Source organism: Ensifer sp. ENS02 (assembly GCF_014851885.1).
Lineage (GTDB): Bacteria > Pseudomonadota > Alphaproteobacteria > Rhizobiales > Rhizobiaceae > Ensifer > Ensifer adhaerens.
This window is the reverse complement of sequence record NZ_JACVAO010000012.1, coordinates 1-115343: the sequence shown is the minus strand read 5'-3', so window position 1 is coordinate 115343 and position 115343 is coordinate 1. Positions and strand designations below refer to the sequence as shown.

The window sequence follows — 115343 nt, the reverse complement described above, 5'->3', positions numbered from 1 at the left end:
GTCAAAATCCATTCCCGCCATGGTCATCCTCTTTCGTTCGATGTGTTGGCGACGGTCTCGGGCGACAGGCCGACCAAGGCAGCATAACGCTCTGGGTCCGTCGCACCCTCGGTATTGATGACGAAGACGCGCGACTGCGCGGTCAGTCCGAGCGTTTCCCGCAGCGCTGGATCGCGGGCAACCGAAAGCAGCCCGGCCAGGCCGACGCCGCCGCTTTCGCCGGACACGATCGCCGGGTCAGAGCCTGTCGGCCGCGCAAGCCGGTTCATCACCGAAACGGCATCCTCCTCGTCGACGGTCATGAAGGCATCGGCGACGCGGGACAGGATACGCCAGGCGACAAGCGACGGCTCGTAGCATTCGAGCATCGCCATGATCGTCGGCTCGCCATGCGCCACCTTGACCGGATGTCCGGCTCTGGCGCTTTCGTAGAGGCAGGCGGCGCGCGCCGGATCGACGACGACGAAACGTGGACGCTCCGCGCCATAACGTAGCGCCATATGCCCCGCGGTCGCCGCCGCAATGCCGCCAACGCCCGCCTGCACGAACACATGCGTCGGAGGCTCTTCCATCTGCCGCAGCGCCTCGCTCAGCAGCGCCGTGTAGCCCTGCATCACCAGGCCGGGAATGTATTCGTAGCCCGGCCAGGTGGTGTCCGAGACGACGGTCCAGCCATTTTCGTCACAGACCCGCGCGGCCTCCCGGACGGAATCGTCGTAGGTCCCGGCAACGCGGACGATCTCCGCGCCATAGGCCGCGATCGCCTCGATGCGCGTTTCGCTGACGCCTCCGTGCACGAAGATCACCGCTTTCGCGCCGACAAGCCGGGCGCCCATGGCAACCGAGCGGCCGTGATTGCCATCGGTGGCGCAGCCGAAGGTCTGGGCGGCGGCAATTGCCCGAACCTCTGGCCGGTCGAGATCGTCGAGATCGATGCTGCGACCGAGACGCCGTTCCGCCTCCTCGACCACCAGCCGGATCACCGCATAGGAACCGCCAAGCGCCTTGAAACTGCCGAGACCCAGGCGATGGCCTTCGTCCTTGACGAAGACGCCCGCAATACCGAGTTCGTCCGCCAATGCGGGCAAGGCATGAAGCGGCGTCGGCCGATGGTCGGGGCGGCGCGCAAGCTGCTGCTCGACACGGGCGGCGGCGGCAAGCGACAGCATGTCGGCATCCGCGGGCAGTAGCGAGTGGCCGAAATCGGCATGGGAATTGGCGAGAAACATGGTGCAATCTCCGTAGACCACGAAAATCTATTTCATCGCTGCCGAGAAATGCGCTCTAAATGGCCGTCGAGAATGCAAGTTTGTAAAGTTAATGGGGTGCCGTGGCGTGGGGTTCCACCTTCAGGGCCCGGAGAGCAGGAACCGAAAGGCACTGGATGGCACCGTCGAAAAAGCCACAGGTCGAACTGGATCGCTTCGATCTTGCGATTCTCGCCATCCTGCAGAAGGACAATACGACGCCGCAGCGCCAGATCGGCGAGGCGGTCAATCTGTCGGCGCCCGCCGTCCAGCGGCGGATCAAGCGCATGGAAGAAACCGGCGTCATCCGCGCCAATGTCGCGCTGATCGATCCGGTCAGCGTCAATCAGGCGCTGACGATCCTGGTGGAGGTGGAGGTCGAAAGCGAGCAGATCGCCCTGCTCGATGCGGCCAAGGCGGCATTCACGGCGGCACCCGAGGTGCAGCAATGCTACTATGTCACCGGTGACGTCGACTTCATGCTCGTCGTCATCGTGCCGACCATGGCCGACTACGAGGCCTTCACCCGGCGCATGTTCTTCGGCAATGCGAACATCAAGCGCTTCCGCACCTTCGTGACGATGGACCCGGTGAAGGTCGGGCTTTCGGTTCCGCTCTAGGATAAAGCCGGAAGCGCGCAGCGATTGCCCGACGGACGTTGGAATTCACGGTCTATTTCCTGCCGGAGAGCGCCTTCTTCTCGGCGTCCGCATCGAGCGGCTGCCCGGCGCCGATCGAGGTCAGGAAGGCATCGACGGTCTCAAGTGACGAGGCCGGCGCGTAGCCGTCTCCGCCTTCCGGCTTGGCGACGGCGAGCCGCGTCTGCCAGGTCGACGCCTTGCGGCAGGCGACCGACACCAGACCGGGCTCACCGGGCTGGGCGAGTTCGTATTCGCGGCAGAACTGCCCCGAACCGAGCTCGAATGCCGATACCAGCCGGACCGTCCCCTGCCCTTCACCAACGGCGACTTCGTCTCCCGAAGCCGCCTTGTCGAGGATGGCGGAGAGCGCCGGGCCGACAGTGCTGGCCACCTGCATCGCGCCCGGCACCCCGCCTGGATCCGCCAGCCCACCGCCGCGAAGCAGGTAGCCGCCAGCGCCGCCGACGACCACCAGCAGCGACGCTGCCATCGCCATCAGAAACCGCGAGGGGCTACCGTTCGGCGACGCCGGCTGATCCGCAGGGCGCCGGAAGGCCACGACATTATCGCCGGCTGCAGCCGGTGCGTCCGCCGCGCGCGCTGCGTCGCCTGCGGCCGCCGCCATGGCCCGCACCTTAGCGACCAGTTCGTCCGGCACCGGCTCGTCGAGCACCGGCTTCAGCGCCTCGCTTGCGGCGGCGCGCGTTTCCATGAACATCGCCACGCGCGCCATCAATTCGTCGTCCGTTTCCAGCGCCGCCTCGACACGGCGCATTGTCGCCTCGTCGAGTTCGCCGTCGGCGAACGCCATCAAGATCTCATCGCTGAATTCCGTGTCGCTCATCTTGTCCCGCCTCTCATGTCCTGTGAACGCGCGACCGGCGGTTCTATTCCCGTTGCCTCCGCAAGATTTTTACGCGCCCGGGCGAGCCTGCTCATGACGGTTCCGATCGGAATGCCGAGAACCTCGGCTGCCTCCTTGTAGGAAAGCTCCTCGACGCAGGTGAGGATCAGTACCTCGCGCTGTTCGAGCACCAGGCCGTCGATCGCAGCCGCCACGCTCTTCAGCGCCATGCGCGCCTCGCTCCCGGCCTCGCCCGAAGGAACGGCGAGTTCGGCCTGCGCCTCGATCTCCTCCGTCGGGCCGGCGGTCTTCTGCCGGCGCAGCTGGTCGATCCAGAGGTTGCGCAGGATGCGGAACATCCAGGCGTCAAAGCGCGTGCCTTCCTCGAAGCGGTCCGAACCGGCTAGCGCCTTTTCGCAGGCCGCCTGCACCAGATCGTCGGCCACGTCGCGCGACCGGCAAAGCGAAATGGCAAAGCGGCGCAGGTTCGGCAGAAACGCGACCAGGCGCTCGCCGAAGACGATGGTCGGATCCGTCATCGGGCGTTCCTTTTGGCGCTACCCTTCGTCACCGGTGGAATAATTTGTCCATTCATCCGTTGAGCGTTATGGGAACTACACCCGAAAGTCACCACTTATGGTCCGTCCGTTCACGGTAAGCTTTCGTTTTCGGATGCCGCTACACAAGGAGAAAACCTTGAAAAAACGCCTGTTTCGACTGACCGTCCTGTCGTTGTGCGGCCTGGCAACCGGTGCTGGGGATCTCTCCTTTGGCGGTAGTAACGATGGCAATTCAACCGTTCGCTTTGCCTCAATCAGTCAGGCCCAGGCGGACGACGACGATGACGATGGTGGCGGTGGCGGTTCGTCCCGCGGCTCAGGCGATCGCGACTCAAGCAACACCTGGCGGGGAGGCGGCAATCTGCTCGATCTCTTCCGCGGGACGTCGGAGCGCCGCGTCGTGCGCCAGCGTCCGGCAGCGCGCCGGGCAACCCATGTTCCCGGTGAAATCATCGCGCTCGGTCTCAACGATGCCGCCATCCAGCGCCTTGCGGAAAGCGGCTTCACAGTGCGTGCACGAGAGCCGCTCGCGCTTTCGACGACAGAGATCGTCAAGCTCGGCGCCCCCCGCGGCATGACGCTCGAGGATGCCCGCCGGCAGGTCGCGGATGCGACGCCCGGAGCAATCGCCGATCTCAACCACTATTTCGAGCCGAACGAAGGCACCGCCTCACCGGCTCCCTGTGCCGACGGCGGTTGCGCGCTCGTTCGCACCGCCATCGGCTGGCCCGACGCCGGCGCCGCGTGCCCGGCTGCCGGTCCGATCGGGCTGATCGACACGGCGATCAACCCCGCCCATCCCTCACTGAAAGACGTCAGGCTCGACATCGTCAGGCTGGCGGAGGAAGAGGCACCGGAATCCGGCCGCCAGCACGGAACCGCGGTCGCAGCTCTCATTGCCGGGCGGAAGGACAGTCGCGCGCCGGGCCTGCTCGGCAATGCCCACCTGATCGCCGTCGACGCCTTCCAGCGTAAGGGCGGCGAGAGCGATATCGCCGAGACCTACGATCTGGTACGCGCCATCGATCTCCTGGCCTCGCGCAAGGTCGCGGTCATCAACATGAGCCTCTCCGGGCCACACAATCTGCTGCTCGAAAAGACCGTCGCGCTCGTAGCCGAGCGAAACATCATCCAGGTGGCGGCGGCAGGCAATGACGGCCCGCGGGCTAAACCCGTCTATCCCGCCGCCTATCCGGCGATGATCGCGGTCACCGCGGTCGACCGCAACTTCAAGCCCTATCGCCGCGCCGGGCGCGGCGACCATATCGATGTCGCAGCACTCGGCACGAGTGTCTGGACGGCAGCCTCGATCGAGGGGGCAGCGCCCAAGACCGGCACATCCTTTGCCGCCCCCTTCGTCACGGCTGCCTCCGCCATTCTCAGGGCCTCGCATCCGTCGCTGTCGGCCCAGGAAGTTGCAAAACTCGTCACGGAGACGGCGCAGGACCTCGGCGCGCCGGGCAAGGATCCCGTGTTCGGCTGGGGCGTTCTCAATGCCCGCGAGCTCTGCCGCTCGTAGCAGCGTCGAGCGGGCAGCACTGAACTACGGCTTTTGCCAATCCATGACCAGGAACGAGGGGACCCTTCTAAAGAGGTCCCTTTGTTCCGGTTCGCCGCCACGCGGCAATGGTTCGTCGAAATAGCGCAACTGCAGGCCCGCTCCCAGCAACAGCGACATGTAGGTGCTGAGCGGCCGGTGCCAGTTCATGACCCGAAGATCGCCCCAGCCGATCCAATCGGACCGTTCATCCATGTAGTGGTCGATCATGAAACTGCGCTTGCCATCGCCGCCATCGCGCCAGCCGGTCGGGTTGCTGGCGCTGTAAAAGCTGGTCAGGTTCGCGATCAGCAGATGACCGCCCGGGCGGAGAACCCGGTTCATCTCGCCAACCGCCGCATCCAGATCGGCGATGTCGATGAGGCTGAGATAGGCAACGACCAGATCGAAAGTCTTCTCCGCGAAAGGCAGTCCTTCGGCCTGTGCGATGCGATAGTCACCATCGGGATGCAGACGCCTCGCCTGACTAACGAGCGACCCGGCGGGATCGATGCCGACGGTGCTCAGCCCCTCCGCCGTAAGCAGCCGGCAGAACCGCCCCTCGCCGCACCCGACATCGAGGACAGCCCTTGCCCCGCTTTGCCGCGCCCTTTCGAGCATGGGCGCATCGAGGACGAAGCGCCGCGCAAAATCCCCCTCGGCGCCCAGCCCGGAAATCCAGGCAGCCGCCGACTCCTCCCATCCATTTGACATTTTGCGTTTGGTCCTCGTGATCCGTCCTGCGTTTACGAAGACTGCGAGGACAACCTTGGCGATTGCATGACGTAGCCGCCGCGCGGCTCCGGCGGGAGACGGCAGCGCCGCCGTCCCGCCAGAGTGTGGCCGTTTTGTCAGGCAGCCAGTCCGCGTTCGTTGAGCAGCATTCCGACGCGCACCATGCGCACGGCATCTTCAGCCGCACGAACGAGCAGTTTCGGCGCGGCGTTGATGGCATCGTCGAGGGTGCAGGGCGCCTTCAGGATCGAGGCGAAAGCGTCGATGCCGTGCTCGAAATTGAGGGTCACGCCCTTGCCAATCGTACCGGCGAGAGCGATCACGGGGCGGCCCGCCTCCTTCGCCCTGTGCCCGACCTCGGCCGGCACCTTGCCGAACGGCGTCTGCCCGTCGAGGCTGCCTTCGGCGGTGATCACCAGATCGGCCCTGGCGATCATGCTGTCGAGATCGAGATAGCGCATCACGATGTCGTAGCGCGGATGCAGCGCGCCGCCGAGCAGCCCCATGACCGCCGCCCCGAGACCACCGGACGCGCCCGCTCCCGCTACGTCGCCGACCGCGATACCGGTTGCCGTCTCGATGGCTGCGGCATAGGTCTCCATCGCAGCCGCGAGCAGTTCCACCTGCTCCGGCGTTGCGCCCTTCTGCGGCCCGAAGACACGGGCAACGCCGCGTGCGCCGAGCAGCACATTGTGCCAGTTGACGGCCGCGTCGATGCGAACCTCGGCGAGGCGCGGATCGCGGCCCGAAATGTCGATGCGCGCCAGCGACGCCAGTGCCGCACCGCCGGGCGCAAGCGGTTTGCCCTTCCGGTCGAGCAGCTTCACGCCCAAGGCTGCGGCCATGCCGGCGCCGCCATCGTTGATGCCGCTGTCGCCGCAGCCAAGCAGGATACGGCGGGCGCCGGCGTCGAGGGCCGCCCGGATCAGCTCACCGACGCCGTAGCTGGTGGTGAGGCAGGGGTTGCGCCGATCGCGCGGGACCAGTCGCAAACCGGCGGCCGCGGCCATTTCGATGACGGCCGTGCGTTCGGACTGCCCGCCGAGGAAACCGAAATGCGAGGCGACGGGTTCGCCGAGCGGGCCGGTCACGGTCAGTTCGTGCAGGCTGCCGCCGGTGATAGCGACGAGCGCCTTGGTGAAGCCTTCACCGCCGTCGACCATGGGCACCTTGAGGACCTCGGCGCTCGGGCAGGCGCGCAGCACGCCCTTCTCGATGCAGTTGGCAGCTTCTTCCGCCGACAGGCTTTCCTTGAAACCGGACGGTGCAACCAGAATGGTAAGTGACATGTGACAATCTCCTTGCACTTTTGGGACAATGCGGATGCAGGGGAGAAACGGCAGCTCGCCACGTTTATTCCGGCCGAAATGCAGAATTCTTTCTTCTACGAAAAGAAAAAGAAAAGAGCCGAAGCGACAGACGCTTCGGCTCTTAAAATGACATTATATCAGATGCTTATCGTCATGTTTCCAACCCGACTGCAGGCCAGATCACAAGCGCGAACAGGGCAAGCAACGCGATGAACGGGAGCGCCAGCATCAAGGCCAAGCGCAGGAGATCGGAAGGGCTGAAAGCGGGTGGTTCCATACCTCCGAACAGCGCTACGGGCTTCGCCGAAACCATCAGCGTCTGGCAAAAGCCACTACCTATGGCTGTGACCATGATGAGGCTGGCGGGGCTGACCCCGAAGCCCGCCAGTGGCAGCGCAACGGCCGGAATGAGCACTGTCGCGCGAGCCGTTCGCGAGGCAAGGACGATATGGGCAAAGGTCGCGACCGCAATGGCGAGAAGCACGACCAGCCACGCCGGCGGCTTGCCGATCTGGCCGAAGGCACCGATCAGGCGATCGGCAAGTTCCGTCGCCGTGCCGGTCGACAGCAGCGCTTCGCCGATGACGAGCGTGCCGGCAAGAAACAGAAGCAGGTTCCACTCGACACCCTTCAGCGCCTTGCGAAACGGCATGCCGGAGATCTTTTCCGACGCAAGGACAAGAGCGCCGACGAGTGCCACCACCGGCAGCGCGATGCCGTGCAGGTCCGAGGTCGCGAGTGCTGCGACGATCGCAGCGGTCACGGCAAGGATTGCCTTGTCGCGCGCCGAAAACGGAGGTTTCTCCGTAGGCGCGGCCGGCAGGTCGAAGCGCGAGTTCCGGTCGGCATCGTCGAGGAAGAAGCGCAGGATCAGGCCGCAGGCAAGGAGGCTCGTCAGCAGCGCGAAGGGCGCGGCAAGCAAGGCCCAGCCGAGAAAACCCGGCGCCTCACCGCCGCTGCGGCGAATGAAATCGACGGCAACGAGATGGGCGCCAGCGCCGGTCAGCGAGGCGGCCGCCGAAAGCAGGATCACCGACGGGAACAGGAGGGCCAGCGCGCGGGTGACGCCAGGGCGGCCGATGGTCGAGGCAAGCCCCAGGAAGACCGGCATGAAGATCGCCGCCCGCGCCGAGGTCGAGGGGATGACGAAGGCAGTCACGAAGATCGTCAGCGTCACCACCCAGAACAGCCGGCTGACGTCGCGGAAACGGGCAAGCAGCCGGAAGGCGAGCCGCTCAACGAGACCAGATGCCTGCAGCACCGCCGCGATCACCGATGCCGTCATCATCAGCCAGACGATGTCGTTGCCAAGCGCGGCATAAACCGCCTCTTCGCCGACGGCGCCGGTCACGGCCAAAGCCGCCGCCCCGGCAAGCGCCACCGGCGTTTCCGGCAGGTCGAAGATCGTCCAGCAGATCAGCGTCGTCGCAAACACCATCAGCGAAAGGCGCATCGGCAGCACCAGGCCGTCGGCCGCGAGAAAGATCAGGACGGCGGCAAAGGCGACGAGCATTGCGCCGACGAGCAGGCGCACCTGACTCACCGGCATATGGCCGTCAATGCGTTCGGCTACCGCCGCGTTCAGGGTGACGAGGTCTTTTTCCGAAGCGATCACCGGGCTGATGGTCATAGCTACGCTCCCTTTTTGCTGGCCCAGGCTCGCGCGGCAACCGCGCCGCACGAAAGCCACCGGGCTGATTTCGTGGGAGGGCAAACGGGGTGTCGGGCGGTTTATTCCGCTCGTGCCCGACAATTTTCGGCGCTGGAGGCCCGAAAGCCCGAATTGAGCGAGATCAATGCCTGTTCTCCTGACAGGCAGAGACTGGTGCCAGATGACCTCTTTCAAAAGGAGAGTTTCATGTTGATCAGGGAAATGTCGCGGCAGGAATGCATCGACCTCGTCGCCGAGAACCACATCGCCCGCCTCGGGTGCGTCCGGGATGGCCAGCCCTATGTCGTGCCCATCCAATATGCTTTTGCCGCCAACAGGCTCTACGGCTTTTCGATGCCCGGGCAGAAGATCGACTGGATGCGGGCCACTCCCCGCGTCTGCATTCAAATGGACACGGCAACGGACCGGAAGGACTGGCGAAGCGTCGTCATCTACGGCCGCTATCAGGAACTGCCGGATACGAAACAATGGCATCGCGAGCGCATGAACGCCTGGTCGCTTCTCGAACAGCGCGTGAACTGGTGGGAACCGGGCGGTCTGAAGCCCGGCGATCAGGCAATTACCGGCGCCTCGCCGCATCTCTTCTTCGAAATCGAGATCGATGAGGTGACCGGGCGGGCAGCCACTGTGGGTTGATGACCGTCGGCGCGCAGTCAGATGGCTGCGCGCTCGGCCGTGCCTGTCAATGGGCCATCAGCACGGGTACCACTGCGTTTTCGAGCATCGAGCGGGTGACGCCGCCGAAGACGCGTTCACGCATTCTGGAGTGGCCATAGGCGCCCATGACGATCAGATCGGCGGCCACGTCGGAAGCGAAGCGATTGATCACGTCATCGACCCGATGCCCGCCGCTCGGCAGCCGCTCGACGGAAACCGAAACGCCATGCCGGGCAAGGTAGCCGGCGATATCGGCACCGGGTTCCTCGCCGTTCTTGCCGTAGGCGGAACGCGGGTCGACCATCGTCACGTGGACGATCTTGGCGCCCTTCAGCAGGTCGAGCGCTTCGCGTACCGCACGGGCCGCTTCCAGCCGGGAGTTCCAGGCAAGCACCACCGTCCTCGGATCAAGCCGCGCGGGCTTGCCCTTGGGCAGGACGAGGACCGGTCGCGCGGAGTTGAACAGCGTCCCGTCGATGGTGCGCGACCGTAGCTCCGGGTCCAGCATCAGGCCGTCGCCCACGAGCGTCAGGTCGGCATAGCGTGCGCGCTCGCCGATCTCGTCATCGGCCCAGGCAGCCTCGGTGTATTTCGTTTCGACGCTGAACGAGATGCCTTCCCGGGTGAGAACGTCGGTTGCGCTTGCCACGCAGGATTCGAGCTTGTCGACCTCGCGCTGACGTTCGTTCAGCCAGTCAATCGAGATGGCGGCGGCAAAATCGCCGATCGGCGGAGAAGCGGCGAGCTTGACGATCAACAGGGAGAGGTGAGCGTTTGCCGAAGCGCAGACCTGTGCCGCGGCACGCAGATCGTCTGCGGAATGATCGACGCCGACCACGGCGAGAATTGTCTTGTATGTCATCGCGTTTCCTCCTCGCGACCGGACTTAAGAACTGAGTCAGCCTAGGCAAATGCGCACCCGGCGACATTGATCCCCGTCAACCGGGATCATGGAGGAAAGCGTATAATTATGGGGGGCTCTACGCGCAGGCGTCTACGCCGACCGCCCTCGTTGCGGGCGGGCCGGCGAAGACGGTCATTGCCTCCGCCGCCCAATTGCTCCGCAAACTCGGCCTCACGGCCTCGACCGCGCGGGCCTGAACTTCAGTCGTCAGGCACCCCGGCGCGCGACGACCGGCACGTAATGTTCGAGCTCCGGCGCCGGGAAGTTGAGCGTCGCGTTGATTTCTGCCGACCGGTAAAGCCCCATCAGCATCTCGACGACAGCAAGGCCGTCCTCGAAGGTTTCGAGCGGCTTTTCGCCCTTGCGGAAGCACTCGACCATGTGGCGGTTTTCGTCGGTATAGCCGTAGACGCCGGCCTCGTCCTCGAGCACCGGCATCAGGCCCTGCTCGGCATTCTGCTTTTCGACGAGATCCTCGCCCTCCGAGCCCTTGACCTCGCGCGACATGAAGATCTTCAGGCCGGTAGAGAGCGAATTGTATTCGAGCGCATATTCCGGTCCGAGCAATTCGAGCTGGATGCGCAAGCCGGCGCCGACATAGGCCCAGGAGGTGGTCGCCTCGATCATCAGCTCGTTGCCGTCCTGGTCTTCGAGCGTCACCGTGGCGCGGGCAAAATCCTCGGACGGCCGGTTGCGATAATCGACCTCGTTGCCGAAGCGATTGCGCAGTTGTTCGGCATAGTGGGGACGCGTCCATTTGAGGTTGGCGACGGTGCCGTTTACCGCCTTGATCTTCAGCGAATTGCGCGGCGCACCGGGCGCCGTCAGCAGGTAGCGCGCGACCTCGACGCTGTGGCACATCATGTCCGAAAGCACGCCGCCGCCCTGCTTGTCGCCCTGCCAGAACCAGGGTTCGTGCGGGCCGGAATGTTCCTCGGCCGCGCGCGCCAGATAGGGGCGCCCGGTGGTCGTCGCCGCGCGCCGCCAGATGATTTCCTTGCCACGCAGCACCGGCGTGCAGAAAACCTGGTTTTCCAGATAACCGTGGTTGAGGCCGGCATCCTCGGCCAGCGACAGCATCTCGCGGGCTTCGGCAACCGTGCGGGCAAGCGGCTTTTCGCAGGCAACGGCGAAGACCTTGCTGCGGCCGTCTTTGACGGCCTTGTGCAGCGAACGCATGACGTCGATGCGGGTGTAGTTGGGCGAAAGGATCCAGACCGCGTCGACGTCATCGGCGGTCAGCAGCGCTTCCAGGCTTTCATGCGTGCGGCAGCTGCCGAGACCAAGCGCCTCGACCTCATTTGCAAATTTCTCGCGGTTCTCGGCCTTGCGGCTGAAGACGCCGGTGACCTCGACATTACGCACGCCGATCATCGATTTCAGATGGAAATGGGCGATGAAGCCCGATCCGACGAAACCCACGCGCAGCGTCTGCTTCGGTAGCTGTGTCATTCTCTTCTCCCATTGATCGATTTTGGTAACGGCGGGGTGCGGGCGGAAAACCGCACGCGGCTTTCCTCGTCCCACCTCCGGCTATTTACGTGGCGGCGCGGTGCTGCCACGGATGTTGAGCGTGGTCGGCAGGACGATGGCCGGCTCTGCGGCGACGTCACCATCCGAGAGGACGTTGAGAAGCTGCGACATCGCCGTGCGACCGATGTCGGCGCGCGGCTGGCTGACGGTCGTCAGCGGCGGATAGAAGGCCTTGCTGAGATAGAGATCGTCGAAGCCGACGACCGAGACGTCGCCGGGCACCTCGCGGCCAAGCCGCCGTAGCGCATGGATTGCGCCGTAGGCCATCTCGTCGTTGGCGGCGAAAATCGCGGTCGGCGGCTCCGGCAGGGCGAAAAGGTCCGAGGCGCAGGCCTCGCCGCTTTCGAGCAGGTAGTCGCCGCGCACCTCGTACCCCTCGGGGACCGCAAGGCCGGCCGCTTTCATGGCGGCCCGGTAGCCGTCGCGGCGGTGGAGCGCCATGACCTCCGGCAGGGGACCAGCGATATGGGCGATGCGGCGATGGCCGAGCGCGATCAGATGGTCGACCGCAGCCTCAGCGGCGGCGACGTTGTCGATTTGCACATGCGGGAAGCCGGACCCCTCGATCATTTCGAGCGCGATAACGACAGGCAGATGCGAGAGATCGGCGCTTTCGCCCGGCTCAGGCGGCGGCAGCTTGCCGGTCATCAGGATCATGCCGTCGGCATGGCCGTCGCGCAGCATGTTGAAATACTCGACCTCGCGGTCCGGGTCGTTCTCGGTGTTGCCCATGAGGACGGCGTAACCGGCCTCGCGCGCCGTCGCCTCCACGCCCTTCAGGATCTCGAGGTAGAAGGGGTTGCCGACGTCGCGCACGACAAGCAGTACCGACATCGACCGGCGCGTTCGCAAGTTGCGGGCGCTGACATTCGGGCGGTAGTTGAGCTCGCGCGCCAGCGCGTTGATGCGCTGGCGTGTCTCGTCCGTCACCAGCGACGAGCCGCTCAGTGCCCGCGAAACGGTCGCAACCGAGACACCGGCGCGTTCTGCGATATCCTTGATCTTCGGCCGCTCGCTCATGCGCGCATCGCCCTCCCGCGGCCGTAGAACAGCATGAGCAGCAGCAGCGTCGCGCCGAACACCATCTGACGGCCGGACTCGTCGATGTTCACCGTCGTCAGGATGCCCTGGAGGATGACAAGCAGCAGCGCGCCGGCCATGGTCCCGGTGTAACCGCCCTTGCCACCGGCAAGCGACGTGCCGCCAAAGACGACCGCGATGATCGACGACAGCATGTATTGCTCGCCGACATTGGCGAAAGACGATCCGGAATAACCGAGCAGGCAGAGCCCGGCGATCGCGGCGAACATGCCCGAGATCATGAAGAGACCGATGCGCATGAGCCGAACCGGCACGCCGGCCATATAGGCCGCGTGCTCGTTGGAGCCGATCGCGTAGATCCGATGACCGAAGACGGTGCGGTTCAGCATGAAAGCCATGAACAGGCCGATCACGATCCAGAGCCAGATGATGCCGGGAATGCCGAGCGCCAGCGGCTGGGTCACGAAGGCGGAGAGGCCGGGCGCGGCGCGACCCGAGGGAATGCCCTGGCGGATGACCACCAGCAGGCCCTGCAGCACGCCCAGCATGCCGAGTGTCATCACCAGCGGCGGGATGCGCAGAAGCGTGACGCCGAGGCCGTTCAAAAGGCCGAAGAAGGCGCCGGCCGCCAGGCAGGCGAGCACCGCCGGCAGGATGCCGCCATCGGCACCGTTCATGACATTGCCGGCGATGATCGCCGAGAGCGACACGACGCCGCCGACGGAGAGGTCGATGCCCTCGCGGCCGCCGAGAATGACGACGTTCTGGCCGGCGGCGACGATGCCGAGCAGCGAGGCGACGATCAAGAGCCGGAGGATCTGATCGGCCGAGGCAAACCCCGGCGACAGGCTTTGGCCAAGATAGAGCAGCGCGACGATGAGGATGAGCGCCACGACCAGCGGCTGTTTGAAGAACGACGTAACCGAGCTCATGCGCGTGCCCTCCGACCGGCGAGCACGCCGGCCATCAAGACGATCAGAATGGCGAGGCCCTGGACGAAGTTCTGCCATTCCGACGGCGTGCCCATGAAGAAGACCAGGGAATTGACGAGGCCGATCGTCAGGGCGCCGAGCAGAGAGCCGACCACCGTCGTCCAGCCGCCGGCAAGCGCACTGCCGCCAAGCACGACGGCGGCGACGCTGTAGAGCGTCATCTTGCCGCCGACCAGCGGATCGCCGCTCGCTGTATCACCCGTGAGGCAGAAAGCGGCAAGCGCCGAGAACAGCCCGCACAGAAGGTAGCCCTTGATGCGGACGGCGACGACCGGAAGCCCGGTCTGATAGGCGGCCTGCTGGTCGTCACCGACGGCCAGCAGTTCGGTGACGATGCGCGTGCGCGACAGGAAGTAAAGCAGGACAGCCAGCGCCGCGAGCACGTAGAAGACGAAGGGCAGGCCCAAGAGGCGGCCGCCATAGGTGCGCCAGAACAGTGCCGGCGCCGGCGTACCGGCAACGGGCATGACATAGAGCGCCAGCCCGGTGAAGAAGATGCTGGTCGCAAAGGTGGCGACGATCGCCTGCAGCCGAAGTGCTGCGACGACCAGTCCGTTGACCAGCCCGCAGGCAAGTCCGATGAGGACGCCGAGCGCAAGTGCGAGCAGCACGGCACCGGCGCCGCCGCCCCAGCGCTCCATCAGGACGACGATCGCGACATTGACCAGCGACAGCGTCGCGCCGGCGGAAAGATCGATATCGCCGGCGGAGACGACATAGGTCTGCGCGATCGCCAGCATGATCAGCGCCATATAGGTGCTGAGCAGACCCGTCAGCGAGCGGTAGCTCAGGCTGTTGGGCGAAAAGAGGCCGTTCAGCGCCAGCAGCACGATGAGGATGACCAGTGCCGGCAGGAAGGGGTAGCGCTCGAGCCAGGAGCGCAGCCCACCGCTCCTTGGAGAGGAAATGTCTGTCGCGGTCGATGTCATCATGCGGCCTCGTATGCAGCCTGGTAGAGATTGTAGCGGGTGCGATCGTCACCGATCAGCTCGCGTGTCACCGAGCCGCCGTTGAAGACGAGGATACGGTTGGCGTTGCCGAGCAGCTCGGCGTCCTCGGACGAATAGAGCAGGATGCCGAGGCCTTCGGCCGCAAGCTGGCGAATGAGCGCAAAGAGATCGGCCTTGGCCTGGAGGTCGATGCCCTTGGTTGGGTCGTCGAGCAGCAGCACGTCGGGCCGATCGATCAGCCATCGGGCGATGATCACTTTCTGCTGGTTGCCGCCGGAAAGCGAATTGATCGGATGGAAGAGGCTCGCAAACTTGGTGTGCATCGCTTCGAGCGCCGGCATCGCCTTGTTTTTGAGGCTCGAGGGCCGCGCGAGCATCAGCCGGTCGCGAAGATAATGGATCGGCGTGACGTTCTCTATGATCGGACGGCCGCTGATGACGCCGTCGCGACCGCGGTCGCCGGAGACATAGGCGCAGCCACGGCGAATGGCGTCGCGCGGGCTTTTGGCATCATAGCGTTCGCCGCCGATCGTCACCTCGCCGGATGAAACGGTGCTTGCGCCGAAGATGGCCCGCAGCAGCGCCGATTGCCCCTGCCCGTGCAGCCCGCCGAGCCCGAGGATCTCGCCCTTTGCCACCTCGAAGCTGACATCGCGAAAGCCCTTGCCCGAGAGGCTACGTACGGAGATCGCCGTCTGCGCGCCAGTTTCCACCACCGCTGGTGCCGATGACCTTGCAGCCGGCATGTCGCTGGCGCCGCCGACCATCAGCCGGATGACCGTTGCCGGGTCGGTCTCGGAGAGTTTCAACGTCTCGATGGTCTCGCCGTCGCGGATGATCGTCACGCGATCGCCGATCGCGGTGATTTCGTCCATGCGGTGCGAGATGAAGATGATGCCGCGACCCTGGCCTTTGAGATCGCGCAGGATCTCGAAGAAGCGATCGACCTGGGCGCGGTCAAGTGCGGAGGTCGGCTCGTCGAAGATCAGGATCGGCGCTTCGCTGGCGAGCGCCTTCATGATCTCCACCAGTTGCCGCTGGTCCGCCCGAAGGTTGCCGACCAGGGCCTCCGCGTGAAAACCTTCGCCGGAGACCTCCGAGAACAAGGCGATGTAGCGCGCCGCGCGCGCCTTCATTGCCGCCCGGTCGATGAAGAGGCCGGCCTTCACCGGCAGGGCGGAAAGGCAGATGTTTTCCTCGACCGACCGGTGGCTGGCGAGGCTGAGTTCCTGGTAGAAAATGCCGATGCCGGCGGCGCGTGCGGCTTGCGGCCCGGAGATCGTCACGCGCTTGTCGTTGATCAGGATCTGGCCGCCATCCGGCCGCACGCTGCCGGCGATGATCTTGCACAGCGTGCTCTTGCCGGAGCCGTTGGAGCCCATCAGCACATGCACTTCGCCGGCAGCGATCTCAAGGTCGCCGCGGCGTAGCGCCAGCGTTGCGCCGTAAGCCTTGCTCACGCCGTTCAGTCTCAGTTTCGACATCGGCTGTCGTCCATTTGGTTGCTTGCCGCATCTTCAGGGATGCTCGCGCTCGGCACCGGCTCCACTGCAGCAATCTTTCACGCCCGATCGGCCTTGGTCGGTGGCCATCGGCGGCATCGGTCGCCGGGCGGCTCAAGACAAGAGTCGCCCGGCGAAACCCGAACTTACTTGAACAACGCCGTGGCGTCGTCGATCGAAAGCGCGTTGGTGTAGGAGTAATAGCCCGGCTTGCCGTCGAGTTGCTTGGCGGCGTCGCCAAGGTTCTTGCTGTCGATGAACGGGATCGGCAGATACATGGCGTTCTTGTACTGGCCAGCCGTTGCCGGCTCCTTCAGTTCCTTGCCCTGCAGCATCAGCACCGCAACGTTGAGCGCGCTTGCCATGACGCCCGGCGGGTTGACGGTCGCGCCGGAATTCAGCTTGTCCTTGACCCAGAGGTCGATGAAGTCCTTGCGGATTTCGCCGGTTGCGGCGATCTGGCTGGTCTTGCCCGCATCCATGATCGACTTCCAGGCGCCGGCCGCCATGCCGTCCTGAACAACGACGCCGTTGATATCAGGATAGGTTGCAAGGATGTTCTGCATCGCCTGCTGGCCCTGGGCCTGATCCCAATTGGCGTTGACCTCGTTGACCACCTGCAGGTCCGGATAATCCTTGAAGACACTCTTGTAGCCGGCGACGCGCATTTCATTGGCCGGATGGCCGGCGACGCCGTTGATGGCGACCACCTTGCCCTTGCCGCCGAGCGTGTCAGCCAGCCACTTGGCGCCGGCAGCGCCCCAGGCCGTCTGGTCGATGCCGACATAGGTCGCATCCGGCGAGGAAACCTCGGCGTCCGTCGCGATCACCAGGATGCCGGCTTCCTTCGCCTGGGCGAAGATCGGATCGAAGGCCGTCGGGCTGTTGGGGTTGATGATGATGGCGTTAACGCCTTCGGCGATGAAGTTGCGCACATGCGCGATCTGCCCGGGTACGTCGACATTGGCACTCTGGACGGAGACTTCGACGTCGACGCCCTTCTCCTTCCACTTCGCCGCGGCCTCCTTGGCCTCGTCGATCATCTGCGTGCGCCATTCGCTGCCGACCCAGCCGTTGGACAGGCCGATCTTGAAGGTCTCGGCATTGGCGAAAGAAGCGGAAATGGCAATGGTTGCGACAGCGCCTAGCGCTGCGGCGATAAATTTCTTCATCAGATCCTCCCAAATCTTGCGAAAACCATGAAGCCAGAAAATGTAATCGATTTCAATGGGCATTTTCGGGAATTTTGTGCGGTTTCGTTTTCCGCCGCCGGGAGGATCAAGGAGATAACGGAAAGCGTCGGGCGCGGGCAGAATAGACTTCGGAAAGTGTCTCACCGAGAGAAGCCAATAGTGCTTGGTTCCCCCTCCCCGCTGTGCGACAGCAAGGGCAGAGGCGGTGACGATTCGTTGCGCCAACTGGAATGAACTGCAGGAATGACGCCATGACATGAAGGCGCTGCGGGATTGATCCCAATGGCCGCCCGAACAGCGGCCCGCCCGTTGCTCAAATCGCAACACTTCGTTGCTTGCCGGCCGGCTAGCCGCAATTTGCCCTCACCGCCTACTCTGAACGCTGGGCAAAGAACAACAACTGGCTCCCAACCAGAGGAGAACATCATGACCGGGAAAACCGGAGCCGCCTCGGGCGCGCTCTATCTGCATATCTTTGTGCTGGCGATCGTCATCGCCTCCGAGCTGATCGGCATTCAGCGTCTGCCGATCGGTATCGGCACCGTCATCTTCCTGCCGATCCTTTACGCCTTCGCGCTTGGCATCGCCTTCAATCCGGCCATTTTCAAGGCGACCGGCAAGTTCCTGTCGCGCGATGCGGTCAAGCTTTCCGGCGCGATGATCACCGTTGCCATCATGCCGTTCATCGCCAAGTTCGGAACGACGGTCGGCCCGCAGATTTCGCAGATCATCGAGGCCGGCCCGGCGCTGGTTCTGCAGGAACTCGGCAATCTCGGAACGATCATCGTCGCCTTCCCGGTCGCAGTGTTCCTTCTCAAGATGGGCCGTGAAGCCGTCGGCGCCACCTATTCGATCGACCGCGAGCCGAACATCGCGCTGATCGCCGACAAATATGGCCTCAACTCGCCGGAAGGTGCCGGCGCCATGGGCGTTTATGCGACCGGCACGCTGATCGGCACCTTCGTCTTCGCCATCATGCCGCCGATCGTTCACGGCCTCGGCATCTTCGACGTGCGTGCGCTCGCCATGTCCTGCGGCGTCGGCTCCGGCTCGATGCTGGCGGCCTGCACCGGCGGTCTCGTCGCGGCGGTGCCGGACCAGAAGGACATCATTCTCGCGCTCGCCGCCGCCAGCAACATCCTGACCTATGCCACCGGCCTCTATGTCGGCATGTTCGTGGCGCTGCCGTTGACGGAGTGGCTCTACAACAAGGCGCGCCCATCCGAGCGTCGCACCGCAGCCTGATCGGGAGAGAGAACCATGACCAACCAGAACACCTCCGCCAACTACGCCGACGATCTCCCGCTGAACCCCGAGGACGAACGCAAGCTCGATGTGATCGGCCATGCCGGCCTGCTGATCATCGCCTGTGCGATCGGCCTTGTCGCCAACTGGGTCGGCACCGGAACGTCGCCGCTCACCGCATTGCCGGGCATGGCGACGCTATATGCCGCCTGTATCGTCGGCCTGGCGCTCGCCCGCTTCGTGCCCTTCTACCTGCCAAGCGTCGCCTGGGTTTCGCTGATCGCGATCCTCATCACCATCCCGGGCGTTCCGGGTGCAGCCTGGGTCAGCGAACAGGTCGAGCACCTCAACTTCCTCGCATTGGCGACCCCGGCGCTTGCCTATGGCGGCCTTGCCTTGACGGCGAACGAGTTCGCGATCGCCCGCCGCTCGGGCTGGAAGATCGTCATCGTCGCGATCTGCGTGATGGTCGGCACCTATATGGGCTCGGTCGTCGTCGCCGATCTCTTCCTGCGTCTCGGCCAGTAACGCGGCACGCAATTCCAGGAAGCGGTTTTCCGTCCGGAATTGTGTAAGAGAAACAGGTCGGCCGCTCTGCGGCCGGCCATCCCCTCAAACGACAGGACGCACGCCATGACACGCCACGACATCAGCCCCGAGCGCATCGAGGAAACGATCCGCTGGCGTCATCACCTGCATGCCCATCCCGAGCTTGCCTTCGAGGAACGCCAGACCGCGGCCTTCATCGCCGGCCGGCTTGCCGAATGGGGCATTGCCGTGAAGGACGGTTATGGCGGCACCGGGCTTGTCGGCACGCTCAGGCGTGGCACATCGAACCGATCGATCGCCATTCGCGCCGACATGGACGCGCTGCCGATCATCGAGACGAGCGGCGCTGCCTACGCCTCGAAGACGACGGGCAAGATGCACGCCTGCGGCCACGACGGCCACGTCGCCATGCTGCTGGCCGCCGCCCGGCAGGCGAGCGAGATGGACTTCGACGGCACCGTGCATTTCATCTTCCAGCCGGCCGAAGAGGCCGAGGGCGGTGCCCGCGTCATGGTCGCCGATGGCCTCTTCCGTGATTTCCCGGCCGATGCCGTCTATGCGCTGCACAACTGGCCGGCGCTCGACGTCGGCTCGGTGGTGGCCCGCGACGACGCGATGATGGCCGCCTTCGGGGTCTTCGAAATCACCATCACCGGTCGCGGCGCCCATGGGGCGATGCCGCATGAGGGTGCTGACCCGCTCGTCGCTAGCGCCCAGATCGTCACGGCCTTGCAGACGATTGCCAGCCGTAACGTCTCGCCACTCGAAGCGGCCGTCGTCTCCGTCACACAGATCCACGGCGGCGACGCCTGGAACGTGATCCCGGAAAAAGCCGTGATCCGCGGCACCACGCGCTGGTTCGACAAGGCGGTCGGTGACACGCTCGAAAACCGGATGCGCACGCTCGTTTCGGCCCTTGCCGAAGGGCTCGGCTGCACGGCCGAGCTCGATTATCAGCGCCGCTATCCGGCGACGATCAACGATCCCGCAGCCGCCGCGCTCGCACGCTCGGTCGCCGCGGCAGACCCGGCCTTGACGGTCATCGACGCGCCACCAAGCATGGCGGCCGAGGACTTCGCCTTCATGCTCGACGAACGTCCCGGCTGCTATCTCTGGCTCGGCGCAAGACGCGAGGGCGTTAACCCCGGCCTGCACTCGCCGCACTACGATTTCAACGACGCGATCATCGGCCAGGGCGTAAACCTCTGGACACGCCTGATCGCGACCTCGCTTGGTCGTTGACCCCAAGGGGATTCCGTCGCATCCATGACCACCATGGACGTACTCGACGCGAAAGCGCTCAGGATCTTTATGGCGGTTGCGCGCATCGGTTCGATCCGGGGCGCTGCGGAGCATATGGGGCTGGCGCCATCGGTCGTCAGCCGCCAGATCGCCGACACTGAACGCGACATCGGCCTGTCCCTCTTCGAGCGCACCGCCCGCGGCACGGTCCTGACCGACGCCGGTGAACTGGTGCTCGAACACGGCAAACGCGTGCTCGAGGACAACGGGCTGCTTGCCGAGCAGCTCGACCAGATCCGCGGCGTGCAGCAGACCCGCATCCGCATTCGCTGCGGCGAAGGTTTCATGGCCGACCTGGTGGAGCACGGGCTCTCGTCGTTCTCAAAGGCACACTCCTATGTGCGCTACATCGTCGAACTCGGCAGCACCGAAGACGTCGTCGACGCCATCGCCAACAGCGACGCCGACATCGGCATCGCCTACAATCCCCTGACCGAACCGCGCATCCGGGCGCTGGCGATTGCGCGCCAGCCGCTCTGCGTCATCGTGCCGGCGGGCCATCCCCTGTCCGAGCGCAGCGACCTGAAACTTGCCGATTGCCTCGCCTTCCCGTGCGCGCTGCTCGGCAAGGGCAATGGCGTGACACAACTGGTGGCGCGGGTGGCGGCCGATGCGGGGCTGGCGCTGGCGCCGTTGCTCGAAACCCATTCGATCGAGGTGCTCCGCCGCTTCGTTGCAGCAAGCCTTGGCGTCACCTTCCTGCCGCGCACGTCCGTAACCGTGGAAATCGCGCGCGGGTCCATGCAGGCGATCGACCTCTCCGATCCGCTGCTGAGCGAGGCGAGCGCGCATTTGATGGTGCGGGCCCACCGCCGCCTGCCGCTGTCGGTCGAAAAACTCGGCCAGCATCTCGCGCGCGAGATGCAATCCTTCCAGACTTAGAAGACCGTCCTAGCTCGATGAAACCCGCGCGGCGCTAACGCTCGCCTTTCCCATCACCGGCGGTCGAGCAGACGTTGCCACGCCAGCAACGCATTGTACCAGGCGCGCCGTCTACCCGCTCGCCAGCCCGCATGCCACCTTCGCCGGATCATTCTGATCATACGAGGGTAAGCGGATCATGACGGCGGAACGAACGACAGTTGGCGTGGTGGGTTTGGGCGCCATGGGTCTCGGCATGGCGACGACGCTCGCCGGCAAAGGTTTTGCCGTCAAGGGCTTCGACCTCTCCGAGGCCCGGCGCACGCTTGCCGCCGAAGGCGGGGTGACCCCGGTCGAGGCTCTGACTGACGTCTTCTTCGACACCAACTTCATCGTCTTCTCGCTGCCGACCGCCAAGGACGTGGCAGCCGTCGTCGAGGCCAATCTCGAAGCGCTGAAGGCGGCCGGCCGCCGCGTCGTCATCATCGACACCTCGACCTCCGAGCCGGATGTCTCGCGTGATCTCGCCGCAGCCCTTGCCGGCCTCGGCCACGGCTTCATCGACGCGCCGGTCTCCGGCGGTCCGGCAGGTGCCGCAAGCGGCAAGCTGACGATGATGATCGGTGGCAGTGATGCGGACGTCGCCCTTGCCGGCCCGGTGATCGACGCGATGTCGGCCAAGGCCCTGCATGTCGGCCCGAGCGGCGCCGGCAACGTTGCCAAGCTCGTCAACAACCTGCTCGCCGCCGCCCATATGGTGACGACGGGCGAAGGGCTGAAGCTGGCGCTTGCCGCCGGGCTCGATGCGGACGAGGCGCTGAAGGTGCTCAACGCCGCCTCCGGCAAATCGATGATCAGCGAAGTGCATTTCCCGACCTGGGTGATGAACGGCCGCTTCGACAGCGGCTTCACCATGGGCCTGATGCGCAAGGACGTGCGGCTTGCCAGCGAGCTTGCGGCCCGCACCGGCGCCGATCTGCCGCTCTCGGGCGCGGTCGCCAAGCTCTGGGCCGAGAGCCCGCTCGAAAACGCCGAGGACTTCACCCGCATGGGCGCCTTCCGCCCGGTGGCCAACGACAACTGAGACTTGAAGGGAACGACGATGAACGACATGACCATGCCCGCCAAGGCCGAGCGCATCCGGGCGCTGTTCCACGGCATCATTCCCGGCACCGAGATCGGCAGCTATGTCGACGGCACGCTGGTGCCCGGTTCCGGCGACGAGCAGGCGCTCACCGATCCGGCGACCGGCGAAGTCTTCGCCACCTTCAAGGACGCCGGCGCTGATATCGTCGACGCCGCCATGCAGGCGGCAGCGCGCGCCCAGCGCGAATGGATCTCGATGACCGCTTCGGCGCGCGGCCGGGTGATGAACGAGATCGCCCGCAAGATCCGCGAGCGCGCCGGCGAGATTGCCGAGCTCGAAAGCCGCTCGGCCGGCCGGCCGATCCGCGACATCCGTGGCGAGGCTGTCCGGGTCGCCGAGATGTTCGAATATTATGCCGGCTGGTGCGACAAGCTGCACGGCGAGGTCATCCCGGTCCCGACCTCGCATCTGAACTATACCCGCAACGAGCCGGTTGGCGTCGTCGCCCAGATCACCCCTTGGAACGCGCCGCTCTTTACCGGCGGATGGCAGATTGCGCCTGCGATCTGCGCCGGCAACGGCGTCGTCATCAAGCCGTCGGAACTGACGCCGCTCAGCACGCTCGTGCTCGGTGCGCTCTGCGAGGCGGGCGGCGCGCCCCGTGGCCTCGTCAACGTCATCGCCGGCCAGGGCGTAACGGCGGGCCAGGCGATGGTCGCCCATCCGAAAACGGCACTCGTCGTCTTCGTCGGCTCGGCGCTTGCCGGTTCGGCCATTGCGGCAGCGGCTGCGAAGAACGTCGTGCCCTGTATCCTCGAACTCGGCGGCAAGTCCGGCAACATCGTCTTTGCCGATGCCGATATCGACCGCGCCATCGTCGGCGCCCAATCGGCGATCTTCTCTGGCGCCGGCCAGAGCTGCGTTGCCGGCTCACGCCTGCTCGTGCATCGCTCGGTGCACCAGCAGTTCGTCGAGCGTTATGCCGAGGCTGCCGCGCGCATCCCCGTCGGCGATCCCTATCTCGACAGCACGCAGATCGGCCCGATCAACAATGCACGACAATGGGCGAAGATCGAGGAAATGGTGCGCCAGGGCGTTGCCGAAGGTGCAACGCTTGCAACCGGCGGCGCCAAGCCGGCTTCTCTTCAAGCCTCCGGCGGCTTCTATTTCGCGCCGACCATTCTCGACAACGTCAAGCCGGACATGACGATCGCCCGCGAAGAGGTCTTCGGCCCGGTCGTCGGCGTCACCGTCTACGACGACGAGGACGAGGCGGTCACCCTCGCCAACGACAACCCGTACGGCCTGGCAGGCGCCGTTTGGACCCGTGATGTCGGCCGCGCACACCGGGTCGCTTCAAGGGTGCGGGCCGGGACCTTCTGGATCAACGGCTACAAGACGATCAGTGTCATGTCGCCCTTCGGCGGCTTCGGCCGCTCCGGCTATGGCCGCTCCTCCGGCCGTGATGCACTGATGGCCTATACACAGACGAAGAGCGTCTGGGTCGAGACCGCGGAAAACCCGGCCGTCGTCTTCGGTTATTCGCCGGAAGCCTGATCGGCACGCCCCCCCCGGAAACGAGAAACGGCCGGCAAAATGCCGGCCGTTTCTTTTTGTGACTGAAGCTCCTCTGGCTCAGAATTCAAACGCAGTCGACACCATGAAGGTGCGCGGCGCGCCGGCGGCAAGGAAGCCACGGGCGGACGAGGCCCAGTAGTTCTCGTCGAACACGTTCTGGACGGTCGCCCGGATTTCCACCGGCTTAGCGTTTTCACGCTCGAAGGAGTAACGCGCACCGAGATCGACCCGCGTCCAGTCCGAGACCTTCTGCGTGTTCCTCTGGTCGTAGTAGGTGCTGCCGGTATAAACGAGGCGACCGGTGAGCGTCAGGTCCTCGACCCAGGGTGTGTCGTATTCACCATAGAGGCTGATCGCGGTCGTCGGGACGCCGGGCACACGGTTGCCATCGAACCGCTCTCCTGTTCTCGAGTTCTCTGCCTTATCGAGCTTGGCGTCCATGAAGGTGATGCCACCAAGCAAGCGAACGCCGTCAACCGGTTCGCCATAGGCTGAAAGCTCGATGCCACGGTTCACCTGCAGGCCGTCGACGGCGAAGACGCCGCCGGTTGTCAAACCGTTTGGCTGCCTGATCTCGAACAGCGCTGCGCCGAGCATTACTTCGCCGAGGTCGTATTTGAAGCCGATTTCCTTCTGCTTGCTGACAACAGGAGGGAAAATCTGGTCGCTGTTCAGAGCGTTGGACGGCGCTGACGGCCCTTCGGTCAGAGCTTCCACGTAGTTGCCGTAGACAGAGAAGCTGTCGGTGACGTTTACGAGTGCCGCGACGGCAGGGCTGAACCGGCCTTCCTCGTAATAGTAGGTCTGTTGACCGAGCGGCACGGCGCCGGGACGCGTATTGTACCCTCGTACACGCATTTCCTGATAGCGCCCGCCGACCGTCAGCTGGAAACGGTCTTCGGCAAAGGAAAGCGTATCGGAGATCGCGACGCTGGTCGCGAGCAGGTCCGAAAACGCATGCAGGTCGTTCGAGCGCGGAAGCCCGCCCGTATTGACCCAATCGCTCGGCACATAGATCGGATTGTAGATGTTGGTCATGTAGCTTCTGAAGCCGAGCCTGCCCGGATGGAAGTAGCCGCGGTTGTTCTCGTTGAGCGCTCGGCTCACAGAAACGCTGAGCTGGTGACCGACGGGTCCGGTATCGAACTCCGAGCGGAGACCAACCTCACCCGAGACCCCCTGGATCTCCTGCGGATTGTAGCCGAACTCGGCCAGCGCATCGCCATTGGGATTTTGAATGGTGTAGGACGTGCTCAGGAAGTCCTCGCGGTAGCGGCTGATGCCGCCGGCGGCGTAAACAGTGGTGTTCTCCAGCACGTCGAACTCGACGCGGCCAGCGACCATATTGTGTTCACTGTCATGGTATTCGAACGGGTTGGACGTGTTGATCCGGCCGTCCGGCGCTTCCGGGATCTTGATGCCCGGCGCTGCCGCGTTGAACAGCGAGGCCGGCGCATTGATGTTCTGCTTCGAATGATTGAGGTCGAGCGAGGCACGCACCCGATCGCCGCGATAGTCGAGCCCGAGCGACAGCACGCCGATCTCGTTTTCGTTGTGGTCAAGCGCCGTGTCGCCGCCACGATAGGAACCGTTGAAACGGACGCCCCATTCGCCCTCGGGCCCGAAACGGCGACCGACATCGAGGTGCGACCACAATTGCGAGTCCGACATATAGGTGGTCGTCAGTCGCGTCAGCGGCTCGTCGGTGGCGCGCTTGGGCACCAGATTGATAGTCCCACCGACGCGGCCGACGCCGCCGTTGACCAGCGCGCTCGGGCCTTTCAGGACCTCGACGCGCTCGATGCCCTCAAGGGGGCTGCGGCGCGGGTTGGTGATGTAGAAGAGGCCGTCATAGGCCGTATCCAGATTGGTGACCGAGAAGCCGCGAATGAAGAACGAATCACGCTCGCTGAACGCCGGCGCATCCATGCGTACCGAGGGATCGTTGAGGGTGACATCGGCGACCGTTCGCGCCTGCTGATCGCGGATCAGCTTATCCGTGTAGCTGGTGACGCTGAACGGGGTTTCCTTGACAGGACGGTTGCCGAGCGCGCCAAGCCGCGCACCGGTCGCCATCTGACCGCCCGCATAGGGAGCTGACGGCTGGCCGATGGTGCCGGTCTCAGGCGGCTGACCGCCCGCTTGCCCGACGGCCACGATGGGGGCCAGCTGCGTCGCGCCGCCCGAACTGCGTTCAGCCTGGGCCAGGCTTTCGACCCGGCTGGTCTTGCGTGCCTCCTGGGCCGACGCCGCCACGGCGGACATTGCCAGCAGCGACACGCCCGCCAGCACGACTTTGGCTCGCCGACGCGAAACCGAATTGAACCTGCCCCTTGCCATTCTCTTACCCCTGTAACTTCGATTAAGGTGAATTCCGTATCCGCCACTGTCGCCGGCCGAACCCAGCCGCTCAGAACGCGACGCACGCGCCTTGCCCGTTGAACAACGGTGCAGGGCGAGCCCCGGACATTGCGTTCAGTTGCGGCTATTTCGACCGACAGACGGGTCTCGTGCGCAGCAGCTCGCTTCGGCAAAGCGGGTGCGTAACCGGCCCTTCGGTCACGGCGCGTTCGGTTGCGCCCATGCAGACTGGCTGCCAGACAAAGTGTCGGCGATCGCGGGTCATCCCACGCTTGGGAGCACTCTCAAAACTGGACGAGATTGCGAACATCGACATTGAAACATCAACTATAACAACAGCATAAAACTTGAATTTCTAAGTCAAGTCTGCGCACGTATAGTCGGATTCGGTCGGGCGTCCACGCTTTTTGTGCGTGAATTCAGCGGTTAACGGTAAACCGGGCGTTGTTTGCCAGATGTGGAAAGACAGGCAAATCGGGGCGTAGCGGGCCGTCAGCCCGCGTCCGGCGCAGGACAGCCTCAGCCTGGCGCCTGCGCTACGATCGGTGGGCCGCGTCATGCAAAGATCGGCGGGAAAAGGATGTTTTAATCGAGCGACGCCCGCGTCACCGAAGGGCTTGCCCTGTCGGCCGCAGCGGCTCGTTCGCGTGTCAGGCCCGGAAGCGGTCGAAAGCGGTCAAGCGCTTGATCGGCGGATCGGCTTCCTTCCAGCGATAGATCTCCGAGCGGAGGTAGCCGAGTTCGTCTTCAAGTGCGGTTTCGGCGACTTCGACCCACCAGGATTTCGGACGGCCGTCACTTCCGTCAGACCAGCGGTAGCCGCGAGCTTTCAGATGATCCTTCATGTCGAAGGGGCTGTTTTCCGCAAAAATGCGGACGCGTGATCGCTGGCTCGCCTCGTAGAGTTCGGCAAAGGGCGTGCTGCCGGAGCCGCCATCCTTGGCAAGGACTTCGAGCAAAGCGAAACAGTCGTCGACCGCCCGGTGGCCGTCGTGGAAGTAACCGGCCTGCCCGATCAGGTAACCGAGCTTGGTGCCTTCGAAGCCGCGGGAAGACCAATCGATCTCGGAGACGGAACAGGCCCATGCCTTTCCTGCAAAAACGGGCGAGAAGGCCTCGCAGAAGGGACGGTCGAAGCCGGCATTGTGGGCGATGACAAGGTCGGCCTTTTCCATCAGCGCCCGCACTTCGTCGAGGTCGATCGTCTTTCCCGCGACCATCTCGTTGGTGATGCCGGTAAGACGAGTGATTTCCGCAGGGATCGGATTGGACGGCTGGCGCAAGCCGCCGAAAACGCCAGTCACGTCTCCCAGGTTTCCCTTCTCATCGAAGGTAAAGGCGATCAGGCCGATCTCGATGATCTCATCCTTGCGATGGTTGAGCCCTGTGGTTTCGGTATCGAGAATGACGCCATGCAGGGGGAAGCCGGGACGCGCAACAGGCACCACAGCGCGCGGCACAAGCCGCTGCAACAGGCGATAGCGACCCGTCGCCTGAAGGTGACGGACCATATCGTCCTCGGTCAGCGATGCCCGCTTGACCGCCGGTCCACCGCCCGCCTTTTTGGAAGTTGCCTCGTCCGAAACAAAGAGGTCGAACTGCTGCGTCATTCGGTTGTCCCGCAAATTAACGACTCACACGTCTGCGTTCCAGAATAGCGGCTAACAGGCATGCTTCCCAGCAAATCGGGAAGAAGGCGCAGGAGCGCCTGGATTTTCAGGCGCAAAAGATGGGGAAACGGTCTCGCGCTTCAATATGCTCGGCGGCACTGTTGTCCCCGTCCCCGTCAACACGGGGTGCAGAAACGACAGTGCCGCCGCAGCAAGAACTTCACTTGAAGTCGTGGCGATTACGCCGCTCGATCAGGCGGCGCGGCTCCAGCCTTCGCGGGCTGCAGCACCTTCCAGCTTGAACTTCGCCAGCATCGTGCGCAACTGACGGCTCTCTTCGGCGAGCGTGCCGCTGGCGGCTGTCGTCTCTTCCACCATCGCCGCGTTCTGCTGGGTCATCTGGTCCATGTGGTTGACGGAGGTGTTGATCTCCTGCAGTGCGGTCGCCTGCTCGCGCGCCGCCGTCGCGATCGTGTTGACGTGGCCGCTGACATTGTTGACCAGTGTCTCGATCTCCAGCAGCGCCTCGCCGGTCGAGCGCACCAGCGCCACGCCGTTTTCGACTTCCGACGCCGAGCTGTGGATCAGCGTCTTGATTTCCTTGGCCGCGTTGGCCGAGCGTTGCGCCAGCTCGCGCACTTCCTGGGCGACGACGGCAAAACCGCGGCCGGCTTCGCCCGCGCGTGCCGCTTCGACGCCGGCATTGAGCGCCAGCAGGTTCGTCTGGAAGGCGATTTCGTCGATGACCGAGATGATCTGGTTGATGCGGTTGGACGAACCCTCGATGCGGCCCATGGCATCGACGGCGCTGCGCACGATCGCGCCGGAACGGCCGGCGCTTTCCTTGGTGGCGCGCACCATCTCATGCGCCTCATTCGCCCGCTCCGAGGCGGTGCGCACGGTCGAGGTGATTTCGTCGAGCGCCGCTGCGGTTTCCTCAAGCGCTGCCGCCTGCTGTTCCGTGCGCTTCGACAGATCATTGGCAGCCGAGCTCAGTTCGGCGGAGTTGTCGTTGATGGTGCTGGCCGCGGTGCGCACGTTGTGCATGGTCGACCGCAGCGTCACCATCGTCTGGTTGACGTTCGTCTGCAGCTCGGCGAAGGCACCGTGGAATTCGCCGCGCATGTTCTGCGTCAGGTCGGCGTCGGCAAGCGCCGCAATCACGCGGCGGACTTCGGTGACGGTCTGGTCGACGCTGGAGACGAGCTCGTTGACGCTCCATGCGAAGCGGTTGAGGTCGTCGTTTTCATAGTCCTTGTTGATGCGGCCGGTGAAATCGCCGGCAACGGCAGAGGCGACGACGACGCTGATGTTGGACTGCAGGTCGCTGCTGCGCGCATGGAGGGCCGCTTCCTGCGCCTTCATCGCGCGCATGGCGATGCCGTTCTTGCGGAAGACTTCGACGGCACGGGCCATCTCGCCGATCTCGTCCTGGCGGGAAACGTCCGTCGCATCTCCATCCAGTTTTCCGTCGGCAAGTTCGCTCATGGTCGAGGTCAGGTCACGGACCGGCATGACGATGCCGCGGCGGGCAACGACGAGGCTGACGCCGACGCCGAAGAGCACGCAGGCCGCAGCGGCCGCGGCGAGGATTGTCATGGCGACGGACGAGGAATTCAGCGCCTCTTCACGAGCGGCGGAAAGCGCTTCGCCGGAATAGGTGCTGTAGGTCTTGACTGTTGCCGTCACGGTCTTTTGCGCTTCGAGCGCCTTGTCGAGTGCGGCCTTGACGGCACCGGCATCTCCGCCCTTCTCGGCGGCGACGGCGACCATGGCGCGGATCTCGTCGAAGTAGCTGTTGAGCGTCAGGCGGATGTCATTCAGCAGCTTGTCTTCGGCATCGTCGGCGACCGCCTCGATCTTGGTCAGGCGGCCGAGCATTTCGGTCGCACGCTTTTCGGTTTCCGCGCCGAAGTCGGCGGCGTTCTCCGGGGCGGCGGCGAGCTGATAGGTCATGCGGCTGATGGCGATGATGTCGACGCGCAGGTCCATTGCCTCGCGCGCTGCTTCCTCACGCGCGCCGACATCGACGATCGTCGCACCGAGCGAGGAAAGACCACGCGCACCGGCAAGCGCGATCAGAATGGAGGATATGCCCATGACCACGACCACAAGGCCGACCTTGGTCAAAATCGAAAGGTTCTTGAACGTCACTGCCGTGACTCCTGTGATGTCGCAATCGCGCTGATGGGAGGGGACATGGTCAGCCAAACCGGCGGGAGGAGGACCGGATGTTTGCGGCCCCGCAAGGGGAGGAACTGGGGCGCGCACTGACCAATAAGTACTTAGTAATTTCGAATTTAAATTCGGGTTAAAAAAGCGATCGCGTCTTTTCGCATATGCAGCAATAGTTGTTGTGCATATGCCGGAACGAAAAACGGGCGGACGATCGCTCGCCCGCCCGCAGACCACCGCAGCAGTCTTGGGAGATTTCAGTCTTTCCGGCCTATGACCGGCCGTATCCACCGCCGGTCGGCGTCACGACGGTAAAGGCTTCGCCAGCTTCGAGAACCGTATGGGCGCAGCCCGACAGTTCCTCCGTCCGGCCGTCATTGCGGCGCACGAGGTTGCGGCCGAGTTCACCCGGGCTGCCGCCCTTGATGCCGAAGGGTGCGACGCGGCGATGGCCGGAGAGGATCGCGAAGTCGAGCGTTTCCCGCGCCCGGATCGTGCGCTTCGTGCCGTTTCCGGCGTGCCACTGGCCGCGGCCACCGGAACCGACGCGAATGTGGAAGTCTTCGAGCACCACCGGGAAGCGGGTTTCGAGGATTTCCGGATCGGTGAGCCGCGAGTTGGTCATGTGCGTATGAACCGCATCGGCACCGTTGTAGCCGGGACCCGCCGGCGCGCCGGAGCAGATCGTCTCGTAATACTGATAATTGTCGTTGCCGAAGGTCAGGTTGTTCATCGTCCCTTGCGCGCCGGCCTGGCTCTGGACCGCGCCGAACAGGCAGTTCGTCACGGCCTGGCTGACCTCGACGTTGCCGGCAACGACGGCCGCCGGATAGCGCGGCGTCAGCATCGTACCCTCGGGGATGACGATGTGGATCGGCCGCAGGCACCCGGCATTCATCGGAATGTCGGCCTCGACCAGCACGCGGAAGACATAGAGTACGGCGGCGCGGGTGACAGGCGCCGGCGCATTGAAGTTGTCGCCGCGCTGCTCCGACGTGCCGGTGAAATCGACGGTCGCCTCGCGCTTGTCGCGGTCGACCGTGATCTTGACGACGATGCTGCAGCCCTGGTCCATCTCGTAGGAGAATTCGCCGTCTGGCAACTGGTCAAGCACACGGCGCACGCTCTCAGCAGCATTGTCCTGGACGTGGCCCATATAGGCCTCGACCACGTCTTCGCCGAACTGGGCGATCATCTTCTTGAGTTCGGCGACGCCCTTTTCGTTGGCCGCCACTTGAGCCTTCAGGTCGTTGACGTTCTGAAGGATGTTGCGCACCGGATAGCGCGCGCCATTCAGAAGCGCTTCAAGCTCGGCCTCGCAGAAGCGACCTGCATCGATGAGCTTGAAGTTGTCGATGTAGACGCCCTCCTCCTCGATGTTGGTGGCAAGCGGTGACATCGAGCCCGGCGAAATGCCGCCGATATCCGCATGGTGGCCGCGGCTGGCGACCCAGAAGCGGATCTCTTGTCCGGCATCGTCGAAGACGGGCGTGCAGACGGTGAGGTCAGGCAGGTGCGTGCCGCCGTTATAGGGCGCGTTGATCAGGAACACGTCGCCGGGCTTGATCACCGGGTTCTCGCGGATCGCGGTTGCGACCGAGGCGTCCATGGAACCCAGATGCACCGGCATGTGCGGCGCATTGGCGACGAGGTTGCCGCGGTTGTCGAAGACGGCGCAGGAGAAGTCGAGCCGCTCCTTGATGTTGACCGAATAGGCGGTGTTCTGCAGCGTCACGCCCATCTGCTCGGCGATCGACATGAAGAGATTGTTGAAGATCTCCAGCATGACCGGATCGGCATGGGTACCGATCGCGCTCTGCTGCTGCAGCGCCTTCACGCGGCGCAGCACGATATGGTCTTTCGCCGTCAGTTCCGCCTGCCAGCCGTCCTCGACGACGACGGTCTGGTTCGGTTCGATGATGATCGCCGGACCGTCGAGCCGCTGGCCGGGGCTGAGTTCGGCGCGCAGCAGGACCGGCGCATCGTGGAACTGGCCTTGCGAATAGAACTGAGTGCGGCGTGAAACGTCGGGCGTGCCCGAGGTGACGGATGCGCCTTCGCGCTCCATCTGGGCAGCACCGCCGCCGACCGTCTCGACTTCGACGGCGTCGATCACCAGCGCCTTGTTGTCGGCGACGAAGCCGAAGCGGCGCTTGTGCAGCTCTTCGAACTCGGCGCGCAGGCGGGCGATGTCGTCATGCGCCGGGAAGGTCGCGTCGACCGCAAGCACCGTGTCGGTGCCGGCATAGCGGATATGGGCGCGCAGATGGGTGCGAATCTCGTCGCGGGCAATTCCTTGTGCTTCCAGTTCGCCGAGGCAATCGACTTCCAGCTCGGCGCCCAGCGTGCTGAGGGCTGCCGGCGCCTTGTCGTCGAGCGCGACGCCGAGCGCCTTCTGGCGAGTCGAGCGGATATCGGCAAGTCCCATGCCATAGGCCGAAAGCAGGCCGGACATCGGATGCACGAGAATGCTCTTCATGCCGAGCTGGTCGGCAACGAGGCACGCGTGCTGGCCGCCGGCGCCGCCGAAGCAGCTCAGCGCATAGCGCGTCACGTCATAACCGCGCTGCACGGAAATCTTCTTGATCGCCTCGACCATGTTGGCAACGGCGATGCGGATGAAGCCGTCGGCCACATCCTCGGGGCTGCGGCCATCGCCGATCTCGGTCGCCATGGCAACAAAACGGCCGCGCACGGTCTCGACGTCGAGACGTTCGTCCTGGTTCGGACCGAACAGCGCCGGGAAGAAATCCGGCATCAGCTTGCCGAGCATGACATTCGCATCGGTGACAGCAAGCGGACCGCCATTGCGGTAGCAGGCGGGGCCCGGGTTGGCGCCGGCCGAATCCGGGCCGACGCGGAAACGTTCGCCGTCGAAGTGCAGGATCGATCCGCCGCCGGCGGCAACCGTGTGGATCAGCATCATCGGTGCGCGCACGCGCACGCCTGCAACTTCGGTCTCGAACGCCCGCTCATATTCACCATCGAAATGGGCGACGTCGGTCGAGGTACCACCCATGTCAAAGCCGATGACGCGATCGAAGCCCGCGGCTTCGCCGGTCTTGGCGAGGCCGACGACACCGCCGGCCGGGCCGGAGAGGATCGCATCCTTGCCCTGGAACATTTCAGCCGCCGTCAGGCCGCCGGAGGACATCATGAACATGACGCGTGCGCCGGTACGGGCAATATCGAGTTCGCCGGAGACCTGGGCGACGTAGCGGCGCAGAACCGGGGAGAGATAGGCGTCGATGACGGTGGTATCACCGCGGCCGACATATTTGATCAGCGGCGAGACTTCGTGGCTGACGGAGACCTGCTCGAAGCCGAGTTCGCGGGCGATGCGGGCAACGGCCGCCTCGTGCTCCGGATACTTGTAGGCATGCATGAAGACGATGGCGACGGCCTTGTAGCCCTTGCCCTTCAGGTCTTCGAGGGCAAATCGCGCCTTCGCCTCGTCGAGCGGCTGCTCGACAATACCGTCGGCCAGCACGCGCTCGTCGAGTTCGACGATATCCTGGTAGAGCGCTTCCGGCTTGATGATTTCGGTCGCGAAGATCTTCTTGCGTTCCTGGTAGCCGATCTTCAGCGCATCGCGAAAGCCCTTGGTCGTCACGAGAGCCAGGGGCTCGCCCTTGCGCTCGAGCAGCGCGTTGGTGGCGACCGTCGTGCCCATGCGCACTTCGCCGATGAGGCCGGTCGGGATCGGTGCACCGGTCGCAAGGCCGAGATGCAGGCGGATGCCTTGCACAGCGGCGTCGCGATAGGCTTCCGGATTTTCGGACAGCACCTTGCGGGCATGCAGCTTCCCGTGCGGGTCGCGACCGATGACATCGGTGAAGGTGCCGCCACGGTCGATCCAGAAGTCCCAGCTGCCGGTTTCGCGTGCGCTCATTGTCCATCCCTCTCATTCGCGAGCCGCTTCATTGTGCAAGCCCGGAAATTCATCAAAGCAGTTCGTTGACAAAATGTCGATAAAATGATGACATAAAATCGTCAAGATGAGGAAGAGCTGAATGACGAAGAAGTCGGAGGATAGCTTCGAAGGACGGGAATGGGCCGAAAATGCCCTGCCCGAACATCTAAAGCCGGTCGCGGCCATCGGCCCGATCGTTTCCTCCGCGCACCTTGCTGAAGGCGGCTCTCCCGGCCTCTCCGAGGTCGAATACGGGTTGATCCTCGCGTCGCATGCCTTTCACCGCTGGATGATGCGCTGCATGGCGGCCGCCGGCGTACCCGGTCTTTCCCCGATCGAGATCCTGATCCTGCACACGATCCGCCACCGCGATCGCGGCAAGAAACTCGCCGACATCTGTCTCGTGCTCGACATCGAGGACACCCATGTCGCGACCTATGCCATCCGCAAGCTCGAAGCCGCAGGCCTCGTGACGACGGGCAAGGAAGGCAAGGAAAAGACCATCCTCATCACCGACAAGGGGTCGGACGCCTGCACGCGCTACGCAAAAATTCGCGAGCGGCTGCTGGTCTCCTCCACCGCCAAAGCGCGTCCTTCCGAGGAGACGCTTTCCGAGATCGCCGCCGTCCTGCGTTTCATGTCGGGCGCCTATGAACAGTCCGCGCGCGCCGCGACCACATTGTAACAAGGAAGACTGCGTGACCGTCGATACGCCTGCGCCCCTGCTCGCCGTTGAGAAGCTTTCCGTCGCCTTCAACGGCAATCCTGTCGTCGAAGACCTGAGCTTCACGGTGACGCCCGGCCGGACGCTCGCAATCGTCGGCGAATCCGGCTCCGGCAAATCGGTGACGTCGCTGTCGATCATGCGGCTCTCGGACATGATGGGCGGCCAGTTTCCGACCGGCCGCATCCTGTTTCGCGGCAAGGACGGCGAAATCGATCTGACGAGCGCCCCGCAGAAGACCATGCGCGCGATCCGCGGCAAGGAGATCGCCATGATCTTCCAGGAGCCGATGACGTCCTTGAACCCGGTCTTTACCATCGGCGACCAGGTCGCCGAAGTGTTGATGCTGCACGAGAAGATGACCAAGGCCGAAGCGCTCGTCGAGACGCGCCGCCTGCTCGACATGGTGCGCCTTCCTGATTCTGCAGAACTGATCGGCCGCTATCCGCACCAGCTTTCCGGCGGCATGCGCCAGCGCGTCATGATCGCCATGGCGCTTGCCTGCCGGCCGAAACTGCTGATCGCCGACGAGCCGACGACGGCGCTCGACGTCACCATCCAGGCGCAGATCCTGACGATCATCCGCGACCTCCAGAAAGAACTCGGCATGGCGGTGATCTTCATCACCCATGACATGGGTGTCGTCGCCGAAATGGCCGACGACGTCGTCGTCATGTGGAAGGGCCGCAAGGTCGAGGAAGGTCCGGTCGGCGAGATCTTCGCAAGCCCCAAGCACCCCTATACCCAGACGCTGCTTTCCGCCGTGCCGAAACTCGGCAGCATGACCGGCGAGGAATTCCCGAAGCGCCTGCCTCTGACCATGATGATCGACGGCGAACCGAAGCGCGTCGGCGAAACCCATATCCAGCGCACCGCCCGCTACGACGCGGCACCGATCCTTTCGGTGCGTGATCTCGTCACCCGCTTCGACGTGCGCAAGAACCTTTTCGGCAAGGCGACGCACCGCGTGCACGCCATCGAAAACGTCAGCTTCGACATTTTCCCGGGTGAAACGCTGGCGCTGGTCGGCGAGAGCGGCTCGGGCAAGTCGACGATCGGTCGCACGATCCAGCAACTGCAGAACGCAACCTCGGGCGAGATCCTCTTTGGCGGTCGCCCGGTCTCGGCCATGAGCTATGCCGAGCGGCAGCGGCTGAAGCAGGAAATCCAGTACATCTTCCAGGATCCCTTCGCCTCGCTCGACCCGCGCAAGACCGTGGGCTTCTCGATCGCCGAACCTATCCGCACCCACGGCCTGATCCTCGGTGAAAAGGACATCGAAAAGCGCGTGCATGAATTGCTGGAGCGCGTCGGACTGACGCCCGCGCACGCCAAGCGTTACCCGCACGAATTCTCCGGCGGCCAGCGCCAGCGCGTCTGCATTGCGCGTGCGCTCGCCTCCCGTCCCAAGCTGATCATCGCCGACGAGGCGCTCTCGGCTCTCGACGTCTCGATCCAGGCGCAGATCATCAACCTGTTCATGGAGCTGCAGGAACAGGAGGGTCTCGCCTATCTCTTCATCAGCCATGACATGGCGGTGGTCGAACGCATGAGCCACCGCGTCGCCGTGCTCTATCTCGGCCAGGTCATGGAGTTCGGCAGCCGCCAGCAGGTCTTCGAGACGCCGTCCCATCCCTATACTCGCCGGCTGCTTTCCGCGGTGCCCGTCGCCGAGCCCGGCAAGGGTCGCGAGCGCGCCATGCTGGAGGGCGAGATCCCGAGCCCGATCCGCCGCGTCGGCGACGAACCCGCGGTGCTGCCGCGCAAAGAAATCGCCCCTGGCCATTACGTGGCCAAGGGTGCGTGAGCCGCTTTCTCTTCTCAGGAAGGCTGTCGAAACAGGAGTGAGTAAATGATCAACAAAAAGGGGATCCACGCCGCTTTCATCGCCCTTGCGATGGCGGGTAGTTTCATGACCGCAGCCCCGGCCTTTGCCGCCGGCACGCTGACGGTATCTTCGCCGCAGGATCCGGGAAGCTGGGACCCGGTCGACACCTTCCTCGTCAACTGGGCGTCGGTTGCCACCAACATCTATGACGGCCTGACCTATCGCGGTCCGGATCTGAAGCTCGTGCCCGGCCTTGCTACTGCTTGGGAAGAGCTCGACGGCGGCAAGCGCCTGCGCTTCACGCTGCGCGAGGGCGTCAAGTTCCACAACGGTGAGCCCTTCAATGCAGAAGCAGTGAAGTTCACCTTCGACCGCCTGCTCGGCGAAGAAGGCTCCAAGGGTCCGCAGAAGTCCAACTATGCCGTGATCGAAAAGGTCGAGATCGTCGACGAAAAGACAGTCGACCTCGTCCTGAAGACGCCGGATCCGGTGCTTCTCACCAAGCTCGCCGGCTATGGCGCGATGATCGTGCCGCCGAAGTACATCCAGGAAAAGGGTGAGGACTACTTCAACGCCCATCCTGTTGGCACCGGCCCGTTCAAGTTCGTCTCCTACGAGCCGAAGGTCGGCATCAAGCTCGAAGCCTTCGCAGATCATTGGGGCGGCGCGCCGAAGCTTTCCAACCTCAACTACCGCTTCATTTCGGAGCCGGCGACCGCCGTTGCCGAGCTGCAGGCCGGCCGCGTCGATCTCGTCATCCCGCCGACCATTCCGATCGGCATGATCCCGACGATCCAGGGCGATAGCAATCTGGAGATCGTCTCCAGCGCCGGCCCGACGGTCTACGCGCTGCGATTCAACACGCGCGACGGCATCACCAAGGATCCGAAGGTCCGCAAGGCGCTGATCCTCGGCGTCGACCGCGACACCATCATCCAGTCGATCCTCGCCGGCCAGGCGGATCCGATCGCCAGTTTCCAGGGCAAGCTCTCCTTCGGCTTCGACCCGGCGATGAAGCCGCTGCCGTACGATCCGGAACAGGCAAAAGCGCTTCTGAAGGAAGCCGGCGTTGCGCCGGGCGCTTCCGTGCAGATCGACGTTCGCGGTAACGACGCGACCTTCAACGAGGTCGTGCAGGCTATCGCAAGCTACCTGCAGCTGATCGGCATCAACGCGACGATCAAGCCCTATGAAACCAACGTCCTCTTGAACGACATCATCCCGGCCGGCAAGACCGGCGCGCTGTTCCAGCAGTCCTGGGGCGGCTGGACGCTCGACTACGACAACACCGCCTACTCGATGTACCACTCGGGCGAAAAGTGGAACCCGTACGACAAGGACGCGGAACTCGACAAGCTGCTCGAATCGCAGCGTTCGATCACCGACCAGGCAAAGCGCGAGGAAATCCTCAAGCAGATCGCCAACTACGCCGCAGACCGTTCGCTCGAAATGCCGCTCTATAACCTCAACGCCATCTTCGGCGTGAGCAAGCGCGTCAAGAACTTCACGCCGGTGCCGGATAGCCGCCTGCGGCTGACGGACGTGACGGTCGAGTAATACAGGCCGGTCCGTCGCCTCACGCTTGAGGCGGCGGACCATTTTTCCAAAAGGGCGGGTCACTTGGCCGGATTTCTGATCAAACGTTTTCTGCAGGCGGTCTTCGTCGTGTTCGTCGTGACACTGACCGTCTCCTATGCCATCCGGTTCACCGGTGACCCCGCGCTAATGCTGGCGCAGGGCGCTGGCAGCGTCACCGAGGCCGACCTCGTGCGCATCCGCGAGGGGCTCGGCCTCAACCAGCCGTTCCTGGCGCAATATGCCGATTTCATCACGGGCATGTTCAGGCTCGATTTCGGCCGCTCCTTCATGGGCGGTACGCCTGTTTCGCAGCTGATCGCCTCTGCGCTGCCGGCGACCATGCTGCTCGCCTTCGCCTCGCTGATGGTCTCGATCGCGATTTCCATTCCGCTCGGCATCCGCGCCGCCGTCGCCCGCGGCAAGTGGGCCGACCAGACAATCCGCATTCTGTCGCTCGTTGGGCTTTCCTTCCCGAACTTCTGGCTTGCGATCATGCTGGTCCTGTTGTTCTCGATCGTCCTCAAATGGCTGCCGCCAAGCGGCATGGACGGTTTTGCAAGCTTCATCATGCCGGCGCTGACCATGGGCATCATCCTGACGGCGACCAATGTGCGCCTGGTGCGCACCGCGATGCTGGAAACCTTGCAGTCGCAATACATCATGGTCGCGCGCGCCAAGGGCCTCAGCGAAAGCAAAGTGCTCTACAAGCACGCACTTCGTAACTGCGCGATCCCGCTGATCACCTATTTCGGCCTGCAGTTCGGCGGCCTGCTCGGCGGCATCGTCGTCGTCGAGCTGGTGTTCAACTGGCCGGGCATGGGCACGCTCGCCTTCGACGCGGTCGCCTCACGCGATTACCCCGTGCTTCAGGCGGTCATAACCGTGCTTTCGCTAATGATCGTGTTCGTCAATCTTCTGGTCGACATCGCCTATGGCCTCGTCGATCCGCGCATCCGGACGGAGTGAGCCGATGTCGTCAAAGGCTTCCAGCACCCGCTTCGCCCGCTTCCGCAACCTCGAATTCATCCTCGGAGCGCTGCTCACCGGGGGCATCTGCCTCGCCGTTCTCTTCTCTGGCGTGCTCTTTCCCGGCGGCGTCGACAAGATCGACCTGATGGCGCGGCTGACGCCGCCCTTCGTCAATTGGGCCCATCCGCTCGGCACCGACCCGCTTGGCCGCGACGTGCTGGCTCGCGTGGTTGCCGGCGGCAAGATCTCGCTGCTCGTCGGCCTGACGTCGGTTGCCGGCGCCGTCGTCGTCGGCGTGGTCATGGGGCTTGTCTCCGGCTACTATCGCGGCTTCTGGGACATGCTCGTCATGCGCTTTGCCGATGTGCAGCTGGCGCTCCCCTTCATCCTGCTGGCGATCACCTTCATCGCCATCGTCGGCGGCGGGCTCGGCAATACCATCATCCTGCTGATCGTCTCGCAGTGGGTGCAATATGCGCGTCTCGTGCGCGGCTCGGTCCTGTCTCTGCGCGAGCGCGAGTTCATCCAGTCGGCCCGAGCCATCGGCGTTCGCGATTACAGGATCCTGTTCCAGCACCTGTTGCCGAACCTGATCGGCCCGGTGATCGTGCTGATGACGCTCAACGTCGCCAACAACATCCTGCTCGAAAGCAGCCTCACCTTCCTCGGCCTCGGCGTCGATCCGCTGATCCCGAGCTGGGGCGGCATGCTGGCCGACGGCCGCACCTACCTGCAGAACGCCTGGTGGGTCAGCGTCTTCCCGGGCCTTGCGATCCTGCTCACCGTTCTCGGCCTCAATCTTCTCGGCGACTGGCTGCGTGACAGCCTCGACCCAACCGGTAGAACTTCACGATGACGACGATTTTCGAAGGCGCCTTCGAGCGCACCCTCGACACGCTTCTGACCACCTACGGCAAGGAGGCCGCCCGCGGAACCAAGCTCGAAGCCTGGCTGTTCGACGATGCCGCCAGCCGTAAGGCCGCCGAACAGAAACTGGCAAGCTTCGGCGTCAAGGCGGCGCTCAGGAGCGCCTACAAGCCGCTGCTGCATTTCTTCCTGGAAGAAGTGGATCGCGCAGCCCTCGCAAGCGTCGTCGTCCGCTATCCCCAGCATGAGGGCGCGCCTCAGAACCGTTTCCTGCTCGAAGCCTATCCGCTCGCAGCCCTCGTCGGCGATGCCGAGATCCGCTTCGAGGCCGGCAGCGCCAAGGCATTCACCTATGATGTCGCGCTGACCTTCCGTGACGGGCGCCAGGAAAACCACGCCGTATTCGCACCGAACCGCATCCACACCGATTTCATCGGCGAGACGCTTTTGTCGCCGACCGGCTGGATCCGCCTCGACGAGGGCTGCGACAAGCATCGCGAATGCCACCTCGATACCGACTATGAGCGGCTTTTTGCCGGCACGATGCAGGCGATCTCCGATCATGCCTGGGGTGACAGCGAGCCCTATTTCGAAGAGCTCAACATCCGCGTGACCCTGCCGATCACCGACTTCCGCCTGCCCGTCGGCGAGGAAGTCATCAGCCTTCGCGAAGCGCTGCACGAGGACTTCTATTTCTCGCTGCTCGAAGTCTTCCAGAAGAAGTCCGGTCGCCCGCTCGGCGACCGCGGCCTGAAGCCCGGCCAGATCGTGCCGGAGATCGTCTTCGGCGTCGGCAAGCCCACCGTCGTCGTCAAGGCGCGGCCGCTGCAGGCGACGGATGTCGAAGGCGAAACCCTGCCGCTCGACACCGCCGAGGCACCGCTGGCGGTGGCGCAGATCCATGCCGAACTCGCCGCGATCGACGGCCAGCCCTTCGAGGCCAGGTCGCGTGCCGGCCGGCCGGTGAAGGCCCGCTATCACAAGGGAAGCGATGCGCCGGTCATGATCAGCGGCGGACAGCATCCGAACGAGACGACCGGCATCGTCGGCGTGCTCCGCGCCGCCCAGGCGCTCGCCGCCCGCACCGGTAGCCACTTCACCATCTCGCCGCTCGAAAACCCCGACGGCTATGCCGTGCACCAGCGGCTGCGCGTCGACAACCCGCTGCACATGCACCATGCCGCCCGCTACACCGCCCTTGGCGACGATCTCGAATACCGCACCGGTGCAGCACTCAACGAGCGCGAGATCCGTAAGGAGGCCGAGCGGCTGACCGGCGCGCAGCTGCACGTCAACCTGCACGGCTATCCCTCGCATGAGTGGACGCGGCCGCTTTCGGGCTACGTGCCGCGCGGTTTTGCCATGTGGACCCTGCCCAAGGGCTTCTTCCTGATCATGCGCCACCACGCCGAATGGGAAGCGCGCGCCGAACAGCTGATCGCGGAAGTCACCGAGCGGCTTGCGGCCGTTCCGGGCCTGCTCGCCTACAACGACGCCCAGATCGCGCTTTACGAGACGCATGCCGGCGAGACCGGTTTCCGCATCATCAACGGCTTCCCCTGCATGATCTCCGTCGACGACCGCCACACGGCACCGCTGACGCTGATCACCGAGTACCCGGATGAGACAATCTACGGCGATGCCTTCATTGCCGGCCATGAGGCTCAGAAGGAAACGGTGCTTGCGGCCTATGATGCGTTCCAGCGGATCATGGCCGTCGCCTGACCTCCGTCATTTGGCCGGTCCGTGCCGCTGCGTACCCTTGCGCAGCGACACATCGTTTGACGGTCTGCGCCTTGCGCGGCAGCGCCCGCCCGGCGCTGCCGCGCAAGGCGATTTTTGAGGGCTCTTGTCCGATCGCTCGCCCCGCAAATGCGCGGCTATTCTCTCCGTCCCATCCGAATACGGTAAGCCCCGGCCGCTCTGCATTGCCGGGCTCCCGTTCTCGCCGCTAGAAAGGCAGCGAAAGGCCGCAACGTTGTTGCAATCCTCGTCCACCAGACGTGAACGAGACACGCCTATCGGATTCGGAGATATTCAATGCGCCTGCTCCTTGTCGAGGATGAGCTGGAAATGGCGGCAGCACTCAGTGCCGCACTCAGCCGCTATGACATGATCCTCGACCATGCACCGTCGATCGACCATGCGATGGCGGCGCTGGCCAACCAGGTTCACGACGGCATCATCCTCGACCGGCAACTGCCCGACGGCGATGGCCTGTCGCTGATCCCGCGGGTGCGTGCGCTACGATCGGGAATCCCGGTAATCGTGCTGACGGCGCGCAGCGCCATCGACGAACGGGTCAGGGGGCTCGACATGGGCGCCGACGACTATCTCGCCAAGCCGTTCGCCGTGGAGGAATTGCTGGCGCGCATCCGTGCCCTGATGCGACGTTCACCTGATATTGCGCCGATCACCGCCCGCATCGGCCAGCTGATCTTCGATTTCGAGGGCAGGCAGGCTCGTGTCGACGGCCGGGTGCTGGACCTGCCGCGGCGGGAGCTGCTGGTGCTGGAGGCTTTGGCGCGCCGGCAGGGGCGCACGGTGCAGCGTTCGACTCTGGAGGAATCCGTCTATGGCTATGACGACGAGATCCAGTCCAATTCTCTCGACGCGCATGTTTCGCGGTTGCGCCGCAAGCTCTCGGAAACCGGTGCCGGCGTTGAAATTCACAGCATCCGCGGCGTCGGCTACCTCCTGAGACCCTCTCCATGACGAACGCTTCCACCAACTCGCTGAAGAAGCGCCTGATCTGGCAGATCCTGACCTTTCAGGTGCTGCTGCTGATGGCGGTCATCGCCGGCTTCATGGCCTTGCTGACGCGCGCCGATCTCGGCGGCAAGTTCCTCGACGCCGACGCCGCGTCGATCGCGGCCGGGGCAATCCGGCCGGATCCCGCCGGTGGACTGACGCTGGTGGAGACGCCGCAACTGCTTGCAATGCGGGCCGAGTCCGCCGATTTCTGGTTCGTCGCACGCAACGAACGCGGTGACATGATCCGCAGCGGACCGGTGCCGGACGCCTATCGCAGCATCGGCGAGCACCTCGACCGCATCGCCTTTGGCGATATGCGTGACAGCATCGAGCCCTATACCCTCTCGTCGATCGTGCGCTCGGTGACCACGGACAACGGCACCTATACGGTGCTTGCCGGTGGAGGGCGGCTCTGGAGCGCGTCCTTCGCGGTGTTCATCCTGGCAAACCTTCTGCTTTTGCCGATCGTCTTGATCGTGGTGCTGATCCCGGCCTTCGCGATCCCGATCATCGTAAGGCGCGCCTTTGCCGGTCTTGCCGAAGTGGTCGACCAGGCAAAGACGATCGATGTCGAGCGCCGCGGTGCCCGGCTGCCCGATCATCGCATCCCCGGCGAAGTGCGACCGCTCGTTGAGGCGTTCAACGGCGCACTGCAGCGGCTCGATGAGGGGTACGAGCGCCGCCAGCGCTTTATCCTCGATGCTGCACACGAGCTTCGAACCCCAGTTGCGATCCTGCACACGCGCCTGGAAAGCATGGAGGCCGGCCCGCTCAGGAACCGCCTGCTGATCGATTCCAATCGCATTGCCGGCCTTGCCGAACAGTTGCTCGATCTCGAACGCATCGATCGCGACGGCACGGATTTCGGGCAGCTCGACCTGGTTTCGCTCTGCCGCGACGTGACGGCCGACCTCGCCCCGCTTGCGCTTTCGGCCGGCTGCGACCTTTCCTTCGCTCCGGGCACGGAGCGCGTCGTCGTGCGCGGCGATACCGGCGCGATCGAGCGGGCGGTCACCAACCTCGTGCGCAACGCCATCGAACACGCCGGCGGCCTGATCACGATCCGGGTGGAGCGCGGCGGCGTGATCGAGGTCACCGACGAAGGTCCCGGCATTCCGGAACGGGAACGGGCCCGGATCTTCGAGCCCTTCCATCGCCTGCAGCCGCGGGACCATGGCGCCGGCCTCGGCTTGCATCTGGTCAGCGAGATCATCGGCCGCCACAAGGGTCACATCTCGGTGGTCGATGATCCCAAGGGCGGCGCCTGCTTCCGCATCACCTTGCCTGCCGGCTAGGATTTTCCTCAGTCGGCGTATGGTTAACAGATAACTAACAACAAAATCAGCAACTTAGACAAGTTGCGCAATGTTGGTGCAATTCGTGGGGCCGACAAAGGCCGTGTACCGTCCAAACATCGCCATCCCACCCCAAAGGTGAAGCGCGCATGGGTGGACGCAAGCGCCATCAAGGCGCGTTTCCTATGCACGGAGCAAGAAAATGCGGCAGTCCAGCAAGTTTTCCATCTGGTCGGGTCTTACCCTTCTCGCCCTCTGCGTCGCACAGCCATCCCAGTCGGCTGATTTCTCCGCCCCCACCTATCAGGACCCGCCGGCCTTCAGCTGGAGCGGCGCCTATGTCGGTGCCCATGGCGGCCTTGGCTTTACCGGCAGCCCCAACCCGTTCGCCGACCGCAATGGCGTCGCGCTCGGCGTTCAGGCCGGCTACAACATGCAGGCCGGCCCCGGCATCGTCGGGGCGGAAATCGAAGGCTCCTATCTCGGCGACACCGAGCACAAGGTCAACGGCGGCAAGCTCAAGGAGAAATGGCGCGGCGCCATCAAGGCGAAGGCGGGTCTCACCTTCGACCAGACGCTCGTCTACGGCACGGCCGGTTACGCCATGACCAGCTACAAGAAGGGCGGCGACGTGCGTAACGACGTCGGCTTCAAGGGCGGCTACCTGCTCGGCGCCGGCGTGGAACAGGCCTTTGCCGGCGGCCTCTCCGCCAAGCTCGAATACAACTACATCACCACGCCAGATGTCCGCACCCACACGAGCTCAGGCTCCAGCGAGAAAGACATCAACAGCCACGTCATCAAGGCCGGCATCAACATGCGTTTCTGACGGGTCAGACGGTTTGCGGCGGCGCTGCAACGTTCCTCCCAGCAGCGCCCCGACAGACCGATGCCCCTGCCCTGATCACTCCGCCGCTTCCCGCGCCGATCGCTCGGGCGTTGCAAGCCGGCGCCAGATCGGCGCCATGGCAGCGGCGATCTCGCCGTAAAGCGCAAAGCGCCTGTCATAATGCGCGGCAAGTGCAGGGTTTGGACGGTAGTGGCGTTCGGTCTTGACCATCGCCGCAGCACCGGCGGAGATATCGGCGAAAAGGCCGATGCCGGCGCCAGCCGTAATCGCGGCGCCGAGCGCACCGGTCTCGCGTGAACGGGCGACCGTCACCGGCACGTCAAGCACGTCGGCGAAGATCTGCGGCCAGATCAGGCTGCGCGATCCGCCACCCGAAAGCACCGCCTCCTCGAAGCGAGCTCCAGCCGCGCGCAACGCCGCGATATGCTGGCGATGGCCGAAGGCGACGCCTTCAAGCACCGCGCGGACCAGATGACCCTTGCCGTGCCAGCCGGCGACGCCGTAGAAGCCAGCGCGCGCGTTGCCGTCCTGCTGAGCGCCATAGAGAAACGGATGGTAGAGCGGGTCATCAGAGGCCGGCGTGACCTCGGCTGCCAGCTGGCAGCAGAGATCGAAGGGCGACCGGCCATCCTTGCCGTCGTGCGGGAAGAGCTCGCGCACCAGCCATTCCAGATTGGCCGCCGACGTGGCACTCGCCTCGATCGCCATGTAGCGCTTGCGATCGAAGGTCGAGGACATGAAGAGCGGACGTGAGAGATCAGGCTGGTCGATGATCACCTGGTTGATGCTCCAGGTGCCGGCGATGATCGAGGCAGCACCGGTGCGGGTGACGCCCGAGCCGATTGCCGAAGCGACCACGTCGAAGAGCCCACCGACAACGGGTGTGCCGGCAGCCAGACCCGTCTGCGCCGCCGCTTCCTCGGTAACGCGTCCGACGATATCGGCGCTTTCGGCGAGATCGGGCAGCAGGTCCATGTCTTCGCCGAGGCCATAGGCCTTCATTAATGCCGCATCGTAACGCCTTCCGGCGACATCGAGCAGGCCCGCGCCGCTCATGTCCGAGACGTCGCTGACGCGTGCGCCGGTCAGGCGATTGATGACGAAGTCCTTGCAGAGAAACACCGTGCCGATTTTTTCAAACTGGTGAGGCCGATGGCGCTTCAGCCAGGCAAGCAGGGTCGGCGTTTGTGATGGCCAGGGCTTCTGCCCGGCGATCGGATAGGTTCGCTCGCCGACGCCTGCGGCCTGCCACTCCTCGGCGAGGCCGGCGGCGCGAGTGTCGAGCGACTGGATGCCGACAAGCGGTTCTCCGTCTCGATCGAGCGCGTAGAGACCGTTGCCGTGCCCGGCGCAACCGATCGCCGCGATCTCGCTGGCATCGATGCCGGCGCGCTCGATGCAGGCGCGGATCACCACCTTGGCATGGCTCCACAGTTCGCCAAGCCCGCGCTCGACATGGCCGGGCATCGGCACATGGCTGTGCCCTTCTTCCGCGGCCATCGCGATCTCGTTGCCGTCACGATCGAAAAGTACCGTCTTGATCACAGTGTTCCCGGCGTCGATCCCGAGCAGATACTTACCCATTGCCGAACCCCTCCCCAAGGTCCTTAATCCATTTGCCGGAACGCCACCGGTGTCCTCATAGCGGCAGCGTTCCTCTTGCGCCGGAGCATCGCTGGTGAAGCGGTTCCGGCTGAGCGATTTCAACCGCGCTGGTAGAGCGCGTAGGCTTCTTCGCCGCTTACATCCTCATGGATGATCGCCATCAGGCCGCGCACAACGGCGCTCGGATTGGCGTGCTGGTAGATGTTGCGCCCATAGACCATGCCCATTGCGCCCTGACGCATCAAGGCCGCCGACTTGTCGAAGACGTTGCGCAAGTCCTCCTTGCCGCCGCCACGCACGAGAACGGGGCAGCGCGCCGCCTCGACGACCCGGTGGAAATCCTCGGCATTGGTGGTCGGGTCCGCCTTGACGATGTCAGCGCCCATCTCGCGCGCAAGCCTGGTCAGCGTCACGATCTTCTCGGCGTCGCCATCGACCATGTAGCCGCCGTGCTCGGTCACCGGCTGCATCACCAAGGGCTCGATCATCAACGGCATGCCGTACTTGTCGCAATCGGCCCGCACGCGCGAGATGTTGGCGACGCATTGGCGGAAGAGATCGGGCTCGTCCGGCAGCATGAAGAGGTTGACGACGACGCAGGCCGCGTCCATCGCCAGCGCGCCGATCAACGGTTCGGCCTCGTTCTGCAACACGGCCCACATGTGCCGGTGGCGGATGCGGTTATAGGGGTTGCCCATGTCGAGACGCATGACCAACGCCGGCTTGTCCTTGCCCGGCACCTCCTGCAACAGATCCGCCTGGCCAAAATTCATCTGGATCGCATCCGGTGCGGCCGCGACCAGCGCCTTGACCACGGCTGACATGTCTTCAAGACCATTGAGGAAGGAGGGTTCGTTGCAGACGCCATGATCGATCGCGACGTCGAGGCAACGTCCACCGCCGAACAGACGGTTCATCCGGACCTTGCTGTTGTTTCGCATAATGCACTCCTTTGTTCGTTCCGTATGGATAGGGTTTCCTCGTCGACGCCATGGCGCTCGACGAGAAGGGCAAGAAATCGCTTACGCTCGACCGCGACACGCGGCGGCAACCATTGCTTTTCGATGGCAAGCAAGGCGAGCACCGCATCCACCATGTCGAGCGAGAGCTCGCCGGTGATTGCAAGCGTCGTGCGGCGCAGCAGCAGGTCCTCGATATGTTCGACGGCTTCGCTGCGGATCAGGTATTGCAGCTCGCGCGCGGAGTAATCCGGATGCGGCAAGGCATGGTCAGCGCCGGCGGCGATGAGATCGGCAACGTCTCGCGCGCCCGTTCCATAGCGGACGAAAAGCACTTGCATGCGCTCCCGCGAAAGCCCGGTGGCTGCCGCAACATCATCGACCCATCGGTCGCGATCGGAGGGATAGTCTTGCCCGCCACCGATGGCACGTTCTCCGGTGCTGACATGGCGCTGTTTTGCGAGCCGTTCCAGGGTGAGGTCGGCCGCCATTTCGCCGAAGGAGCGGAACGTCGTCCATTTGCCGCCGATCATGCAGAGCACCGGCGGACCGCCCTCAACACCCTCCACGAAGGTGCAGAAATGGTCGCGCGGGATGCGACCGGTGAAGCTGTCCTGGCTCGCCGGCAGCGGCCGTACGCCCGAGAACTGGAACACCACCTCTTCCGGCCTGATCCGGATGTCTGGCAGGACGAAGGCGAGCGACTGCAGGATGTAGTCGCGCTCGTCGGCTTCGCAGCGCACGGTTTCGGGATCATCGACACGAATGTCCGTCGAGCCCACCAGCACCTTGCCGAGATAGGGAAAGAGGATGCAGATGCGGCCATCCTCGTTCTCGTAGTAGATCATGTGGCCGTTAAGCGCGTCCATGAGTTGGGCATTGTCGATGATCAGATGCGAGCCCTTGGTGCCGCCCATCAACGGGGCCGGCTTCGACGTTGCGGGAAACAGTGCGCCGTTGGCGATATCGATCCAGCCGCCGGTGGCGTTGATGATGATGCCGGGCTCGATCGCAGCGACCGCGCCGGTGACATCGTCCTTCAGTTCGTAGCGTCCGGGTGCGGCCAGCGTCAGTTCGGCGTAGTTCAGCGCCTGCGCGTGAGAACCGGCGGCAAGCCCGTCCTTCAACAGCTCGATTCCGAGACGTTCCGGCTGGCTGACCCAGGCGTCGTAATAGGTCGCGGAACTCTTGATGTCGGGATTGAGCGCCGGCCAGCGTGCAAGCGTCGTGCGCCGCCCGCGGAAGGCATGCTTCGGCATCAGCGCCCGCTTGCGCGTCAGGAAATCATAGATGCCAAGGCCCATCTTGACAGCGACGGCGCCACGGCGGCTTGGCCGCCGCGTCAATCCCAGGAAGCGAACCGCGCCATTGGCAAGACCCGAGAAGATGTCGAAGATCGGCACGGTCGTGGGCAGCGGCGCCACGTAATGCGGCGCGTTCTTCAGCAGCCGATCGCGTTCGACCAGCGATTCCCTGACCAGGCTGAACTCGCCATTTTCGAGATAGCGAAGACCGCCATGCACCATGCGTGACAGCGCCGCACTCGCGCCCGAACAGTAGTCGTGCTTCTCGACGAGCAGCACGTTCACCCCTTGCAGCGCCAGTTCACGAAAGACGCTGAGGCCGTTGATGCCGCCGCCGAGGACGCACACGTCCACCTTCGGGCTCTTGGCGAGCCCGTTGAAAATCTCTTCCCGGTTCATGATGGCAGTCCGTTAGCTGTCCATGTTGACGAGCGTCGCCGCGATGGCCGCGTCGATCCCCGCGAGATCATCGTGATCGAGCCGGATCGTCCCGGCCCTTGCATTGTCGAGCGCTTGCGCCGGATTGCGTGCGCCGCAGAGCGCGAAAGTCACGCCCTCCTGGCAGAGCGTCCAGGCAATGACGATCTGGGCGATTGTCGCGCCATGCTTTTCTGCGACCGGCTGGATGGCCTTGGCAAAGGCCGCGACCTTTTCGCGGTTGCCGACCGAGAAGCGCGGATTGTCGCGCCGCTGGTCGTCGCCTGAAAACACCCGTTCCGGCCCGATGCCGCCGGAGAGAAGCCCGAGCGCCAACGACGAGTAGCTGAGCGTGGCGACGCCGTTGCGCCGCGTCAGCGGCAAAAGCTCCGCCTCGATCTCGCGATCGATCATGCTGAAGCGTTCCTGGATCGCGTCGAGCCCGCCGATCGCGATGTACTGTTCAAGGTCGCTACGGCCGACATTGCTGGCGCCGATCGCCCGGATCTTGCCCGCCTGGCGCAGCTCTTCGAGCGCGGCCATGGTCTCCTCGATCGGCGTCGTCGGGTCCTGCCAATGGGTGATGTAGAGGTCGATGTAATCGGTGTCGAGCCGCTTCAGGCTCTGCTCGACCTCGTGATGGATCGCATCTCGGCCGAGGTAGCGGTGCACCGGCTTGCCGTCCTGGTCGAAGAAGTGCTTGCCCTTGTCCGTATGCCAGACGAGCCCGCACTTGGTGGCGATGATTGCCTTGTCGCGGCGGCCGGCCAAAGCCTTGCCGACGATCTCTTCCGAGCGGCCGAGGCCATAGGCCGGCGCCGTATCGATCAGCGTCACACCGGCGTCGAGCGAAGCCTGGATCGCGGCAATCGACTCCCGCTCGTCCGTGCCGCCCCACATCCAGCCGCCGATCGCCCAGGTGCCGAGCCCGACGGCCGAAGCCTTCACGCCCGATCGGCCGATCTCCCGCATCAATTGATCCCCGCTCATGCCAGAAGTCCCTTTTCGCTTGCCATGGCGAGCACGCGCTCGCCGGTCGCCTCGTCCGTCACCAGCGTGTCGAGGTGGTGTCCCCGCATGACGCTGAGGATCGGTCCGGCCTTGTTCGGTCCACTTGCCACGCCGATCTTCGTCGGGATCGAGGCGAACTCCTCGAGCGTCAGTGACACCAGCGAACGGTTGAGGCTGTAGTCACAGACACGTCCCTCATCATCGAGCAGATGGGCGAGAAGTTCGCAGCTTGCGCCAGAGCGCTCGATTGCCGCTCGGTCCGTGCTCGAAGACGGATGCAGGTCGTAGTAGCTCGAATCGTCCGAAAGGATCGAACCGATGCCGACCACCGCCACCTTCGCTTCGCGCGCCCTCCCGAAGACATCTGCCACCGAGCGCATGTTGATCAGCATCGCCCGCTCGGCGGCACTGTCGGCGAAGAGCGGCGCGTGGATCTGGAAAGACCGCCCGCCGAGCCTGTCGGCCATCATCGTCGAGACGTGGTTCACATCCGTATAGTGCTTGCCCTGGACGCAGCCGGTGCCGGGGATAACCTCGACATCGAAGCGGCGCGGCGCCTGCAGCCCCGCGACGACGGCACTGACACCCTTGCCGCCGGTGATGCAGATCGTGTCGCCATCGCCGATCTCCTCGAGCAGCAGCCGGGCTGCCGCCTCGCCGACCGCCTGGAGTGCGGTCTGCTGATTGTCGGAAACGGTCGGCACGACGATCGCCCGGCGGATGCCGCCGATCGCAAGCAACTGCTCTTCCATGTCGACCAAGGGCTCGATCGGCGACTTGATCTTGATCTCTACCAGGCCAAGCTGACGGCCGCGCTTGATCAGCCGGTTAACGGTCGGCTGCGAGATGCCGAGCCGATCGGCGATCTGCGACTGGGTCAGTCCTTCGAGGAAATGCAGGACGAGCGCCTGGTGCATCTGCCGCGCGACGACGAGTTCTTCTCGCGCACTTGAGGCCTGGGACAAAATGGGTTTGGCAATCGGCATGGTCAGGCTGCCTTCCGCTTGTGCAGCAGGTGGTCGATGGAAACGGCAGCCAAGAGAATGCACCCCTTGATCATGTCCTGCCAATAGACGGAGACGTCGAGCAGGATCAACGAGCTGGTGACGACCGAGAGAAGAGCGATACCGAGGATGGCGCCGAGGATGGTGCCCGAGCCGCCGTTGAGCGAGGCGCCGCCGATGACCGCCGCAGCGATGATGTTGAGCTCCATACCGACCCCGAAGGTGGGCGTCGCGGCGCCGAAGCGCGACATGTAGATGACGCCGGCGACGCCTGCGAGCGTCGAGCAAAGCACCGTCACCCAGAACTTCACCTGCTTGGTCTTGATGCCCGAATAGAGCGCCGCCTTCTCGTTGCTGCCGGTATAGAAAACCTTGCGGAAGGCGGTCGCCCGGCGCAGCAGGAAGTCGAAGAGCACGACGACGGCGACGAAGATCAGGATGACATAGGGCACGCCGTGGAAGGTGCCCTGCCCGACCGCCTTGAACGACGCCGGCAGCGTGAAGAGCGACAGCGGCGTGCCCTTGGTGATGACGAGGCAGAGGCCGCGCACGATCACCATCGCCGCCAGCGACGTGATGAAATGATTGAGCCCGACGACGGTGACGAAGAAGCCCATGATCATGCCGATCATGCTGCTGGCGAGGATGCCGACCAGCGAGGCCGTCCAGGGATCGACACCGGCGAGAAACAGCGAACCGGCCAGCACCATGGCAAAGCAGACGACCGAGCCGACAGCGAGGTCGATGCCGCCGACAATGAGCAGGATCGTCATGCCGACGACGACGATGCCTTCGACCGAGAAGCTCATCAGCATGGCGCGCATGTTGCCGAAGGTGAGAAAATGCGGCGAGGCAAAGCTCATGATGATACCGAGCGCCAGGATGATCGCGATCAGCCCCGCCTCACGCATCGTGCCGATGCGTTTCCAGGCGGGCGCCTGCGCATGCGTTGCAACCATCGTATCAACAGCCATTTCCGCCTCCCCGGCTCTATCAGTTCTTTCAGGCGACATGATCCACCATCCGGCCAGCCTCGGCCGTTTGCGTCACCCCTGAGGCCAGGCGGATCACCGCCTCCTCGCTCATTTCTCTGTCGTCAAGCTCGCCGGCGATCGCGCCTTCGCGCACGACCAGAACCCGGTCGCAAAGCCCGAGCAGCTCCGGCAGTTCCGACGAGATCACGACAATGCCGATGCCGGTTTCTGCAAGCTCGCGCAGCAGCCGGTGGATTTCGGATTTGGCGCCGACATCGATGCCGCGCGTCGGCTCGTCCATCAGGATCACTTGCGGGCGAACGGCGAGCTGCTTGGCAATCGCCACCTTCTGCTGGTTGCCGCCCGAGAGCGACGAGACCGGCATATCGATGCCGCCCATGCGCACGCCGAGCCGGCGGACGAAATCGCGGGCGAGATCGGCCTCGGCCCTGGAATTCAGCAATCCGAGCGGCCCGGTCAGCGTCTTCAGATCAAGCACCGAAATATTCTGCGCGATCGACAGGTCGACGAAGACGCCGGAGCCCTTGCGATCCTCCGAGAGATAGACGATGCCGGCATCGACCGCGTCGCGGTAGTTGCCGATGCGCTGCAGCTTTCCGCGCAGCGTAATGTCGCCCTTCGACTTGGCCCTCAGACCGCAGATCGCTTCGGCGATCTCGGTACGACCGGAGCCGATCAAACCGCCGATTCCAAGAATTTCGCCCCGCTTCAGATCGAAGGAGACGGTGTCGATGCGGTCGCCATCGCTCAAGCCACGCACAGAGAGAATGGTCTCGTCCGTCCGCGCCTCCGGCGCCTGCTTTTGCGGATAGAGCTGGCTGATCTCGCGGCCGACCATGCGGCGTACGACATCGTCAGCAGTCACGTCGGCGATCTTCTCGGTGACCACATGGCGGCCATCACGAAACACAGTGACGCGGTCGCAGAGCGAAAAAATCTCGGCCATGCGGTGGCTGATATAGATGATCGATATGCCCGCGGCCTTCAGGTCGCGGATGATGGCGAACAGCGCCTGCGCTTCGGCTTCCGTCAGCGCCGCGGTCGGCTCATCGAGGATCAGTACGCGGCAGTCGAGCGTCAGCGCCTTGGCAATCTCGACCAGCTGCTGGCTGGAAATGGCGAGGTCGGCGACCTTGCGCCGGACGTCGATCGGCGCCAGCCGGTTCATCACTACCTGGGCTTCGCGTTCGAGCGCGCCGTAATTCATCAGCGGCGAGCGCCGGCGGTTGGTGGCCGCCATGAACATGTTTTCCGCCACCGTCGCATCCGGGCAGAGCGCGATTTCCTGGTGGACGAGGCCGATGCCGAGCGTCTGGGCGGTCGCCGGCGAGGCGATTTTCACGGGCGCTCCATCCACCAGCACCTCGCCGTCATTCGGCTGAAGCACACCGGCAATGATGTTCATCAGCGTGGATTTGCCTGCGCCGTTTTCGCCGCAGAGTGCGTGGATCTCTCCCCGCTCAAGGCGAAAATCCACCTCCGTCAGCGCCTTCACCGCACCGAAATGCTTGGTGACGCGCCGGACCTCCAGAACCGGTTGTGCTGTCATGCTGTCCTCCACCCGCAGTCCTGGCTGCCCGGAAACGACCGGGCAGCCAATTCACGATCTTACTCGTCGATGCCCTTGGTGCCACGACGCTTCAGGTACTTGTCCCAGTAGAAGTCATCGGCATTTTCGGCGGTAACGATCGAAAGGCCGTTGTCGACGAAGGGGATGCTCATCGGGTTGAAGCCGGAACGCTTGGCGTCGTTCATCGGGTCGATCAGTTCCGGGTGCTTGGCCATCCACAGGAGCATGAAGCCCATATAGCCCTGCATGCCCTGGTTCGGGTTGATCGAACCGAAGACTTCGCCGGCCTTGATCATGTCGAGGATGTTGGCGTTGACGTCGGCGCACATGACGAGGACCTTGCCGCCGCTTTCCTTGCTGGCCTGGGCCGCACCGATCGCGGAGTTAGCTTCCGGCATGAACACGGCGCCGAGGTTCGGATTGGCCTGGATGAGGCTCATCAGACCCTGATAGGCCTTGTTCGGATCCTGGTTCGAGGCGGCGCGACCGACGAGTTTCATGTCGGGCCACTTCTCGGCCATGCGATTGACGAAGGCGGTAATGCGCTTGTCGTGGTTGTCCTGGCCGGGGTTTTCAAGAACGGCATATTCGCCCTTGCCGCCCATCTTCTCGGCGATCGCGTCGGCGGCATAGATGCCTTCGCGGGTGTTGTCCGAGGTGATGAAGGAGACGCGCTTCGACAGCGGCGAGTCCGCAGCGAAGGTGACGACTGCCGTGCCCTGATCGATCGCCCGGTTGATCGGCTCGATGAACGGATCGGAGTTCATCGGGTGCACCAGGATGCCGGCCGGGTTCTGGGCAAGCGCCTGGTCGAAAGTGGCGATCTGCTTGTTGACGTCATATTCCGGCGTGCCGGTATATTCGGTCTCGCAGCCGAACTGCTGGCCGGCCTGCTTGAACATTTCATAGACCGGGAACCAGTATTCGACGCCGGATACCATGACGTTCATGACGTATTTTTCGCCGGGCTGGCAGCGAAACGGGTTCGCCGTTTCGGCGCTTGCCGAACCTGCCCAAAACGAAGCTGCAATGACCGCCAGAGCGGTCGTGCTGAGAAATTTGCGCACGCGTCCTCCTCGAGGCCGAAGCCCCTCCCAAAAACCGATAGGGCCGTTTGTTTGCGGCCGCTGAATGTATGAGTTCGCCGGAACTCCTCCTCGACTTCCGACGATTGCGATTTAAGCCGCGGACTCAGCTTCTGTCAATATAATTCACAGCATGAATAATAATTCACGCGCGACGTGGAAAACCTCGGGTCCGGGCCTTCAATCAGCTGTCACGCAGACCCGTTAGAGCGCGATCATGGTTACCCTGCAACAGATCGCCTTTCATGCCGGCTGCTCGCTGGCAACCGTATCGCGGGCGCTCAAGGGCGAAGGTCCCGTCAGCGACGAGATGGTGCGTCGCGTGCGCCGGGCGGCGGCCGAACTCGGCTACCGGCCGTCGCCGGCCACGGGACGCGCCACCAACCGCAGCCAGCCCGTCGTCGGCGTGCTGGTGCCAAGCGTCACCAACCCGGTGTTTGCCGCCTCGCTCGGCGGCATCCAGCACCGTTTGCAGGCGGCGAACCATGGCGTGCTGATCGCCCAATCCAATTATGATCCCGCACTCGAGGCGCGCGCCGTGCGCTCGCTGCTCGAACAGCGGCCGACCGGTCTGATCCTGACGCTCTGCGACGCCAAGACCAGCGAGGCGCTTTCGGCGGCGCTGCCGCCGACGGTGCTTCTCAACAACCGGCCGGTCGCACGTTTCGCTGCCGCCGTCACCGTCGACAATTACCGGGCCGGTTTCGATCTCACCCGCCACATCCTCGACCACGGTCACCGCCGCATCCTCGTCGTCTCCGGCCACTTCCGTTCATCCGACCGGGCGCGCCTGCGCTATGACGGCTATTTGGCCGCTATGCAGGAAGCCGGCGCCCGGCCGATGGAGGCGGTCGAGATCCCCTTCGTCGACGGCTATGAAAACCTCGACCTCGCGACGGTTCTTGCGCAGCACCGCCCGACCGCAATCATTGCTTCCAACGATCTGCTGGCGCTCGGCGTGATAGCAGCGCTGCGGCGTGAAGGCCTTTCCGTGCCTGACGATGTCTCCGTCGCCGGCTTCGACGGCATCGCGCTTGGCCGGCTGATGACGCCAACACTCACCACCATCTCGATGCCCGACGGCGACATGGGGCTCGCAGCGGCGGCGCTGCTGCTCGATATGGCCGAGAATGCGTCGGGCTGCCGCCATCTCAATCTCGACTGCCGACTCTACGCAGGCGGGACTGTTCGCCACCTCGCGTGAGCAAACACGAAAACACCGCCTCGAAGTTTCCTTCGGGGCGGCGTCGATCGATTTGGTTACAGGATCAGCTGCGCGGCAGCAGGCTTTCGACTTCGGCCGCGGCCTCGTCCAGCGCTTCCTTCGGCGAGGCCTGCTGCTCGACGATGCGCGACAGGTTCTCGACGATCGTCTGCGTCACCTTCACCCCGTTGCTACCGGGGAAGGCATACCAGGGGCGCATCAGCGCCATCTGCTCGAGACCAGCGCGGAACAGCGGGTTTTCCTTGTAGAAGTTGGCGAGATACTCAGACGACTTGGCGGCCAGCTCGTTGTTCGGCACATAGCCGGTGCCGGGAACGACAACCGAGGCGCCATAGGGGCCGGCTGCGAACTTCGCGAACTTCCAGGCGGCTTCCTGCTTTTCGGCGTCGCGCGTCAGGATAACGACGGCGTTGCCGCCGGTCGGCAGCTTGCCCTTTGCCGGGTCGATGAGCGGGATATGGGCAGTGCGCAGCTCGAACTTGTCGCCGACATTCTTGATGGTGTTGCGCAGCGCACCCGTCGTCTGGAAGGCGAAACCGACCTTGCCGGCAACGAAGGCCTGCTCGCCGGCCTGCTTGGTCAAAACCGGCAGACCGCCTTCCTTGACCATGCGGTCGAGCACTTCGACGGCCTTCTCACCTTCGGGACCGTTGAAGGCAACCTTGCTTTCGTCTTCGCTCAGCATCTCGCCGCCGGCGCCGAAGAGCAGCGCGGAGAACATCCAGTCATCGCCCTGCCAGCGGAAATCGATGCCCTCGTTGCCGTCGCCAAGCGCCTTGATCTTGCCGCCGAGCGCAATGACCTCGTCCCAGGTCTTCGGCGGGTTTTCCGGGTCGCCGCCGGCTTTGCGCACGAGATCGGCGTTGTAATACATGATCGGGTTGGAGGTGGCGAAGGCAAGGCCCACCTGCTTGCCGCCCACCTGGGCGAGCTTCAGGATGTTTTCGGAAAAGCCCTGCTCGGCCATGTTGCCGTCCTTGGCGATGAACGGGCCGAGATCAACGGGGACGTCGCGCTCGTTGACCATGCGCAGGCGGTTGAGGCCGATGAAGGTGAGATCGGGCATCTCGGCCGTTCCGGCCTGACGCATGATCGTCTGGATGCCTTCCTCATAAGTCGCCGACGGATTGGCGAAGGTGATCTTGATATCCGGGTTTTCTTCCATGAACTTCTTCGAGATCGTATCCATCACGTCCTTGAAGAAGCCGGGCATCGGATAATGCACCGTCAGCTGGGTCTCGGCGTCGGCGGGGGCTGCGAGCATCAGCGATGCGGCAGCCGCGGTGAAAAGCTGTCTCAGATGTGTCATGGGTTGCGCTCCAGGTTGGACCGTTCAGCCTTTGAGACCGGTCATGGTGATGCCCTCGACAAAACGCTTCTGCGCCAGCAAAAACGCGGTCACGAGGGGAAGGGTGATGATGAGGGTCGCGGCCATCAGCGCGCCGTAGTCGTCGCCGGCTTCCGCGGCGCGGAAGTAGAGAAGGCCGAGTGGCGGGGTCGCATAGTCCTGGTTGGTGACGACGATCAGCGGCCAGAAGAGATCGTTCCAGTGGGCGACGACGGAGAAGATTGCAAAGGCGGTGATCGCCGGCCAGGCGTTTGGCACGATGACGCGCGCGACGATGCCGGCTTCAGACATACCGTCGAGGCGTGCCGCATGGATCAGATCGTCGGGCATGGCGCGGAAAAACTGCAGGAAGAGGAAGATCGCGAACACCGAGATCGAGAACGGCGCCACTAGCGCTGCGTAGCTGTTCAGCACCGACAACCTGTCGAAGGCCACGTAAATGGGCAGCGCGGTTGCGTGGATCGGTACCAGGAGGCCGAGCATGACCAGCACCATCATGGTGCGGGCCGCCCGAAACTTCAGCTTCGCCATGGCATAGGCGCAAGGGATGGCGACGACGATCTGGATGACGAAGATCAGCGCGCAGACGACAACGCCGTTGAAGAGCAGGGTCGTCATCGAGACGCGCGACAGCGCCTTGGAAAAGTTCTCGACATAGGACCACTGCTCAGGGATCAGCGACAGCGACGAGGAGAAGATCTCGCTCTGAGCCTTGCCGGCGGTCGAGACCATGAAGATGTAGGGCGCGAGGAAGATGAGCGCGCCAAACGAGAGAACGGCGAGGCGAATGAGGCGGGTGACGGAGATGGTGTTGGTCATGCGTAGTGCACCTTCCGGTCGAGCACGCGGTACTGCAGGAACATCAGGACGACGAGGATGGCGAGGAAGACGACGGTCATGGCCGAGGCATAGCCGACGCGCAGATAGACGAAGCCCTCCTGGTAGATGGTGAAGAGCAGCACCTCCGACGCCTTGTTCGGACCGCCCTCGGTCAGCGTCTTCACCGTCTCGAACACCTTAACCGAGTTGATGATGCTGATGGTGGTGACGAACAGCGTCGTCGGCCCGAGCATCGGCCAGGTCACCAGCCGGAAACGATCGAACCAGGTCTTGGCGCCGTCGACTTCGGCTGCGGCATAGAGCTCGCGCGGGATGGCGGTGAGACCGGCGAGGAACAGCACCATGTTGAAGCCGACCGACTGCCAGATGCCGATGATCGACAGGCCGTAGAGCACCGTGCCGGAGGCGCCGAGCCAGTTGGGGCCGGCAATGCCGAAAACGGCCAAGAAGGTGTTGATCGGGCCGATGGTTGGGTGAAACAGGAATTGCCAGACCGTCGCCATGGCGACGAGCAGCGAGGCCACCGGCAGGAAATAGACCGTGCGGAAGAACGCCCGGCCCTTGGTTTCCGCCTCGATCAGCATGGCGATCGCCAGCGCCAGCACGATCGAAACCGGCGTGACGATCGCGGTGTAGATGGTGGTATTCCAGAGCGAGCGCCGGAAGGTGCGGTCGCTGAAGAGTTCGGCATAGTTCTCGAAGCCGACAAAGCGGAAGCTGCCGTAGCCGAGCTCGAAATCGGTGAAACCGAGAACGATCACCGCCGCGGTCGGTAAAAGGATGAAGAGGACGAGCAGCGTGATGGCCGGCAGCGCTAACAGCCAGGCAATGCGGGCCTCGCGGCGATCGGGATCGGTGGCCGCGGCACCGATCGCCGTCTGGGTCCGCAGCCGCTGCGCCGGCTGGGCACCGTCTCGCAGAGATGAATGCTGAGGCATTGCCTCCAGCCGATCTCCCCCCTTGTGGGGGAGATGCCCGGCAGGGCAGAGGGCGGTATCCACGCAATCCGCCGCCCCTGCCGCCGTATCCCGATTGGAACCCGCCTTAGCCATGGATCTTCTCCAGCGTCGCGGCGATAGCGACCCGCTCGGCCGGCAGCCGGGTGCCCTCGCCGTCGAACAGCATCGCCCGTTCCGGCATGAACTCGACGTCAACGGGCTGACCGATCGCGAGCGCCGCGGCCTCGGCAGGTGCTGACTTGGCAGTGACCACCTCGCCGATCGCATCGAGGCGGGCATGGACGATCACCTCAGAGCCGAGGAACTCCATACGCTCGACCCGCGCGCTCAATCGGCCGGCGCTTGCCGCATGGAAGCGCACGAATTCCGGGCGGATTGCGAGCTTCACTGAAGCATCCGGCGCCTGTCCGCGGCTTGCCAGAAGCACCAGATCGCCGAAGCGCACGATGCTCGCCGTATCCGTGCGGGTCTCCAGCACGTTGATCTTCGGCTGGCCGAGGAAGCGTGCGACCTCGATATGGGAGGGGTTGTCGTAGATCTCCTTCGGGGTCGCCAGTTGCAAGAGATTGCCGCCGATCATCACTGCCACTCGATCCGCCATCGACAGCGCTTCCGACTGGTCGTGGGTGACATAGAGCGTCGGCACGCCGGCGCGGCGGTGGAGATCGACGATCTCGCCGCGGGCGTGGACGCGCAGGTTGGCATCAAGATTGGAGAGCGGCTCGTCCATCAGGAAGACGGCCGGGCGGCGCACCATGGCGCGGGCGAGCGCCACGCGCTGGCGCTGGCCGCCGGACATCTGGCCGGGCTTGCGGTCGAGCAGGTGATCGATCTTCAGCGCCAGCGCCATTTCCTTGACCTGGCGCTGGATATCGCTGCGGATCTGCTTCTGCCCCGGCATCAGATTGCCGATCACAGGCAGGCGCTGCGCCGCTGTCAGCCGCCGCATCGCAAGCGGCACGGCGATGTTCTCGCCCGCCGTCAGGTGCGGATAGAGGGCATAGGACTGGAAGACCATCGCGACATTGCGATCGGCCGCGGCCATGCGCGCGACACTGCGGCCGCCGATGACGATCTCGCCGCCGTCGCCATGATCGAGACCGGCGACGATGCGCAACAGCGTGCTCTTGCCGCAGCCGGAAGGACCAACGAGCGCGATGAACTCACCCGCCTCCGCCTGCAGGCTAACCCCCTTCAGGATCGCGTTGCCGCCATAGGACTTGGTGATACCCTCTAGCGAAAGCACGCTCATTGCGCGGCCTCCACACGGACCGTCTTCTTGGCCGCCAGCGGGTAGACCTCTTCGACGATCGGATCGAGCAGGTGGCTGGTCAGTCCCGGCACCGCGATGATCTCGCTTTTGACGTTGACGTCGCTAAACTCGTGTACGACGGCGCCGACCAGCCGCTCGCCCGGCATCGGCCGTTCCAGCGTATCAATGATGAAGGAGGTCGGCGGCGCCCAGACGAGCGACGTCCCGGCGTGCTTGCCCGTCCAGGCCCAGTGCAGGTGGCCGCTTGCATGCAGCGCCACCTCGGCTTCGGCGAAAAGATCAAACAGGCGTTGGCGCTGGCGCGGACGGATGCCCCAGTAGCCGGTGTCGCCTTCGCCCGGATCGTCGACGAAGAGCGGCTTGTGGGCAAAGACGGCCACCCGGCGGCCGTCGCGGCTGAGCAACTGTTCCTCCAGCCAATTAAACTGCCTGTCTTCTTCTTCGTCCTCGAAGCCGATCAGCAGGCTGTTGAGGCCGAGCAGCCGCCAGTCGCCATGGTCGCGGCCCCAGTAGTCCGGACCGGCGAGCCGGCGCCAGCGGGCAAGCCGAACCGGATCCACCGGCTGGTGCGAACCCGGCAGATGGCCGACATCGTGATTGCCGGGAACGATCAGCACCGGCATCGAGAGCTGGCCGATCAGATCGAGCGAGAAGGTGATGTCGTCCTCGTGGTCGGCACCATCGATGGTGACGTCGCCGGTGTGGATGACGAGATCGGGTTTTACCGCCTCGATCCAGGCGCGAACCGGTTCCCAATTGCCATTGAAGTGGCTTTTGGCGGGGCTGAGATGGGTGTCGCTGATCTGGACGATTTTCATGGAAACGGGCCTCCGACGATGGCTTGCGGTATCCGCGTCGGAGGGCTGATACTTTCCTTCTCTGCGGTTGGCCGCAGTCTTTAGGGAGCCGCCATGTCAGTTTGGTAACAGCCGTTCTCAGCTGATTTTCAGTTTCTCCATGAAAGCGTCATCTTCAGAAGACCGACGGGCCGAGTAGGCCCCGTTGTGTCTCTACATTGCGCCGCGGTCGGTCCGACGCGACGCCGGACAGGATTGCTCCATCACGGTCGAAAGCATGGCGTTCGACGCATCGGCCTCGGCGACGACCCAGTCGCGAAAGGCCTGGATCTTCTTCTGCCGCCTGGTGCTTTGCGGATAGACGAGCCAATAGGCGCGGCCGTCGCGCACCACATGCTCGAACGGCCGGATGAGCCTGCCGCTCTTCAGTTCATCCATCAGGAAGGTCGAGACGGCAATCGCAATGCCGTGATCCGCAAGGATTGTGGCGACATCCATCGCCTGCACGTCGAAGATCAATTCGGTGCCATTGCTTGCCGGCGGCTCGACGCCGGTTTCGATCATCCACCGCCGCCACCAGCTGGCGTTGCCGAAACGCCGGACTCTCAGAACGTCCGCGGGCTCCTTGAGCTGGTACTTTTCCAGGAAGGATGGCGTGCAGACAGGCACGTAATCGAGCGGAAACAAGGGAAAGACATCGTTGCCCGGCCAGTCGCCGGCGCCGCTGCGCACCGCGAGATCGATGGCGTCACGTTTGAAATCGACCAACTCGGTCGACATGTGCACCCTGATGCTGATGTTGGGATGCGCGGTCTGAAACGACGCGAGGCGCTGACCGAGCCAGCTCGACACGACGGTTGGCAGCACCGAGATGCGCAGGTGATGTTCGGTCTTGTCGGCGATCTCCGAGAAAGCCGCCCCTAAGAGATCGATCGCTTCGGTCACCTTCGGCGCTAGCTGCCGCCCGGCGCCGGTCAATCGCACCTCGCGCGGAAGCCGAACGAACAGCGGCGCGCCGATGCGATCTTCCAACAGCCGGATCTGATAGCTGACGGCCGCCTGCGTCATGCCGAGCTCTTCGGCGGCGCGGGTGAAACTCAGGTGCCTGGCGGCGGCCTCAAAGGCGCGCACCGCACTCATGGGAGGAATCTTGCTCATGGAACTGAGATAAGCATTCTTTATGCCCGCATGCGAGAAATCGCTTTGCGCGAAACGGCAAAAACCCTCACTTTTTTTCGCGAACACACGCCCTTGAAAGAAGTGAGGATAGCAATGCTTAGCGCAGTGCGATCAACGATTTACCATGTCCTGAACTGGGCCGATAAGACCCTCAACCCTCCGGTTGCCATCGACACGTTCAACGAGTTCCAACTCCGGGATATCGGCCTGACGCGAGATCAAGAGCATATCCGCGCGCGCGTTGGCGACGCGGCGGATCCGTGGCAGTGGCCGGAGGAGGACGCTTCGACCAAACCGCAACCGTCCCGTGAGCGGAAAGCAATGGAAAGACCTCGTCCTGCCACTGTCTCGCCGCGGGCGGCGGCGGGAGAGAATAAAGACATAAGCATTTCTTTATGCGATTGACGAAGAGCTCGGGACAGGGCATTGTCGCCCCACCGTGGTTCTTCGCCCGCCTTTGGAGGGACGGAGCTAAGAGGGAATTCGGTGCGGCGCCAGACAAGCGCCCATGCCGGAGCTGCCCCCGCAACTGTAAGCGGAGAGCGGCCGTTCGAAGATGTCACTGAGGGAGACGCCTCGGGAAGACGGAACGGTCCGTGACGACCCGCAAGCCAGGAGACCTGCCGCGATGAACAACGTCCACGGGCGGGGTGTCCGATGAGGCGCGTTGAGGACGCGGGATCGCTCTCGCGCCGCGGCTGCGTCGCATTCAAGCCTTGCCCATAACCTTCGGGGTAAGGAAATGACCATCAAGACTGCCAATCTCGGTTTCCCGCGCATCGGCCGCCGTCGCGAATTGAAATTCGCGCTCGAACGCTATTGGGCCGGAAAGGCCAGCCGCGGCGAACTTCTCGATACCGGAGCCAAGCTCCGCGCTGAAAACTGGGCCGCGCAGAAAACGCGCGGCATCGACATCATCCCCTCCAACGACTTCTCCTTCTACGACCACGTGCTCGATACCGCCGTGCTTGTCGGCGCAATCCCGCCGGCCTATGGCTGGACGGGCGGCCCGGTCGATCTCGACACCTATTTTGCCATGGCGCGCGGCTCGGCCGGAACGCCCTGCGCCGCCGGCTGCACCCATTCGGGAAGCAGCAGCGGCACTCCCGCGCTCGAAATGACAAAGTGGTTCGACACCAACTATCACTACATGGTGCCCGAGTTCGACAGGGATCAGCGCTTCGAGCTCACCCACAATCGGCCGCTGGAAGCCTTCCAGGAAGCTCAGGCCCTCGGCTATCGCACACGCCCGGTGCTCATCGGCCCGGTGACACTGCTGAAGCTCGGCAAATCGAAGGGCGGCGACTTCGATCCGGTCGATCTGATCGAACGGCTCCTGCCCGTTTACGTGAGGGTCCTGGCGGAGCTTGCTGACGCCGGCGCCGATTGGGTCCAGATCGACGAGCCTTGCCTGGCGCTCGATCTCGCGGACAAGGATCGTCGCGCTCTCGACCTCGCCTATCGCACGTTCGACACCGACGTGCCCGGACTCAAGATCATGCTGGCGACCTATTTCGGCTCGATCGGCGACAACACGGCAACGGCGTTGGCGCTGCCGGTCGATGGACTGCATGTCGATCTCGTGCGCGCGCCGCAGCAGATCGACACGCTCATCCAATCGGCTCCGGCGGACCGGGTCCTATCGCTCGGGGTCATCGACGGCCGCAACATCTGGCGGACCGATCTGGCCGGCCTGTTCCGCCGGCTGCAGCCTCTGACTTCGGCCCACGGCCGCGACCGCATCGAACTCGCACCTTCATGCTCACTCCTGCACGTGCCGATCGATCTCGACCTGGAGCGTGCGCTTGATCCGGAACTTTCCTCCTGGCTCGCCTTCGGTACGCAGAAACTCGACGAACTCAGCCTGCTTGCCAGCGCCTTCGAGCCGGGGCTTGCCATTTCCGAGCACGTTTTCGCCGCCTCGATCGCGTCCGCCCAGGCGAGGCTCACCTCACTCAGGATCCATGATCCTCTGGTCGCCGGGCGCTTGAAAGCGCTGACGGATGCGGACAGCAAGCGGCAATCCCCGTTCGCGGGCCGCCGGGCACTGCAGGCGAAGAAGCTGTCATTGCCGCTCTTCCCGACAACGACGATCGGATCCTTCCCGCAGACATCGGAGGTTCGGCAGGCCCGTTCACTGCATGCGAAGGGCGAACTCAGCTATGTCGACTACACCGCCTATCTTCGCCGAGAGACCGAAGTGGCGGTGCGCTGGCAGGAAGAGGTCGGCATCGACGTACTCGTTCACGGCGAGTTCGAGCGCAACGACATGGTGCAGTATTTTGGCGAGCAGCTCTCGGGCTACGCCTTCACCCAGAGCGGCTGGGTGCAGAGCTACGGATCGCGCTGCGTGCGTCCGCCTGTTATCTTCGGCGACGTTTCGCGACCAAACCCGATGACGGTCGAGTGGGCGACCTTCGCGCAGTCGCTGACCGATCGCCCGGTCAAGGGCATGCTGACGGGTCCGGTCACCATGCTGCTATGGTCCTTCGTTCGTGACGACCTGCCACGTTCCGTGGTGTGCCGGCAGATCGCGCTAGCACTGCGCGATGAAGTGTCGGATCTCGAGGCGGCCGGCATCGCCATCATCCAGATCGACGAACCGGCACTGCGCGAAGGCCTGCCGCTGCGAAATGCCGATCGCAAGACCTATCTCGACTGGGCGGTGGAGTGCTTCCGTCTCAGTGCAGCCGGGGTGGGCGATGCGACCCAGATCCACACCCATATGTGCTACTCCGAGTTCAACGACATCATGGCCGCAATCGCGGCGATGGACGCCGACGTCATGTCGATCGAGACGTCGCGATCGAAAATGGAACTGCTCGGCGCCTTCGCCGACAAGGCCTATCCGAACGAGATCGGCCCGGGCGTCTACGACATCCATTCGCCACGCGCGCCCAGCGTCGAGGAAATGGTGCATCTCATCGAAAAAGCGACCGAGGGCCTCACGCCGGACCAGATCTGGGTCAATCCCGATTGCGGACTGAAGACCAGGCGCTGGGAAGAGACGCGGCCGGCGCTCGTCAACATGGTCGCCGCCGCCCGCTCGCTTCGAGCGGCTTTTGCCGCCGATACGCGCGAAGCCGTCAAAGCATGACGGGGCAGCACGAAGTCACGACGGCGCCGGGGGAAACCCCGGCGCCACAAACCCTGATCGACATCGTTTTTCCAGGCGATACCAATCACCATGGCACGCTCTTTGGTGGCGCCGCCCTCGCGTCGATGGACCGGATCGCTTTCATCGTCGCCACCGGTCACGCGCGCGTTCCCTTCGTCACCGCATCCTGCGACCGCATCGATTTTCGTGCGCCTGCGCGCATCGGTCAGATCGTCTGCTTCAGCGGCCGTCCGGTTCGTGTCGGGCGCCGCTCGGTGGTGGTCGAGGTCGAGATGATCGCGGAAGATATCGCCACCGGCAGCCGCGCCCTTTGCAGCAGGGGCACCTTCACCATGGTCGCGATGCCCTGTGCCGATGAAACGGATTGGATGCTGCCGCCGCTCGATGTGGCAACGGACACGCCCGAAGAGGCGGGCACCCTACGCATGGTCGACATCGTCTTTCCCGGCCAGGCCAACAGCTTCGGCGCCATATGCGGTGGCAACGCCCTCGCGCATATGACGAAGGCCGCATTCGTCGTCGCGACGCGCCGGAGCCGCCGGGCGACCGTCCTTGCCTCCTGCACCGGTATGGACTTCAAGCACCGGATCATGATCGGTTCGATCATCGAACCCATCGCCCGCATTGTGCGGACGGGTCGCAGTTCAGCCACCGTCGAGGTCGAACTCTGGTCGGAAGAGCTCCTCACCGGTCTGCGACAGCGGACTGTTACCGGAACGTTCGCTATGGTCGCCGTCGACGATGACAACCGGCCCGTGGCCGCTTTCGCTGCTTGATGGAATGGGGCGTCCGCACCAGGGGCGCCCTATCCACAACCTTGGTGCCAACCGGCTGTTTACTCCCCGTTATCCACACTGCAAAAGAAACCACCCTCCTACCCCCGCCTTCCACATACGGAACCTATTGACGCAGATTTGCGATGAACTACTATATCTAGTGTTCGAGGTTCTTCCGATTCGCAAGGATTGGGAGCTAAGACGGGAATACGGTGCGCCGGCGGGTTTCCGCTGAGGCTATGCCGTAGCTGCCCCCGCAACTGTAGACGGCGAGCGACTGTCCGGATTTGGACCACTGAGGCATGAGGCCTCGGGAAGGTCGGGATGGAAGCTTTGACCCGTAAGCCAGGAGACCTGCCTCGATCACCAAACGTCCACGGGCGGGGTGTCCGGAGGGGTTGAGTGCGTGGCAGGATGAGCCTGCCCGATCGTCTCGACGTCTCCCCGGCAGCCCGTCGAAAGCTTCGGGGTGAAGTCATGCCAGTTTCTTCCAGTTCAGATCCACCTTCTGCGGACGGGTGCGCGTTGTTGCGCGCCTGATCGAAAGGCCGCGCCTTGAAAACCCGCATCCGCGGAATTCCTGAGCGCCCGACCAAAACGAGCCGGCCCGGTTGCGTAACCGACCTTGGGCCAGCTTGACGACGTCAACTCCGGTCGAGTCGACCGGGGAGCGATGTTTCGTGTCCAATCGCCAACACCACGGTTCGCGTTCGCGCGATCCGACGACTTTTTGCGCCCATTTGCCAGACCCCCACGAGGAACCCATGTCGATCACCGTCTACAGCAAACCAGCCTGCGTCCAATGCACCGCCACAACCCGTGCGCTCGACCGCCAAGGCATCGATTATCGCATCGTCGATATCTCCGAGGATTCCGATGCATTCGCGCTGGTGCAGGGTCTTGGCTATCGGCAGGTCCCGGTCGTCGTCGCCGGCGAGCGGCATTGGGCGGGTTTCCGCCCGGACATGATCAGCGCGCTTTCCTGAAGGACGCTGGCGATGGGCCTGATCGTCTATTTTTCCAGCCGCTCGGAAAACACCCATCGCTTCGTCGAAAAGCTCGGCCTTCGCGCCGCCCGCATACCGCTCAGGGAAGGTATGGACGCACTTACGGTCGCAGAGCCCTATGTGCTGATCGTGCCGACCTATTGCGGCGACGATGGCCGCGGGGCGGTGCCGAAGCAGGTCATCCGCTTCTTGAACGACGCGGGCAACCGCTCTCACATCCGCGGCGTGATCGCAGCGGGCAACAGCAATTTCGGCGCGACCTACGGGATCGCCGGCGACGTGATTTCGGCCAAGTGCCGGGTACCCTATCTCTACCGGTTCGAGCTGCTCGGGACCGACGAGGACGTCGCCAATGTCAAAAACGGGATGGAACGATTTTGGACGTCACGACACTCGAACGCCCCTTGAAGGCGACGGAAGCAGCGCTCGACTATCATGCGCTGAACGCAATGCTGAACCTCTATGACGAAGAGGGACGGATCCAGCTCGACAAGGACCGGCAGGCGGCGAAACAGTACTTCCTCCAGCACGTCAATCAGAACACGGTGTTCTTCCATAACCTCCGGGAAAAACTCGATTATCTGGTGACCGAGGGCTATTACGAGCAGGAAGTGCTGGACCAGTATTCCTTCAACTTCGTGCGCGATCTCTACGATCATGCCTATTCAAAGAAGTTCCGCTTTCCGACCTTCCTCGGGGCGTTCAAATACTACACGTCCTATACGCTGAAGACCTTCGACGGAAAGCGCTACCTGGAACGCTACGAAGACCGTGTCTGCATGGTGGCGATGGCCTTGGCGCGCGGCAACGAGGGGCTTGCCCGCGATCTCGTCGACGAGATCATCTCCGGCCGCTTCCAGCCGGCAACGCCGACTTTCCTCAACGCCGGCAAGAAGAGCCGCGGCGAGCTCGTCTCCTGCTTTCTGCTCCGGATCGAGGACAACATGGAGAGTATCGGCCGCGCCATCAATTCGGCGCTGCAGCTTTCCAAGCGCGGTGGCGGCGTGGCGCTGTCGCTCACCAACATCCGCGAGATGGGCGCGCCGATCAAGCAGATCGAGAACCAGTCATCCGGCGTCATCCCGGTCATGAAGCTGCTCGAAGACAGTTTCTCTTACGCCAACCAACTCGGCGCGCGCCAGGGAGCCGGTGCTGTCTACCTGCACGCCCACCACCCCGACATCATGCGCTTCCTCGATACCAAGCGCGAAAACGCCGACGAGAAGATCCGCATCAAGACGCTGTCGCTCGGCGTCGTCATCCCCGACATCACCTTCGAGCTCGCCCGCAACAACGAGGACATGTATCTGTTCTCACCCTATGACGTGGAGCAGGTCTATGGCGTGCCCCTCACCGAGATTTCGGTGACCGAGAAGTACCGCGAGATGGTCGAGGATGCCCGCATCCGCAAGCGCAAGATCAAGGCGCGCGACTTCTTCCAGATCATCGCCGAGATCCAGTTCGAGAGCGGTTATCCCTACATCATGTTCGAGGACACGGTGAACCGGGCAAACCCGATCGCCGGGCGCATCACCATGAGCAATCTCTGCTCGGAAATCCTGCAGGTGAGCGAAGCGAGCGCGTTCAACGACGACCTCTCCTACAAGCACATGGGCAAGGACATCTCCTGCAATCTCGGTTCGCTGAACATTGCGGCTGCGATGGACAGCCCGGATTTCGGCCAGACGATCGAGACCTCGATCCGCGCCCTCACCGCCGTCTCCGAAATGAGCCACATCTCGTCCGTGCCCTCGATCGAAAAGGGCAACGACGACAGCCACGCGATCGGCCTCGGGCAGATGAACCTGCACGGCTATCTCGCCCGCGAGCGCATCTACTACGGCTCCGAGGAAGGCATCGATTTCACCAACATCTATTTCTACACGGTGACCTATCACGCCATCCGCGCGTCGAACCGGCTGGCGGTCGAGAAGGGCAAGAACTTCGCCGGCTTCGAAAACTCGAAATACGCGTCGGGTGATTATTTCGACAAATACACCGAAGCCGAATGGCTGCCGGCGACCGAAAAGGTGAAGGGCCTGTTCGAGGAAGCCGGCATCTCGATCCCGACTCAGGAGGACTGGCTGGAGTTGAAACGGGCAGTGATGGAAGGCGGCCTTTACAACCAGAACCTCCAGGCCGTGCCGCCGACCGGTTCGATCTCCTACATCAACCACTCCACTTCCTCGATCCACCCGATCGTCTCGAAGATCGAGATCCGCAAGGAAGGCAAGATCGGCCGCGTCTACTATCCGGCCGCCTTCATGACCAACGACAATCTCGAATATTACCAGGACGCCTACGAGATCGGGCCGGAGAAGATCATCGACACCTATGCGGCCGCCACCCAGCACGTCGACCAGGGCCTGTCGCTGACCCTGTTCTTTCGCGACACGGCAACGACCCGCGACATCAACCGTGCTCAGATCCATGCCTGGAAGAGGGGCATCAAGACCATCTACTACATCCGCCTTCGGCAGATGGCGCTCGAGGGTACGCAGGTCCAGGGCTGCGTTTCCTGCGCGCTGTAACCTCGCATTCCAGTAACGGCCCCTCACCCTAGCCCTCTCCCCGCAAGCGGGGAGAGGTCCCGGCAGGCGGATGAGGGGCACCCCCTCACCGCGCGATGAGGCATACACGATCACAAAGGTTCAACGACATGAACATGCACACCAAACCCGCAAGCCGCATCCGCGCCATCAACTGGAACCGCATCGAAGACGACAAGGACCTGGAGGTCTGGAACCGTCTGACCGGCAATTTCTGGCTGCCGGAGAAGGTGCCGCTTTCCAACGACATTCCCTCCTGGGCAACGCTGAAGCCGGAGGAGCAGACACTCACCATCCGCGTCTTCACCGGCCTCACCTTGCTCGACACGATCCAGAACGGCGTCGGCGCCGTCCGACTGATGGAAGATGCGGCCACCCCACATGAGGAGGCGGTGCTTTCCAACATCTCCTTCATGGAGGCGGTGCATGCCCGCTCCTATTCCTCGATCTTCTCGACGCTCTGCCTGACACCCGATGTCGATGACGCCTATCGCTGGTCGGAAGAGAACGAGTTCCTGCAGAAGAAGTCAGCGCTGATCATGGCGGAGTATGCCTCCGGCGATCCCCTGAAGAAGAAGGTCGCGAGCGTCTTTCTCGAAAGCTTCCTGTTCTATTCCGGCTTCTATCTGCCGATGTACTGGTCGAGCCGCGCCAAGCTCACCAACACCGCCGACATGATCCGGCTGATCATTCGCGACGAGGCGGTGCACGGCTATTACATCGGCTACAAGTTCCAGCGCGCGCTGGAGCGCTTGAGCGAGGAACGCCGCCAGGAGATCAAGGATTTCGCCTTCGACTTGCTGCTCGACCTCTACGACAACGAAGCGAAATACACCGAGGCGCTCTATGACGGCGTCGGCCTGACCGAAGACGTGAAGAAGTTCCTGCACTACAACGCCAACAAGGCGCTGATGAACCTCGGCTACGAGGCGCTGTTTCCGGCGGAAGCCTGCAAGGTCAACCCGGCCATTCTCTCGGCGCTTTCGCCGAATGCCGACGAGAACCACGACTTCTTCTCCGGTTCCGGTTCGTCCTACGTTATCGGCAAGGCTGTGGCGACCGAGGACGAGGACTGGAATTTTTAAGGACGGTCCATTCGGTCATACCTGACAACAAAGGCCGGCGAGGACGCCCTCGCCGGCCTTTGTTCAGCAATAGCAGCGCCTACTCTGCCGCGACCACCCGGCTGCGGCCGATCGTTGCTTGCGTCAGCAGGAAGGCGGCAAGGGCGCAAGCGGCGATCGCGCCGGCCATCGGCAGGGCCGTTCCGTCGAAGAAGATAGTCGCAACCACCATGGCGACGGCGGCGGTGACAAAGTGCAGCGTACCCATCAGTGCCGAGGCCGTGCCGGCGATCTCGCCGTGGTCTTCAAGCGCCAGCACCGCCGAGGTCGGGATAACCAGGCCGAGCACGCCATAGCCGACGAAGAGGAACGCGGCCATGACAGGCAACTGGTTGAAGCCGAGGCTCATGACGATGAACATCGTGACCATGGTCAGCGCGAAGGCGCCGACGGCAAGATGCATGACCCGCACCAGGCCGAAGCGCTCGCCGAGCCAGCCGGTCGCCTGCGACACAGCGAAGAACGACACGGCATTGATCGAAAAGGCGATGCTGTACTCAGTCGGCGTCAGCCCATAATGGTCGATCAGCACGAAGGGCGAATTGGCGAGATAGACCAGGAACCCGGAAATGCCGAGGCCGCCGATGAAGGTGAGCGTCAGGAAATTGCGGTCGGAGAGAAGCAGGCGATAGGCGGCAAGCGCACTTGCGATACTGCTGTCGGCGCGATCCTTCTTCGGCCGGGTTTCCTGCAATTGCGTTGAGAGCAGGATCAGACCGATGAAGGCGGCGATCGTCACCGCATAGAACACGCCGCGCCAACCGTAGAAGCCGATGACGGCGCTGCCGGCAAGCGGCGCCAGGATCGGCGAAATGCTGAAGACCAGCATCAGCATCGACATCAGCCGCGCAGCCTGGACGCCCGTGTGCATGTCGCGCACCACGGCGCGCGGAATGACCATGCCAGCGGCACCGCCGATCCCTTGCAGGAAGCGGAAAGCGATCAGGGTTTCGATGTCGGTCGAAAGCGCGCAGCCGATGCTGGCGACGGTGAAGAGGCCGATGCCGAGATAGAGCGGCGCCTTGCGGCCCCAGATATCGGAGAGGGGCCCATAGACAAGCTGCGAGATGGCAAAGGAGATGAAGAACGCCAGCAGGCTGAACTGCACCACGCCGTTTTCGGCCGTCAGATCCTTGCCGATCGACGGCAGGGCCGGCAGATACATGTCGATTGCAAACGGGCCGATCGCCGAGATCAGGCCAAGCACGATCGCCGTGCGGAGGAAGGACGTTGTCATGGCAATGAACTTTCAGAAATCGCGGCGCCGAAATCGCTGCCGCCCGGATTGAAACTCAAAGACATCGTCGTGCCAGGATCGAACGTTGGGGATACGCATCCTGCGCTGACTATTCCGTCCATTAATTTGGACACACATGTCAAATTAGACAGCATTGTCTAAATCGTCAATGGCGCCTATCTTCGGTCCATGAAGAAATTTGATTTGGCCTCGGCTGACGCTCGCCCCCAGAAAGGGCAATTCGCGAAACGCCTCTCGATCCTGGAGGCCGCGGCCGATGTTTTCTGTCGGGAAGGCTTTTCCGGCGCCAGCATCGACGAAATCGCCATTGAGGCGGGTGTCTCGCGTCAGACCATCTACAATCACTACCGCGAGAAAGAGACGCTGTTCATGGCGGTGATCCAGGACATCATGGATCGCGTGAACGGCGTGCTTTTCTCCATCCTCGCGACCTTTCCTGAAAACGGCGATAACCTCGAGGAAGACCTGGCCGAATTTGCCGTGCGCCTCAACAAGAACTGCAATTGCAACCAGGACGCCAAGTTCATCCAGAAGCTGATCTCGACCGAGGGCAACCGCTATCCGCATCTCTTCCAGTTCTGGCGGGAGCAAGGACCCGGCAAGACCGATCGGGCGCTGGCGGCGCTGTTTGCGCGCCTTGCCCACATCGCACCGCTCGACATCGACGATTTCGACCTCGCGGCGCGCCAGTTCATCGCACTGATCAAGGCCGACCTGCAGATGGGTGGGCTCTTCGGTGAAACGCCGAGCGAAGCAGAGCTGGAAATCAGCGCCCGCAGGGCGGTAAAGACGTTCCTGCGCGCCTATGGCCGGCCGTCAACGGTTTCGGCAGGCTAACGCCACCCGGCGCCAAAAACCAATCCCGGCCTATTCGGTGATGCGAAAGTCACCGACGTGCTCAGGCGGCTCGACAAATTCGGCAACGACCTTCGAAACCCATGCCGCCGGCGGCCCGTCATGCAGGCGCTCGAGCATGAGGGTGACCGCGTCCTCCGGGCCGCTGATCAAGGCGGCCACCGACCCGTCCGCCTCGTTTCGAACCCATCCCACCAGACCGAGCTTGCGCGCCTCGTCACGCGTCCAGACCCTGAAGCTGACGCCTTGCACCCGCCCAAGAATGCGGACCAACGCCGTCTTGCCGGTCTCAGCCATGGCTCGTCTCCTTTGCCGTTTGTCATGAAATCTGGCGCAAGGCTCCGGAAAGACAAGCCACCCGCAAAAGGACTGAAAGGACGACCGCTGCAACGTAGAAATTTCCACACTGCGCTCCAAATATTTTGTTCGTGTATTTTTAAAAGTTGACGCGCGAAAACTTTTATGATTTTTACGGCCTCACCAAGACGGCGGCGGGAGGGCCTCGCCAGCTTGGCTGAGACACAAGAAGGCCCGCGCCGTTTCCAGGGAGGAAACCATGAACATGTCCCGCATTCTGAAATCTCTCGTCGCCGGCACGGCGCTGTCGCTCCTTGCCTCCTCGGCTTTTGCCGACGGCATCGGCGCGTCGCTTCTGACCCAGCAGCACCCGTTCTACATCGAGCTCGCCGACGCGATGAAAGCCGAGGCTGAAGCCAAGAACGTCAAGCTCGAGGTCTCGATCGCCAACCAGGATCTGAACAAGCAGCTCGCCGATGTCGAAGACTTCATCGTCAAGGGCGTCGACGTCATCGTCATCTCGCCGGTCGACAGCCAGGGCGTGCGCGCTGCGATCGAAAAAGCCGAGAAGGCCGGCATCAAGGTGATCACCGTCGACGTTCCGGCAAATGGCGCGACCGTCACCTCGCATATCGGCACCGACAACTTCACCGGCGGCGTCAAGGCCGGCGAGCTGATGGCCAAGGTTCTCGACAACAAGGGCAAGGTCGCCGTCATCGACTATCCGACGGTCCAGTCGGTGGTAAACCGTGTCAACGGCTTCAAGGAAGCGATCGCCAAGCATCCTGACATGGAAATCGTCGCGATCCAGACCGGCATCACCCGCGCCGAAGCATTGGCCGCCGCCCAGAACATGCTGCAGGCCAATCCTGATATCACCGGCATCTTCGGCTTCGGCGACGATGCCGCCCTTGCCGCTGCCGTTGCGGTCAAGGCTGCGGGTCTCGAATCCCAGGTCAAGGTCATCGGCTTCGACGGCATGAAGGAAGCGCGCGACGCCGTCGACACGAACCCTGTCATGGTCGGCGTCATCCAACAGTTCCCGGACCAGATGGGCAAGCAGGCGGTCGACACCGCCGTCAAGGTTGCCGCCGGCGAGACCGTGCCGGCCGAACAGCCGATCGTCCCCGGCGTCTACACCGCGAAGTAAGTCCTCCCAGGACAGCCGCCGCCTCACCTCAGGGGCGGCGGCAACCCATCAGGGTCCGTTTCCGTCCTCTGGCCGGAGGCGCTGCTCTCGGCTGACCTGAAGGAGGCCGCCATGTTTGGTTCGACCAGCGATACCATTCTCGAAATCGACAACGTCACCAAATCCTTCGGCCAGGTCGCGGCGCTGAAGGGCATGCGCCTCAAGGTTCGCCGCGGCCGGGTGCACACGCTGCTCGGCGAAAACGGCGCCGGCAAATCGACGCTGATGAAGATCCTCGCAGGGGTTCACGAGGCGACCTCGGGGGAAATCGCCCTCGATGGGCGCCCCTACCAGCCGCGCAATCCGCAGGATGCCGCCGCACTCGGTCTTGCCATCGTCTTCCAGGAACTCAGCCTCTGCAGCAATCTGACGGTGGCCGAAAACATTCTCGCCACCCGCGAGCCACGCCGCTTCGGCTTCATCAACGACAAGGAACTGGTCGCCAGGGCCCGCGCGATCGTCGCCGATCTCGGCCTGCCGATCGACGTCAGCGAGAAGGTCGGCAATCTCTCGATTGCCCAGCGCCAGCTGGTCGAGATCGCCAAGGGCTTAAGCCACGAGGCCAAAGTCGTCATTCTCGACGAGCCGACGTCGTCGCTCAGCGACAGCGAAGCCGAGATCCTCTTCGACATCATCGCGCGGCTGAAGAGCCGTGGCGTCGCGGTCATCTACATCTCGCACCGCATGGAAGAGATCATGCGGCTCAGCGACGACATCACGGTCATCCGCGACGGTGAATATGTCTCCACCCATGATCGCGACGACGTCACCATCGAGACGCTGATCGCGCTGATGGTCGGCCGCCGCATGGACGAAATTTATCCGCCAGCGGCACACGAGCAGAAGCCGGATGCCACGCCGGTTCTCTCCGTCGACGACCTCACCCGCGACGGCGAGTTCGAGAACATCTCCTTTGACATCCGGCCCGGTGAAATCCTCGGCTTCTTCGGCCTCGTCGGCTCCGGCCGCTCCGAGGTGATGAACGCGCTCTTTGGCATGAAGGCTGCGACCGGAACTGTGCACTTCGAGGGGAAACCGGTCCGCTTCCGCTCGCCGGCAGAGGCAATCGCCCGCGGCATCGGCTTCGTCACCGAAAACCGCAAGGAAGAGGGCCTGGTCCTCAGCCACAGCGTCGGCTGGAACATCTCGATGGCGGCGCTCTCCGATTTCACCGGCCCGCTCGGCTTCACCCGCAGCCGCGCCGAACGCACGGCGGCAGCCCAGGAAGTCGGCCGGCTGGCGATCAAGACCCATTCGCTCGACACGCCCTCGGGTTCGCTCAGCGGCGGCAACCAGCAGAAGATCGTGCTCGCCAAGTGGCTGCTGACCCGGCCCAAGGTGCTGATCCTCGACGAGCCCACTCGCGGCGTCGATGTCGGCGCCAAGTTCGAAATCTACAAGATCATCCGCCAGCTGGCGGCCGAGGGAACGGCGATCCTGCTGATCTCCTCCGAGCTGCCGGAAGTGCTGGGAATGAGCGACCGCGTCGTCGTCATGCACGAGGGCGTCATCGGCGCAACGCTTTCCGGCGCCGAACTCAACCCGGAAACGATCATGGCGCACGCAACGGGATTTAAATCATGACGCAGCAATCCGAACTCCAGGCCGCCTTCCTGCGCGCCCTGAAACAGTATGGCGGCATCCTTTTGTCGTTGGTGATGCTCTGCGTCATCTTCTCCTTCCTCAACCCGCGCTTCATGTCGGTCGTCAACTTCATGAACATCCTGCAGCAGGTGGCCGTGGTGGCGATCGCCGCCTTCGGCATGACCTGGGTGATCCTGCTCGGCGAGATCGACCTTTCGGTCGGCTCGATCATCGCGGTTGCGGGCATGGTCGGGGCGCAATGTTTCGCCTTCGGTCTCGGCTTCGCGCCGGCGCTCGTCGTCACGCTTCTTGCCGGCGCCCTGATGGGCATGCTGAACGGCGTGCTGACGGCAAAACTGCTGCTTCCCTCCTTCATCGTCACCGTCGCGACCATGGGCATCTACCGCGGCATGGTCAGCCTGCCGACCAACGGCGCGCCGGCGATGATCGAGAACTCGACCTGGACCGCCATCGGTACCGAAAGCTTCCTCGGCCTGCCGATCATCATCTGGGTCGTCGCCGTGCTCTTCCTCGTCAACCACATCCTTTTGAGCAAGACGAGCTTCGGCCGCCGCGCCTATCTGACGGGCGGCAATCGCGAGGCAGCGGTCTATTCCGGCATCAAGGTCGACCGGCTGAAGATCACCATCTTCATGATCTCGGGCGTGATGGCGGCGATCAGCGGCGTGCTTCTCTCCTCCCGCCTGTTCTCCGCCCAGACCAATGCCGGCATGAGCTACGAGCTCGACGCGATCGCGGCGGCAGTCCTCGGCGGCACCTCGCTCGCCGGCGGCGTCGGCACCATGGTCGGCACGCTGATCGGCGCGCTCATCATCGGCGTCATGAACAACGGCATGAACATGCTGTCGGTCCCCTACTTCTACCAGCTCATCGTCAAGGGCCTGGTGATCCTGATCGCCGTCTGGCTCGACGTACGCGCCAAGCAGGCAAAGCGCTGATCTTTCCGAAGAGAACATACCCATGCACAAGATACTGACGATCGGCGAAATTCTCGTGGAGATCATCGCCACGGAAAAGGGCGACGGCTTTCGCCAGGCGACCCCTTTGATCGGCCCCTACCCCTCGGGTGCGCCGGCGATCTTCATTGACCAGGTCGGCAAGCTCGGCCAGGCAGCGGCAATGATCTCGCGCGTCGGCAACGACGATTTCGGCCACGTCAACCTTGATCGGCTCAAGGCCGATGGCGTCGACATCTCGGGTATCGCGGTCGATCCGCTCGGCACCACTGGCAGCGCCTTCGTGCGCTACCGCGCCGACGGCAGCCGCGCCTTCGTCTTCAACATCCGCCACAGTGCCTGCGGCACGATCCGGCTCGACGAGGCGACCCGGGCGCTGGTCGGAACTTGCAGCCACCTGCACGTGATGGGCTCGTCGCTCTACGCTCCAAGCGTGGTCGAGAGCATCATCGCCGCGATCGAGATCATCAAATCAGCCGGCGGCACCGTCTCCTTCGACCCGAACCTGCGGCCGGAAATCCTCGACAGTCCCGGCATGCGCGAGGCGCTGCAGGCGGTGCTCGCCAAGACCGACGTCTTCCTGCCGAGCGGACAGGAACTCTTCCTGTTCACGCAGGCAAAGACCGAAGCGGAAGCCATTGCCGAGCTGCTCGCCACCGGCATCAAGGTGGTCGTCGTCAAGCGCGGCGCCGAAGGCGCCAGCTATTTCGATCGTGAAACGACGCTCTCGCATCCGGGTTTTGCGGTCGAGGAAATCGACCCGACCGGCGCCGGCGACTGCTTCGGCGCGACCTTCGTCACCTTCTGGCTGAACGGAGCCAAGCCCGCTGAAGCACTGGAATTCGCCAATGCCTCGGGCGCGCGCGCCGTCATGATTTCCGGCCCGATGGAAGGCGCATCGACGCGCGCCGATCTCGAAACCTTCATCACCGCGAAAAAGGGCTGACCGCCATGCAACAGAACCTTCTGATCGACATCGCCCGCTGGTCCGAACGCCCCGGCCCCCGCGGCATACCCTCCGTCTGCTCGGCCCACCCGCTGGTGATCGAAGCCGCCATGCTTCGGGCGCTGAAGGAAGATGCCGCGCTTTTGATCGAGGCGACCTGCAACCAGGTCAACCAGGACGGCGGCTATACCGGCATGACGCCCGCCGATTTCACCCGCTTCGTCGCCGGGATCGCCGATCGTGTCGCCTTCCCGAAGGACAAGATCATTCTTGGCGGCGACCATCTCGGCCCCAACCCGTGGAAACACCTTGCGGCCGAAGAGGCCATGGCCAAGGCCGAGACGATGATCGAAGCCTATGCCAAGGCCGGCTTCACCAAGCTGCATCTCGATACCAGCATGGGCTGCGCCGGCGAGCCGGTGGCTCTGCCCGATGCGGTGACGGCGGAGCGCGCCGCGCGGCTGGCGGCTGCCGCCGAAGCCGCTATTCGCGGCGAAAACCACGCCGCTCCCGTCTACATCATCGGCACCGAAGTGCCGGTTCCGGGCGGCGCACTGGAAGAGCTCGACACGCTGGAAGTCACCGCACCCGAGGCGGCGGTCGAGACTGTCTCCATTCATCGCCAGGCGTTTGAAAAGGCCGGCGCTGCCGACGCCTTCGGACGTGTCGTGGGCGCGGTGGTCCAGCCGGGCGTCGAGTTCGGCAACGAGAACGTGATCGCCTATGACCGGGCGAAAGCGGCGAAGCTTAGCGCCACCCTGAAACAGCTCGACGGCGTCGTCTTCGAAGCGCATTCGACCGACTACCAGACACCAGAGGCGCTGCGCGATCTCGTTTCCGACGGCTTTGCCATTCTCAAGGTCGGCCCGGGCCTGACCTTCGCTTTGCGCGAGGCACTCTACGGCCTCGACCAGATCGCCGCCTTCCTTTTCCCCGAGGCGCGCAAGCAGACGCTGGCGGCCGTCACCGAGGAAGTGATGCGCGAGGAGCCGGCCAACTGGGGCAAGTATTACCACGGCTCGGCGGAGGCCCAGCGGCTGCAGCGGCACTTCTCCTATAGCGACCGCATCCGCTATTACTGGCCGCATCCGAAGGTCGCGGCAGCCGTCGAAGAACTTCTGGCACTGCTTGACGGCGTCGTCATCGCGGAAACGCTGATCAGCCAGTATCTCCCCGGCAATTACGAGCGCGTGCGCGACGGTGAAGTCGCGGCTCAAGCAAAACCGCTGGCACTTGCTGCCGTCGATCGGGTTCTCGAGGATTACTTCAGGGCCTGCCGCGCTTAGCGCCCGGCCCTCTGTTCGGTGAATATTTGCGAGCCGGTACTGCCTATCCCCTCGAAATGAACCTATAAACGAAATCAAAACAATATGGGGCACAGCTACCGTGGACAGACAGATCAAGACCATGGAGGATTTTTCGGAGTTCGTCGGCTTGTCGCGCCCGACGGTCTCGAAATACTTCAATGATCCAGGCTCGGTCCGCAAGAAGACCCGCGATGCCATCGAGGCTGCGATCAAGCAGTCGGGTTTTCGCCCGAACATCTTCGCCGTCAACCTGAACCGCCGCCGCACCAATATCCTCGGCGTCATCGTCCCGAACTCGACCGATCCCTTTTACATGGCGCTGACGCGCCGGATCGAACACATCGCCAACCAGGCAGGGTTCCTTGCCTTCGTGCTCTCCTCCGACGGGCGGCCGGAAATGGAAGAGCGGGCGATCGAGACCTTCAAGTCGATGAACGTCGCCGGCGCCATCATCGCGCCGCTCGGCGTGCAGTCGCATCACCGGACGCTGACGGCGCTCGGCGCCAGCATTCCGCTGATCTATGTGGACTCGCCACTCGACGACAGCTCGTCCTTCGTCGGCACCGACAACCGCCAGAGCTTCCGTCTGATGGTCGACTATCTTTGCCGCTCCGGCAGCCCGCCCTGCTACTTCGGCATGCCGCCGGTCAACAACAACGCGATGGCCCGGCGCGACGCCTATCTGGAAGCGATGCAGCAGCTGAAGATGGAGCCGGCACTGGTCGAAACCACGCCGAATGCCGCCTGGGATTTCGAAAAATTCGGCTTCGACGAGACGCTGCGCATCCTCGGCTCCGGCGGCTTTCCAACCAGGACGGTGCTTTGCGCCAACGACCGCGTCGCCTTCGGCGTCATTGCCGCCGCCTTCCAGTCGGGTCTCAAGGTCGGACGCGATGCCGATGCGGATCTGCGCGTCGCCGGCCACGACGACCATCCGCTGTCGCGCTACACCTGCCCGCCGCTGACGACGGTGGCGCAGAACTACAACGAGATCGGTCGTCTGGCGATCGAACTGCTTTTGTTCAAGCTCGGGGAAACCACCGACGACGGCGGCGCCTTCCCCGAGGACGAGCGCATTCTCTTGAGCGCCGAGATCATGCTGCGCGGTTCCGCCTAGCAAGGTCGGGCGACCCGTTCTGTCCGAATGCGACGTCTCAGAAGAGCGCGCTCCAGACAGGCCCGGTTGCGCTGCTCAATCAGGACCGGCGCGCCAGCGCCAGCACCTGATCGGTCGTCAGGATATCGCCGAAGGTGTCATCGATCGTCGCCAACGATGCGCGATGCAGCAGCGCATGCGGAACGACGTCACCTTCCCCCGTATCGAGATCGCGTGTGGCGCAGGCATCCGAAGCGACGATGACGTTGAAGCCGAGCGGCACGGCATCGCGCGCTGCACCGGCAACGCAGGCATGGGTCATCAGCCCTGACATGACGAGCGTATCGACGCCAGCCTGCCTCAACTGGGTGCCGAGATCCGTGCTGGCAAAGACGCTGACGGAGGATTTGCGCACCACCGAATGGTTGGCGGCGGGCTGAATGTCCCGGTGAAACGCCGAAGTCTCGCTGTCCTCGGCAAACACCGGGCTGCCAGCCGGCGTGACATGCTTGACGTGATAGACCTTCATCCCATCGGAATCGGCGCGCTGTATCAACCGCTTGGCATTGGCGAGCGCCTTTTCGCCATCGGGGATCGGCATGCGGCCGCCAAAATATTCGTTCTGGAAGTCGATCGCCAGCAGCGCCGTCTTCCTGGGATCGAGGCTGGCGGGGGCAGCGGCACCGGCAATCGTACGGATGGTCGGGTGTTGTGTCATCGGAGGTTCCTTTCGCGTTTCGACGCCCGCGAAGATCGTCAAAGCGGCCTCATCACGAAAGTGGCCTGAATGACAATATGTGATAGGTTCCGGCCAACTTCATTGCTTGAGTATCGGCCAGCACATGCACACCGTCGCCATCGTCGCCTTCGAGGGCATCAGCCCCTTTCACCTCTCGGTGCCCTGCATCGTCTTCGGCGACGACCTGTTGAAGCTCGGCGCGCCACGTTACCGGCTTGTGGTTGCCGGAGAAAAGACGGGTACCGTTCGCACCATGTCCGGTTTCAGCATCGAGGTGGAGCACGATCTCGCGAGCCTGACGGAAGCGGACACGATCATCGTGCCGGCCTGGAACGATGCGGGCAGCCGTCCGTCGGAAAGCCTGCTTGGGGCCCTGCGCGACGCCCACGCGCGTGGCGCCCGGCTCGTCGGCCTCTGCCTCGGCACCTTCGTGCTCGCCGAAGCCGGGCTGCTCGACGGCCGGGCGGCCTCGACGCACTGGGCCTGGGCGGACGAATTCGAGCGCGCCTACCCGCAGGTCGCGCTGAACCGGAACGCGCTCTATCTCGACGAGGGCGATATCCTGACGTCCGCCGGAACGGCCGCGGCGATCGACTGCTGCCTGCACATCGTGCGCAGCGACCACGGCGCCGAGATCGCCAACCGCATCGCCCGCCGGCTGGTCGTCGCACCTCATCGTCACGGCGACCAGGCGCAATATATCGAAGCGCCGCTCCCTGCCCCCGGCAGCGGCGACCCGCTCTCAGCGACGATTACCTGGGCGATCGAACATCTCGACGAGCCACTGTCGCTCGAACGGCTGGCCGATCACGCCGGCATGAGTCTCCGCAGCTTCACCCGACATTTCCGCAAGAAGACGGGAACGACGTTCACGCAATGGGTTCTGGCGCAGCGGTTGGCGGTGGCGCAGCGCCTGCTGGAGACCGGCTCCTGTTCGGTCGATCACGTAGCGCAGATGGCGGGTTTTGGCTCCACCGTCTCCTTCCGCCAGCATTTCACCCGCGCCCTCTCCATCTCGCCAGCCAGCTATCGCCGACAGTTCCGCAACCGGCCAGCACGTGCATCCGCGCCCTGACCGGTCCCTTGCCCGTGTACATCAGGGAGCGCCGGCGTCAGGGCAAGGCGCGCTGCGCGTCGGCCGCATCGGCGGCCGCACGAGGAACGCCAGCAACGGCACCGCAACCGTTGAAACCCCTGCCGCGCAAATAAAGAAGGCGGAATAGCCGAACCGTTCGGCGATCCAGCCGGCGCCCAAGCCCCCGGCCATGCTGACAAGGCTGTCCATGCATTGGAACAGAGTGAAATCGACGCCCGCCTGGCGCGGATCGGCCCAGCCCATGAACTGTGCATAGAGCGCGACGAAGCCGATCGCCATGACGCCGGAGGAACTGGCGACCGCAAGCGTCATCACCAGCGGTCGCGAGACATCGCCGGAGGCGCCGACATAGGCGAACGCGACCAGCATCGTCACCTGCAGGAGCAGCGCGCCGATCAGCACGGCACCGGCACCGCACAGGCGCACGAGCAGACCGCCGAACAAGGCCCCACCGAAGCCGACGAGCATGCTGCCGACACCATTGAGCATACCGACAGAGGCGAGGTCGAACCCGTAGTCGATCAGGAAAGGGCCGAGCATGGCAAGGCCCCATTTCTGCGCGGACACATAGATCGCTGCGAGCAGAAGGCCTTTGCGCACCTCCGGCCGGGCGAGCGCAGCCTTGAGCGACGGAGTGTGGCTGCGCGCCTCGTTCGTCGGGCGCGAACCGGGCCCGAGCAGGAAAGGCAGACCGAGCCCCAGCACGACGGCGGCCATGATCCACACCGCCGGGGCCCAGCCGAGCCGATCGACGAGCACGAGGAACAGGCCGGCACCGATCGCCGAGCCGACATAGGAGCCGCCGACCTGGGCGGCATTGCCCCAACCGTGATGCTCTTCGGCGAGCGTCTCGACCGCAAAACCGTCGCAGGCGATGTCGACGGTCGAGGTGAAGAGCGCGATGAACACGAGGCAGGCGAGAACGGGGAAGAGCCGCTCCGGGCCGATGAACCCGAGAACCGTAAGCATCAGCGCCGACAGCGTGCCGCCGACGACAATGATGACCGCCGAGCGGTTGCGACCGACCACCGGCAGGCGGAAACGCTCCACCTGCGGCGACCAGAGGAACTTCAGCGCCCAGGGCAGCACCGTCAGATAGACGAGGCCGATCTGGTCGAGCGGGAGGCCCTGCGTCCGCAAGACCGCCGGCAGGCCGAGCATCGTCAGCCCGCCGATCACGCTCTGCGCGACATAGAGCCCACCGACCGCGAAGAAGATCGCGGCGGGCGACGGCCTTGGCTGGACTGCCTTTTCCGACGCCATCAGAAGCGGTAACGCAGGCTGGCGACCACCTTGCGGCCTTCGTCGAAGTAGCAGAAGCCCGTTGTGCAAAGCTGCTCGACTTCGTTGAAGAGGTTGGTCGCATTGAGCTGAAGCCGCACGCCCTCGAAGTTCGGATTGGCAGCGCCAAGATCGTAGCGCACCGAAGCATCGACAAAGGTGCGCGCCGGGTTGTTGAGAACCGGCGTGTGGACGTTGTCGCCGAAGCTCGAGCCGACATAGCGCACGCCAGCGCCGACCCCGAGCCCTTCGAGCGGTCCGGACTGCACCTCGTAGTCCGCCCACAGCGAGAACATGTGGTAGGGCGAGGAGTTCAGCTGGTTGCCGAGCGTTTCCGACGTCAGCTTGGTGATTTCGACGTCGTTGTAGGAGTAGGACGCGATGAAGTTCCAGCCGTTGTCGAGCGAGGCCGTGCCCTCGAGCTCGAATCCGCGTGACTTCAGATCGAGCTGGCGCAGGAGGTTGAGACCCGATGACGTCTCGTAGACGGTGGCGTTTTCCTGGTCGATGTTGAAGACCGCGGCCGTAATCGTCGCGTTCTGGCCGGGGATCTCGTACTTGACGCCGGCCTCCCATTGCTTGCCGAGCGTCGGCATCGCCGGCGTATCGGTGCCGCCGAGATTGAGGATCACGCCCGGGTTGGAAACGAAGGCCGTGCCGTAGCTGACATAGGGCATCATGCCGTTCGGCAGCACGTAGCCAAGGGCAGCGCGCGCGGTCGTCTCGCTGTCGTCGCGGTTGAAGCGCCTTCCGTCGACGGAATATTTGTTGTCCACCCAGTCGTGGCGCAGGCCCGCCGTCAGGCGCCAGGCCTCATACTCGATCTGGTCCTGGATGTAGATGCCGATGCCGCTTTGCGACTGCTTCTGGGTCGAAGTCAGCTTCGGCACATAGGTGAAGTCGTCGGTGAAGAGATCCGGCCCGCTGCCCTGCTGCGATGTATACTTCATGTAGCTGTAGTCGATGCCGGCGATCAGCTGGTGCGCGGCGGCACCCGTGTCGAAGTCGAACTTCAGATAGGTGTCGCTGGCAAGGCCGCTGTTGTCCTCGACGGTCAGGCCCGGATACTTGGCGAACACCCATTCCTGCCGCGTCGAAATGTCGGAGTAGCGCAGCTTGTGGAAGAGCGTGACGCTGTCTGTGAGCTCATGCTCCAGCTCGTAGCCGATGCGCGCCTGCTTCTGGGTGAAATCGTTGAAGCGGGCGTCGCCGCCATAGGTCGGGATCGCGCCGATCGACTTGCCGTCCGGCCCGTAGCGGTTGAGGTAGCCCCAGGTGCCGCCGGTGGTCGAATCCATGTACTCGCCAAGCAGCGTGAACTTGGTGCCCTCGTCCGGCTGCCAGGTGAAAGCGGGCGCGATGAACAGGCGGTCGTCCTTCACCGCCTCGATCTCGGTGCGGCCGTCGCGCGCAAGACCGGTCATGCGGTAGAGCATGGTGCCTTCGTCGTCGAGCGGTCCGGAAACGTCAAAGGCGCCCTGCACGCGACCGAAGGAACCGTATTGCACCTCGACCTCGCGCAGCGGGTCGCTGGTCGGGCGTTTCGAGACGATATCGACGATACCGCCAGACGAGCTGGCGCCGTAGATGGAGGCGGCCGGGCCGCGCAACGTGGCGATTGCCTCGACGCCATAGGGCTCCAGCCGGAACAGGCCGTTGGGGCTTGCGATCTGGCGCATGCCGTCGCGGAAGATGCCGGTCAGCGTCAGGTCGATGCCGCGTACCTTGAAGGCGTCGAAGCGCGGCTCGGCGCCGTACTGGCCGACGCGGGCGCCGGGCGTATAATTCAGCGCCTCCATCAGGTTCTGGGGCTTCAGGTCCTGCAACTGTTTCTGGCTGATCACCGACATCGACTGCGGCGTCTGCATGACCGGCGTATCGGTCTTGGTGGCGATCCTAGCGGATTTCGCCACGTAGCCGTCGGTCTCGACGATGCCTTCGGCGCCGGTCCGCTCACCGGTCGCGGTGATCTTTTCCAGTTGCGTTGCGCCATCCCTGACGACGGCGCCGGTGGTGATCGTCGCGTCCGCCGGATCGAAGATCTGCACGGTCGTTGCGCTGACGATGCGGAAGCGAAGCCCGGTCCCGTCGAGCAGTTGCGCAACCGCCGCCTCGGTCGCGAGCCTGCCTTCAACGCCCTTGGTCACCTTGCCGCTGGTGAGCGCGCTCGGATAGAGCAGGCGCAGGTCGGCCTGCCGGCCGAGCTTGAGAATGCCCGTTTCAAGGGAGCCCGCGGGAACGGAGATCGCTTTGGACGCCGTGATCGCGGACGGTGCCGCCGTCGCCTGCGCCTGCACTGCGCTCGCGCAGGCGATGAAAGAAACACTGGCGAGCGCCAAGCATGCAAAAGACCGGCGTCGCGATCCACGACCCTGCAAAATTCTCATCCGAGATCCCCTACTCCAACTCCGGGCGGGCCACCTCGAACCAGGTGCAGCGCCGCCACTGCTGACTAAGAGTGTGGGGAGCGCGTTCTCCTGACGTCACCGGACGATTTTTGTCAGAAAAGATTCTTGTAAGGCGCGAAACCGCCTTGCCGCCGGCGTCAACCTAACGCGACTGGACGAGGACCATGAGGCCCGAGAGCCGCAAGACACGGAGCGGCAGACTGGCTTCGAGAACGCTCAGTGCGTCGTCGGTATCGTGCAGATCGAAGATGCCCGACACTTCGAGCGCGCCGGCCTTCTCGTCGATGAGCAGGATCCGGCCGCGGCGGTAGCGCTCGAGCGTCGAAAGGACCTCACGGAGCGGCCGACGGGAGAAGACAAGCTTTCCGTCGCGCCAGGCCGTCCCGGCGGCAACATCCGTCTTCGTCAAGGACAGGCGACCCTGCCGGTCGATCGTTGCCGCTTCGCCGGCGCCGAGGATGGCTTTCTGCCCGGCCGCCTCGACTTCGACACGGCCCTCCTCCACTTTAACGTCGGCCGCTCGGTCCGCCCCCGTCGCGCCAACCGAGTAGCGGGTTCCGAGCGCCGTCGCGCTGATCGAGCCGTCTTCGACCACGAAGGGCCTCTGCGGATTTTTTGCGACGGCAAAGAACGCCTCGCCGCGCAGCAGCCGCACCTTTCTTTGCCCCTGATCATATCGGACGACGAGCGCCGTGTCGGTGTTGAGGTCCACCTGCGTCCCGTCCTCCAGCGCGATGCGCCTGACCTCGCCGACACCGGTGTAGTAGTCGGCGCGCCAACGGTCGCCATAGGGCGTCGCCAGCGACAGGATCGCGACGCCTGCGGCAAGACAGAGCCCGACAAAGCCACCGACGCGGCGGCGGCGCTGTGCGCGCAACTGCCCGAGCCGCCCTTCGGGGATCGGTACCTCGCCGAGATCGCTCCACAATGCCCGCAGTTCTTCGTAGGCCGCCCGATGATCCGGATGCTCGTCGAGCCAGCGCTCGAATGCCTGGCGGTCGATAATGGTCGCATCCTCGGACTGCATTCGCGCAACCCAGCCGGCAGCCGCTTGCAGAACGCTGTCATCGATTGTCTGGCGATCGCCACTCATTCCTGTCTTCCGGTCGAACTGAAAATGCCTTCGGGCGGCCCCAAAGAATCGCTCCCATCATCTTAGAGTTGAATGGATGGTTTTGCCTGATGTCGGCTCAGAAAATAATCTCGGCGCGCATTTTCCGGCATTCGAGCAGCGCCCGGATGATGTGCTTTTCGACCATGTTTCTCGATATGCCGAGCTGATCGGCAATCGCGCCGTTGCTGAGGCCGTGCAGGCGGCTGAGGATGAAGACCTGCTGGCAACGGTTCGGAAGCCCCTCGATGGTGCGCGCCATGATCAAAAGGCACTGGCGGGCGTTGACGATGCGATCCTGGATCGGCCTGTCTTCGGCATGCTCCATGCCGTCCTCGTCGGCAACGAACAGCGCCTGCTCGCGCGCGGTGCGCTCGGCAGCGACCCGCGCGACGGAGCGCGCGACCTGGAACAGATAGGCTTGCGGGTTCTCGATCAGCGTCGAGCGCGATGCCTCCAGCATGCGCATGAACGTTTCCTGCGTGGCGTCGACGGCATCCTCGCGACTTCTGAGGCGGCGGCTGAAGAAACGGCGTATCCTGCCCTCTTCCCGTTCGTGGAGCCCCTGCACCATCGCATCGGTCATCAATCTGCCTCTCCATCGCGGGAGCCGCGCGGCCGCCGCCGGAACCAGCGGTGGCGCCGTGCGCCACCGCTTATGTTGAATGTGTTACTCATGTTTTATAAGTGAAGCCGCGCGCGACCGCAATGCGCTGGCATGCCGCATTGGAAAACGGGGGGCGGTACTGTTGCACGACGGCCACGTCGGCAGCGGCCACGGGCGGACGTGTCGCCGGCCCTATGCGTCTCCAATGCGCGTTAGGACAGTCTCGATCGAACCGAGTTCCGAAGCGATCCGCTCGATCAACAGCCGCACCCGGCGTGGCTGGACGTTCGCCGGCGGATAGACGATCTGCAACCCGGTTTCGCCGACCGCAAAATCCTTGAGAAGCTCGACCAGCGCGCCGGAGGCCAGGTCCTCGGCGATGTCCCACACCGACTTCAGGGCGATGCCGCGCCCCGCCCTGCACCACGCCCCCACCAGTCCGCCGTCATTGGCGACGCGACGCCCGCGCACCATGACCTTGTGCGGCTTGCCATCCACCTGAAAGGCCCATTCGCGGTCGAGATTGGCGCCGAAGCGCATGACGATGCAGTCGTGGCGGGAGAGATCGTCGGGATGCTCCGGCCGACCCATAGCTTCGAGATAGGACGGCGCCGCACAGACGACGCGCCGGTTCTCCCCGAGCGACCGAGACCTCAGCGTGCTGTCGGCCAGCACGCCGTGCCGGATCGCGAAATCCATGCCCTGGCCGACCAGGTCGAGGTAACCGTCGGTGAGATTGAGATCCACCGTCACATCGGGGTGCTCCGCGAGAAAGCGATCGAGGATCGGTACGATGTAGCGCCGCCCCATATCCTCAGGCGCGCTCAGCCGGATCGGCCCCGAGATCGTGCGCGTGCCCGACCGGATGCCGCTCTCCAGTTCGTCGGCCTCCGCCAGCAGCCGGCGGGCGCCGTCCACCAGCAGGCGGCCCTCCTCCGTCAGGCTGATCGCCCGCGTCGTGCGTTTCAGAAGTGCGGCGCCATAGTGGGCCTCGAGTGCTGCCAGCCGCTCGGAGACGGAGGCTGGCGACAACCCCTTCTCGCGGCCGGCGGCGGAAAGCCCGCCCTTTTCGACGATCAGAAGGAACAGAGCCAGATTGTCCAGCAGCATCTTTCGCTTTCCCCGAAATATAATTTTGGAAATAAGCCAATTATCCGGATGCGCCGCAAGCGCTAAATTTGCTGGCGAAAGGAGACGCGCCATGCACATCGACCACGTCACCATCCGCACCACCGATATCGACGCCACACGCGCGTTCTTCGAGACGGTCTTCGACCTGACCGTCGGCGAGCGTCCGGCAGCTATCCGCCGAATCCCCGGCTGCTGGCTCTATGCCGGAGGCAAGCCGATCGTCCACCTCATCGGCAGCCGTGGCGTGGGCTTCGAGCGTGCGGCCGAAGCGATCGATCATGTCGGCTTCCGGTTCGAAGGCTACGCCGCCTTCCGCGCCAAGCTCGACCGGCTCGCCATTCCCTATTCGACCATGGACCTTGCCGACATCGGCGAGCGGCGGCTGTTCCTGCGCGCGCCCGGCGGACCGCTGCTCGAAGCCGTCTTTTGTGAACCCGTCCGCACCCTTCCTCCGGAGAATGACCATGACTTTCAATGACACCACCGTCTCCGTCGTCATCGGCGGCACCAGCGGTATCGGCGCCGCCGTCGCCAAGGCGCTTGCCGAGCGCCCGGGCCGGGTAGAGATCGCCAGCCGCGCCACCGGTCTCGATCTTGCCGATGCTGCGGCAGTGGCCGCCTATTTCCAACAACTCGGTCCGTTCGATCACCTGATCGTCACGGCTGGCTCCTCGGCGCCGGGCGGCACCGTCGTCGATATCGACCTCGAAGCAGCCAAGGCCGCCTTCGACGTCAAGTACTGGGGCTCGATCCTGCTTGCCCGCGAGGCGGGCAAGAGCATTCGGCCCGGCGGTACGATCACCTTCACCTCGGGCTTTCTCGCCCGCCGATCGGTACCGGGCACCTTCGTCAAGACGGCGATGAACGCGGCACTCGAAGCAACCGCCAAGGTGCTGGCCAAGGAATTGGCACCGCTGCGGGTGAATGTCGTCAGCCCCGGCCTGACGCGAACGGAAGCCTATGCCGGCATGGCCGGCGAGGCGCGCGACGCGATGTTCGATCGCGCCGCTGCAACACTGCCTGCCGGCCGCGCCGGGCAACCGGAAGATATCGCCAACGGCTATCTCTTCGCCATCGACAATCCCTTCGTCACCGGCTCGGTCATCGACATCGAAGGCGGCGCACTGATCAACTGACGTGCTTCCCCGCGCTTGGCCCTGCCGCTATGCGACTGCCCCTCCCAAAGGATCTCACCATGCCATCGCTCTTTTCTCCGATCCCGCTCGGGTCCTTGACCCTACCCAACCGCATCGCGCTTGCGCCGATGACGCGGGCGCGAAGCAGCCAGCCGGGCAATGTGCCCAACGCCCTGATGGCCGAGTACTATGCCCAGCGCGCCTCGGCCGGCCTCATCGTCACCGAGGCCACCCAGATCTCGGCGCAGGGCCAGGGCTACTCGTTTACACCCGGCATCCACTCTCCCGCGCAGATCGCCGGCTGGCGGCTCGTCACCGACGCCGTACACCGGGCCGGAGGCCGCATCATGCTGCAACTCTGGCATGTCGGCCGCATGAGCCATGAGAGTTTCCACGACGGCGGACGCCCGGTCGCACCGTCTGCGATTTCGCCGGACGCAAAGGTCTGGGTGGCCGATCCAGAAACCGGCATCGGCGCGATGGTCGACAGCCCCTTGCCGCGCGCCTTGGAGCTGAGCGAGATCGCCGGCATCGTCGAAGATTTCCGCCAGGCGGCGGCCAACGCCATCGAAGCCGGTTTTGACGGCGTCGAGATCCATGGCGCCAACGGCTACCTGATCGACCAGTTCCTGCGCCGCTCGTCCAACCGGCGCGACGACCGCTATGGCGGCCCGGCCGAAAACCGCATCCGCTTCCTGGTTGAGGTCGCCGAGGCGGTCGCCGGCGAGATCGGCGCCTCCCGGGTCGGCATCCGGCTGTCGCCCTATATCACCCAGCGCAATATGAAGGACGACGAGATCATCCCAACGATCCTGAAGGCCGCGGACGAAATCGACCGCATCGGTCTTGCCTATATCCATCTGGTGGAAGCCGACTGGGACGATGCGCCCGTCATCCCCGACGACTTCCGCCGCGAGCTACGCGCCACCTATTCCGGCCGCATCATCGTCGCCGGCCGCTATGATCGTGAGAAGGCCGAGGCGATCCTTGCCGCCGGTCTTGCCGACATCGTCGCCTTCGGCCGCCCGTTCATCGCCAATCCGGACCTGCCGCGCCGACTGAAAGACGGGCTGCCGCTCGCAAGCTTCGACGGGGCCACGCTTTTCGGCGGCAGCGCCGAAGGCTACTCTAGCTATCCGGCACTCGAGCGCGTGGCATGACCGCGGCAATCACACCTCTTCACCCCACAAAGGAGCAACTCATGAAAGCTGTCGCCCTCACCCGCTATCTCCCGGTTTCCGACCCGGAGAGTTTCCTCGATGTCGAGCTCCCGAAGCCGGAGCCCAAAGGGCATGATATCCTGGTCGCGGTCCGCGCCGTCGCGGTCAATCCCGTCGACGTGAAAATGCGCGCGCCGAAGGACAAGGTCGAGGAAACGCCGCGCGTGCTCGGCTGGGACGCAAGCGGCGTGGTCGAGGCCGTCGGTGCTGATGTGACGCTGTTCCAGCCGGGCGACGCCGTCTACTACGCCGGCGACCTGACTCGATCGGGATCCAACCAGCAGTATCAACTGGTCGATGAGCGCATCGTCGGGCGCAAGCCGAAGAGCCTGTCCTTTGCGGAAGCGGCCGCCCTGCCGCTGACGACGATCACCGCCTATGAGGCCTTCTTCGACCGGCTCGGCATCGACCGGGACGGCGCCGACCACGGCCAGTCGATCCTCATCGTCGGTGGCGCCGGCGGCGTCGGCTCGATCGGTATCCAGCTGGCAAAGCGCGCCGGCCTCACCGTCATCGCCACCGCCTCGCGGCCGGAAACCATCGCCTGGGTCAAGGAACTTGGCGCCGACCACGTGGTCAGCCACCGTGAACCGCTGGTCGCGCAGGTCCGCGCGCTCGGCTTTCCCCATGTCGACCACATCGCCATCTTCAACGACATGCGCCACTGGGACGACGCTGTCGAGCTGATCCGGCCGCAAGGCGGCATCGTTTCGATCGACAACACCGACGTGCCGATGCCGATGGCCGGCATGAAGACCAAGGCGGCGAGCCTGCATTGGGAGTTCATGTTCGCCCGCCCGATGCACCAGACGCCCGACATGATCGAACAGCATCGTCTGCTGAGCTTCGTCGCCGACGAGATCGATGCCGGACGGCTGAAGACGACGCTTGCCGAGGTGCTGTCGCCGATCAACGCGGCGAACCTGCGCGAAGCGCATCGCCGCATCGAAACCGGCGCTGCCAAGGGCAAGATCGTCATTGAAGGCTTTGCCGGCTAAGTGCACCAGCTGCCGATTTAAACGAAATCGCTTGCCGCGACATAGATTGCGGCAAGCACCTGTCACCTCTGAAATTTCCGCGGCACCCGCGCCGCGCCAAACGGCCGAGCGACATTGGCGGTCGCCGCGACCCGCGTCGCCCTGTGCACGGCAATCGCATCAACGCTCGCCCCGATGAAATTGCGATCGCGGCGCGATATCGATATATCCACGTAGATATATCGAATCTTCGAGGCTTCCCTTCAAACCAATCCCACAGATCCCCTCGAAAACGCTGAAACAGGCGGGCTTTGCAGGTGCGCCCAATACCGGCGTTAACGCCCACCGAAAATGCAAGGAGAATGCCCGTGCCTTATGAACTCGTCGTCTCCCAGGGACGCATCGCCGACAGAACGTCCGGCGCTATCCCCGGGGCGGCCCTGACGGCCGAAGCGCTGAGCAAGCGCACCGGGCCGCAGCCGACCGTTATCGGCAGCCCGTCACCGGCAAAGGAAGACGACTGGTCGGCAAGCCTGCCTGAGGCCGGGGAGACCCTGGCCGCTTTGCAGGCGGCGATTGCCGCAACACTTGCGCGTGGCAACAAACCACTTTTCATCGCCAATACCTGCTCCGCCAGCCTTGCGACACTGCCGGTCGTCGCGCGGGAACGCGCCGACGCGGTCTTGCTCTGGATCGATGCCCATGGCGATTTCAACACGCCGCAGACCACCGAAAGCGGCTATCTCGGCGGCATGGTGCTGGCTGCCGCCTGCGGGCTCTGGGAGAGCGGCCACGGCAGCGGGCTGAACCCGGCAAAGGTCGTCATCGTCGGCGCGCGCGACATCGACCCCGCGGAGATGGATTTGCTGCGGCAGGCAGGCGTGTGCATCCTTTCGCCGACAGAAGCGACGCCGGAGGTCATCCTTTCGTTGATCGGCGATGCGCCGGTCTGGATCCATGTCGATTGGGACGTGCTCGAGCCGAAGCATGTGCCGGCCGCCTATGCGATCGGCGATGGCCTCTATCCGCAGACCTTGCGCGCCATCTTCGCGGCGATCCCGAAAGAGCAGATCGCCGGCATCGAACTCGCGGAATTCGAAGCGTCTGAGGCGGCGCTGAAGAATGAAGCTGCGATCGAATGCCTGCTCGGCGTCGTGGAGCCGTTGCTGGCTTGGCGCGGAGCGGCGTCGAGCCAGCGCCGCCGAAGCCGCGTCACCCGTCCGTTTCCGGATCGGCCTTTACGTTCGTGATGATCTCGCCGAGCACCAGATGCAGCGCGTCGCGGTAGCCGTTGCGGGCCGACGGCCCACTTTCGGCCGATGTCATCACCACCGTCAGATCCAGGTTCGGCACGATGTAGAGCATCTGGCCGCCATAACCCCAGGCGAAATGCACTTCTTCACCGGCGATCTGGCGCTCGAACCAGCCATAACCGTACTCGTCGCCGGAGAAGCGCGAATTGGTTCGATGCTGCCAGGAGGCCGCGACCCACCCTTCCGACACCAGTTGCTGGCCTGACGCCGTGCGGCCGCCATTGCGATAGAGTTCGCCGAAGGCAAGCAGGGAGCGCGGGCTCATCGCCATCTGGTTGCCGCCAAGGTAGATGCCTTGCGGATCGCGATCCCAGGCCCCGATGCGGAAGCCCTCGAGCGGCCCCAGCCACGCGCGCGCGAGCGCCAGGGTCGACTTGCCGCTGACCTTCGTCAGGATCGCCGAAAGCAGATGGGTCGAGGCGGTGGAATAGAGCATCTCACCACCCGGATCGTCGTCGAAGGGCTGGGCAAGCGCCGTGCGCACCCAGTTCCGGCTGGCGACCCATCGCCCATAGTTCGGCCCCGAGAGACGGCCGAGCCCGGCCTGCATCGAAAGCAAATGACCTATGGTGATGTCGTTGATGCGCGGATCAGGCGAGGCCGGCAGGTCCGCCTTCAGGATCGGCGCGATCTTCTGCTCCGGACCTTCGAGCAGCCGCTTGTCGATGGCGATGCCGACCAGCGCCGAGATGATCGATTTCGACGCCGACTTGATGTTTGTCGAGTCCGTCACGCGGTTGCGGCCGTAACCACGCTCAGCGACGATCTTGCCGTCGCGGGCGACGATCACGGTCTTCAGGGGATCAAGCTCTGACCGTGAGGCCAGTTCGTCCAGCAAGGCCGAAATCGGCGATGGCGTCTGAGCCGCGACCGGCAAGGCGACAAGCGTCGAGACGACGAGTGCCAAAGTGGCGATGCGGGCAACGAGGACTGCGACAAATCTGATCATGGATCAGCATCTAAGACCAGCTTGCGCCGCCGTCATCCACCGCACGGCCATCTCACGGCGATTTGACAGACCGGTGAGCACGCCACTGCCACAGTTGTCAGCCTGCCGGCCGTCTCGCAAAAGCTTCGACGAAGCGCGTCAGGCTCTGCTCGACAAAGGCCGTGACCGGCACCTGCGGGTCGAAGCTCCACCAGAGCAAGGATCCCTGCCATTGCGACGCCATCAGCAGACCGAGCCCCGGGCTCGCAGCGGGAAGGCCGGCGAGGCATTCGTCGAGCACGCCTGCGAGCACGTCGCGCCACTTTGCGCCGCGGGCACGGAGCAACGGATCGCGCAGGTCTTCCCGCAGAATCCTGAGGTCGTCGGCATAGCTGTCGATACCGCCATAATCGCCCGAGAGGCCGACGAGCAGCGCGATGGCGCCCTCCGGCGTCCGCGGTACGCTCGCCATCAGCTCCGCCGTCTGCCCGTCCAGCCCGTCCCAGGCCTGGCTGAGCGCCCGCTGGATCAGCTTCGCCTTGTTCTCGAAGCGCTGCACCAGCGTGGCGCCGGAAAGGCCCGTACGTGCAGCCAGCGCCGCGAAGGTCAGGCGATCTGGACCATCGGCCCGCATCAATGCGAAGGCGGCGGCCAGCAGCTCTTCGTCAGGCATGGTTTTTGGGCGAGGCATCTTGACTCTCATTTATAACCGAACAATCATTTATATATCACACGAGCAGGAAAACGCCAGTCGGCAAGCGGCCGCGAAGGAGAAGAATCATGACACTCGAAGGACAAGTCGCCCTCGTTGCTGGCGCGACGCGCGGCGGCGGGCGCGGCATCGCGACCGAACTTGGCGCCGCCGGCGCTACCGTTTACGTAACCGGCCGCACCACGCGGCAACAGCAATCCGATTACGGGCGTCCCGAAACGATCGAGGAAACCGCCGAGATCGTCACCAGCCTCGGCGGCAAGGGCATTCCCGCCCAGGTCGACCATCTGCAGCCGGCGCAGGTACAGGCGCTTGTCGAGCGCATCCGCAGCGAACAGGGACGGCTCGACATCCTCGTCAATGACGTCTGGGGCGGCGAGTTGCTGTTCGAGTGGAACAAGCCGGTCTGGGAGCACAATCTCGAAAACGGGTTGAAGCTCCTGCATCTCGGCGTCGATACGCACCTGATCACCGCCCACTATGCCCTGCCGCTGATGATCGAGAAGCCCGGCGGCCTCTTGGTCGAGGTGACCGACGGCACCGCCGAGTACAATGCCGAGAACTACCGGCTGTCGCCGTTCTACGACCTTGCCAAGGTTTCAGCGAACCGCATGGCCTGGGCCCACGCCAAGGACCTTTCGCCGCACGGCGCAACCGCGGTTTCGATCACGCCCGGCTGGATGCGGTCGGAGATGATGCTCGAACATTTCGAGGTCGGTGAAGACAACTGGCAGGACGCCACAAAGAACCAGCCGCACTTCGTCATTTCGGAAACGCCACGTTTCGTCGGCCGCGCCATCGCGGCGCTCGCGGCCGATCCGGACAAGGCCCGCTGGAACGGCCAGTCGCTGTCGAGCGGCGGGCTGGCGCAGGTCTACGGGTTTTCCGATCTCGACGGCTCGCGGCCCGATTGCTGGCGCTACATGCGCGAGGTGATGGAGGCGAACAAGCCGGCCGACGCAACCGGCTATCGTTAGGCGTTGCCGCCAAAACCCGTCACCGGCAAACTTGAAACGACGGGCGGCCTCCTATAGTTCGGTGTTTCGGGCAACCAAGCGCCGCCGCCCGGATGTGGCAGCGCTATCGAGTGTGATTGAACATGGCATCGCGGGATCGGTATTCGAGAAAGCTGGAATGCGCCAAATGCGGAGCCGCCGGCTTCGCCGAAGCGTCGGAAAACGACAAAGGCAAGGGCAGCAATCGCGGCTTTACCATCGACGTGATGCCCAAGGGCTTCTCGACTGAACGCACCTCTCCCGACCCCGCCAAGCACATGGTGCGCTGCCGCTGCGGCAACGTCTTTGCCTTCAAGCAGAAGACCGTCTATGCGCCCGGCAGTGAGCCGCGGGACTGACGCAGCGGGACTTTTCCGGCGCCCGCGTTGAGAAAAAATTCACCATCTTGTCTCAACATCGACCCAATCGGCGGTCAGCTATGGCAGCGCGCGTTCAAAAATTTTTGATCGCGAGCACCAGGGACAAAGGCTTGCAGCCAGGGCTGTCACCGCTTAATCGCTGAACTTGAGGCTGAACCGAACTGCGTCGAACGCAACCGGCCGGCACACACGCCACACGAAGGACGCTTGGTGGCGGAAGCATTTCCAGGAGCCCGCATGCGGCGCGAGACGATCAAGAGCCCTTCTTCCGAGACACCTCAGGCCGGCAGGATATTCGCGCAGGTGCGACGGATGCGGCATGCCTTGGCGATCGGCGCGATGGCCCTGGCGCTGTCCGGCTGCATGGCGCTCGACGCCGACGACGTGCGCGAGCCACCGCCGATCCCGGCCAAGCTGATCGCCGCCATGGCCAAGAACGGCAGCAAGCCGGAAAGCCCGGTGTTGATCCGCATCTTCAAGCAGGAAAGCGAACTCGAAGTCTGGAAACAGAATAAGCAGGGCCAGTACGCGCTGCTGAAGACCTATCCCATGTGCCGCTGGTCGGGAAAGCTCGGCCCGAAGATGAAGTCGGGCGACCGCCAGGCGCCGGAGGGCTTCTACCACGTCTCCGCCGGCATGCTGAACCCGAAATCGCAATATTTCCTGTCGTTTAACCTCGGCTACCCGAACCGGCTGGAATCGGCGCTCGGCTACACCGGTGAAGCGCTGATGGTGCACGGCGCCTGCTCGTCGTCCGGCTGCTACGCCATGACCGACCAGGGTGTCGGCGAAATCTATTCCGTGGTGCAACGCGCGCTCGCCGGCGGCCAGGGCACGTTCCAGGTTCAGGCCTATCCCTTCCGCATGACGGCGGAGAACATGGCCAAGCACCGCGGCGACCCGAATTTCGACTTCTGGAAGAACATCAAGCAGGGTTACGACATCTTCGAGGCGACGAAGCGCCAGCCGAAGGTTTCGGCCTGCGGCCGCCGCTACGTCTTCAACACCGATTTCGCCGATGGCGAACCGTCCGACCCGCTTGCCGCCTGCCCGGCGGCGATCTCCACGCCCGATGCCGGACTGGTGGCACGACTGCAATCGGAGGACGCGAAGCTCGCCGGCATGATGACCAACCAGACGTCGGCGCCGCTGAACGCCTATGTCGATGGCGGCATGCATCCGAGCTTCCGGGCGCTTCTTGAGAAAAACGGTGCTGAAAAGCTGGCCGCGAAGATCTCGGGAACTAAGTACCCTATCAGCCGACCCGAAGCGGCGCTGGCGGACCCCTACGCCGGCCTGTGATCGTTCCGTCGGCTGGCGACGCACAATTGACTTAAAAGGTCGGTTGCATCGCCGGTAGCGAATAGAGGACGATCGAGGATTACATGCCTGAAAGAGAGTTCCGCCGCCGCGCCTTCCTGCAGCTTTCCGCCGGGTTGGCGGCCGTTGGTCTCGCCGGCTGCGCCTCGCCGCGGCCTACTGTGACGCGCTCCTATGCGCCGGAACCGGTTCCCGAGACCAACACGTTCCTGGCCGACATGTACGGCGAGAAGCCGAACGAGCCCTACCCGCTGCCGGCCATTCCCTACGAGAAGATCGATCCGCGCTTCTACCGCCAGATGGTCGCCGATCCGACCGGCGAAAAGCCGGGAACGCTGGTCGTCGACGTCGGCAGCCACTTTCTCTATAGGGTCTATGAAGGCGGCCAGGCGATGCGCTACGGCGTCGGCCTCGGGCGTGCCGGTTTCGCCTGGGCCGGGCGCGGCGTCATCCAGTACAAGCGCGAATGGCCCCGCTGGAAGCCGCCGAACGAGATGGTGGCGCGCCAGCCCGAGCTGCAGCAATTCAGCATCGAGGCGGGCGGCATGGATCCCGGCCTAAAGAACCCGCTCGGCGCCCGCGCCATGTACATCTTCCAGAACGGCGAAGACACGCTCTACCGCATTCACGGCTCGCCGGAATGGTGGACGATCGGCAAGTCGGTGTCGTCGGGCTGCGTGCGCATGATCAACCAGGACGTCGTCGATCTCTACAACCGCGTGCCGAACGGCACGCCGATCGTCGTCACCGATCTCTCGGGCGGCGGCATGGTGCAATCGCAGCCGATGCAGGACGCGCAGCCCCTGCCGGATGGGCAACCATTGCCGGACTCCCAGCCGGTGCAGCGGTCGCCCGACTATATGCTGATGGGGCCGGACGGGCTGCCGCTTCCGCAGCCACTTTGAGGCAATCCGTCCGGCAAGGGCGCAGAAATTACGCCAGATTGTCGCCCATCACAGGACGAGCAGCGGCGTCTTGCCTCTGACGCGATCATAGAGATCGATCGCGTCCTGCTGCAGCATCCGCACGCAGCCCGCCGACGCGTTCTTGCCGATCGAGCGCCACTGCGGCGAGCCGTGGATGCGGTAAAGCGTATCCTGGCCGTCCTGGAAGATATACATGGCGCGGGCGCCGAGCGGATTGTCGAGGCCCGGATCCATGCCGCCGGCATCGATGCCGTATTTCTTGAGGTGCGGCTGGCGTGCGACCATGTCGTCGGGCACCGTCCAGCGCGGCCACTTGCGCTTCCAATGCACGACGGCACGCCCCTTCCAGGCGCGGCCGGCCGCACCAAGACCGACGCCGTAACGGATGGCGCGGCCGCCGGGCAGGACGTAGTAGAGGAACATCGTCTGGGTATCGACGACGATCGAATGGGGCGGCTCGTTGGTGGCATAGGCCACTTCCTGGCGCAGGAACTGCGGCTTGATCTCGGTGTGCTGGATGCCCGGGACGTCGTAGCCTTCGTCCTTCACCGGCGCGTAGATCCTGGCATAGTCGAAGGTCTTCGTCGGCACGCCCGCCGCATCCGCCGCCTTTTCCGGCGAGCCGCCATCACCGCCGATCGGCTCGATCAGCTTCGGTTTCGGTTCGGGTTTCGGGATCTGCGTGCAGGCGCTCAAAACAGAGCTGGCGATCACCGCGAGCAGCGACCGGCGGGACAAATTCATCGACACTGTATTCAATTCCAGGGTTGGAGATTTCGGTTGGGAGGTCCGAGGGGAGGCCCAAGGCTGTTGGGCCGAACCGTGACCGAAATGTGGTGAAAATCTTTCTTTGGCGTGGATCGCTTGCGCGAGGCGGTACTCGTTTTCGAAGTGTTGCAGAATTCCCGCGCTCGCTGCCTGCCCTCACCTAACCGATCGCCATGTCGCCCTTGGTCGGATCCGGAATGACGACGATGGTGCTACCGTCGCGGACCTGATCATGGAGGTAGACGACATCCTGATTGAGCAGGCGAATGCAGCCGGAAGAGACCGCCTTGCCGATCGAAAATGCCTCGGGACTGCCATGGATGCGGTAGAGCGTGTCCTTGCCGTCCTTATGGATATAGAGCGCGCGGGCGCCGAGCGGGTTCTTGATGCCCGGGGGCATGCCGCCATTGGCGATGCTGTAGGGCTGGAGTTTCGGCTGACGCGCGACCATCTCGTCGGGCGGCGTCCAGCGCGGCCATTTGCGCTTGTAGGCGACGATCGCCCGGCCCGACCAGGCAAAGCCCTCGCGCCCGACGCCGATGCCGTAGCGCATCGCCCGCCCGCCAGGCAGCACGTGATAGAGGTATTTCGCGGGCGTATCGACGATCAGCGTGCCGGGCCGCTCACTGGTCGGATAATCCACCTCCTGCCGCCAGAACTTCGGATCGACCTCGGCGATCTTCACCTCAGGGATCGGAAACTGCTCGTCGGGCATCGCATAGTACATCGGCGGCACCGTCCGGCCGGCTGAGGGCCGGACGGGCGTGACGGCTGCCGGCACCACCGCCGGTGTCGGGCGGGCGGTCGCGCAGCCGGTGACGATCAGCGAGGCCGCGCCGATGACAAGGCTGCGGCGGGTCAGCGTGATGCCGGTCTTGTGATCGGCCGTGGAGGAAGAAGGCTCGTGTGCTTCGGTCATATCGGGCATTCAACGATTCGATTGTTGCAATGCCGCCTCAGAGGGAAGTCCTACCTTAAGGCTGCCTTAAGGGAGCGATTAAAGGATCGCGCTCTCAGAAATGTTAGGAGTAGCGATGCGAGTCCTGATCGTCGAAGACGACGATATCCTTAGAGACGGCCTGAAGGTCGGCCTGGCGCTGGCGGGCTTCACCACCGATGCCGTCGGCACCTGCGATGCGGCCGCGACGGCGCTTGCCGCCAACGGCTTCGACGCGGTCGTGCTCGACCTGATGCTGCCCGACGGCTCCGGTCTCGACATTCTGCGGGACCTGCGCGCCAGGCAGAGCGACATTCCGGTGCTGCTGTTGACCGCACGCGACACCGTGCGCGATCGCGTCGCCGGCCTCGACACTGGCGCCGACGACTATCTCGGCAAACCCTTCGACCTCGACGAGGTCGCCGCCAGGCTTCGGGCGCTGGCGCGACGCTCCAGCGGCCGGGCGAGCGCCGCGCTGGAATGGTCGACGCTCAGGCTCGATCCGGCCAGGCAATCGGTGGAACAGGCGGGCAAGCCGGTGCAACTCTCGCGGCGCGAATATTCCATCCTGCATACGCTGATGTCGCACCCGGGGGTGATCTTCTCCAAGACCAAGCTGGAAGACAAACTCTACGGCTGGCAGGAGGAAATCGAGAGCAACGCCGTGGAGGTGCACATCCACCATCTGCGCAACAAGCTCGGCCCGGGACTGATCGAAACCATCCGGGGCATCGGCTACCGGCTGGGCGGAGCCGGCTGATGCAATCGCTGCGCGCCCGGCTTTTCGCCATCCTCCTGATCACGACGGGGCTCCTGTGGCTATCGGCCACCGTCTGGATCTTCCTCAGCACCCGCGCCGAAGTCGAGCGCGTGCTCGACGCGCGGCTGATGGAGGCGGCGCGCATGGTGAATTCGCTGATCGTCAGCCCAGACATGATGAAGGAAGAAGGCGACACCCATGCCAACCGCCCGGCACAGAGCGCGATCAGGATCCCGCTGCTGGAGCACCCGCATTACGACCGGCAGCTCTCCTGCCAGATCTGGTCGCTGGACGGAACTCTGATCGGCAAGTCGGACAGCGCGCCCGACACAACGCTTGCGCCCCACGCCATGGGCTTTTCCGAAACCGTCATCAACGGCGAGACCTGGCGTGTCTTTGCGGTGGAGAATGCGAGCCTCGGCGTGCGCGTTCTCGTCGGTGACAACCTGCGCATCCGCGACCGGCTGGTCAACGACCTGGTCAAGGGGCTGTTGCTGCCGGCGCTGCTGATCATTCCGCTTCTGGCCGTGCTGATCTGGCTCTGCGTCGGGCGGGGCCTCGCGCCGCTGCGCAAGCTTGCCGGCGACCTTGCCGCGCGTGAAGCCTCCGACCTGCACGCGATCGAGGACACCGGCACGACGCGCGAGATCAGCCCGGTCTTGAAGTCGCTGAACGGCCTTTTTGCCCGTGTCGCCGGCGCCCGCGAGCGCGAGCAGAATTTCATCGCGTTTGCCGCCCACGAGTTGCGTACGCCGCTGGCGGGCCTCAAGACGCAGGCGCAGGTGGCGCTCGCCAGCGACGACGGCGAAATCCGCGAGAAGGCGCTCGGCCAGATCGTCGCCGGTGTCGACCGGACCGGCAAGCTGGTGCGGCAACTGCTCGATATCGCCTCGGTCGAAGCCACCGAGAGCGGCAGGCCGGCGGCCGGTTTTGATGTCGGCGAGATGCTGACAAGTCTTCGCACCGAACTCGCCGGCCAGGCGCGTCGCGTCGATGTTGTCGTCGACGGGGCGATGTCCGGTCTCAGGATCAATATGGATCCGGACCTCTTCCGGCTCGCGGCGCGCAACCTGCTCGAAAACGCCATCAACCATTCGCCACCGGGCGCAATGGTCTCTTGCCACGCCGAGATACGAGGCCAGCATCTCGCAATCGCGATCGACGACGAGGGGCCTGGCATCCCCGAGGAGGAAATGCCGCGCGTGACCGAGCGCTTCTTCCGCGGCCGGTTCAAGGCGGCGGCCGGCAGCGGGCTCGGCCTCAGCATCGTCGAGCGTGCGCTTGACCGAACCGGCGCCGAACTCGAACTGCGCAACCGACCGACCGGCGGCCTCTCGGCTCGCATCGTATTGTCGCAAGGCCTCGCGCCGTGAGCGATCGGGATTGTTTCAAACAGAGGGGATGCGGGCGGAGACCGCACGCGTTTTGTCGTCTCGCTCTAAGCGCTTTTCCGCATCGGCGGGTCCGGCAGCGGCACCGCGGCCATCAGCGCCCGGGTGTAGGCGTCCTGCGGATCCTCGAACACGGCGCGGCGCGTTCCCATCTCGACGATGCGGCCGCCGCGCATGACGGCGACCTGGTGCGACATCCGCTCGATCACAGCCATGTCGTGCGAGACGAAGAGATAGGCAAGACCCATCGTCTCCTGCAGTTCGAGCATCAGATCAAGCACGCGTGCCCGCACTGACACATCGAGCGCGGCCACGCTTTCATCCGCGACAATAAGCTTCGGATTGACCGCCAGCGCGCGGGCAATGCAGATGCGCTGCCGCTGTCCCCCGGAGAACTCGTGCGGATAGCGGCTGGCGGCATCGGGCCCAAGCCCGACACGGCGCAACAGATCGGCGACGCGATCCGTGCGTTCGCTGCGATTGCCGATGCCATGGATGAGCAGCGGCTCGGCGATCGCCGCCCCGACCGCCATGCGCGGGTCGAGCGAGGCATAGGGATCCTGAAAGATCATCTGCGCGGAGCGGCGCACGGGCCGCATCTGGCGTTGCGACAGCGCGCCGATCTGCTGGCCGTCGATCGCCACATCGCCATCGAATGGAATGAGGCCGAGTACCGCCTTGCCGGTGGTCGACTTGCCCGATCCGCTTTCGCCGACGAGCCCCAGCGTCTCACCGGGGAAGATGTCGAAGGAAACGTCGCTGACGGCGGCGGCCAGCTTCTTTCCGCCCAACAGTCCGCTGGGCTTTTTTCCGTAGTGGACAGCGAGGTCACGCACGGACAGGACCGGGCTCGCCGTCCGCGGGACCGGTGCCGCAGCCGTTGCGGCGATGCGCGGCGGGCCGTCGGTGCCGGCATGCGCGCCCAGCCTCGGTACGGCCGCCAATAGCTCCTGCGTGTAGCGCTCGCGCGGCGAGCGGAAGATCGGCAGCACGTCGCCCTGCTCGACGATGCGGCCCTGCTGCATGATGACCACGCGATCCGCCATCTGCGCGACCACGCCCATGTCATGGGTGATCAGCACGATCGAAGCGCCGAATTCCCGCTTCAGTTCCTTCATCAGCGTCAGGATCTGCGCCTGCACGGTAACGTCGAGTGCCGTCGTCGGCTCGTCGGCGATCAGCACCTTGGGTCGGCACGAGAGTGCCATCGCGATCATCACGCGCTGCCGCATGCCGCCGGAAAGCTCGTGCGGATATTGCGTCATGCGCCGCGCCGGCTCGGTGATGTGCACCGCATCCAGCATGCGCAGGGCGACGGCACTCGCCGTTCCCCCCTCGGAACCCTGATGTTCGCGAATGGCCTCGGTCAGTTGCTCGCCGATCGACATCACGGGATTGAGCGATGTCATTGGCTCCTGAAAGACCATCGCGACATCGCCGCCGCGCACGCTGCGCATCGCACTGTTGGAGAGCTTCGAGAGTTCGCGCCCTTCGAGCTTGATGCTGCCGGAGGCGATCCGCAGCGAGGCTTTCGGCAGGAGCCCCATGACAGCAAGCGAAGTCACGGATTTGCCCGAGCCGCTCTCGCCGGCAATGCACAGCGTTTCGCCGCTCATGAGGTTGAAGCTGACGGCATCAAGGACCCTTCGCGGCCCTTGCGGCGTCAACGCATCGACGCAGAGGCCATCGATGCCGAGCACGGGTGCTGCCGTTGTCACGAAAAGACGATCCTCGGGAAGTAGAAGGAAACGACCCAGTTCGGAGCGTCGACGATCTCGCTGATGCGGAGGTCGCCGCAGACCGAGCAGAGCAGATAGGCATCGACCGGACTCAAGCCGTGTTCGGCGCCAAGCAGGTCGATCATGCGCATCAGGCTTTCGCGCGCGCCGGTCATCAGATCCGGGCCGATGCCGGTCGTCACCTCGTAACCGGCAGCATCCAGATGACGGGTCACCGGACCCGGCGTAGTGAACCGCGGGCTGGCGAGACGGGCACCCTTGACGAGCTCGATCGTGGCTTCGACCTCCATCTGGCTCTCGATCGCGGTGCCACAGACCTCGCCGTCGCCCTGGGCTGCGTGGGTGTCGCCGATGGAAAACAGCGCGCCCTCCACCTCGACCGGCAGATAGAGGGTGACGCCCGATGTGAGATCGCGAATGTCGAGATTGCCGCCGACCCGGCGCGGCGGCACCACCGAATGCAGGCCCGGTTCGGCCGGCGCGACGCCGATCGTGCCGGCGAAGGGCTTCAACGGCACGCGGCCGCCCGGTCCATAGAGCGCCGGCGCCATGGTATTCGCATCATAGGACCACATGTGCAGCGCCGGATCGGTGAACTGATCGGCGAGCAGGCCGAAGCCCGGAATGTTGGCCGTCCAGCCAACGCCCGAGGGCACGAAGCGGCGGATCGTCACCTTCAGCGCGTCGCCGGGCGCAGCACCTTCGACATAAACAGGCCCCGTCACCGGATTGATCTTCTCGAAATCGAGCGAGGCCAATGTGTCGAGCGTCGAGCCAGCGCCGAGCTGCCCGCCGGAAGAATCCAGGCATTCGAAATGGATGGTCTCACCGGGCTTGGCGATCAGCGTCGGCTCGAAGTCGCGGTTCCAGCCGAAATGATGCTTGGCGCGATGGATGGTGTGTGTGCAGGCAACGCACATGAAATCTCTCCCAAACTCATGAAGAGGCTCCCCGAAGACGACCTCCGGAGAGCCCGACGCTTATTGCTTCACGAAGATCGCGTCGTAGTTGATGACCCGGGTCGGATCGACGTAGATCTCGCCCTCGCCACCCATTCGCGGCGACTTGGCGACGACGCGGCGCTCGTTGGTGACGGGCACCCACGGCGCATCGGCCATAATGTCGGTGAAGATCTTGCCCCATTCCGCCTGACGCTCGGCCGCCTTTGCCGGATCGGACATGGAATCGGCGGCAACGGCGCGCTTGTCGAGTGCCTCGTTGCAGTACCACGACCAGTTCCAGCCGCCCTGGACCGCACCGGAGCAGCCGAGGATCGGGCCGTAGAAGTTCGACGGGTCCGGGAAGTCGGCGATCCAGGCCATACCACCCGACCAGATCATCGGCGCTTCGCCTTCGGTGCCGCCGGCGGCAATGACGTTGGCCTGGGCCAGCGCCCGCACCTCCGCCTTGATGCCGATGGCGGCCAGATCCTGCTGGATCGCCTGGGCGATGCGCGGCTGCGGGTCGGTGTTGGTCGAATAGAGCACCGTCTCGAAGCCATCGCCATGTCCGGCCTCGGCGAGCAGGGCCTTCGCCTTCTCGACGTCATAGTCATAACCGGTGAACGCCTTGTCGTAACCCGGCATCAACGGCGGCAGCGGCTGGTTGGCGGGCGTCGCGCGACCATTGAGGATGCGGGTGATACGCTCCTTGTTGATCGCCATATTGACGGCCTGACGAACCTTTACGTCGTCGAAGGGCTTCACCTTGGTGTTGAGCGTGACATAGCCGGTATGGAGCTGCTGTCCATCCACGATAATCTCGGCGCCTTCAGGCGAATTCTTGATTTCGAGGAATTTTGCCGGCGGAATACCGTCCCCGGCAATATCGACCTCCCCCTTCTGCAGTCGCAGCAGCGCCACCAGCGGCTCCTGGCCGACCTCGACCGTGAACTTGTCGATATGCGGCATGTCCTTGACGAAATAGTCGGGGTTGCGCTCGAAGGTCAGGCTCTGACCGACGGTCCAGTCCCTAAGGACGAAGGTGCCGGAGCCGACCGGCTTCTTGCCGAAGTCGCCGGCGGCAGCCTCGACCGCTTCCTTTGGCACGACCGAGGCGAAGTTGACGGCGAGCACGTGCAGGAAGGTTGCGTCCGGGCGCGACAGGTGGAAGACGACAGTCGCATCATCCGGCGCCTCAATGCCTTCAAGCGTCGCCGCCTTGCCGCCCGAGAGATCGTCGAAGCCCTTGATCGCGCCGAAGAAACCGGCGCCCGGCCCCTGCGTCTTCGGGTCGACCGCCCGTTCGATCGAATACTTCACGTCCGAGGCGACGATCTCGCGGCCGTTGGTGAATTTCACGCCCTTGCGCAGCTTGAACGTATAGGTCAGGCCATCCGGCGCGACGTCGAAGGTTTCGGCGAGCGACGGCACCAGCTCGGTGGTACCCGGCTTGTAGTCCATCAGGCGCGAGAATAGGCTCTTGATCATCGACCAGTTGACCCAGTCGTAGCCGATGGCGGGATCGAGCGTGGCGATATCGTCCTTGTAGGTGATGACGATATCTGCGCCCTGTTTCGGCGCATCCTGTGCAAGGGCCGAGAGCGGTGCTGCGAGCAGTGCCGCAGCGACGGTTGAAGTTCGAAGCCAGCTTTTGAACATTGTTGTTCCCCTTTTTGGTTGGTTTCGGATTAGCGGGCGCGGATGCGCGGATCGATGAGCGGCGCGACGAGGTCGGCAAGGAGGTTGCCAAGCACGATCGCGAGCGCCGAGACGAGCGTCACCCCCATGATGATCGGAATGTCGACCTGCTGGATCGCCTGCCAGGCGAGCTGGCCGATGCCTGGCCAGCCATAGACGGCCTCGACGACAACGACCCCGCTCATGAATTGGCCGATATCGATGCCGATCATGGCGATGACGGGTAGAAGCGCGTTCGGCAGCGCATGGCGGAAGATGATGCGGAACGAGGACAGGCCCTTGGCACGTGCGGTGCGCACATAATCCTGGTTCAAGACGTCGATCATCGCCGAGCGCACCATGCGCGCATACCAGCCGGCACCGAGGATGCCGAGCGTCAGCGCCGGCAGGACCACATGGGCGAAGCTGCCGAAGCCGCTCATCGGGAACCAGGCGAGCGTGACCGCGAAGACATAGAGCAGCAAAAGGGCCGCAACGAATTGCGGTGCCGAGACGCCGACGAAGGATGCCATCATCACGAGCCGATCGACGAAACCGCCGCGCCGGATGGCCGCGACGACACCGAGAAACACGCCGAGCAGGACTTCGACGAAAATGCCGGCCGCCATCAGGATCAGCGTTGCCGGCAGGCGCGCCGCGATCAAGGTACCGACATCGGTCTTCTGCGCGTAGGAGCGACCGAGATCGCCCTGCACCAGCCCCTGGAGATAGCTCCAGAACTGAACGAGCAGCGGCTGGTCGAGCCCGAGTTCCCGACGAATGTTGGCGACCGTCTGCGCCGTTGCGCTGCGCCCGGCGATCATGCGCGCCGGGTCGGCGGGAAGCGCATAGAGCAACAGGAAGGTGATGGCGGCAACGCCGAGCAGGATGAGCGCGGTCTGCACGAGACGGCGCAGCAGAAGGAATGCCATCTCAGCCCCTCCCGCGTTGCGTCGGGTCGAGGATATCGCGGAGCGCATCGCCGACCAGATTGAAGGAGAGCGCGGTCAAAAGGATGACGGCGCCGGGGATGAACACCAGCCAGGGCGCGGCCTGGAAATAGCTCTGGCTCTCGAAGATGATGTTACCCCAGGAGGGTGTCGGCGGCTGGACGCCGATGCCGAGGAATGAGAGCGTCGCTTCGAGCAGCACCGTGGTTGCGATGCCGAGCGTGCCCCAGACGATCGCCGTCGGCACCAGATGCGGCAGGATGTGGTGAAACAGGATGCGCCCGTGGCCGGCACCGAGCGAGCGCTCGGCGAGGATGAAGTCGCGTTCAACCAAGCCACGGGTCTCGGTATAGACGATGCGGGCGACCTGGACCCAGTTGACGAGCGCGATCACCATGGCGACGATCCAGAGGCTTGGGCGCAGCAGTGCGGCAAGCACGATCGCCAGCAGCAGCGCCGGAAAGGCCATCATCAGATCGGTGAAGCGCATCAGTGCGTTGCCGATAAGGCCCCGCATGTAGCCCGAGAGAATGCCGATCATGAGCCCGATCGAGACGGCAACGCCATTGGCGACGAGGCCGATGACAAGCGAAGTTCGGGCGCCATAGAGCAGGCGCGAAAAGAGGTCGCGGCCGAGCGTATCGGTACCGAGCAGGAACTGAGCACTCGGCGGCAACGGCGCGCCTTCGAGCGTCAGCCCGTCGAACATCTGTTCGTCCGGGCTATAGGGGGCAACCAGCGGAGCGGCCACAGCGAGCATGACGACCAGTGCCACGACGACGAGACCGAACAGCGCCGCCGGCTGCCTGAACATGGATTTCAAAACCTGCATCAACCGGCCTCCGGCAGGGGCTCGGCACCGCCGAGGATGGAACCGGCGATCTGCTCCATCGACAGGCGCTTTTTCATCGCGCAATTGCGCAGGATTCCATAGGCTTGTTCTTCGTTGACATGGCAGGCCTGACCGATCTTCTGCACGGCGGCATGAACGAGCGGGCGCATGCGCACCCGTTCTTCGAGATGGGCGATCTTGTCGGCGACGGCGCGGCGCTCCTCGTGGATCCCAACCGCCAACACCAGGGCCGGGTAGACCGCCGACGAGGCGACCGGCTTGGCGATGATGGCCGCAACCCCCTGCCCCATCGCCCAGGCGACCCGGCCCGGTGCTTCCGAGCCGAGCAAGGCGATCAGCGGCCGTGGCGCCTGTTCGTCCTTCCAGGGCAAGAGCCCGCTCCAGCCCTGGTCAGCGTCGACGAGGATGATATGGGGCAGGTCGCGCGCATCGAGCGGCCGCCATTGTACGGTGACGTCGAAGCCGAAGAGCTTGAGCTGTCGCACGAGCCGCTCCGTCGTCTGGTCTTCGCGGTGCAGGATCGCCGCACGCCAGCCGGTGAAGTTCGGTGTTTCCCTCATGAGACGATCCGCAATTGGGGCGCCTTGCGCTTGCGCTGGCCGGTCAGATAGGGGTCGGCGGCAATTGACGGCAGCGATGTGACGATGTCGAAGCCTCCGTCGTCGCTGATGCGGCCGAGATGGAACGGCAACGCCGCATGGTGGGTCTGCGGATCGATCCTGAGCGGGCCGAGCACACTCTGATGCGCCGCTGCCGAAACAAGCTGCGTGATCGTCGCGGGATCGTCGACGCCCGCCTCGATGATCGCCTCGGCGCAAAGCTTGACGGAGGCATAGGCGCTGGCAAACAGGCTGGAGATGCGCCGCCCGGGGCCGAAGCGACTGGCAACGCGCAGCTTGAAGGCCGCATTGTCGGGCGAAACCACCGTGTCGAAATAGGAGGCGGCACAGAGCTGGCCAGTCGCGACCCCGAGGCCGATATCCGTCAACTCGCACTCCTGAAGGTCGCAGCTGACGACCGGGCAGTTTTCCGGCCGGAACCCCGGATCGCGCACGGCGAGCGCCCGGATCGCCGCGTGGAAGGCGTAGCTGGAAGGACCGACGAGATTATTGAGGATGAAGCTCGGCCGGCGCTGCTCGATTTCGGCGACGATCCGCTCGACCGCGGTTTCCTCGAGCGGCAGGTAACGCTCGCCGAGGATTGCGCCGCCGGCTTCCTCCACCAGCTCGCGCGCCAGGCGGTTCATTTCCCAGCCCCAGACATAGTTTGCGCCGATCAGATAGGGCCGGTTGCCGAAACGCGGCAGCAGATAGTCGAGCAAGGGCAGCAAATGCTGGTTCGGGCAGCCGCCCGTATAGATCACGTTGTCGTTGGCCTCGAAGCCCTCATAGGGGCACATGTACCAGAGCAGGCCGTCGTGCTTTTCGACAAGCGGAATGACCTCCTTGCGAGCGAGCGAGGTGATGGTGCCGATGATGTGGCGGCATCCGTGGTCGCGCAGCAGCGATTTGGCGCCTTCTAGATAACGGTCGATATTGGCTTCCGGATCGATGAAAACCGGCTCGATCCGGCCCGGATGGCTTGCCGCAATCTCCTCGATCGCCAGTTCCGCGCCATCGCGACAGTCGCGGCCCATCGTCCCGTAGGGCCCGGTCGTCGAATAGAGGATGCCGATCTTTACCGCGCCGCTCATGTACCCGCCAAAAGCCAAAAACCCCACGACGCCGGGCCCATCGAAGATGGGGGCATCATGGGGCGAAACTGCCCGTCGACCATCGAGGTCATGTGAATGGATTGATCATGCTCAATCTGAGAGCATGATTAAGATACGGGCAATCGACGGCTGTCAAGCAAGGATTGGCAAGCTCGCAACCTATTATACGCAACTTTACAGACAGAGGCGGGTGGAGCACCGCAATCAAGCGCCACTGCTGCGCGGAGGCGCGTAGGAGGACATTCGGCCGGCCCGCATGCCGGCCGGCCGGGTCCATGTTCCGCTCAGAACTTGCGGCTGATCGCGATCTTGAAGTTGCGGCCGGGCATCGCCGAGATCCCGTCGCTGAGATAGGGCTCGTAGTATTTGTCGAAGATATTGTCGACGGCGAGATGCACCTCGCCACCCTCCATGAAGCCTGATGTCGGCGTCCAGTCGAGGAAGAGGCCGTGCACCGCATAGCCGGCACTCGGCGGGCGCGCGTAGGTCTGTCCGCCCTGATTGTAGGGCGTGCGGTTCTGGTCGTCGACGAAGGTGCCTGTCCAGCCGAAGGCGAGGTCCTGATCCGGTACCTTGATCCCGGCCGTCGCGATCACGGTCAGGGGCGCCAGATCGTTGATATAGGTGTCCGGTCCCCAGACGTTGTTGACGGCGCCGGTCCGCTCGCCGGTCATCCAGGACACGCCGAGATCGGCGAACATACGCTCGGTCTCGTAGTGCGCCTGCCACTCGATGCCGCGGATATCGTAGGACGGCGTGTTCCAGTAAAATGGCACGTTGCCGGTAACGTCGGCGAGGTTGGCCGTGCCGAACCGGCGCGTTACCGGATTGGAGACGTGGTTGTTGTAGACCGAAATACGCGTCGACAGCATGTCGTCGGTCGTCAGCACGTCGTTGAAGCTCAAGTCGACACCAATGTTGAAGGTGCTGTTACGCTCGACCTCCAGATCACGGCTGGTGCCGGAAGCCTTGGTAAGCACGCTCTGGGTCGAATAGATTTCGTCAATGTTGGGCACCCGCATCGCATAGGCCCAGTCGGCAAAGAACCGCACCGACGGCGTGGCTTCCCATGACAGGCTGATCGCCGGCGTCACACCCTGGTGCGACACGGCGGAATAGTCGTGCCCGGCCAGCGGATTGTTGAACCGCGGCGCCTCGTTCGGCACGCCCTTCGAGCGCACATGGTCGTAGCGCAGGCCCGGCGTCACGGCAAACGTGTCCGTCAGTTCGATCCGATCGCGAACGAAAGCGGCAAAGGTCTTCTGCGAGCCCTCGGGCATGAACCAGGGGGCGTAGTAGCCGTAGTTGTACTGCGCCTGGGTGCGGTTGGTGATGTCATACATCCAGATGTCCCGGTCATGATCCAGGTACTGAATGCCATAGTTCAGGCTGTGCGACAGTCCGCCGAGCGTGAAGTTGGAGGTATTCTCCGCTTCGAACTTGATGTCGGTGTAGGTGGCATCGTTTTCGTAGCCGCCGACGGATGCGCTGGGGTTGAGCCCCGGAATGTCGGGCCGCTTCGCATGCTGGCTGGTCGACGAGAAGCTCCCCATCATGCGGTAGTTCACCAGGTCGCTGTCGCCCGTATAGCTATAGGTAAGCGTCGAGGTGAAATCCTCGATTTCACGCCAGGTGAGAAGCCGGCGCATCGCTTCCTTGTAGCCGTAGCGGGTGATGTTGTAGTCCGACGGCGCCGACTGGCCGCGGATGGCGGCCACGGGTCCCCAATTGTCGTTTTGGCCGTAGGCGACCGTCCCCCTGATCTCGTGGCCGTCATATGCGGCACCGACATTGGCAAGCAGGGTGGTCAGCTTCGAGTTGGAATAGTTGTAGACCTCGCCGCCGCCGACGCGCATGTCGTCGCTTTTGCGCCATGTGCCGGCCAGAAGGCCATCATAGGTGATGGGGCCGCCGAAATCCGACTTTCCGTAGAGCGCGCCGGTTTCGAGAAACTGCTTGTTGGCACTCTGGAAACCGGACTTGGCCCAGACGCCCCATTCTTCGCCGGGCCTGAGCATGTCAGCCGCGTCCTTGGTCTCCATCAGCACCGTGCCGCCGAAGCCGCCATTGCCATAGCGCACCGATGTCGCGCCCTTTTCGATCTCGACGCGCTTGAGCAGTTCCGGCTCGATGAAGACTGTGCCCTGGTCGTACTTCTCGAAATTCTTCGGCGCGCCGTCGAGGATGATCCGCACGTCAGACTGCCGGGCAAAGCCGCGGATGGCGAGCGTCTGTCCTTCGATGCGCACGCCACCGCCCATCGACACGCCGGGCGTCTTCTGCAGCAATTCCGGAAGGCTCGATGCCTGGGCCTTTTCGATGTCCTCGGCATCAAGGACCGCGATGTTCGGCGCGCGGTCACCGTCCTTGGCGTCGCCGCGGGCGACAATGGGCGCGAGCTTCGTGCCTTCGCCGTCTGCCGGCGTCGCGGCTTCCACCGCACCCATCAGCTTCACCGTCGAGCTGCCGACGAAACGATAGCGGACGCCCGTTCCGCTCAGCAACCGCGCCAGCGCCTCTTCGGCCGTCATGTCGCCGGAAAGGCCTGGCGTGGTGACCCCTGAGGCGACCGAGCTGTCGAACACCACCTGCAGCTTGAGCTGTGAGGCCAGGCGGTTGACGGCCGTCGTCAGCTTGCCCGCGGGCACGTCGACGTGATTCCGCACCGCAGCTTGCGCAAGGGCGACGGTGGTGGTGAGGGCAAACACGGTGCCTGCCATCAGCAGGCTGAGAATTCCGGATTGGCGGCGGCGGCCGGTCGTATTCCAATATGACATGATGGTTCCAGACAGAGAGATGGCCGAAAAGGCCGGGGTCTGGTTTCTGGACGAACGAGGTGCCGGTTCAGGGACACCTCGTCCTCGATTTTTTTTAGCGCAGGATCGTGACGTAGGGTCCGATCCGGGTGACCTTGACGTCGAAGGCTTCGGCAAGACCTTGCAATGCGCCGACGGGATCGGAGAGATCGAAGCTGCCGGACACCCGCCTGGCGCCGACGCTGGCATCGGCGATCAGGATCTTGCCGGGAACGTAGCGCCCGATTTCCTCGACGACGGACGCGATCGTGCGTTCCTCGAAAACCAGGCGCCCCTGCCGCCATGCCGCCGCCACGAACGGATCGACCGGCGTGACAAAGCCGAGCCGGCCGTCATGGTCGTAGCTGACCTGCTCGTTGACCGCGACGCGGCGCGGCGGCATTGCCGCGTCCGTCGCGACCGATACGGCGTGTTCGAGAACGGTGACGCTGGTGCCGTCGTCGGTGAGGTTGACGTCGAATGCCGTCCCGAGTGCCGTTGTCGTGCCGCCTCCGGCCTTAACGACAAAGGGCCGTTGGCTGTCAGCCGCGACCTGGACGAAGGCCTCGCCACGCAGCAGCACGATCCGCCGCTCGGCGGAAGTGAACTGATAGGCGACGGCCGACTGGGCGTTGAGCTGCAGTGTCGAGCCATCCTCAAGGGTAAGGATCGGCCTTTCACCCTTGCCGGCGATAACGTCCGCCTGCATCCACAGGGCGCCGTCGAGCGCAACAAAAATGCCGGCGCCGACGCTGACGATGGCCGCCAGCGCTGTTGCGGTTTTTCGCCGCGTCCCTGTCCGCTTCACCGCCCTTTGGGCGAATTCCGGTTCGCGCCGGATCAAGAGCGATGCGTCACCGATCGCCCTTTGAGCGCGCGCAAAAATCTCGGCATGGGCAGGATCCTCCGCGCGCCAGCGTTCGAAGGCGAGCTGCAACGCTTCATCGTCGGGATCACCCGTCAGGCGGACGAGCCAATCCACCGCGTGCTCGCGCATCCTCCTGTCGCGCGCCGTCACAACACCTCCTCCAACCGGTCGAGGCAATGCAGATAGGCCTTGCGCAGATGCCGGTCGACCATGTTGCGGCTGATCCCCGTGCGCATGGCGATTTCGTCCGAGGTGAGGTTGCCGATGCGGCTTGCGAGAAAGACGCGCCGCCGCTGCAGCGACATGTCCATGATCGCCCTCTTCAGGATCGCCAGCCGCCGGGGAAGATCGATGTTGGCATCAGGCGCAGCGATATCGCTGGCGACAGCCAGGGCGTCCTCTTCGCTACCGGAGAAAAGCTTGAGCTCGAAGCGGTCGCGCCGCAGCCGGTCGATACCGAGATTGGCACAGGCGCGGCGCAGAAACGCCCTGAGCGACGACTTGCCCTCAAGCGGCGTGCGCCGATCGACCAACCGAACATAAAGCTCGTGAACGACCTCGTTCGCGATTGCCGCCTGGTGACCACGCCGCCGCGTCATCGCGCAAAGCTCGTCGTAGTAGGCGACGATCGCGTCGTCGAGCATCAAATGCGAAGCTGATTTCTCTGGCATGATAGGTTTCAGGGCCGATCCGGAGCCGTCGGCAGAGCGAAGATGAGAGACAGGGCGCGGTGCAGACGAGGCAGCGCCGGCGTTCATTAGCGCGCCCGTGCGGTGCGCACAACAAATATGAGTATTGTACTCATCTTTAATTTCCGAGGCCGTCAGCAGTGCAACTAGCTCGAAAGGAGGCGTTGACCTCAGGGCTCAGAGTGAGACCCTCAGGCAGGGTTCACGCCGGTTATCAGCAAGAGCCAGATCTCCGGGCGACAAGAACCGAAAGGAGGTGGCATGAAAGAGACCGCGTCCGCTGAGAGAACGGATCACTGAGATGCAGGTGATGATTGAGGGACAGCCACGCTTCCAGCCTTTCGGCTTATCCTGTTGGGGTTTTGGAGATCTCAACACGGGAGTTGGAAGCATGACTGCGTCCTATGATTACCATATCGGCGTTGATTACCACAAATCCTATAGCCATCTGGTGGTGCAGGAC

General features: G+C 64.0%; 99 protein-coding genes, 1 pseudogene and 2 riboswitches (1 of these 102 running past the window's edge). Of the genes and pseudogenes, 46 read left to right on the top strand and 54 right to left on the bottom strand.

Annotated features, from left to right (window positions below; all coding sequences use genetic code 11):
• Both IB262_RS24795 and IB262_RS24790 read right to left on the bottom strand, forming a co-directional pair.
• Positions 1 to 21, bottom strand: the 5' end (the start) of a protein-coding gene (locus tag IB262_RS24795; RefSeq protein WP_113136201.1) for a M20 aminoacylase family protein. The gene continues 1155 nt to the left of window position 1, outside the view; 21 of the gene's 1176 nt are visible here — the first part of the coding sequence; its start codon is at positions 19 to 21; its stop codon lies beyond the left edge, outside the window.
• A 2-nt stretch (positions 22 to 23) separates the two neighbouring features.
• Positions 24 to 1229, bottom strand: a complete 1206-nt coding sequence (locus IB262_RS24790; protein ID WP_060581035.1) for a diaminopropionate ammonia-lyase — start codon at positions 1227 to 1229, stop codon at positions 24 to 26.
• 155 nt (positions 1230 to 1384) lie between these two features.
• On the opposite strand from IB262_RS24790, the gene IB262_RS24785 reads away from it, so the two are divergent.
• Complete coding sequence (locus IB262_RS24785) at positions 1385 to 1867, top strand: Lrp/AsnC family transcriptional regulator (RefSeq protein ID WP_034805679.1); 483 nt, start codon at positions 1385 to 1387, stop codon at positions 1865 to 1867.
• Between the two features lie 52 nt (positions 1868 to 1919).
• On the opposite strand, the gene IB262_RS24780 is transcribed toward IB262_RS24785, so the two are convergent.
• Together IB262_RS24780 and IB262_RS24775 are read right to left on the bottom strand one after the other, a co-directional pair.
• Positions 1920 to 2732, bottom strand: coding sequence for an anti-sigma factor (locus IB262_RS24780; RefSeq protein WP_192493938.1), 813 nt, complete (start codon positions 2730 to 2732; stop codon positions 1920 to 1922).
• Positions 2729 to 3271, bottom strand: a complete 543-nt coding sequence (locus tag IB262_RS24775; RefSeq protein ID WP_034805673.1) for an RNA polymerase sigma factor — start codon at positions 3269 to 3271, stop codon at positions 2729 to 2731. The genes IB262_RS24780 and IB262_RS24775 overlap by 4 nt, the downstream gene beginning before the upstream one ends.
• A gap of 157 nt (positions 3272 to 3428) precedes the next feature.
• On the opposite strand from IB262_RS24775, the gene IB262_RS24770 reads away from it, so the two are divergent.
• Entirely contained in the window at positions 3429 to 4811 is a 1383-nt protein-coding gene (locus tag IB262_RS24770) for a S8 family serine peptidase (RefSeq protein WP_246802709.1), read from the top strand.
• 24 nt (positions 4812 to 4835) lie between these two features.
• Here the strand turns inward: IB262_RS24770 and IB262_RS24765 are convergent, their stop codons facing one another.
• The 3 genes from IB262_RS24765 to IB262_RS24755 all read right to left on the bottom strand — a co-directional run bounded on the left by IB262_RS24765 (position 4836) and on the right by IB262_RS24755 (position 8504).
• Positions 4836 to 5543 carry a class I SAM-dependent methyltransferase gene (locus IB262_RS24765; protein WP_034805671.1) on the bottom strand — a complete coding sequence of 236 codons (708 nt, stop codon included), beginning with the start codon at positions 5541 to 5543 and terminating at the stop codon, positions 4836 to 4838.
• Positions 5544 to 5680: 137 nt separating this feature from the next.
• Positions 5681 to 6853 carry a glycerate kinase gene (locus IB262_RS24760; protein ID WP_034805670.1) on the bottom strand — a complete coding sequence of 391 codons (1173 nt, stop codon included), beginning with the start codon at positions 6851 to 6853 and terminating at the stop codon, positions 5681 to 5683.
• 172 nt (positions 6854 to 7025) lie between these two features.
• Positions 7026 to 8504 (bottom strand): SLC13 family permease, encoded by a 1479-nt coding sequence (locus IB262_RS24755; RefSeq protein ID WP_246802708.1) that lies wholly within the window; start codon positions 8502 to 8504, stop codon positions 7026 to 7028.
• A 228-nt stretch (positions 8505 to 8732) separates the two neighbouring features.
• Here IB262_RS24755 and IB262_RS24750 point away from each other — a divergent pair, with 228 nt between their 5' ends.
• The gene (locus tag IB262_RS24750) at positions 8733 to 9182 is read left to right on the top strand and encodes a pyridoxamine 5'-phosphate oxidase family protein (protein WP_034805669.1); all 450 of its coding nucleotides are present in this window, start codon (positions 8733 to 8735) and stop codon (positions 9180 to 9182) included.
• Between the two features lie 46 nt (positions 9183 to 9228).
• Here IB262_RS24750 and IB262_RS24745 read toward each other — a convergent pair whose 3' ends face one another.
• The 7 genes from IB262_RS24745 to IB262_RS24715 all read right to left on the bottom strand — a co-directional run bounded on the left by IB262_RS24745 (position 9229) and on the right by IB262_RS24715 (position 17297).
• A complete protein-coding gene (locus IB262_RS24745) occupies positions 9229 to 10065 on the bottom strand; it encodes a universal stress protein (RefSeq protein WP_034805667.1) in 837 nt (278 codons plus the stop codon).
• 249 nt (positions 10066 to 10314) lie between these two features.
• Positions 10315 to 11559 carry a Gfo/Idh/MocA family oxidoreductase gene (locus IB262_RS24740; RefSeq protein ID WP_034805665.1) on the bottom strand — a complete coding sequence of 415 codons (1245 nt, stop codon included), beginning with the start codon at positions 11557 to 11559 and terminating at the stop codon, positions 10315 to 10317.
• A gap of 81 nt (positions 11560 to 11640) precedes the next feature.
• Complete coding sequence (locus IB262_RS24735) at positions 11641 to 12660, bottom strand: LacI family DNA-binding transcriptional regulator (protein WP_034805663.1); 1020 nt, start codon at positions 12658 to 12660, stop codon at positions 11641 to 11643.
• Positions 12657 to 13613 carry an ABC transporter permease gene (locus IB262_RS24730; protein ID WP_034805661.1) on the bottom strand — a complete coding sequence of 319 codons (957 nt, stop codon included), beginning with the start codon at positions 13611 to 13613 and terminating at the stop codon, positions 12657 to 12659. Before IB262_RS24730 ends, IB262_RS24735 begins: the two co-directional genes overlap by 4 nt.
• The gene (locus IB262_RS24725; RefSeq protein ID WP_034805955.1) at positions 13610 to 14602 is read right to left on the bottom strand and encodes an ABC transporter permease; all 993 of its coding nucleotides are present in this window, start codon (positions 14600 to 14602) and stop codon (positions 13610 to 13612) included. The genes IB262_RS24730 and IB262_RS24725 overlap by 4 nt, the downstream gene beginning before the upstream one ends.
• Positions 14602 to 16107, bottom strand: coding sequence for a sugar ABC transporter ATP-binding protein (locus IB262_RS24720; RefSeq protein WP_034805659.1), 1506 nt, complete (start codon positions 16105 to 16107; stop codon positions 14602 to 14604). The genes IB262_RS24725 and IB262_RS24720 overlap by 1 nt, the downstream gene beginning before the upstream one ends.
• Positions 16108 to 16271: 164 nt before the next feature.
• A complete protein-coding gene (locus IB262_RS24715) occupies positions 16272 to 17297 on the bottom strand; it encodes an ABC transporter substrate-binding protein (RefSeq protein WP_034805952.1) in 1026 nt (341 codons plus the stop codon).
• 447 nt (positions 17298 to 17744) lie between these two features.
• On the opposite strand from IB262_RS24715, the gene IB262_RS24710 reads away from it, so the two are divergent.
• From IB262_RS24710 to IB262_RS24685, 6 genes are all read left to right on the top strand, one after another.
• Positions 17745 to 18563, top strand: a complete 819-nt coding sequence (locus IB262_RS24710) for a DUF3100 domain-containing protein (RefSeq protein WP_034805657.1) — start codon at positions 17745 to 17747, stop codon at positions 18561 to 18563.
• Positions 18564 to 18578: 15 nt separating this feature from the next.
• On the top strand, positions 18579 to 19091 hold the full coding sequence (locus IB262_RS24705) for a hypothetical protein (protein WP_034805654.1): 513 nt from the start codon (positions 18579 to 18581) through the stop codon (positions 19089 to 19091).
• Between the two features lie 105 nt (positions 19092 to 19196).
• Positions 19197 to 20354: a M20 aminoacylase family protein gene (locus IB262_RS24700; protein ID WP_034805651.1), complete on the top strand. Its 1158-nt coding sequence runs from the start codon at positions 19197 to 19199 to the stop codon at positions 20352 to 20354.
• A 24-nt stretch (positions 20355 to 20378) separates the two neighbouring features.
• Positions 20379 to 21296, top strand: a complete 918-nt coding sequence (locus tag IB262_RS24695; protein WP_234798789.1) for a LysR family transcriptional regulator — start codon at positions 20379 to 20381, stop codon at positions 21294 to 21296.
• Positions 21297 to 21474: 178 nt separating this feature from the next.
• Positions 21475 to 22359: an NAD(P)-dependent oxidoreductase gene (locus IB262_RS24690; protein WP_034805645.1), complete on the top strand. Its 885-nt coding sequence runs from the start codon at positions 21475 to 21477 to the stop codon at positions 22357 to 22359.
• Between the two features lie 33 nt (positions 22360 to 22392).
• The gene (locus IB262_RS24685) at positions 22393 to 23919 is read left to right on the top strand and encodes an aldehyde dehydrogenase family protein (RefSeq protein WP_246802713.1); all 1527 of its coding nucleotides are present in this window, start codon (positions 22393 to 22395) and stop codon (positions 23917 to 23919) included.
• Between the two features lie 78 nt (positions 23920 to 23997).
• On the opposite strand, the gene IB262_RS24680 is transcribed toward IB262_RS24685, so the two are convergent.
• The 4 genes from IB262_RS24680 to IB262_RS24665 all read right to left on the bottom strand — a co-directional run bounded on the left by IB262_RS24680 (position 23998) and on the right by IB262_RS24665 (position 33978).
• The gene (locus IB262_RS24680) at positions 23998 to 26205 is read right to left on the bottom strand and encodes a TonB-dependent siderophore receptor (RefSeq protein ID WP_060601829.1); all 2208 of its coding nucleotides are present in this window, start codon (positions 26203 to 26205) and stop codon (positions 23998 to 24000) included.
• A 746-nt stretch (positions 26206 to 26951) separates the two neighbouring features.
• A complete protein-coding gene (locus IB262_RS24675; RefSeq protein ID WP_034805639.1) occupies positions 26952 to 27911 on the bottom strand; it encodes a 3'-5' exonuclease in 960 nt (319 codons plus the stop codon).
• 252 nt (positions 27912 to 28163) lie between these two features.
• Complete coding sequence (locus IB262_RS24670; protein ID WP_348646930.1) at positions 28164 to 30065, bottom strand: methyl-accepting chemotaxis protein; 1902 nt, start codon at positions 30063 to 30065, stop codon at positions 28164 to 28166.
• A gap of 292 nt (positions 30066 to 30357) precedes the next feature.
• Positions 30358 to 33978 carry a hydantoinase B/oxoprolinase family protein gene (locus IB262_RS24665; protein WP_192493937.1) on the bottom strand — a complete coding sequence of 1207 codons (3621 nt, stop codon included), beginning with the start codon at positions 33976 to 33978 and terminating at the stop codon, positions 30358 to 30360.
• A gap of 121 nt (positions 33979 to 34099) precedes the next feature.
• Between IB262_RS24665 and IB262_RS24660 the strand changes: the two genes are divergently transcribed.
• From IB262_RS24660 to IB262_RS24620, 9 genes are all read left to right on the top strand, one after another.
• The gene (locus IB262_RS24660) at positions 34100 to 34684 is read left to right on the top strand and encodes a winged helix DNA-binding protein (RefSeq protein WP_043622645.1); all 585 of its coding nucleotides are present in this window, start codon (positions 34100 to 34102) and stop codon (positions 34682 to 34684) included.
• A 13-nt stretch (positions 34685 to 34697) separates the two neighbouring features.
• Entirely contained in the window at positions 34698 to 36530 is a 1833-nt protein-coding gene (locus tag IB262_RS24655; RefSeq protein WP_034805626.1) for a dipeptide ABC transporter ATP-binding protein, read from the top strand.
• 45 nt (positions 36531 to 36575) lie between these two features.
• Positions 36576 to 38108, top strand: a complete 1533-nt coding sequence (locus IB262_RS24650; RefSeq protein WP_060521971.1) for an ABC transporter substrate-binding protein — start codon at positions 36576 to 36578, stop codon at positions 38106 to 38108.
• A gap of 63 nt (positions 38109 to 38171) precedes the next feature.
• Positions 38172 to 39095: an ABC transporter permease gene (locus tag IB262_RS24645; RefSeq protein WP_060581038.1), complete on the top strand. Its 924-nt coding sequence runs from the start codon at positions 38172 to 38174 to the stop codon at positions 39093 to 39095.
• Positions 39096 to 39099: 4 nt separating this feature from the next.
• A complete protein-coding gene (locus tag IB262_RS24640) occupies positions 39100 to 39954 on the top strand; it encodes an ABC transporter permease (protein WP_060644790.1) in 855 nt (284 codons plus the stop codon).
• Positions 39951 to 41690 carry a hypothetical protein gene (locus IB262_RS24635; protein ID WP_060581040.1) on the top strand — a complete coding sequence of 580 codons (1740 nt, stop codon included), beginning with the start codon at positions 39951 to 39953 and terminating at the stop codon, positions 41688 to 41690. The genes IB262_RS24640 and IB262_RS24635 overlap by 4 nt, the downstream gene beginning before the upstream one ends.
• A gap of 315 nt (positions 41691 to 42005) precedes the next feature.
• Positions 42006 to 42680, top strand: a complete 675-nt coding sequence (locus IB262_RS24630) for a response regulator transcription factor (protein WP_060521968.1) — start codon at positions 42006 to 42008, stop codon at positions 42678 to 42680.
• Positions 42677 to 44014 carry a HAMP domain-containing sensor histidine kinase gene (locus IB262_RS24625; RefSeq protein WP_060521967.1) on the top strand — a complete coding sequence of 446 codons (1338 nt, stop codon included), beginning with the start codon at positions 42677 to 42679 and terminating at the stop codon, positions 44012 to 44014. The genes IB262_RS24630 and IB262_RS24625 overlap by 4 nt, the downstream gene beginning before the upstream one ends.
• A gap of 202 nt (positions 44015 to 44216) precedes the next feature.
• Positions 44217 to 44843, top strand: coding sequence for an outer membrane protein (locus tag IB262_RS24620; protein WP_192493935.1), 627 nt, complete (start codon positions 44217 to 44219; stop codon positions 44841 to 44843).
• Positions 44844 to 44918: 75 nt separating this feature from the next.
• Here IB262_RS24620 and IB262_RS24615 read toward each other — a convergent pair whose 3' ends face one another.
• The 8 genes from IB262_RS24615 to IB262_RS24580 all read right to left on the bottom strand — a co-directional run bounded on the left by IB262_RS24615 (position 44919) and on the right by IB262_RS24580 (position 54796).
• Positions 44919 to 46448: an FGGY-family carbohydrate kinase gene (locus IB262_RS24615; RefSeq protein ID WP_192493934.1), complete on the bottom strand. Its 1530-nt coding sequence runs from the start codon at positions 46446 to 46448 to the stop codon at positions 44919 to 44921.
• A gap of 119 nt (positions 46449 to 46567) precedes the next feature.
• A complete protein-coding gene (locus IB262_RS24610; protein WP_180316482.1) occupies positions 46568 to 47386 on the bottom strand; it encodes an aldolase in 819 nt (272 codons plus the stop codon).
• The gene (locus IB262_RS24605) at positions 47383 to 49131 is read right to left on the bottom strand and encodes a glycerol-3-phosphate dehydrogenase/oxidase (RefSeq protein WP_192493933.1); all 1749 of its coding nucleotides are present in this window, start codon (positions 49129 to 49131) and stop codon (positions 47383 to 47385) included. Before IB262_RS24605 ends, IB262_RS24610 begins: the two co-directional genes overlap by 4 nt.
• Positions 49132 to 49143: 12 nt before the next feature.
• The gene (locus tag IB262_RS24600; protein WP_034805599.1) at positions 49144 to 50139 is read right to left on the bottom strand and encodes an aldo/keto reductase; all 996 of its coding nucleotides are present in this window, start codon (positions 50137 to 50139) and stop codon (positions 49144 to 49146) included.
• Positions 50136 to 51146 (bottom strand): sugar-binding transcriptional regulator, encoded by a 1011-nt coding sequence (locus IB262_RS24595; RefSeq protein WP_034805596.1) that lies wholly within the window; start codon positions 51144 to 51146, stop codon positions 50136 to 50138. The genes IB262_RS24600 and IB262_RS24595 overlap by 4 nt, the downstream gene beginning before the upstream one ends.
• Positions 51147 to 51148: 2 nt before the next feature.
• On the bottom strand, positions 51149 to 52138 hold the full coding sequence (locus IB262_RS24590) for an ABC transporter permease (RefSeq protein WP_060521961.1): 990 nt from the start codon (positions 52136 to 52138) through the stop codon (positions 51149 to 51151).
• A gap of 28 nt (positions 52139 to 52166) precedes the next feature.
• Positions 52167 to 53708, bottom strand: a complete 1542-nt coding sequence (locus tag IB262_RS24585) for a sugar ABC transporter ATP-binding protein (RefSeq protein ID WP_192493932.1) — start codon at positions 53706 to 53708, stop codon at positions 52167 to 52169.
• Positions 53709 to 53767: 59 nt separating this feature from the next.
• Positions 53768 to 54796, bottom strand: a complete 1029-nt coding sequence (locus tag IB262_RS24580; RefSeq protein ID WP_034805587.1) for a substrate-binding domain-containing protein — start codon at positions 54794 to 54796, stop codon at positions 53768 to 53770.
• Between the two features lie 235 nt (positions 54797 to 55031).
• Between IB262_RS24580 and IB262_RS24575 the strand changes: the two genes are divergently transcribed.
• Positions 55032 to 56018, top strand: coding sequence for a substrate-binding domain-containing protein (locus IB262_RS24575; RefSeq protein ID WP_060521959.1), 987 nt, complete (start codon positions 55032 to 55034; stop codon positions 56016 to 56018).
• Between the two features lie 64 nt (positions 56019 to 56082).
• On the opposite strand, the gene IB262_RS24570 is transcribed toward IB262_RS24575, so the two are convergent.
• The 6 genes from IB262_RS24570 to IB262_RS24545 form a co-directional block, all read right to left on the bottom strand.
• Positions 56083 to 57348: an ABC transporter substrate-binding protein gene (locus IB262_RS24570; RefSeq protein ID WP_192493931.1), complete on the bottom strand. Its 1266-nt coding sequence runs from the start codon at positions 57346 to 57348 to the stop codon at positions 56083 to 56085.
• A 24-nt stretch (positions 57349 to 57372) separates the two neighbouring features.
• Positions 57373 to 58206 carry a carbohydrate ABC transporter permease gene (locus IB262_RS24565; RefSeq protein WP_060581050.1) on the bottom strand — a complete coding sequence of 278 codons (834 nt, stop codon included), beginning with the start codon at positions 58204 to 58206 and terminating at the stop codon, positions 57373 to 57375.
• Entirely contained in the window at positions 58203 to 59165 is a 963-nt protein-coding gene (locus IB262_RS24560) for a sugar ABC transporter permease (protein ID WP_083523550.1), read from the bottom strand. The genes IB262_RS24565 and IB262_RS24560 overlap by 4 nt, the downstream gene beginning before the upstream one ends.
• Before the next feature lie 106 nt (positions 59166 to 59271).
• Positions 59272 to 60438 (bottom strand): ABC transporter ATP-binding protein, encoded by a 1167-nt coding sequence (locus tag IB262_RS24555; protein WP_060581051.1) that lies wholly within the window; start codon positions 60436 to 60438, stop codon positions 59272 to 59274.
• Positions 60435 to 61277, bottom strand: a complete 843-nt coding sequence (locus IB262_RS24550) for a metallophosphoesterase (protein WP_060581052.1) — start codon at positions 61275 to 61277, stop codon at positions 60435 to 60437. The genes IB262_RS24555 and IB262_RS24550 overlap by 4 nt, the downstream gene beginning before the upstream one ends.
• A 192-nt stretch (positions 61278 to 61469) precedes the next feature.
• Positions 61470 to 62396 (bottom strand): LysR substrate-binding domain-containing protein, encoded by a 927-nt coding sequence (locus IB262_RS24545; RefSeq protein WP_192493930.1) that lies wholly within the window; start codon positions 62394 to 62396, stop codon positions 61470 to 61472.
• Positions 62397 to 62459: 63 nt separating this feature from the next.
• Between IB262_RS24545 and IB262_RS24540 the strand changes: the two genes are divergently transcribed.
• The 7 genes from IB262_RS24540 to nrdF all read left to right on the top strand — a co-directional run bounded on the left by IB262_RS24540 (position 62460) and on the right by nrdF (position 70970).
• Positions 62460 to 62840: a hypothetical protein gene (locus IB262_RS24540; protein WP_192493929.1), complete on the top strand. Its 381-nt coding sequence runs from the start codon at positions 62460 to 62462 to the stop codon at positions 62838 to 62840.
• 18 nt (positions 62841 to 62858) lie between these two features.
• Positions 62859 to 63078: riboswitch (cobalamin riboswitch) on the top strand.
• Between the two features lie 99 nt (positions 63079 to 63177).
• Positions 63178 to 65532 carry a 5-methyltetrahydropteroyltriglutamate--homocysteine S-methyltransferase gene (gene metE, locus IB262_RS24535; RefSeq protein ID WP_192493928.1) on the top strand — a complete coding sequence of 785 codons (2355 nt, stop codon included), beginning with the start codon at positions 63178 to 63180 and terminating at the stop codon, positions 65530 to 65532.
• On the top strand, positions 65529 to 66329 hold the full coding sequence (locus tag IB262_RS24530) for a hotdog domain-containing protein (RefSeq protein ID WP_192493927.1): 801 nt from the start codon (positions 65529 to 65531) through the stop codon (positions 66327 to 66329). Before metE ends, IB262_RS24530 begins: the two co-directional genes overlap by 4 nt.
• A gap of 150 nt (positions 66330 to 66479) precedes the next feature.
• Positions 66480 to 66706, top strand: a riboswitch (cobalamin riboswitch).
• Positions 66707 to 67093: 387 nt separating this feature from the next.
• Complete coding sequence (gene nrdH, locus IB262_RS24525; protein WP_034805557.1) at positions 67094 to 67315, top strand: glutaredoxin-like protein NrdH; 222 nt, start codon at positions 67094 to 67096, stop codon at positions 67313 to 67315.
• 12 nt (positions 67316 to 67327) lie between these two features.
• Positions 67328 to 67744 carry a class Ib ribonucleoside-diphosphate reductase assembly flavoprotein NrdI gene (gene nrdI, locus IB262_RS24520; RefSeq protein ID WP_060521950.1) on the top strand — a complete coding sequence of 139 codons (417 nt, stop codon included), beginning with the start codon at positions 67328 to 67330 and terminating at the stop codon, positions 67742 to 67744.
• The gene (nrdE, locus tag IB262_RS24515; RefSeq protein WP_110818809.1) at positions 67714 to 69867 is read left to right on the top strand and encodes a class 1b ribonucleoside-diphosphate reductase subunit alpha; all 2154 of its coding nucleotides are present in this window, start codon (positions 67714 to 67716) and stop codon (positions 69865 to 69867) included. The genes nrdI and nrdE overlap by 31 nt, the downstream gene beginning before the upstream one ends.
• A gap of 128 nt (positions 69868 to 69995) precedes the next feature.
• Positions 69996 to 70970: a class 1b ribonucleoside-diphosphate reductase subunit beta gene (gene nrdF, locus IB262_RS24510; RefSeq protein ID WP_110818810.1), complete on the top strand. Its 975-nt coding sequence runs from the start codon at positions 69996 to 69998 to the stop codon at positions 70968 to 70970.
• A 79-nt stretch (positions 70971 to 71049) separates the two neighbouring features.
• On the opposite strand, the gene IB262_RS24505 is transcribed toward nrdF, so the two are convergent.
• On the bottom strand, positions 71050 to 72246 hold the full coding sequence (locus IB262_RS24505) for a multidrug effflux MFS transporter (RefSeq protein ID WP_060521947.1): 1197 nt from the start codon (positions 72244 to 72246) through the stop codon (positions 71050 to 71052).
• A gap of 189 nt (positions 72247 to 72435) precedes the next feature.
• On the opposite strand from IB262_RS24505, the gene IB262_RS24500 reads away from it, so the two are divergent.
• The gene (locus tag IB262_RS24500) at positions 72436 to 73104 is read left to right on the top strand and encodes a TetR/AcrR family transcriptional regulator (protein ID WP_192493926.1); all 669 of its coding nucleotides are present in this window, start codon (positions 72436 to 72438) and stop codon (positions 73102 to 73104) included.
• 30 nt (positions 73105 to 73134) lie between these two features.
• On the opposite strand, the gene IB262_RS24495 is transcribed toward IB262_RS24500, so the two are convergent.
• The gene (locus tag IB262_RS24495) at positions 73135 to 73419 is read right to left on the bottom strand and encodes an acylphosphatase (RefSeq protein WP_192493925.1); all 285 of its coding nucleotides are present in this window, start codon (positions 73417 to 73419) and stop codon (positions 73135 to 73137) included.
• 259 nt (positions 73420 to 73678) lie between these two features.
• On the opposite strand from IB262_RS24495, the gene IB262_RS24490 reads away from it, so the two are divergent.
• The 6 genes from IB262_RS24490 to IB262_RS24465 all read left to right on the top strand — a co-directional run bounded on the left by IB262_RS24490 (position 73679) and on the right by IB262_RS24465 (position 80539).
• A complete protein-coding gene (locus IB262_RS24490) occupies positions 73679 to 74569 on the top strand; it encodes a substrate-binding domain-containing protein (RefSeq protein WP_034805529.1) in 891 nt (296 codons plus the stop codon).
• 111 nt (positions 74570 to 74680) lie between these two features.
• Complete coding sequence (locus tag IB262_RS24485; protein ID WP_060601759.1) at positions 74681 to 76192, top strand: sugar ABC transporter ATP-binding protein; 1512 nt, start codon at positions 74681 to 74683, stop codon at positions 76190 to 76192.
• The gene (locus IB262_RS24480) at positions 76189 to 77151 is read left to right on the top strand and encodes an ABC transporter permease (RefSeq protein WP_060601762.1); all 963 of its coding nucleotides are present in this window, start codon (positions 76189 to 76191) and stop codon (positions 77149 to 77151) included. The genes IB262_RS24485 and IB262_RS24480 overlap by 4 nt, the downstream gene beginning before the upstream one ends.
• A gap of 22 nt (positions 77152 to 77173) precedes the next feature.
• Entirely contained in the window at positions 77174 to 78115 is a 942-nt protein-coding gene (locus IB262_RS24475) for a sugar kinase (RefSeq protein ID WP_060601765.1), read from the top strand.
• A 5-nt stretch (positions 78116 to 78120) separates the two neighbouring features.
• Positions 78121 to 79401 carry a D-tagatose-bisphosphate aldolase, class II, non-catalytic subunit gene (locus tag IB262_RS24470; RefSeq protein WP_110818812.1) on the top strand — a complete coding sequence of 427 codons (1281 nt, stop codon included), beginning with the start codon at positions 78121 to 78123 and terminating at the stop codon, positions 79399 to 79401.
• A gap of 121 nt (positions 79402 to 79522) precedes the next feature.
• Positions 79523 to 80539 carry a LacI family DNA-binding transcriptional regulator gene (locus tag IB262_RS24465; protein ID WP_034805926.1) on the top strand — a complete coding sequence of 339 codons (1017 nt, stop codon included), beginning with the start codon at positions 79523 to 79525 and terminating at the stop codon, positions 80537 to 80539.
• Positions 80540 to 80618: 79 nt separating this feature from the next.
• Here IB262_RS24465 and IB262_RS24460 read toward each other — a convergent pair whose 3' ends face one another.
• Entirely contained in the window at positions 80619 to 81236 is a 618-nt protein-coding gene (locus IB262_RS24460; RefSeq protein WP_060581082.1) for an isochorismatase family protein, read from the bottom strand.
• 124 nt (positions 81237 to 81360) lie between these two features.
• Here IB262_RS24460 and IB262_RS24455 point away from each other — a divergent pair, with 124 nt between their 5' ends.
• Positions 81361 to 82332: a helix-turn-helix domain-containing protein gene (locus tag IB262_RS24455; protein ID WP_110818813.1), complete on the top strand. Its 972-nt coding sequence runs from the start codon at positions 81361 to 81363 to the stop codon at positions 82330 to 82332.
• Positions 82333 to 82353: 21 nt separating this feature from the next.
• Here the strand turns inward: IB262_RS24455 and IB262_RS24450 are convergent, their stop codons facing one another.
• The 5 genes from IB262_RS24450 to IB262_RS24430 form a co-directional block, all read right to left on the bottom strand.
• Positions 82354 to 83616, bottom strand: coding sequence for an MFS transporter (locus tag IB262_RS24450; RefSeq protein WP_060581062.1), 1263 nt, complete (start codon positions 83614 to 83616; stop codon positions 82354 to 82356).
• Entirely contained in the window at positions 83616 to 85847 is a 2232-nt protein-coding gene (locus IB262_RS24445) for a TonB-dependent siderophore receptor (protein WP_348646931.1), read from the bottom strand. The genes IB262_RS24450 and IB262_RS24445 overlap by 1 nt, the downstream gene beginning before the upstream one ends.
• Before the next feature lie 337 nt (positions 85848 to 86184).
• A complete protein-coding gene (locus IB262_RS24440; RefSeq protein ID WP_110818815.1) occupies positions 86185 to 87135 on the bottom strand; it encodes a FecR family protein in 951 nt (316 codons plus the stop codon).
• 97 nt (positions 87136 to 87232) lie between these two features.
• A complete protein-coding gene (locus IB262_RS24435) occupies positions 87233 to 87739 on the bottom strand; it encodes a sigma-70 family RNA polymerase sigma factor (protein ID WP_060530397.1) in 507 nt (168 codons plus the stop codon).
• Between the two features lie 213 nt (positions 87740 to 87952).
• On the bottom strand, positions 87953 to 88870 hold the full coding sequence (locus IB262_RS24430; protein ID WP_110818816.1) for a LysR family transcriptional regulator: 918 nt from the start codon (positions 88868 to 88870) through the stop codon (positions 87953 to 87955).
• A 91-nt stretch (positions 88871 to 88961) separates the two neighbouring features.
• Between IB262_RS24430 and IB262_RS24425 the strand changes: the two genes are divergently transcribed.
• The 5 genes from IB262_RS24425 to IB262_RS24405 all read left to right on the top strand — a co-directional run bounded on the left by IB262_RS24425 (position 88962) and on the right by IB262_RS24405 (position 93474).
• Positions 88962 to 89369, top strand: coding sequence for a glyoxalase (locus IB262_RS24425; protein WP_112771376.1), 408 nt, complete (start codon positions 88962 to 88964; stop codon positions 89367 to 89369).
• Positions 89356 to 90027 (top strand): SDR family oxidoreductase, encoded by a 672-nt coding sequence (locus IB262_RS24420; RefSeq protein ID WP_110818818.1) that lies wholly within the window; start codon positions 89356 to 89358, stop codon positions 90025 to 90027. The genes IB262_RS24425 and IB262_RS24420 overlap by 14 nt, the downstream gene beginning before the upstream one ends.
• A gap of 59 nt (positions 90028 to 90086) precedes the next feature.
• Positions 90087 to 91187, top strand: a complete 1101-nt coding sequence (locus tag IB262_RS24415; protein WP_110818819.1) for an alkene reductase — start codon at positions 90087 to 90089, stop codon at positions 91185 to 91187.
• Between the two features lie 41 nt (positions 91188 to 91228).
• Entirely contained in the window at positions 91229 to 92245 is a 1017-nt protein-coding gene (locus IB262_RS24410; RefSeq protein ID WP_060644600.1) for a zinc-binding alcohol dehydrogenase family protein, read from the top strand.
• Between the two features lie 347 nt (positions 92246 to 92592).
• Positions 92593 to 93474 (top strand): arginase family protein, encoded by an 882-nt coding sequence (locus IB262_RS24405; protein ID WP_348646929.1) that lies wholly within the window; start codon positions 92593 to 92595, stop codon positions 93472 to 93474.
• Here the strand turns inward: IB262_RS24405 and IB262_RS24400 are convergent.
• Positions 93437 to 94486, bottom strand: a complete 1050-nt coding sequence (locus IB262_RS24400) for a serine hydrolase (RefSeq protein WP_060644593.1) — start codon at positions 94484 to 94486, stop codon at positions 93437 to 93439. The genes IB262_RS24405 and IB262_RS24400 overlap by 38 nt on opposite strands.
• 97 nt (positions 94487 to 94583) lie before the next feature.
• The gene (locus IB262_RS24395; RefSeq protein WP_110818821.1) at positions 94584 to 95156 is read right to left on the bottom strand and encodes a TetR family transcriptional regulator; all 573 of its coding nucleotides are present in this window, start codon (positions 95154 to 95156) and stop codon (positions 94584 to 94586) included.
• Between the two features lie 89 nt (positions 95157 to 95245).
• Here IB262_RS24395 and IB262_RS24390 point away from each other — a divergent pair, with 89 nt between their 5' ends.
• The 4 genes from IB262_RS24390 to IB262_RS24375 all read left to right on the top strand — a co-directional run bounded on the left by IB262_RS24390 (position 95246) and on the right by IB262_RS24375 (position 98777).
• A complete protein-coding gene (locus tag IB262_RS24390) occupies positions 95246 to 96154 on the top strand; it encodes an SDR family oxidoreductase (RefSeq protein ID WP_113553130.1) in 909 nt (302 codons plus the stop codon).
• Between the two features lie 122 nt (positions 96155 to 96276).
• Positions 96277 to 96531 carry a hypothetical protein gene (locus IB262_RS24385; protein WP_034805462.1) on the top strand — a complete coding sequence of 85 codons (255 nt, stop codon included), beginning with the start codon at positions 96277 to 96279 and terminating at the stop codon, positions 96529 to 96531.
• A 333-nt stretch (positions 96532 to 96864) separates the two neighbouring features.
• Entirely contained in the window at positions 96865 to 97854 is a 990-nt protein-coding gene (locus IB262_RS24380; protein WP_060530479.1) for a murein L,D-transpeptidase family protein, read from the top strand.
• 83 nt (positions 97855 to 97937) lie between these two features.
• A complete protein-coding gene (locus IB262_RS24375; RefSeq protein WP_082566580.1) occupies positions 97938 to 98777 on the top strand; it encodes a L,D-transpeptidase in 840 nt (279 codons plus the stop codon).
• Positions 98778 to 98825: 48 nt separating this feature from the next.
• Here the strand turns inward: IB262_RS24375 and IB262_RS24370 are convergent, their stop codons facing one another.
• Positions 98826 to 99542 carry a L,D-transpeptidase gene (locus IB262_RS24370; protein WP_060530387.1) on the bottom strand — a complete coding sequence of 239 codons (717 nt, stop codon included), beginning with the start codon at positions 99540 to 99542 and terminating at the stop codon, positions 98826 to 98828.
• 184 nt (positions 99543 to 99726) lie between these two features.
• Complete coding sequence (locus IB262_RS24365) at positions 99727 to 100485, bottom strand: L,D-transpeptidase (RefSeq protein WP_060522069.1); 759 nt, start codon at positions 100483 to 100485, stop codon at positions 99727 to 99729.
• 115 nt (positions 100486 to 100600) lie between these two features.
• Between IB262_RS24365 and IB262_RS24360 the strand changes: the two genes are divergently transcribed.
• Complete coding sequence (locus IB262_RS24360; RefSeq protein WP_034805456.1) at positions 100601 to 101263, top strand: response regulator transcription factor; 663 nt, start codon at positions 100601 to 100603, stop codon at positions 101261 to 101263.
• Positions 101263 to 102636: an ATP-binding protein gene (locus tag IB262_RS24355; protein WP_060530386.1), complete on the top strand. Its 1374-nt coding sequence runs from the start codon at positions 101263 to 101265 to the stop codon at positions 102634 to 102636. Before IB262_RS24360 ends, IB262_RS24355 begins: the two co-directional genes overlap by 1 nt.
• Positions 102637 to 102701: 65 nt before the next feature.
• On the opposite strand, the gene IB262_RS24350 is transcribed toward IB262_RS24355, so the two are convergent.
• From IB262_RS24350 to IB262_RS24305, 10 genes are all read right to left on the bottom strand, one after another.
• A complete protein-coding gene (locus IB262_RS24350) occupies positions 102702 to 104372 on the bottom strand; it encodes an ABC transporter ATP-binding protein (protein ID WP_112985524.1) in 1671 nt (556 codons plus the stop codon).
• Positions 104369 to 105313, bottom strand: a complete 945-nt coding sequence (locus IB262_RS24345) for an acetamidase/formamidase family protein (protein WP_060521920.1) — start codon at positions 105311 to 105313, stop codon at positions 104369 to 104371. The genes IB262_RS24350 and IB262_RS24345 overlap by 4 nt, the downstream gene beginning before the upstream one ends.
• A gap of 60 nt (positions 105314 to 105373) precedes the next feature.
• Entirely contained in the window at positions 105374 to 106993 is a 1620-nt protein-coding gene (locus IB262_RS24340) for an ABC transporter substrate-binding protein (RefSeq protein ID WP_192493922.1), read from the bottom strand.
• A 29-nt stretch (positions 106994 to 107022) separates the two neighbouring features.
• On the bottom strand, positions 107023 to 107943 hold the full coding sequence (locus IB262_RS24335; RefSeq protein WP_034805440.1) for an ABC transporter permease: 921 nt from the start codon (positions 107941 to 107943) through the stop codon (positions 107023 to 107025).
• 1 nt (position 107944) lies between these two features.
• Positions 107945 to 108793, bottom strand: a complete 849-nt coding sequence (locus tag IB262_RS24330) for an ABC transporter permease (RefSeq protein WP_060581077.1) — start codon at positions 108791 to 108793, stop codon at positions 107945 to 107947.
• Entirely contained in the window at positions 108793 to 109374 is a 582-nt protein-coding gene (locus IB262_RS24325) for an ANTAR domain-containing protein (protein ID WP_192493921.1), read from the bottom strand. The genes IB262_RS24330 and IB262_RS24325 overlap by 1 nt, the downstream gene beginning before the upstream one ends.
• On the bottom strand, positions 109371 to 110507 hold the full coding sequence (locus tag IB262_RS24320; RefSeq protein ID WP_060581079.1) for a transporter substrate-binding protein: 1137 nt from the start codon (positions 110505 to 110507) through the stop codon (positions 109371 to 109373). The genes IB262_RS24325 and IB262_RS24320 overlap by 4 nt, the downstream gene beginning before the upstream one ends.
• Before the next feature lie 305 nt (positions 110508 to 110812).
• Positions 110813 to 113305, bottom strand: coding sequence for a TonB-dependent receptor (locus tag IB262_RS24315; RefSeq protein ID WP_192339334.1), 2493 nt, complete (start codon positions 113303 to 113305; stop codon positions 110813 to 110815).
• A 94-nt stretch (positions 113306 to 113399) separates the two neighbouring features.
• On the bottom strand, positions 113400 to 114341 hold the full coding sequence (locus IB262_RS24310; RefSeq protein ID WP_134887890.1) for a FecR family protein: 942 nt from the start codon (positions 114339 to 114341) through the stop codon (positions 113400 to 113402).
• On the bottom strand, positions 114338 to 114862 hold the full coding sequence (locus IB262_RS24305) for a sigma-70 family RNA polymerase sigma factor (RefSeq protein WP_060522067.1): 525 nt from the start codon (positions 114860 to 114862) through the stop codon (positions 114338 to 114340). Before IB262_RS24305 ends, IB262_RS24310 begins: the two co-directional genes overlap by 4 nt.
• 319 nt (positions 114863 to 115181) lie before the next feature.
• Here IB262_RS24305 and IB262_RS36020 point away from each other — a divergent pair.
• Positions 115182 to 115343: pseudogene (locus IB262_RS36020) on the top strand (IS110 family transposase); the annotation flags it as partial.

What these genes read in the sequence shown, in the direction of transcription:
- IB262_RS24415 (WP_110818819.1), top strand. Translation starts at nt 90,087, where the DNA reads ATGCCATCGCTCTTTTCTCCGATCCCGCTCGGGTCCTTGACCCTACCC.
- IB262_RS24715 (WP_034805952.1), bottom strand. Translation starts at nt 17,297, where the DNA reads ATGAAGAAATTTATCGCCGCAGCGCTAGGCGCTGTCGCAACCATTGCC.
- IB262_RS24480 (WP_060601762.1), top strand. Translation starts at nt 76,189, where the DNA reads ATGACGCAGCAATCCGAACTCCAGGCCGCCTTCCTGCGCGCCCTGAAA.
- nrdF (WP_110818810.1), top strand. Translation starts at nt 69,996, where the DNA reads ATGAACATGCACACCAAACCCGCAAGCCGCATCCGCGCCATCAACTGG.
- IB262_RS24585 (WP_192493932.1), bottom strand. Translation starts at nt 53,708, where the DNA reads ATGACAGCACAACCGGTTCTGGAGGTCCGGCGCGTCACCAAGCATTTC.
- IB262_RS24775 (WP_034805673.1), bottom strand. Translation starts at nt 3,271, where the DNA reads ATGACGGATCCGACCATCGTCTTCGGCGAGCGCCTGGTCGCGTTTCTG.
- IB262_RS24625 (WP_060521967.1), top strand. Translation starts at nt 42,677, where the DNA reads ATGACGAACGCTTCCACCAACTCGCTGAAGAAGCGCCTGATCTGGCAG.
- IB262_RS24395 (WP_110818821.1), bottom strand. Translation starts at nt 95,156, where the DNA reads ATGCCTCGCCCAAAAACCATGCCTGACGAAGAGCTGCTGGCCGCCGCC.
- IB262_RS24345 (WP_060521920.1), bottom strand. Translation starts at nt 105,313, where the DNA reads ATGTGCGTTGCCTGCACACACACCATCCATCGCGCCAAGCATCATTTC.
- IB262_RS24765 (WP_034805671.1), bottom strand. Translation starts at nt 5,543, where the DNA reads ATGTCAAATGGATGGGAGGAGTCGGCGGCTGCCTGGATTTCCGGGCTG.
- IB262_RS24575 (WP_060521959.1), top strand. Translation starts at nt 55,032, where the DNA reads ATGGTTACCCTGCAACAGATCGCCTTTCATGCCGGCTGCTCGCTGGCA.
- IB262_RS24475 (WP_060601765.1), top strand. Translation starts at nt 77,174, where the DNA reads ATGCACAAGATACTGACGATCGGCGAAATTCTCGTGGAGATCATCGCC.
- IB262_RS24550 (WP_060581052.1), bottom strand. Translation starts at nt 61,277, where the DNA reads ATGAAAATCGTCCAGATCAGCGACACCCATCTCAGCCCCGCCAAAAGC.
- metE (WP_192493928.1), top strand. Translation starts at nt 63,178, where the DNA reads ATGACCATCAAGACTGCCAATCTCGGTTTCCCGCGCATCGGCCGCCGT.
- IB262_RS24780 (WP_192493938.1), bottom strand. Translation starts at nt 2,732, where the DNA reads ATGAGCGACACGGAATTCAGCGATGAGATCTTGATGGCGTTCGCCGAC.
- IB262_RS24560 (WP_083523550.1), bottom strand. Translation starts at nt 59,165, where the DNA reads ATGCCTCAGCATTCATCTCTGCGAGACGGTGCCCAGCCGGCGCAGCGG.
- IB262_RS24435 (WP_060530397.1), bottom strand. Translation starts at nt 87,739, where the DNA reads ATGACCGATGCGATGGTGCAGGGGCTCCACGAACGGGAAGAGGGCAGG.
- IB262_RS24390 (WP_113553130.1), top strand. Translation starts at nt 95,246, where the DNA reads ATGACACTCGAAGGACAAGTCGCCCTCGTTGCTGGCGCGACGCGCGGC.
- IB262_RS24720 (WP_034805659.1), bottom strand. Translation starts at nt 16,107, where the DNA reads ATGTCGAAACTGAGACTGAACGGCGTGAGCAAGGCTTACGGCGCAACG.
- nrdH (WP_034805557.1), top strand. Translation starts at nt 67,094, where the DNA reads ATGTCGATCACCGTCTACAGCAAACCAGCCTGCGTCCAATGCACCGCC.
- IB262_RS24370 (WP_060530387.1), bottom strand. Translation starts at nt 99,542, where the DNA reads ATGAATTTGTCCCGCCGGTCGCTGCTCGCGGTGATCGCCAGCTCTGTT.
- IB262_RS24675 (WP_034805639.1), bottom strand. Translation starts at nt 27,911, where the DNA reads ATGACGCAGCAGTTCGACCTCTTTGTTTCGGACGAGGCAACTTCCAAA.
- IB262_RS24555 (WP_060581051.1), bottom strand. Translation starts at nt 60,438, where the DNA reads ATGAGCGTGCTTTCGCTAGAGGGTATCACCAAGTCCTATGGCGGCAAC.
- IB262_RS24340 (WP_192493922.1), bottom strand. Translation starts at nt 106,993, where the DNA reads ATGTTCAAAAGCTGGCTTCGAACTTCAACCGTCGCTGCGGCACTGCTC.
- IB262_RS24465 (WP_034805926.1), top strand. Translation starts at nt 79,523, where the DNA reads ATGGAGGATTTTTCGGAGTTCGTCGGCTTGTCGCGCCCGACGGTCTCG.
- IB262_RS24355 (WP_060530386.1), top strand. Translation starts at nt 101,263, where the DNA reads ATGCAATCGCTGCGCGCCCGGCTTTTCGCCATCCTCCTGATCACGACG.
- IB262_RS24450 (WP_060581062.1), bottom strand. Translation starts at nt 83,616, where the DNA reads ATGGCGTCGGAAAAGGCAGTCCAGCCAAGGCCGTCGCCCGCCGCGATC.
- IB262_RS24710 (WP_034805657.1), top strand. Translation starts at nt 17,745, where the DNA reads ATGACCGGGAAAACCGGAGCCGCCTCGGGCGCGCTCTATCTGCATATC.
- IB262_RS24430 (WP_110818816.1), bottom strand. Translation starts at nt 88,870, where the DNA reads ATGCTGCTGGACAATCTGGCTCTGTTCCTTCTGATCGTCGAAAAGGGC.
- IB262_RS24650 (WP_060521971.1), top strand. Translation starts at nt 36,576, where the DNA reads ATGATCAACAAAAAGGGGATCCACGCCGCTTTCATCGCCCTTGCGATG.
- IB262_RS24495 (WP_192493925.1), bottom strand. Translation starts at nt 73,419, where the DNA reads ATGGCTGAGACCGGCAAGACGGCGTTGGTCCGCATTCTTGGGCGGGTG.
- IB262_RS24660 (WP_043622645.1), top strand. Translation starts at nt 34,100, where the DNA reads ATGACGAAGAAGTCGGAGGATAGCTTCGAAGGACGGGAATGGGCCGAA.
- IB262_RS24485 (WP_060601759.1), top strand. Translation starts at nt 74,681, where the DNA reads ATGTTTGGTTCGACCAGCGATACCATTCTCGAAATCGACAACGTCACC.
- IB262_RS24745 (WP_034805667.1), bottom strand. Translation starts at nt 10,065, where the DNA reads ATGACATACAAGACAATTCTCGCCGTGGTCGGCGTCGATCATTCCGCA.
- IB262_RS24755 (WP_246802708.1), bottom strand. Translation starts at nt 8,504, where the DNA reads ATGACCATCAGCCCGGTGATCGCTTCGGAAAAAGACCTCGTCACCCTG.
- IB262_RS24455 (WP_110818813.1), top strand. Translation starts at nt 81,361, where the DNA reads ATGCACACCGTCGCCATCGTCGCCTTCGAGGGCATCAGCCCCTTTCAC.
- IB262_RS24615 (WP_192493934.1), bottom strand. Translation starts at nt 46,448, where the DNA reads ATGGGTAAGTATCTGCTCGGGATCGACGCCGGGAACACTGTGATCAAG.
- IB262_RS24620 (WP_192493935.1), top strand. Translation starts at nt 44,217, where the DNA reads ATGCGGCAGTCCAGCAAGTTTTCCATCTGGTCGGGTCTTACCCTTCTC.
- IB262_RS24690 (WP_034805645.1), top strand. Translation starts at nt 21,475, where the DNA reads ATGACGGCGGAACGAACGACAGTTGGCGTGGTGGGTTTGGGCGCCATG.
- IB262_RS24590 (WP_060521961.1), bottom strand. Translation starts at nt 52,138, where the DNA reads ATGGCTGTTGATACGATGGTTGCAACGCATGCGCAGGCGCCCGCCTGG.
- IB262_RS24425 (WP_112771376.1), top strand. Translation starts at nt 88,962, where the DNA reads ATGCACATCGACCACGTCACCATCCGCACCACCGATATCGACGCCACA.
- IB262_RS24705 (WP_034805654.1), top strand. Translation starts at nt 18,579, where the DNA reads ATGACCAACCAGAACACCTCCGCCAACTACGCCGACGATCTCCCGCTG.
- IB262_RS24460 (WP_060581082.1), bottom strand. Translation starts at nt 81,236, where the DNA reads ATGACACAACACCCGACCATCCGTACGATTGCCGGTGCCGCTGCCCCC.
- IB262_RS24760 (WP_034805670.1), bottom strand. Translation starts at nt 6,853, where the DNA reads ATGTCACTTACCATTCTGGTTGCACCGTCCGGTTTCAAGGAAAGCCTG.
- IB262_RS24325 (WP_192493921.1), bottom strand. Translation starts at nt 109,374, where the DNA reads ATGAGGGAAACACCGAACTTCACCGGCTGGCGTGCGGCGATCCTGCAC.
- IB262_RS24330 (WP_060581077.1), bottom strand. Translation starts at nt 108,793, where the DNA reads ATGCAGGTTTTGAAATCCATGTTCAGGCAGCCGGCGGCGCTGTTCGGT.
- IB262_RS24305 (WP_060522067.1), bottom strand. Translation starts at nt 114,862, where the DNA reads ATGCCAGAGAAATCAGCTTCGCATTTGATGCTCGACGACGCGATCGTC.
- IB262_RS24740 (WP_034805665.1), bottom strand. Translation starts at nt 11,559, where the DNA reads ATGACACAGCTACCGAAGCAGACGCTGCGCGTGGGTTTCGTCGGATCG.
- IB262_RS24470 (WP_110818812.1), top strand. Translation starts at nt 78,121, where the DNA reads ATGCAACAGAACCTTCTGATCGACATCGCCCGCTGGTCCGAACGCCCC.
- IB262_RS24605 (WP_192493933.1), bottom strand. Translation starts at nt 49,131, where the DNA reads ATGAACCGGGAAGAGATTTTCAACGGGCTCGCCAAGAGCCCGAAGGTG.
- IB262_RS24750 (WP_034805669.1), top strand. Translation starts at nt 8,733, where the DNA reads ATGTTGATCAGGGAAATGTCGCGGCAGGAATGCATCGACCTCGTCGCC.
- IB262_RS24735 (WP_034805663.1), bottom strand. Translation starts at nt 12,660, where the DNA reads ATGAGCGAGCGGCCGAAGATCAAGGATATCGCAGAACGCGCCGGTGTC.
- IB262_RS24380 (WP_060530479.1), top strand. Translation starts at nt 96,865, where the DNA reads ATGCGGCATGCCTTGGCGATCGGCGCGATGGCCCTGGCGCTGTCCGGC.
- IB262_RS24725 (WP_034805955.1), bottom strand. Translation starts at nt 14,602, where the DNA reads ATGACATCGACCGCGACAGACATTTCCTCTCCAAGGAGCGGTGGGCTG.
- IB262_RS24570 (WP_192493931.1), bottom strand. Translation starts at nt 57,348, where the DNA reads ATGACACATCTGAGACAGCTTTTCACCGCGGCTGCCGCATCGCTGATG.
- IB262_RS24640 (WP_060644790.1), top strand. Translation starts at nt 39,100, where the DNA reads ATGTCGTCAAAGGCTTCCAGCACCCGCTTCGCCCGCTTCCGCAACCTC.
- IB262_RS24600 (WP_034805599.1), bottom strand. Translation starts at nt 50,139, where the DNA reads ATGAGCGGGGATCAATTGATGCGGGAGATCGGCCGATCGGGCGTGAAG.
- IB262_RS24565 (WP_060581050.1), bottom strand. Translation starts at nt 58,206, where the DNA reads ATGACCAACACCATCTCCGTCACCCGCCTCATTCGCCTCGCCGTTCTC.
- IB262_RS24610 (WP_180316482.1), bottom strand. Translation starts at nt 47,386, where the DNA reads ATGAACCGTCTGTTCGGCGGTGGACGTTGCCTCGACGTCGCGATCGAT.
- IB262_RS24500 (WP_192493926.1), top strand. Translation starts at nt 72,436, where the DNA reads ATGAAGAAATTTGATTTGGCCTCGGCTGACGCTCGCCCCCAGAAAGGG.
- IB262_RS24790 (WP_060581035.1), bottom strand. Translation starts at nt 1,229, where the DNA reads ATGTTTCTCGCCAATTCCCATGCCGATTTCGGCCACTCGCTACTGCCC.
- IB262_RS24595 (WP_034805596.1), bottom strand. Translation starts at nt 51,146, where the DNA reads ATGCCGATTGCCAAACCCATTTTGTCCCAGGCCTCAAGTGCGCGAGAA.
- nrdI (WP_060521950.1), top strand. Translation starts at nt 67,328, where the DNA reads ATGGGCCTGATCGTCTATTTTTCCAGCCGCTCGGAAAACACCCATCGC.
- IB262_RS24360 (WP_034805456.1), top strand. Translation starts at nt 100,601, where the DNA reads ATGCGAGTCCTGATCGTCGAAGACGACGATATCCTTAGAGACGGCCTG.
- IB262_RS24385 (WP_034805462.1), top strand. Translation starts at nt 96,277, where the DNA reads ATGGCATCGCGGGATCGGTATTCGAGAAAGCTGGAATGCGCCAAATGC.
- IB262_RS24700 (WP_034805651.1), top strand. Translation starts at nt 19,197, where the DNA reads ATGACACGCCACGACATCAGCCCCGAGCGCATCGAGGAAACGATCCGC.
- IB262_RS24730 (WP_034805661.1), bottom strand. Translation starts at nt 13,613, where the DNA reads ATGAGCTCGGTTACGTCGTTCTTCAAACAGCCGCTGGTCGTGGCGCTC.
- IB262_RS24365 (WP_060522069.1), bottom strand. Translation starts at nt 100,485, where the DNA reads ATGACCGAAGCACACGAGCCTTCTTCCTCCACGGCCGATCACAAGACC.
- IB262_RS24440 (WP_110818815.1), bottom strand. Translation starts at nt 87,135, where the DNA reads ATGAGTGGCGATCGCCAGACAATCGATGACAGCGTTCTGCAAGCGGCT.
- IB262_RS24490 (WP_034805529.1), top strand. Translation starts at nt 73,679, where the DNA reads ATGAACATGTCCCGCATTCTGAAATCTCTCGTCGCCGGCACGGCGCTG.
- IB262_RS24785 (WP_034805679.1), top strand. Translation starts at nt 1,385, where the DNA reads ATGGCACCGTCGAAAAAGCCACAGGTCGAACTGGATCGCTTCGATCTT.
- IB262_RS24680 (WP_060601829.1), bottom strand. Translation starts at nt 26,205, where the DNA reads ATGTCCGCCGTGGCGGCGTCGGCCCAGGAGGCACGCAAGACCAGCCGG.
- IB262_RS24635 (WP_060581040.1), top strand. Translation starts at nt 39,951, where the DNA reads ATGACGACGATTTTCGAAGGCGCCTTCGAGCGCACCCTCGACACGCTT.
- IB262_RS24685 (WP_246802713.1), top strand. Translation starts at nt 22,393, where the DNA reads ATGCCCGCCAAGGCCGAGCGCATCCGGGCGCTGTTCCACGGCATCATT.
- IB262_RS24505 (WP_060521947.1), bottom strand. Translation starts at nt 72,246, where the DNA reads ATGACAACGTCCTTCCTCCGCACGGCGATCGTGCTTGGCCTGATCTCG.
- IB262_RS24410 (WP_060644600.1), top strand. Translation starts at nt 91,229, where the DNA reads ATGAAAGCTGTCGCCCTCACCCGCTATCTCCCGGTTTCCGACCCGGAG.
- IB262_RS24375 (WP_082566580.1), top strand. Translation starts at nt 97,938, where the DNA reads ATGCCTGAAAGAGAGTTCCGCCGCCGCGCCTTCCTGCAGCTTTCCGCC.
- IB262_RS24320 (WP_060581079.1), bottom strand. Translation starts at nt 110,507, where the DNA reads ATGAGCGGCGCGGTAAAGATCGGCATCCTCTATTCGACGACCGGGCCC.
- IB262_RS24695 (WP_234798789.1), top strand. Translation starts at nt 20,379, where the DNA reads ATGACCACCATGGACGTACTCGACGCGAAAGCGCTCAGGATCTTTATG.
- IB262_RS24665 (WP_192493937.1), bottom strand. Translation starts at nt 33,978, where the DNA reads ATGAGCGCACGCGAAACCGGCAGCTGGGACTTCTGGATCGACCGTGGC.
- IB262_RS24315 (WP_192339334.1), bottom strand. Translation starts at nt 113,305, where the DNA reads ATGTCATATTGGAATACGACCGGCCGCCGCCGCCAATCCGGAATTCTC.
- IB262_RS24530 (WP_192493927.1), top strand. Translation starts at nt 65,529, where the DNA reads ATGACGGGGCAGCACGAAGTCACGACGGCGCCGGGGGAAACCCCGGCG.
- IB262_RS24335 (WP_034805440.1), bottom strand. Translation starts at nt 107,943, where the DNA reads ATGGCATTCCTTCTGCTGCGCCGTCTCGTGCAGACCGCGCTCATCCTG.
- IB262_RS24400 (WP_060644593.1), bottom strand. Translation starts at nt 94,486, where the DNA reads ATGATCAGATTTGTCGCAGTCCTCGTTGCCCGCATCGCCACTTTGGCA.
- IB262_RS24420 (WP_110818818.1), top strand. Translation starts at nt 89,356, where the DNA reads ATGACTTTCAATGACACCACCGTCTCCGTCGTCATCGGCGGCACCAGC.
- IB262_RS24630 (WP_060521968.1), top strand. Translation starts at nt 42,006, where the DNA reads ATGCGCCTGCTCCTTGTCGAGGATGAGCTGGAAATGGCGGCAGCACTC.
- IB262_RS24545 (WP_192493930.1), bottom strand. Translation starts at nt 62,396, where the DNA reads ATGAGTGCGGTGCGCGCCTTTGAGGCCGCCGCCAGGCACCTGAGTTTC.